84 protein-coding genes, 2 pseudogenes and 2 riboswitches (1 of these 88 running past the window's edge) are annotated in these 94,508 nt (G+C 67.0%); of the genes and pseudogenes, 52 read left to right on the forward strand and 34 right to left on the reverse strand.

The features are described 5' to 3' along the window. On the reverse strand, positions 1-285 hold the start of the coding sequence (locus ACIGHN_RS21275) for an EamA family transporter (protein ID WP_396505892.1). The gene continues 570 nt to the left of window position 1, outside the view; 285 of the gene's 855 nt are visible here — the first part of the coding sequence; it begins with the start codon at positions 283-285; its stop codon lies beyond the left edge, outside the window. Between the two features lie 93 nt (positions 286-378). On the opposite strand from ACIGHN_RS21275, the gene ACIGHN_RS21280 reads away from it, so the two are divergent. Next, positions 379-1,323, forward strand: a complete 945-nt coding sequence (locus tag ACIGHN_RS21280; RefSeq protein ID WP_396505893.1) for a LysR family transcriptional regulator — start codon at positions 379-381, stop codon at positions 1,321-1,323. Here ACIGHN_RS21280 and ACIGHN_RS21285 read toward each other — a convergent pair. Continuing rightward, entirely contained in the window at positions 1,300-2,232 is a 933-nt protein-coding gene (locus ACIGHN_RS21285) for a LysR family transcriptional regulator (RefSeq protein ID WP_396505894.1), read from the reverse strand. The genes ACIGHN_RS21280 and ACIGHN_RS21285 overlap by 24 nt on opposite strands. Before the next feature lie 172 nt (positions 2,233-2,404). Here ACIGHN_RS21285 and ACIGHN_RS21290 point away from each other — a divergent pair, with 172 nt between their 5' ends. The 14 genes and pseudogenes from ACIGHN_RS21290 (at position 2,405) to ACIGHN_RS21355 (ending at position 16,911) form a co-directional block, all read left to right on the forward strand. Then, the gene (locus ACIGHN_RS21290; protein WP_396505896.1) at positions 2,405-3,448 is read left to right on the forward strand and encodes a 4-hydroxythreonine-4-phosphate dehydrogenase PdxA; all 1,044 of its coding nucleotides are present in this window, start codon (positions 2,405-2,407) and stop codon (positions 3,446-3,448) included. Positions 3,449-3,468: 20 nt separating this feature from the next. After that, positions 3,469-4,641 carry an L-rhamnonate dehydratase gene (locus ACIGHN_RS21295; RefSeq protein WP_396505898.1) on the forward strand — a complete coding sequence of 391 codons (1,173 nt, stop codon included), beginning with the start codon at positions 3,469-3,471 and terminating at the stop codon, positions 4,639-4,641. A 5-nt stretch (positions 4,642-4,646) separates the two neighbouring features. Further along, the gene (locus ACIGHN_RS21300; RefSeq protein ID WP_056412754.1) at positions 4,647-5,576 is read left to right on the forward strand and encodes a dihydrodipicolinate synthase family protein; all 930 of its coding nucleotides are present in this window, start codon (positions 4,647-4,649) and stop codon (positions 5,574-5,576) included. A 9-nt stretch (positions 5,577-5,585) separates the two neighbouring features. Then, entirely contained in the window at positions 5,586-7,034 is a 1,449-nt protein-coding gene (locus ACIGHN_RS21305; protein WP_396505899.1) for an aldehyde dehydrogenase family protein, read from the forward strand. Further along, on the forward strand, positions 7,031-7,975 hold the full coding sequence (locus ACIGHN_RS21310) for an SMP-30/gluconolactonase/LRE family protein (RefSeq protein WP_056412622.1): 945 nt from the start codon (positions 7,031-7,033) through the stop codon (positions 7,973-7,975). Before ACIGHN_RS21305 ends, ACIGHN_RS21310 begins: the two co-directional genes overlap by 4 nt. Then, complete coding sequence (locus ACIGHN_RS21315) at positions 7,972-8,910, forward strand: YncE family protein (protein WP_396505901.1); 939 nt, start codon at positions 7,972-7,974, stop codon at positions 8,908-8,910. Before ACIGHN_RS21310 ends, ACIGHN_RS21315 begins: the two co-directional genes overlap by 4 nt. Positions 8,911-8,928: 18 nt before the next feature. Then, positions 8,929-9,696 carry a cytochrome b561 domain-containing protein gene (locus tag ACIGHN_RS21320; protein WP_396505902.1) on the forward strand — a complete coding sequence of 256 codons (768 nt, stop codon included), beginning with the start codon at positions 8,929-8,931 and terminating at the stop codon, positions 9,694-9,696. Positions 9,697-9,712: 16 nt separating this feature from the next. Beyond that, positions 9,713-10,807: an ABC transporter ATP-binding protein gene (locus ACIGHN_RS21325; protein ID WP_056412616.1), complete on the forward strand. Its 1,095-nt coding sequence runs from the start codon at positions 9,713-9,715 to the stop codon at positions 10,805-10,807. 55 nt (positions 10,808-10,862) lie between these two features. Then, positions 10,863-12,194, forward strand: coding sequence for an extracellular solute-binding protein (locus ACIGHN_RS21330; RefSeq protein ID WP_396505904.1), 1,332 nt, complete (start codon positions 10,863-10,865; stop codon positions 12,192-12,194). A 12-nt stretch (positions 12,195-12,206) separates the two neighbouring features. Further along, on the forward strand, positions 12,207-13,082 hold the full coding sequence (locus ACIGHN_RS21335) for a carbohydrate ABC transporter permease (protein ID WP_396505905.1): 876 nt from the start codon (positions 12,207-12,209) through the stop codon (positions 13,080-13,082). A gap of 18 nt (positions 13,083-13,100) precedes the next feature. Then, positions 13,101-13,925, forward strand: a complete 825-nt coding sequence (locus ACIGHN_RS21340; RefSeq protein WP_056412611.1) for a carbohydrate ABC transporter permease — start codon at positions 13,101-13,103, stop codon at positions 13,923-13,925. 564 nt (positions 13,926-14,489) lie between these two features. Further along, positions 14,490-14,981, forward strand: a pseudogene (locus ACIGHN_RS21345) (methyl-accepting chemotaxis protein); the annotation flags it as partial. Positions 14,982-14,999: 18 nt separating this feature from the next. After that, positions 15,000-15,539, forward strand: a pseudogene (locus ACIGHN_RS21350) (cache domain-containing protein); the annotation flags it as partial. A 154-nt stretch (positions 15,540-15,693) separates the two neighbouring features. Continuing rightward, positions 15,694-16,911: an ABC transporter substrate-binding protein gene (locus ACIGHN_RS21355; protein ID WP_396505991.1), complete on the forward strand. Its 1,218-nt coding sequence runs from the start codon at positions 15,694-15,696 to the stop codon at positions 16,909-16,911. Positions 16,912-17,074: 163 nt separating this feature from the next. On the opposite strand, the gene ACIGHN_RS21360 is transcribed toward ACIGHN_RS21355, so the two are convergent. Both ACIGHN_RS21360 and ACIGHN_RS21365 read right to left on the reverse strand, forming a co-directional pair. Beyond that, on the reverse strand, positions 17,075-17,650 hold the full coding sequence (locus ACIGHN_RS21360) for a GNAT family N-acetyltransferase (protein WP_396505907.1): 576 nt from the start codon (positions 17,648-17,650) through the stop codon (positions 17,075-17,077). Then, positions 17,647-18,249, reverse strand: a complete 603-nt coding sequence (locus tag ACIGHN_RS21365) for a helix-turn-helix domain-containing protein (protein ID WP_396505909.1) — start codon at positions 18,247-18,249, stop codon at positions 17,647-17,649. Before ACIGHN_RS21365 ends, ACIGHN_RS21360 begins: the two co-directional genes overlap by 4 nt. A 313-nt stretch (positions 18,250-18,562) precedes the next feature. Here ACIGHN_RS21365 and ACIGHN_RS21370 point away from each other — a divergent pair, with 313 nt between their 5' ends. The 5 genes from ACIGHN_RS21370 (at position 18,563) to ACIGHN_RS21390 (ending at position 23,906) form a co-directional block, all read left to right on the forward strand. Next, entirely contained in the window at positions 18,563-19,663 is a 1,101-nt protein-coding gene (locus ACIGHN_RS21370; protein ID WP_396505910.1) for a DUF6817 domain-containing protein, read from the forward strand. A 187-nt stretch (positions 19,664-19,850) separates the two neighbouring features. Then, positions 19,851-20,648: a MetQ/NlpA family ABC transporter substrate-binding protein gene (locus ACIGHN_RS21375; RefSeq protein ID WP_056412594.1), complete on the forward strand. Its 798-nt coding sequence runs from the start codon at positions 19,851-19,853 to the stop codon at positions 20,646-20,648. A 221-nt stretch (positions 20,649-20,869) separates the two neighbouring features. Further along, positions 20,870-22,105 carry a patatin-like phospholipase family protein gene (locus tag ACIGHN_RS21380; RefSeq protein ID WP_396505912.1) on the forward strand — a complete coding sequence of 412 codons (1,236 nt, stop codon included), beginning with the start codon at positions 20,870-20,872 and terminating at the stop codon, positions 22,103-22,105. Between the two features lie 189 nt (positions 22,106-22,294). Then, on the forward strand, positions 22,295-23,053 hold the full coding sequence (locus ACIGHN_RS21385) for an acetoacetate decarboxylase (protein WP_396505914.1): 759 nt from the start codon (positions 22,295-22,297) through the stop codon (positions 23,051-23,053). A gap of 70 nt (positions 23,054-23,123) precedes the next feature. Continuing rightward, on the forward strand, positions 23,124-23,906 hold the full coding sequence (locus tag ACIGHN_RS21390; protein ID WP_396505916.1) for a 3-hydroxybutyrate dehydrogenase: 783 nt from the start codon (positions 23,124-23,126) through the stop codon (positions 23,904-23,906). Positions 23,907-24,120: 214 nt separating this feature from the next. On the opposite strand, the gene ACIGHN_RS21395 is transcribed toward ACIGHN_RS21390, so the two are convergent. Further along, positions 24,121-24,765, reverse strand: coding sequence for an FMN-dependent NADH-azoreductase (locus ACIGHN_RS21395; protein ID WP_396505918.1), 645 nt, complete (start codon positions 24,763-24,765; stop codon positions 24,121-24,123). 144 nt (positions 24,766-24,909) lie between these two features. On the opposite strand from ACIGHN_RS21395, the gene ACIGHN_RS21400 reads away from it, so the two are divergent. The 3 genes from ACIGHN_RS21400 (at position 24,910) to ACIGHN_RS21410 (ending at position 27,421) form a co-directional block, all read left to right on the forward strand. Beyond that, the gene (locus ACIGHN_RS21400) at positions 24,910-25,857 is read left to right on the forward strand and encodes a LysR family transcriptional regulator (RefSeq protein ID WP_056412580.1); all 948 of its coding nucleotides are present in this window, start codon (positions 24,910-24,912) and stop codon (positions 25,855-25,857) included. After that, entirely contained in the window at positions 25,857-26,420 is a 564-nt protein-coding gene (locus ACIGHN_RS21405; RefSeq protein WP_396505919.1) for a GNAT family N-acetyltransferase, read from the forward strand. The genes ACIGHN_RS21400 and ACIGHN_RS21405 overlap by 1 nt, the downstream gene beginning before the upstream one ends. Positions 26,421-26,551: 131 nt before the next feature. Next, the gene (locus tag ACIGHN_RS21410) at positions 26,552-27,421 is read left to right on the forward strand and encodes an HDOD domain-containing protein (protein ID WP_056412575.1); all 870 of its coding nucleotides are present in this window, start codon (positions 26,552-26,554) and stop codon (positions 27,419-27,421) included. Between the two features lie 7 nt (positions 27,422-27,428). Here the strand turns inward: ACIGHN_RS21410 and ACIGHN_RS21415 are convergent, their stop codons facing one another. The 3 genes from ACIGHN_RS21415 to ACIGHN_RS21425 form a co-directional block, all read right to left on the reverse strand. Beyond that, positions 27,429-28,736: an ankyrin repeat domain-containing protein gene (locus ACIGHN_RS21415; RefSeq protein ID WP_396505920.1), complete on the reverse strand. Its 1,308-nt coding sequence runs from the start codon at positions 28,734-28,736 to the stop codon at positions 27,429-27,431. After that, positions 28,733-29,272, reverse strand: a complete 540-nt coding sequence (locus ACIGHN_RS21420) for a sigma-70 family RNA polymerase sigma factor (protein WP_396505993.1) — start codon at positions 29,270-29,272, stop codon at positions 28,733-28,735. The genes ACIGHN_RS21415 and ACIGHN_RS21420 overlap by 4 nt, the downstream gene beginning before the upstream one ends. A 133-nt stretch (positions 29,273-29,405) precedes the next feature. Continuing rightward, complete coding sequence (locus ACIGHN_RS21425; RefSeq protein ID WP_396505922.1) at positions 29,406-30,335, reverse strand: hypothetical protein; 930 nt, start codon at positions 30,333-30,335, stop codon at positions 29,406-29,408. Positions 30,336-30,530: 195 nt separating this feature from the next. On the opposite strand from ACIGHN_RS21425, the gene ACIGHN_RS21430 reads away from it, so the two are divergent. The 8 genes from ACIGHN_RS21430 (at position 30,531) to ACIGHN_RS21465 (ending at position 37,557) form a co-directional block, all read left to right on the forward strand. Further along, on the forward strand, positions 30,531-31,259 hold the full coding sequence (locus ACIGHN_RS21430) for an AAA family ATPase (RefSeq protein ID WP_396505924.1): 729 nt from the start codon (positions 30,531-30,533) through the stop codon (positions 31,257-31,259). Between the two features lie 120 nt (positions 31,260-31,379). Further along, the gene (locus ACIGHN_RS21435) at positions 31,380-32,021 is read left to right on the forward strand and encodes a peroxiredoxin (protein WP_396505926.1); all 642 of its coding nucleotides are present in this window, start codon (positions 31,380-31,382) and stop codon (positions 32,019-32,021) included. Positions 32,022-32,093: 72 nt separating this feature from the next. Next, positions 32,094-32,687, forward strand: coding sequence for an RBBP9/YdeN family alpha/beta hydrolase (locus tag ACIGHN_RS21440; RefSeq protein ID WP_396505927.1), 594 nt, complete (start codon positions 32,094-32,096; stop codon positions 32,685-32,687). 242 nt (positions 32,688-32,929) lie between these two features. Next, complete coding sequence (locus tag ACIGHN_RS21445; RefSeq protein ID WP_056412555.1) at positions 32,930-33,934, forward strand: sulfate ABC transporter substrate-binding protein; 1,005 nt, start codon at positions 32,930-32,932, stop codon at positions 33,932-33,934. Between the two features lie 31 nt (positions 33,935-33,965). Further along, entirely contained in the window at positions 33,966-34,835 is an 870-nt protein-coding gene (gene cysT / locus ACIGHN_RS21450) for a sulfate ABC transporter permease subunit CysT (RefSeq protein WP_056168448.1), read from the forward strand. Continuing rightward, positions 34,832-35,740 (forward strand): sulfate ABC transporter permease subunit CysW, encoded by a 909-nt coding sequence (gene cysW / locus ACIGHN_RS21455; protein WP_056412549.1) that lies wholly within the window; start codon positions 34,832-34,834, stop codon positions 35,738-35,740. Before cysT ends, cysW begins: the two co-directional genes overlap by 4 nt. A gap of 12 nt (positions 35,741-35,752) precedes the next feature. Further along, a complete protein-coding gene (locus ACIGHN_RS21460) occupies positions 35,753-36,877 on the forward strand; it encodes a sulfate/molybdate ABC transporter ATP-binding protein (protein WP_056412545.1) in 1,125 nt (374 codons plus the stop codon). Between the two features lie 149 nt (positions 36,878-37,026). Continuing rightward, positions 37,027-37,557, forward strand: coding sequence for a disulfide bond formation protein B (locus tag ACIGHN_RS21465; protein ID WP_396505929.1), 531 nt, complete (start codon positions 37,027-37,029; stop codon positions 37,555-37,557). A 77-nt stretch (positions 37,558-37,634) separates the two neighbouring features. On the opposite strand, the gene ACIGHN_RS21470 is transcribed toward ACIGHN_RS21465, so the two are convergent. From ACIGHN_RS21470 to ACIGHN_RS21480, 3 genes are all read right to left on the reverse strand, one after another. Next, positions 37,635-37,832 (reverse strand): hypothetical protein, encoded by a 198-nt coding sequence (locus ACIGHN_RS21470; protein WP_056168460.1) that lies wholly within the window; start codon positions 37,830-37,832, stop codon positions 37,635-37,637. A gap of 207 nt (positions 37,833-38,039) precedes the next feature. Further along, positions 38,040-38,702, reverse strand: a complete 663-nt coding sequence (locus ACIGHN_RS21475) for a glutathione S-transferase (RefSeq protein ID WP_396505931.1) — start codon at positions 38,700-38,702, stop codon at positions 38,040-38,042. Then, positions 38,699-39,724 (reverse strand): rhodanese-related sulfurtransferase, encoded by a 1,026-nt coding sequence (locus tag ACIGHN_RS21480; RefSeq protein WP_396505994.1) that lies wholly within the window; start codon positions 39,722-39,724, stop codon positions 38,699-38,701. The genes ACIGHN_RS21475 and ACIGHN_RS21480 overlap by 4 nt, the downstream gene beginning before the upstream one ends. A gap of 123 nt (positions 39,725-39,847) precedes the next feature. Between ACIGHN_RS21480 and ACIGHN_RS21485 the strand changes: the two genes are divergently transcribed. After that, on the forward strand, positions 39,848-41,479 hold the full coding sequence (locus ACIGHN_RS21485) for an HD family phosphohydrolase (protein ID WP_056412529.1): 1,632 nt from the start codon (positions 39,848-39,850) through the stop codon (positions 41,477-41,479). 231 nt (positions 41,480-41,710) lie between these two features. On the opposite strand, the gene ACIGHN_RS21490 is transcribed toward ACIGHN_RS21485, so the two are convergent. Further along, positions 41,711-42,589 (reverse strand): LysR substrate-binding domain-containing protein, encoded by an 879-nt coding sequence (locus ACIGHN_RS21490; protein ID WP_396505932.1) that lies wholly within the window; start codon positions 42,587-42,589, stop codon positions 41,711-41,713. A gap of 225 nt (positions 42,590-42,814) precedes the next feature. Between ACIGHN_RS21490 and bla the strand changes: the two genes are divergently transcribed. Next, positions 42,815-43,732: a class A beta-lactamase gene (gene bla / locus ACIGHN_RS21495; protein ID WP_396505933.1), complete on the forward strand. Its 918-nt coding sequence runs from the start codon at positions 42,815-42,817 to the stop codon at positions 43,730-43,732. A gap of 445 nt (positions 43,733-44,177) precedes the next feature. On the opposite strand, the gene argA is transcribed toward bla, so the two are convergent. From argA to ACIGHN_RS21515, 4 genes are all read right to left on the reverse strand, one after another. Then, positions 44,178-45,524 (reverse strand): amino-acid N-acetyltransferase, encoded by a 1,347-nt coding sequence (gene argA, locus ACIGHN_RS21500; protein ID WP_056412521.1) that lies wholly within the window; start codon positions 45,522-45,524, stop codon positions 44,178-44,180. A gap of 88 nt (positions 45,525-45,612) precedes the next feature. Next, positions 45,613-47,775 (reverse strand): AAA family ATPase, encoded by a 2,163-nt coding sequence (locus tag ACIGHN_RS21505; RefSeq protein ID WP_396505935.1) that lies wholly within the window; start codon positions 47,773-47,775, stop codon positions 45,613-45,615. After that, positions 47,768-48,016 (reverse strand): hypothetical protein, encoded by a 249-nt coding sequence (locus ACIGHN_RS21510; protein WP_056168481.1) that lies wholly within the window; start codon positions 48,014-48,016, stop codon positions 47,768-47,770. Before ACIGHN_RS21510 ends, ACIGHN_RS21505 begins: the two co-directional genes overlap by 8 nt. Before the next feature lie 364 nt (positions 48,017-48,380). After that, on the reverse strand, positions 48,381-50,258 hold the full coding sequence (locus ACIGHN_RS21515; RefSeq protein ID WP_396505936.1) for a serine hydrolase domain-containing protein: 1,878 nt from the start codon (positions 50,256-50,258) through the stop codon (positions 48,381-48,383). Between the two features lie 218 nt (positions 50,259-50,476). Here ACIGHN_RS21515 and hrpA point away from each other — a divergent pair, with 218 nt between their 5' ends. After that, positions 50,477-54,616, forward strand: a complete 4,140-nt coding sequence (hrpA, locus tag ACIGHN_RS21520) for an ATP-dependent RNA helicase HrpA (protein ID WP_396505938.1) — start codon at positions 50,477-50,479, stop codon at positions 54,614-54,616. A gap of 29 nt (positions 54,617-54,645) precedes the next feature. Next, positions 54,646-55,083 (forward strand): hypothetical protein, encoded by a 438-nt coding sequence (locus ACIGHN_RS21525; RefSeq protein ID WP_396505939.1) that lies wholly within the window; start codon positions 54,646-54,648, stop codon positions 55,081-55,083. Here ACIGHN_RS21525 and ACIGHN_RS21530 read toward each other — a convergent pair. Further along, a complete protein-coding gene (locus ACIGHN_RS21530) occupies positions 55,041-55,397 on the reverse strand; it encodes a hypothetical protein (RefSeq protein ID WP_396505941.1) in 357 nt (118 codons plus the stop codon). The genes ACIGHN_RS21525 and ACIGHN_RS21530 overlap by 43 nt on opposite strands. A 229-nt stretch (positions 55,398-55,626) precedes the next feature. Here ACIGHN_RS21530 and ACIGHN_RS21535 point away from each other — a divergent pair, with 229 nt between their 5' ends. Next, the gene (locus tag ACIGHN_RS21535) at positions 55,627-57,318 is read left to right on the forward strand and encodes a long-chain fatty acid--CoA ligase (protein ID WP_396505943.1); all 1,692 of its coding nucleotides are present in this window, start codon (positions 55,627-55,629) and stop codon (positions 57,316-57,318) included. Positions 57,319-57,423: 105 nt separating this feature from the next. Here ACIGHN_RS21535 and ACIGHN_RS21540 read toward each other — a convergent pair whose 3' ends face one another. After that, positions 57,424-57,798, reverse strand: a complete 375-nt coding sequence (locus ACIGHN_RS21540) for a PilZ domain-containing protein (protein WP_056412506.1) — start codon at positions 57,796-57,798, stop codon at positions 57,424-57,426. Positions 57,799-57,922: 124 nt separating this feature from the next. Between ACIGHN_RS21540 and ACIGHN_RS21545 the strand changes: the two genes are divergently transcribed. From ACIGHN_RS21545 to ACIGHN_RS21560, 4 genes are all read left to right on the forward strand, one after another. Then, positions 57,923-60,883 carry an EAL domain-containing protein gene (locus ACIGHN_RS21545; RefSeq protein WP_396505945.1) on the forward strand — a complete coding sequence of 987 codons (2,961 nt, stop codon included), beginning with the start codon at positions 57,923-57,925 and terminating at the stop codon, positions 60,881-60,883. Positions 60,884-61,135: 252 nt separating this feature from the next. Next, the gene (locus ACIGHN_RS21550; RefSeq protein WP_396505947.1) at positions 61,136-61,660 is read left to right on the forward strand and encodes a hypothetical protein; all 525 of its coding nucleotides are present in this window, start codon (positions 61,136-61,138) and stop codon (positions 61,658-61,660) included. A gap of 137 nt (positions 61,661-61,797) precedes the next feature. Further along, on the forward strand, positions 61,798-62,580 hold the full coding sequence (locus ACIGHN_RS21555; RefSeq protein WP_396505948.1) for a 2OG-Fe dioxygenase family protein: 783 nt from the start codon (positions 61,798-61,800) through the stop codon (positions 62,578-62,580). 181 nt (positions 62,581-62,761) lie between these two features. Further along, positions 62,762-63,199 carry a universal stress protein gene (locus tag ACIGHN_RS21560; RefSeq protein WP_056412499.1) on the forward strand — a complete coding sequence of 146 codons (438 nt, stop codon included), beginning with the start codon at positions 62,762-62,764 and terminating at the stop codon, positions 63,197-63,199. A 194-nt stretch (positions 63,200-63,393) separates the two neighbouring features. Here the strand turns inward: ACIGHN_RS21560 and ACIGHN_RS21565 are convergent, their stop codons facing one another. From ACIGHN_RS21565 to ACIGHN_RS21580, 4 genes are all read right to left on the reverse strand, one after another. Beyond that, positions 63,394-64,389, reverse strand: coding sequence for a tripartite tricarboxylate transporter substrate binding protein (locus ACIGHN_RS21565; protein WP_056412496.1), 996 nt, complete (start codon positions 64,387-64,389; stop codon positions 63,394-63,396). 196 nt (positions 64,390-64,585) lie between these two features. Beyond that, entirely contained in the window at positions 64,586-65,770 is a 1,185-nt protein-coding gene (gene bktB / locus ACIGHN_RS21570) for a beta-ketothiolase BktB (protein WP_396505950.1), read from the reverse strand. Between the two features lie 91 nt (positions 65,771-65,861). After that, positions 65,862-66,626 carry an SDR family NAD(P)-dependent oxidoreductase gene (locus ACIGHN_RS21575; RefSeq protein WP_056412488.1) on the reverse strand — a complete coding sequence of 255 codons (765 nt, stop codon included), beginning with the start codon at positions 66,624-66,626 and terminating at the stop codon, positions 65,862-65,864. 49 nt (positions 66,627-66,675) lie between these two features. Then, positions 66,676-67,191 carry a MarR family winged helix-turn-helix transcriptional regulator gene (locus ACIGHN_RS21580; protein ID WP_396505953.1) on the reverse strand — a complete coding sequence of 172 codons (516 nt, stop codon included), beginning with the start codon at positions 67,189-67,191 and terminating at the stop codon, positions 66,676-66,678. A gap of 76 nt (positions 67,192-67,267) precedes the next feature. Here ACIGHN_RS21580 and ACIGHN_RS21585 point away from each other — a divergent pair, with 76 nt between their 5' ends. Beyond that, a complete protein-coding gene (locus tag ACIGHN_RS21585) occupies positions 67,268-68,152 on the forward strand; it encodes an EamA family transporter (protein ID WP_396505955.1) in 885 nt (294 codons plus the stop codon). Between the two features lie 102 nt (positions 68,153-68,254). Here ACIGHN_RS21585 and ACIGHN_RS21590 read toward each other — a convergent pair whose 3' ends face one another. Together ACIGHN_RS21590 and ACIGHN_RS21595 are read right to left on the reverse strand one after the other, a co-directional pair. Next, complete coding sequence (locus ACIGHN_RS21590) at positions 68,255-68,890, reverse strand: RluA family pseudouridine synthase (RefSeq protein ID WP_396505996.1); 636 nt, start codon at positions 68,888-68,890, stop codon at positions 68,255-68,257. A gap of 88 nt (positions 68,891-68,978) precedes the next feature. Further along, complete coding sequence (locus ACIGHN_RS21595) at positions 68,979-71,192, reverse strand: ATP-binding protein (protein ID WP_396505956.1); 2,214 nt, start codon at positions 71,190-71,192, stop codon at positions 68,979-68,981. A 416-nt stretch (positions 71,193-71,608) separates the two neighbouring features. On the opposite strand from ACIGHN_RS21595, the gene ACIGHN_RS21600 reads away from it, so the two are divergent. Then, the gene (locus tag ACIGHN_RS21600) at positions 71,609-72,280 is read left to right on the forward strand and encodes an NAD(P)H-dependent oxidoreductase (protein WP_396505957.1); all 672 of its coding nucleotides are present in this window, start codon (positions 71,609-71,611) and stop codon (positions 72,278-72,280) included. A gap of 72 nt (positions 72,281-72,352) precedes the next feature. Here the strand turns inward: ACIGHN_RS21600 and ACIGHN_RS21605 are convergent, their stop codons facing one another. From ACIGHN_RS21605 to ACIGHN_RS21650, 10 genes are all read right to left on the reverse strand, one after another. Beyond that, positions 72,353-73,744, reverse strand: a complete 1,392-nt coding sequence (locus ACIGHN_RS21605) for an MFS transporter (RefSeq protein WP_396505958.1) — start codon at positions 73,742-73,744, stop codon at positions 72,353-72,355. Continuing rightward, positions 73,734-75,011, reverse strand: a complete 1,278-nt coding sequence (locus ACIGHN_RS21610) for an acyltransferase family protein (protein ID WP_396505960.1) — start codon at positions 75,009-75,011, stop codon at positions 73,734-73,736. The genes ACIGHN_RS21605 and ACIGHN_RS21610 overlap by 11 nt, the downstream gene beginning before the upstream one ends. A 49-nt stretch (positions 75,012-75,060) precedes the next feature. After that, positions 75,061-76,122, reverse strand: a complete 1,062-nt coding sequence (locus ACIGHN_RS21615; RefSeq protein WP_396505961.1) for a MerR family transcriptional regulator — start codon at positions 76,120-76,122, stop codon at positions 75,061-75,063. An 11-nt stretch (positions 76,123-76,133) separates the two neighbouring features. Next, complete coding sequence (locus ACIGHN_RS21620; RefSeq protein WP_396505963.1) at positions 76,134-76,538, reverse strand: FKBP-type peptidyl-prolyl cis-trans isomerase; 405 nt, start codon at positions 76,536-76,538, stop codon at positions 76,134-76,136. A gap of 701 nt (positions 76,539-77,239) precedes the next feature. Then, entirely contained in the window at positions 77,240-80,149 is a 2,910-nt protein-coding gene (gene gcvP / locus ACIGHN_RS21625) for an aminomethyl-transferring glycine dehydrogenase (RefSeq protein ID WP_396505965.1), read from the reverse strand. A gap of 74 nt (positions 80,150-80,223) precedes the next feature. Next, on the reverse strand, positions 80,224-80,598 hold the full coding sequence (gcvH, locus tag ACIGHN_RS21630) for a glycine cleavage system protein GcvH (protein WP_056168529.1): 375 nt from the start codon (positions 80,596-80,598) through the stop codon (positions 80,224-80,226). A 106-nt stretch (positions 80,599-80,704) separates the two neighbouring features. Continuing rightward, entirely contained in the window at positions 80,705-81,847 is a 1,143-nt protein-coding gene (gene gcvT / locus ACIGHN_RS21635; protein WP_396505967.1) for a glycine cleavage system aminomethyltransferase GcvT, read from the reverse strand. 55 nt (positions 81,848-81,902) lie between these two features. Continuing rightward, a riboswitch (glycine riboswitch) is annotated at positions 81,903-82,033 on the reverse strand. A 13-nt stretch (positions 82,034-82,046) separates the two neighbouring features. Continuing rightward, positions 82,047-82,137: riboswitch (glycine riboswitch) on the reverse strand. A gap of 41 nt (positions 82,138-82,178) precedes the next feature. After that, positions 82,179-83,474, reverse strand: a complete 1,296-nt coding sequence (locus tag ACIGHN_RS21640; protein WP_056168535.1) for a TRAP transporter large permease — start codon at positions 83,472-83,474, stop codon at positions 82,179-82,181. Then, entirely contained in the window at positions 83,471-83,983 is a 513-nt protein-coding gene (locus ACIGHN_RS21645; protein ID WP_396505969.1) for a TRAP transporter small permease, read from the reverse strand. The genes ACIGHN_RS21640 and ACIGHN_RS21645 overlap by 4 nt, the downstream gene beginning before the upstream one ends. A gap of 117 nt (positions 83,984-84,100) precedes the next feature. After that, positions 84,101-85,075 (reverse strand): TRAP transporter substrate-binding protein, encoded by a 975-nt coding sequence (locus tag ACIGHN_RS21650; protein ID WP_056168540.1) that lies wholly within the window; start codon positions 85,073-85,075, stop codon positions 84,101-84,103. A gap of 548 nt (positions 85,076-85,623) precedes the next feature. Here ACIGHN_RS21650 and ACIGHN_RS21655 point away from each other — a divergent pair. From ACIGHN_RS21655 to ACIGHN_RS21700, 10 genes are all read left to right on the forward strand, one after another. Beyond that, the gene (locus ACIGHN_RS21655; RefSeq protein ID WP_056168542.1) at positions 85,624-86,082 is read left to right on the forward strand and encodes an Lrp/AsnC family transcriptional regulator; all 459 of its coding nucleotides are present in this window, start codon (positions 85,624-85,626) and stop codon (positions 86,080-86,082) included. 110 nt (positions 86,083-86,192) lie between these two features. After that, positions 86,193-87,098, forward strand: coding sequence for a LysR family transcriptional regulator (locus ACIGHN_RS21660; protein ID WP_396505971.1), 906 nt, complete (start codon positions 86,193-86,195; stop codon positions 87,096-87,098). A 449-nt stretch (positions 87,099-87,547) separates the two neighbouring features. Further along, complete coding sequence (locus ACIGHN_RS21665; RefSeq protein WP_396505972.1) at positions 87,548-88,387, forward strand: putative hydro-lyase; 840 nt, start codon at positions 87,548-87,550, stop codon at positions 88,385-88,387. Between the two features lie 49 nt (positions 88,388-88,436). Further along, positions 88,437-89,702, forward strand: coding sequence for an ABC transporter substrate-binding protein (locus tag ACIGHN_RS21670; RefSeq protein WP_396505974.1), 1,266 nt, complete (start codon positions 88,437-88,439; stop codon positions 89,700-89,702). A 32-nt stretch (positions 89,703-89,734) separates the two neighbouring features. Next, the gene (locus ACIGHN_RS21675) at positions 89,735-90,601 is read left to right on the forward strand and encodes a branched-chain amino acid ABC transporter permease (protein WP_056168550.1); all 867 of its coding nucleotides are present in this window, start codon (positions 89,735-89,737) and stop codon (positions 90,599-90,601) included. 5 nt (positions 90,602-90,606) lie between these two features. Next, entirely contained in the window at positions 90,607-91,629 is a 1,023-nt protein-coding gene (locus ACIGHN_RS21680; RefSeq protein ID WP_396505976.1) for a branched-chain amino acid ABC transporter permease, read from the forward strand. Continuing rightward, positions 91,629-92,342 carry an ABC transporter ATP-binding protein gene (locus ACIGHN_RS21685; protein WP_056412448.1) on the forward strand — a complete coding sequence of 238 codons (714 nt, stop codon included), beginning with the start codon at positions 91,629-91,631 and terminating at the stop codon, positions 92,340-92,342. Before ACIGHN_RS21680 ends, ACIGHN_RS21685 begins: the two co-directional genes overlap by 1 nt. A 2-nt stretch (positions 92,343-92,344) precedes the next feature. After that, positions 92,345-93,049 (forward strand): ABC transporter ATP-binding protein, encoded by a 705-nt coding sequence (locus ACIGHN_RS21690; RefSeq protein WP_396505977.1) that lies wholly within the window; start codon positions 92,345-92,347, stop codon positions 93,047-93,049. Between the two features lie 68 nt (positions 93,050-93,117). Continuing rightward, positions 93,118-94,101 (forward strand): TRAP transporter substrate-binding protein, encoded by a 984-nt coding sequence (locus tag ACIGHN_RS21695; protein ID WP_396505979.1) that lies wholly within the window; start codon positions 93,118-93,120, stop codon positions 94,099-94,101. A 54-nt stretch (positions 94,102-94,155) separates the two neighbouring features. Beyond that, positions 94,156-94,508: hydantoinase/oxoprolinase N-terminal domain-containing protein (locus ACIGHN_RS21700; RefSeq protein WP_396505981.1), on the forward strand; the 353-nt coding region annotated here is incomplete at its 3' end.

Here is a 94,508-nt window from a genome sequence, read left to right on the forward strand (position 1 = left end):
GCCCCGGGCGATGGGGTACACCTGCCCCATGTCCCCGTGGTTGTAGGCCACGGGCAGGGCGAAGTGGTAGGCCGTGTGCACCGCGATCGACAGGGCCAGCAGCGCCCAACTGGCCGACGCCGGCAGGTCCACCCACGGCAGCGCCAGCAGCGACAACCCGCTGCCCATCAGCGTGGTGATCGCCATGGCGGTGATCCGGTCGCCGCCCACCTTGATGGCGCTGTTCCACCCGGCATTGAGTGCCGCGGACAGCAGCACGACGAAGAAAATGTCGTTGGTGAGCATGGGGGCGCAGCATTTTGTTTGGATGCGTGATGATCTTTTTGAAGCAGACTTCTGTAAAGTTGAGTTCAATGATGATTGAATTCAGGATTTCTGATGCGAAACCTCAACCTCGACCAAGTGCAGACGCTGATAGCGATCGCCGACCTGAAAACGCTGGCCGCGGCGGCCCAGGCCCTGCACCTGGCGCCCCCCACCGTGAGCCTGCACATCAGTGAGCTGGAGTCGCGCCTGGGGGCCACGTTGGTGGTGCGCGGCCGGCGGCAGGCCAGCCTGACTGCCGCGGGCCAGGTGATGGTCGACGCGGGGCGCCGGCTGCTGGCCGCTGCGGACGAGGCGGTGGAGCAGGTGCACCGGCGTGCGCAGGGGCTGCAGGGCGTGGTGCGCCTGGCCACCACGGCCGGCGTGAGCGCGGGCCTGCTGCCGCCGCTGATGCAGTGGCTGGCCCAGCAGAGCCCCGGGGTGGACGTGAAGCTGGATGTGCTCAGTTCTGCCGAGTCCATGGCCCGCCTGGTGGCAGGCACGCTCGACCTGGCCATCGTGGCCCTGCCGCAGGCGTCGGGCAGCGGGGTGCAGGTGGACGCCTGGCGCAGCGACCCCATGGTGGCGCTGGTTCCTGCGGCGTGGCCCGCGCCGCCGCAGGTCACGCCCCAGTGGCTGGCGGATCAGCGCTGGATGTCGTTCGGCCCGGCCACGCAGATGTACCGTCTCACGGCCGGCTGGTTCGCCCAGGCCGGCCTGAACCCGCGGCCCCGCATGGAGTTGAACCACCCGCTGGCGCTGCGCAGCCTGGTGGTGGCTGGTCATGGCGTGGCCGTGCTGCCGCTGGAGCAGCCGGGCGTGGCGGGACAGCATGGCGAGCCGGACGGCGCGGGGCTGCAGGTGCGCCCGCTGCACCCGCCCTTGCTGCGCGAACTGGGGCTCGCCCGCCGGTCCGCCGACGCGCAGGACCCGGCCATCCTGGCGGTGTGGCGCGCGCTGGACACGTTTGCCAACGTGGCGGCACCGCCGCCGCCCTCACACCGTGTTGTGCAGCTCTGACAGAAAGTAGCGCGCCGCCTCCGGCAGCGGTCTGTCCTTGCGGATGATGGAGCCGAAGGCGCCCATCTTGTGCTTGATGTGGCAGGGCAGGATGCACAGCAGATTGTGCCGCGCGTAGATGTCGGCGATCGACAGGGGAATCACCGCAATCATCGTGGTGTCCGCGATCAGGCGCATGGTGGTCAGGATGGATGCGGTCTCCACCAGCCCGCGCGGCAATGGAGCATGGATGGCGCGGAACTCCTGCTCCAGCACGTCCCGCATGGGGCTGCCGGAGGGCTGCAGGATCCAGGAGTATTCGAGCAGGCTGTCGAACGGAACATGCTTCTTGGTGGACAGCGGGTGGTCCACGCCCACCACCACCGACAGCGTTTCGTTTTCCAGGGGCTGAAAGATGAAGTCGGCGCGGTGCTCGGGCGCCACCCGGCCCACGGCGATGTCGATGGAGCCGTCCTTGAGCATCTCCACCAGCCGGTCGCTGGTGTCCAGCGTCACGTGGATCGTGATCAGCGGGTAGGTCTTGTTGAGCGCGATGATGGCCTGGTTAAGCAGCGTAGGCAGCGGGGCCATGATGCAGCCGACCGACACCCGCCCGGAGCTGCCCAGCTGCAGCTCGTCGAGCTCGCGCACCATCGACTCCAGCGAGCCGCGCATGCCCTGGAAGAAGCCCAGCACCTTCTCGCCGGCCTGCGTCATCTTCTGGCCGCGGCCATCGCGCTCGAAGAGCCGCTGCCCCAGCGCCGACTCCAGTTCCTGAATCATCTTGGTGGCCGCCGGCTGGCTCATGCCCAGCTCTGCGGCCGCACGGCGCAGCGTGCCGTGGTCCGCAAAGCTCAGCAGCAATGCCACCTGGCGCATGCGCAGGCGGTTAAGGATCTGGGAGACCAGAAGCTGGGTGGTTTCAGGCATGTCTGACAGCACAAAAGTTTGTATGTACCAAATAGTACATATAAATCATAAATGATAGCCATGGGTTATCTGTCGAGTGCAACTTTTCAATATACGTTAATAGTATTTGTTCTTATATTCGCCCCCCATCCGCTGACTGAAGCTTTTTGTAACCCCTGCGTACATGCCGTACATGATGAAGTCCACCAAGCCCGTCGTTGCCATCACCCTCGGAGACCCTGCAGGCATAGGCCCCGAACTGATCGCCAAACTGCTGGCCACACCCGGCGTCACAGAGCAGGCCAACATCGTCGTGGTGGGGGACCACTGGGTGTGGATCGAGGGGCAGCGCGTCGCGGGGGTGAACGTCGCCACGCAGGCAATCGCTGGCCTGTCCGATGTGCGAAGCCGCGCAGACAGCAGTCGCCCCGCTTTCCTGAGCGTCGCCACGATCAAGCCGGAGCAAGTGCAGCTCGGCCAGGCCAGCGCCGACTGCGGCGCCTCGGTGCTGCAGGTGCTGGACCGGTGCATGGATGGAGCGCAGGCGGGCGAGGTGGATGCCATCTGTTTCGCCCCCCTGAACAAGCACGCCATGAAGCTGGGCGGCCTGGCGCATGAAGACGAGCTGCACCACTTCGCCGAGTACCTCGGCGTGCAGGGCTACTTCTGCGAATTCAACACCCTGGGTGACCTGTGGACGTCGCGCGTGTCCTCGCACATCCCGCTCAAGGATGCGGCCCGCATGCTGAGCCAGGAGCGCATTGTCAGCGCCGCCCGGCTCATCTACCAATCGCTGCAGGCCAGCGGCCACCCCGAGCCCAGGGTGGCGGTGGCTGCGTTCAACCCGCATGGCGGCGACGGCGGCATGTGCGGGCGGGAAGAGATCGACATCATCGCCCCCGCGGTGCGGCAGCTCAGGGACAGCGGCTTTCCGGTGGAGGGCCCGTTCCCGGCGGACACCATCTTCCTCAAGGCCCGCGACGGCCTCTACCAGGCGATCGTGACCATGTACCACGACCAGGGCCAGATCGCCATCAAGCTCATGGGATTCAGCAAGGGCGTGACGGTGCAAGGCGGGCTGCCGGTGCCCATCACCACCCCGGCGCACGGCACCGCTTTCGACATTGCCGGCCAGGGCATGGCCGATGTCAATGCCACGCGCAACGCGTTTCAGATCGCCGCCCGCATGGGGCACAGCGCGTCGCAGGCCCGCGACCAGGCCACCTCCAACCACTGACCACCAGGACACCGCGCACCATGAAAATCAAATCCGTCCGCGCCCGCGTTTTCCAATGGAAGGGCAAGACCGTGCCGCCGCAAGGCAACTTCTGCTCCAACGCGATGGACCTGCTCTACGCGCCGCAGGAGACCATGAGCACCTTCCGTTTCCATGCGTGGACGGTGGTCGAGATCGAAACCGACGACGGCATCGTGGGTCTGGGCAATGTGGCCCTGGCGCCCAGCATCGCCAAAGCCATCATCGACCAGTACCTTGCGCCGCTGGTGGTGGGCCAGGATCCCTGGGACTACGAATACCTTTGGCAGCGCATGTACCGGGCCACGCATGCCTGGGGCCGCAAGGGCGTCACCATGGCCGCGATCTCGGCCGTGGACCTGGCCATCTGGGACATCCTGGGCAAGAGCGTCAACAAGCCCGTGTTCAAGCTGCTGGGCGGGCGCACGAAGGAGAAGATCCCCTGCTACTACTCCAAGCTGTACCGCACCCACCTCGAAGACATGCAGCAGGAAGCGCAGAAGTTCCTGGACCAGGGCTTCACGGCGTTCAAGATGCGTTTCGGCTACGGCCCGGCGCACCTGCAGCAGGGCGTAAGGGAGAACCTCAAGTCCGTCGAGGCCGTGCGCGAGGTGATCGGTTATGACAACGATCTCATGCTCGAGTGCTACATGGGCTGGAACGTCGAGTACGCCAAGCGCATCCTGCCCAAACTCGAAAAGTTCGAGCCCCGCTGGCTGGAGGAGCCCGTCATCGCGGACGACATCGACGGCTATGCCGAGCTCAACCAGCTCACCAGCATCCCGATCTCGGGCGGAGAGCACGAGTTCAGCCTCTACGGGTTCAAGCAACTGCTGGACAAGAAGGCGGTGAGCGTCGTGCAGTACGACACCAACCGTGTAGGCGGCATCACTGCGGCCCACAAGATCAACGCGCTGTGCGAGGCCTACAGCGTGCCTGTCATCCCGCACGCCGGGCAGATGCACAACTACCACCTGACCATGAGCACGCTGGCGTCGCCCATGGCCGAGTACTTCCCCATCTTCGACGTCGAGGTGGGCAACGAGCTGTTCTGGTACATCTTCGACGGAGAGCCCATCGCGGAAAACGGCTTCATCCAGCTCAAGGACGACGTGCCGGGCCTGGGCCTGACGCTCAAGACGGACTACCTGGACCAGTTCGACATCACCGAGTGAGCAGCATGCCCGGACTCTCCAGCCCGCGCTTGCGCGGCATCTTCCCTGTGGCGCCGACCACCTTCCATGAAGACGGCAGCCTGGACCTTGCGAGCCAGAAACGCTGCGTGGACTTCATGATCGACTCCGGCGTGGACGGCCTGTGCATCCTCGCCAACTTCTCAGAGCAGTTCCTGATCTCGGATGAAGAGCGGGAGATCCTCACGCGCACCGTGCTTGAGCATGTGGCAGGCCGCGTGCCGGTCATCGTCACCACCACCCACACCGGCACCGCGATCTGCGCCGCACGCAGCCGCCGCGCGCAGGACATGGGCGCCGCCATGGTGATGGTGATGCCGCCGTACCACGGCGCCACCTTCCGGTTCAGCGAGTCGCAGATCCACGCGTTCTACGCCCAGGTGTCCGACGCCATCGGCATTCCCATCATGGTGCAGGACGCGCCGGCGGCCGGCACGCCGCTGTCGCCCGCGTTTCTCGCGCGCATGGCGCAGGACATCGAGCAGGTCTGCTACTTCAAGATGGAAACCGCCGGTGCCGCCAACAAACTGCGCGAGCTGATCGCCTTGGGCGGCGAGGCCATCGAAGGCCCCTGGGACGGGGAAGAGGCCATCACCCTGCTGGCCGACCTGGAGGCTGGCGCCACCGGTGCCATGACGGGCGCGGGCTTTGCCGACGGTATCCGGCCCATCCTGCAGGCGCACCGCGCCGGAGACAAGGACGCGGCGTTTGCGCACTACCAGCGCTGGCTGCCGCTCATCAACCACGAGAACCGCCAGGCCGGCTTCCTGGCCGCCAAGGCCTTGATGAAAGAGGGCGGCGTGATCGCGTGCGATGCCCCCCGCCACCCCTGGCCACCCCTGCACCCCCAGGTACGCGCACAACTGCTGGACATCGCGCGGCGCCTGGATCCCCTGGTTTTGCGCTGGGCCCGCTGAAAGAACTGCATGCTTCGTTACGACAATTTCATCCACGGCGAGCGCTCGCCCGCGGCTGCCTATGCGGCCAATACGAATCCCAGCGACCTGGCGGACGTGATCGGCGAATACGCCCAGGGGGATACCGGCGACGTGAACGCTGCCGTGTTCGCGGCGAAAACCGCATTCCCGGCATGGAGCACGTCGGGCGTCCAGGCCCGGCACGATGCGCTGGAAAAGATCGCGGCCGAGATCCATGCCCGCAAGGAGGCACTGGGCAACCTGCTTGCGCGTGAAGAGGGCAAGACGCTGCCCGAAGCCATTGGCGAGGTCACGCGCGCGGGCCACATCTTCAAGTTCTTCGCGGGCGAATGCCTGCGCCTGGCGGGAGAAATGCTCCCGTCGGTCCGTCCTGGCGTGGGCGTGGAGGTGTCCCGCGAGCCGGTGGGCGTGGTGGGCCTGATCACGCCCTGGAACTTTCCCATGGCCATTCCGGCGTGGAAGATCGCGCCCGCGCTGGCCTTCGGCAACTGCGTGGTCTTGAAGCCTGCCGAACTGGCGCCCGGCTGCGCCTGGGCGCTCGCGGACATCATCCTGCGCAGCGGCATTCCGGCCGGTGTGTTCAACCTGGTCATGGGCCAGGGCCGCCTGGTCGGCGAGGCCCTGACGCGCCACCCCGACGTCGCTGCCATCAGCTTCACCGGCTCTGTGGGCGTGGGCCGCGGCATCTCCGCCGTGTGCGCGCAACTGGGCAAGAAGATCCAGGTGGAGATGGGCGGAAAGAACCCCCAGGTGGTGCTGGACGACGCAGACCTGGGCCAGGCCGTCGAACTCTGTGCGCAAAGCGCCTTCTACTCGACGGGCCAGCGCTGCACGGCCTCCAGCCGCCTCATCGTGACCGACAGGATCTATCCCGCGTTCATTGCCGCACTGCAGGCGCGGGTGCAGAAGATCAAGGTCGGCGACGCCCGCGCCATCGGCACCGACATGGGCCCGGTGGTCAGCCAGAGCCAGCTGGAGCAAGACCTGGAGTACGTCGATATCGGCCGCTCCGAAGGCGCGGCGCTGGCGGTGGGCGGTCATCCGGTCGCCTGCCACACGGGCAGCGGGAAGAAGGGCTACTTCATGGCGCCCACCTTGTTCGTGGACAGCCTGCCGTCGATGCGCGTCAACCGCGAGGAGATCTTCGGCCCGGTGGCCAGCGTCATCCGCGTGAAGGACTACGAAGAGGCCCTGCAGGTGGCCAACGACACCCCGTTCGGCCTGTCGGCCGGGATCGCCACGGCGAGCCTCAAGCACGTCATGCATTTCAAACGCCACGCGCAGGCGGGCATGGTGATGGTGAACCTGCCCACCGCCGGCGTGGACTACCACGTGCCCTTTGGCGGGCGCAAGGCCAGCAGCTACGGCCCCCGCGAGCAGGGCTCGCACGCCCAGGAATTTTTCACCACCGTGAAGACGACCTACATCCACGCATGACCGCGAACGACACCACTTCTTCCTTGCAAATCCTGGACACGCGCGTGGCGCCGGTGTTTGCGGGCGCGTCGCTGCGCCGGCTGTGCACGGGCGCCATCTGGAGCGAGGGGCCCATCTGGCTGTCGCAGGACCAATCCGTGCTGTGGAGCGACATCCCCAACAACCGTATCCTGCGCTGGAGCGCCGCGTCCGGCATGTCGGTGTGGCGCGAGCAGGTCGAGTTCACGAACGGACATGCGCTGGACCGCGAAGGCAACCTGCTCCATTGCTCGCACGGCCTGCGCGCCATTGTCCGCACCCCGCAGGTACAGGGCGTGATCCGCGCCGACACCATCGACGAGGTGCTGGTGCGCGAGTTCCAGGGCAAGCGCCTGAACTCCCCCAACGATGTCGTGGTGCAGAGCAATGGCTGCATCTGGTTCACCGACCCGCCGTACGGCATTTTGAGTGACCGCGAAGGCCACCAGGCGCGGCGCGAGCAGCCGCACAACCATGTGTTTTGCTATGACCCCGCTGCGGGAACGCTGCACGCGGCATCCGACTTCGTGCAGGAGCCCAATGGCCTGGCGTTCTCGCCGGACGAGCAGTTGCTGTATGTCAGCGACACCTCGGCAGCCCTGAGCGCCGACGGCACGGGCCACCACCACATCGTGGTGTTCGATGTGAAGGGCCACACGCTCCAGAACCCGCGCGTCTTCGCCGAGATATCCCCCGGCCTGCCGGACGGATTTCGCGTCGACCACTGCGGCTGGATCTACACCAGCAGCCTGGACAGCGTGCAGGTGTACCACCCCGACGGAACGCTGCTGGGAAAGATCCTGGTGCCTGAAAAGGTCGGCAACCTCACCTTCGGGGGCGTGCGCGGCGACACGCTGTTCATTGCCGCCAGCACATCGCTCTACAGCATCGTCCTCAATACCCGCGGAGCCATCCGACCATGACCGACAACATCCTTTTGCTGGTGGAAAAATGCAGCCACTGCCTGAGCTACTACGACATCGACACCGGTGAGCGCCTGGCCAGCATCCAGTTGCCAGACTTTCCCCACGAGTTCGTGATCGACTCGCAGGAGCGGTACGCGTACATCGGCCACTACGGTGTCGAGACGTCGGGCCACCTGGGTTTCGGCGGCACGCAGATCTTTCAGGTGGACATCGCCCGCCGCGAGTTGGCCCGGACCATCGACATCGCGCCCTTCAACCGGCTGCACGGCATGCAGATGGACGCACAGGACCGGCTGTACGCACTGAGCGAAGACCGCGCGCAGCTTGTCGTGCTGGACCACCCCGCCACCGACACCGCGCCGCGCCGCGCGGTCAGCACCGGCGGCATCAAGAGCCACCTGTTCGCGCTGACGCGCGACGGCCAGACGGCGTACGCGATGAACCTGCTGTCGCATACCGTGACCAAGATCCGCCCGCACGACGCCACGGTGGCACCCGTCGCCTGCGCACCCGGCGAGAAGCCCGAGGGCTATGCGCTGAGCGAGGACGAGAAGACCCTGTACGTGACATGCCGCTGGAGCAACACGCTGTGCGCCATCGACACGGCCACCATGCAGGTCAAGTACCAGGCGCCGTCGCGCGACGATGCCACGCGCTTGTACCTGTACCGCGACGGCCGCCTGGTGGTCACCAACTACGGGGCCCGCAGCCTGTCCATCGTGGACCCTGCGACCTTGCAGGAGATGGCCCACGTGCAGATGGACGCCCGGGCGATCGCGTTGAGCTTTCACCCCACACGCCCCATCGCCTTCGTCAGCCAGGACAACGATCTGCTCGGGTACTTCCACATGGAGACGCTGCAGTTCGAGCGCTTCGTGCCCACGCAGCGCGAGCCCGACGTGTCGCGTGTTCTCAGCCGTTCGCACGCATAGCAACACGGAAGGCTTGCCATGAACGAACTGCTGCAGTGGCTGCTGACGCCCATCAGTGGCTCCACGCACCACGAGATCGCCCGCTGGGCCTACTGGCATGCGCGGGTCATGGTGCTGGCGTGGGCCATCGTGCTGCCCCTGGGCATTTTGGTGGCGCGCTTCTTCAAGGTCATGCCGGGCCAGAACTGGCCTGCCGTGCGCGACAACAAGGCCTGGTGGCACGCGCACCGGGGGCTGCAGTACGCCGGCTTCGCGTTGATGCTCCTGGGCGTTGCGCTTGCCTGGGGCAACGCCCGCGGGGCGCACCCGGTGGCGACCCTGCACGGTGCCATGGGATGGGGCGTGCTGGGCCTGGTGATCGTGCAGATAGCGTCTGCCTGGGCGCGCGGCACCAAAGGCGGGCCCACCAGCGCGCAGATGCGCGGCGACCACTTCGACATGACGCCCACGCGCGTGACCTTCGAGCATGTCCACAAGGCGGGTGGCTACATCGCACTGCTGGCATCCGTTGCCACGATCTTGCTGGGCCTCTTTGCCGTCGATGCCCCGCGGTGGATGTGGATCGTGCTGGTGGCGTGGTGGCTGGTGCTGGGCGCAGTGTTCGCCGTCCTGCAGCACCGCGGTCGCTGCATGGACACCTACCAGGCCATCTGGGGCCCTGACACGGGCACGCCGGCCAGCCAGCGGCCGCCCGTGGGCTGGGGCGTCAAACGCTACACCGCCGACCAGTGGCAACAGAAGTTCGGGCCGCCCCCGCCGCCGCGCATGCCCCACCAACAACGATAGGCAATCAGGAGAACACATGGCAGGACTGGAACTACGCAATGTCGTCAAGCGCTTCGGCGATGTGACGGTCGTGCAGCAGATGGATTTGTCCATTCAAGAGGGCGAGTTCATCGTGCTGCTCGGTGAATCGGGCTGCGGCAAGAGCACGACGCTGCGGATGATCGCGGGGCTGGAGGAGGTCACGCAGGGGCAGATCCTGATCGGCGGCCGAGACGTGACGCACGCCGCCCCCATGGACCGCGACATCGCGATGGTGTTCCAGAACTACGCGCTGTATCCGCACATGAACGTGGCCGAGAACATGTCGTTCGCACTGCGGCTCTCGGGCCGGTCCAAGGCCGAGATCGCCGACAAGGTCAACGCAGCCGCACGCATCCTCAACATCGAGCATCTGCTCGAACGCAAGCCCAAGGAGCTGTCGGGCGGGCAGCGGCAGCGTGTGGCGATCGGCCGGTCCATCGTGCGGGAGCCCAAGGTGTTCCTGTTCGACGAGCCCCTGTCCAACCTGGACGCCAAGCTGCGGGGCCACATGCGCGCAGAACTGGCCCTGCTGCACGAAAGACTGGCCAAGACCACGGTGTACGTCACCCACGACCAGGTGGAGGCGATGACGCTGGCGTCGCGCATCGTGATCTTCGACAAAGGGCGCATCCAGCAGGTCGGTACACCGTCAGAGGTTTTCACGCGCCCCGCCAGCCTGTTCGTGGCGGGCTTCATCGGCACGCCCACCATGAATTTCTTTCAGGCGCGCTACACCCTGGACCAGGGCCTGGGCATCCTGCGCGGGGAGGGGTTCGCGTGGGCGGCCCCCGAGTGGCTGGTGGCCAAGCAGCCGCGACCCGACCAGGCGCTCACGCTGGGCTTGCGCCCCCAGGCCTTGCGGCCCCGGGGCGACTACAACAGCCTGCTCAGCCTGCAGGTGGATGTCGTGGAGTACCTGGGCACCGAAAGCCAGGTCGTGGGCCACATGAACACGCCCTCCGGGCAGCGCGTGGCGGCGATGGTGCCCGGCAATGCGCAGAGCCAGTTGCACCAGCGCATCGATCTGGGCTTCGACACCGCGGACATGCATGTCTTCGACACCGAATCCGGCCGCTCGCTGCACCTTTGAACCTGCTTTCACCCCATCTCGACGCGCACCACCCCTTATGCCCCAGGAGACAACCATGCAAAGACGCGACTTCGTCAAACGTGCCAGTGCCACCGTGTTCGGCGCCAGCCTGCCTTTCAGCGGCATCCGTGCGCAGAGCCGCTATTCCAAGTATGCGGGTCAGACCGTCACGTTCAGCGTGCCGTCGCACCCGCACTACGACGCCATGATGAAGATCCTGCCGGAGTTCACCAAGGAAACCGGCATCAAGGTCGAGACCGACCGCCTGGCCATGGGCCGCATGAAGGAAAAGCAGCTGCTGGAGATGGCCAAGCCGCAGGGCGACTATGACCTGGGCTGCTATGTGGTGATGTGGAAGGGCGAATACGTCGCCAAGAACCTGATCCGGCCGCTCGACCCCTTCTTGCAGAACCCCGCGCTCGCAGACCCCGCCTACGACATCAAGGACATCATCCCCGTCTACCTGGAAAACCTGGGCCTGGTGGGCGGCCCCAAAGGCTACCTGGCAGGGCCGGGCGCCAAGCTCTACGGCCTGCCGTACGGCGCGGAGACGTCGGTGCTGGCCTACCGCAAGGACATCTTTGCCAAGCACAACCTCAAGGTCCCCGAGACCTATGCCGATCTCGGCCAGCTGCTCAGGGTCATCCGGGAAAAGGAAGGCATCGGCGCGCTGGCCTCGCGCGGGCAGGCCGGCCACCAGGCGGTGCATGCCTGGCTGCTGCACCTCAACCCCCTGGGCGGCAGCGTGTTCGACGACCAGTGGCGCGTGCGCTTCAACGACAAGGTGGGCGTCGAGGCGCTCAAGTTCCTGCAGGAGGTGGTCGCCACCGGGCCGGCGGGCATTCCAGGGTACGGGCAGGGCGAGAGCAACACCGCGTTCCTGCAGGGGCAGGCCGCGATGTACCTCGACTCCACGTCCATCGCGGGCCTGGTGAACGATCCGGCCAAGTCCAAGATCGTGGGCAAGGTGAGCTGGGCGCTGCATCCGATGGGCACCCGCCGGGCATCGCAGTCGGGCGGTCTGGGCCTGGCCATTGCGAAGAATGCCAAGAACGCGGATGCAGGCTTTCTGCTCATGCAGTGGCTCACCTCAAAGGCGCAGGACAAGGCCGTCACCAAGGCGGGCGGTGCGCCCACGCGCAACTCGACGCTGGCCGACGCCGACCTGGTGCGGCAGTACCCCGAGTTCATCACCTTCAAGGAAGCCCTCAAGTACTCCAACCCCGACTGGCGCCCGATCATTCCCGTCTGGGACAAGATCAACGTGCAGGCCCTGGGGGTGGGCATCTCGGAGGCGCTGACCGGCAAGAAGACCGCCGAGGCTGCGCTCAACGACCTGGTGGCCCCGGTCACTCAGATCATGCGCGAAGCCGGCTACAAGGTCTGAGGAGCGTACGGCATGCGCACCCCCTCCTGGGTTCCTCTCCTCTATGTGGGGCCGGCCGCGCTGATCATGGCCGCGGCCTGCCTCTACCCGGTCCTCTCGGCCTTTCAGCTGGGCCTGTACGACTGGAGCATGGGCACGCCGTGGAGCGAAGCCCGCTGGGTCGGCCTCGATGCCTTCGCGGCCGCCTTCAAGAACCCGCGGGTCTGGTCGTCGCTCTGGACCACGCTGATGTTCGCCGGCGTCTGCGTCACGGCAGAGATGCTGCTGGGCATCGCGCTGGCGTTGGCCCTGGAGCGGCCCGTGCGCGGCACGGCCATCTTCCGCACCCTGTTTATCCTGCCGATGATGATCGCGCCCATCGCCGTGGGCTTGGCGTGGCGCTACATGTTCGATGCGCAGTTCGGCCTGATCAATGCCGTGCTGGGCCTGTTCAAGATCGCCCCCCTGACCTGGCTGGCAGACCCCACGCTCGCGTTCGCCGCGATCGTGATTGCCGACATCTGGCAGTGGACGCCGTTCGTTTTCATCATGATGGTCGCGGCGCTGGCCAACGTGGATGGCGCCGTGATCGAAGCGTCGCGCATCGACGGCGCCAACTGGTGGCAGATGACCACCTTGGTGAAGCTGCCCATGATCGCGCACGTCATCGCCATCACCTTGATGATGCGGCTGGTCGATGCCTTCCGCGTGCTGGAAGTCATCTATGTGCTGACCTTCGGCGGGCCCGGCGATTCGACCGAGATCCTGGCGCTTCACATCTACAAGACCGCCTTCGTGGGCCAACAGCTCGGTGTGGCGGCGGCGATCTCCGTGCTGCTGCTGGTGGTGGTGGCCGGGCTGTCGTTTGCGGCGCTGCGCATTTCCAACCCGCTGGACGGCAAGAAGTAAGCGAGGCCGGACATGTCCATGAAACGCTCTCCCGTCCTCGTCACCGCGCACTACGCCATGCTGGTGGGCCTGGCCCTGCTGTGCATCGCGCCCATCGCGGTCATCTTCGCCACCAGCCTGCGCCAGCAGGTCAACATCTTCTCCGAGCCCCTGAATTTTCTCTTCACGCCCACGCTGGAGAACTACCGCGCCGTGCTGCAGGAAGACAAGTTCGACCGCTACCTCTACAACAGCCTGTTCGTCGGCGTGATCTCCACTGCCGTGACGCTGGTCCTGGGCTGCATGGCGGCGTATGGCCTGGCGCGCTTTCGCTTTCCCGGGCGGCATGCGCTGGCCTACACCACGCTGCTGCTCCGAACGGTGCCGCTGGCCGTGATGGCGATTCCGGTGTTCCTCATCTGGAACGAATGGCATCTGGTCAACAGCCTGTGGGGCCTGGTCCTCCTGTACGTGGCGGTCAACCTGCCGTTCACGATCTGGCTGCTGTACGGCTTCGTGCTGCAGGTGCCGGTCGAGCTGGAAGAAGCCGCCGCCATCGACGGCTGCGGCCCCATCCGGGTGTTCACCAAGGTGCTCCTGCCGCTGATGGCGCCGGGGCTGGCCGCGGCGTCGATCTTCACCTTCCGCATCGCCTGGAACGAGTTCATCCTCGCCCTGGTGCTCACCGACCGCCACACCCGCACCTTGCCCGTGGCTGCATCGCTGTTCATCACCGACATGGGGGTGGACTGGGGGCGGGTGATGGCCATGGGCAGCCTCATTGCCATTCCGCCGCTGATCTTCACCTTCGTCGCCGCCCGCCAGATCATCACCGGGCTGACGGCCGGCGCCGTCAAGGGCTGACGCCCCGCCGGATCGCCGTGCTCCGCTTGCCTGACGCCGAACCTTTCCCCCAGTCACCGCACAGACCTTATGAGAATCACGCAGAAGCTGAGCATTGCGCAGAAACTTTTTGCCTTGTCGACCACGCTCGCCGCGCTGGTGCTGCTGGGTGCATGGCAGGTGTCCGACCGGCTCGGTACGGTGGCCGGCAAGGCTGCGGCGTCGGCCGAAGCCGGCGCCATCGCCGACAGCGTCGGGGCCGCGCAGCAGATGCTGGGCATCACGGTCGCGCTGGTGGTGGCCGGTCTGCTGGCCTTGGCTTGGTGGGTGGGCAGCGTGCTGCGCCGGCGCGTGGCGCTGGCGCGCAAGTTCACTGACGACGTGCGGGTGGGCAACCTCACCACGCTGATCCACGACCCGGTGGCCGACGAGTTCTCGCCGCTCATGACGGCGATGCGCGAAATGCAGGAGTCGCTGACCAAGGTGGTCACCAAGGTGCGGGCGGGCGCTCAAGAGGTCTCCATCGCCAGCGACGAAATATCGCAGGCCAACACCGACCTGTCGGAGCGCACCGAGCGCCAGGCGATGTCGCTGCGGCAGACCTCCGACGCCATCGACGCGCTGGCCAGCAGCGCCTCGCTCGTGGGGGCCAAGTCCGACTCCGGCAACACGATTGCGCAGCAGACGGCCCAGGCGGGCGAACACGGCAACCGGGCCTTTGCCTCGGTGCAGCAGACGATGCAGCAGATCGCGTCGGACTCGGCGCGTGCCGCGGACATCATCTCGCTGATCGACGGCATTGCGTTCCAGACCAACATCCTGGCGCTCAACGCGGCGGTCGAGGCGGCCCGCGCGGGGGAGCAGGGCCGGGGCTTTGCCGTGGTGGCCAGCGAGGTGCGGTCGCTGGCCCAGCGCAGCGCTGATGCGGCCAAGGAGATCAAGGAGCTGCTGACCGGCAGCAGCGACCGCATCGCCACCGGTGCGAACCTCGTGCACACCGCGGCCAGGCAACTGAGCGGCATGACGCAGGCCATCCACAGCGCCACCAGCATCATGACGGAGATCGCGCAGTCGAGCCGCACCCAGCGCCAGAACGTCGGCGAGGTGATCCAGTCCATCGAGATGATCGACCAGGCCACGCAGCAGAACGCCGCGCTGGTGGAGCAGACGGCCGCCGCCTCGCAGCAGCTGCGCCTGCAGGCGGCCCGCCTGGTCGAGTCCGTCAACGTCTTCACGCTGAACGGGTCGGCGCGCGAGGCCGAGGAGCAGGTGCGGCGCGCCGTGGCCCTCATCCACCAGGTGGGCCCGGAAAAGGCCTACGCCGAGTTCACCCGCGGCACCAATTTCAAGGACCGGGATTTGTACATCACGGTGTACGACTTCGGCGGACGCAACCTGGCCCACGGCGCCAACCCCGCCAACGTGGGCAAGACGCTGATCGACATGAAGGACTTCAACGGCGTGCCCATCGTCAAGAACTCCCGCGATCTGGCCCGGGACCGCAACAGCGGGTGGTCTGCGCCGTACCACATCCTCAATCCCGTCACGCAGCGCGTCATGGTCAAGAAGGCCTATGTGCAGCGGGTGGGCGACACCTTCGTCTCGTCCGGCGTCTATGTGCTGGACATCGAGTGAGCAGATTCATGGACAAGCAGGTAAATGGGGGGAATGCCGTATGAAGCGAAGAGCCTTGTTGATCCGGTCGGCGTGCGCCGCCGCCGTCCCGGCAGCCTGTGTGCCGTCTTTGCGGGCCGCCGATATCTATGCGCGCTACCGTGGGCAGAAGGTCGTGCTGTGCTTGCCCAAACACCACCATTACGACGCTGCGATCAAGCTGTTTCCGCAGTTCACCCAGGAGACCGGCATCCTGGTGGAGTTCGAGCAGCTGCCGATTGCGGAGATGAAGAAGAAACAGTTGGTGGAGATGGCCAAGGGCCAGGGCGGCTACGACCTGATTTCGTACGTCGTGATGTGGAAGGGCGAGTACGTCAAGAAGAACTTCATCCGCGAGATCGAGCCCTTTCTCAAGAACCCGCAGCTGGCACTCGGTGATTTCGACCTGCCGGACGTCATTCCCAGCTTTCTGGAAAACATCGGGCTGGTGGGTGGCTGGAAGGGATACCTGGCGGGCGGTGCCGCCAAGCTGTACGGACTGCCCTATGGCGCCGAGACCTCCGTGCTGGCGTACCGCAGCGACATCTTCGACAAGCTCAACCTCAAGGCGCCCACGTCGTACTTCGAGCTCGAACAGATGCTGCCGGTGCTCCACGACAAGGCGGGCATGGGAGCGCTCGCGTCGCGGGGCAAAGAGGGGCACCAGTGCGTGCACGCCTGGCTGCTGCACCTGAACCCGCTCAACGGTGGCATCTTCGAGAACAGCTGGCTGCCCCGCTTCAATGATGCGGCGGGCGTGCGCGCGGCGCAGTTGCTCAAGAAGATCATCGACACCGGCCCGGCAGGGGCGCTCAATTTCGGCCAGAGCGAGATGATCAACGCCTTCCTGCAGGGCGAGTCCGCCATGTACCTCGACTCCACCCTGATTTTCGGCGCGGTGCGCGACCCCAAGCTGTCCAAGGTCAACGGCAAGGTGGCGTTTGCCAGGCACCCGCGCGGCAGCAGGTATGCCTCACAGACCGGGGGGCTGGGCCTCGCCATCCCCACCAACGCCAGGAACGCCGACAGTGCGTTCTTGCTGATGCAGTGGCTCACCGCGAAAAACCAGGACAAGGCGGTGTGCCACCTGGGCGGCGTGCCGCACCGCATGTCCACCCTGGCGGACGAGAGCCTGGGCAGGAAGTACCCGGAGTTCCAGATGCTGTCGCGCAGCATCGGGGACGCCAATCCCAACTGGCGGCCCATCATTGCGCAGTGGGACGAGATCAACACCGATGTGCTGGGCAAGAGCATCCACGACGTGATCGCAGGGCGCCAACCCGCCGAAGCTGCATTGAACGATGCCGCCCAGGCCGTGAAGAAGATCATGCAGCGCGAGGGTTACATCACTTGAGGGCCGTACCAGCGGCTGAGCAGCCACGGGTGGCGGAGGCCAAAGGTCAGCCGGCGGGCACTGCCTGCAAGCCCGTGGCCGGTGGGCCGTGGCATGGAGACCGGCGAATTCTTTCGGCCTGCGCTGCGCCAGGTTGGCCGTGTAGACACGGGGGCGGAGGCCCTCAGACCCGCTTGCAAAAGAAGGTAGTGCCGCAGAACGCGCCATCGGGCATGAGGGCGTAGTCGGGCACCACGCCCACCCGCTGCCAGCCGGCGCGCTCGTACAGGCGCTCGGCGTCGCCGCCCGTCACCGTGTCGAGCACCAGCACCGCCTTGCCCGCATCGCGCGCGGCCTCGTCCACGGCGGCCATCAGGCGCTGGGCCACGCCCTGGCGGCGGGCCTGGCGGTGGACCAGCATCTTGGCCACGTCGGCGCGGTGGGGCTGGTTGTCGGGCATGGCGGTGATGAGCTGCACCGTGCCCACGACGCACCCCTGTGCATCCTCGGCCACCAGCAGCACGCGCTTGTTGCGCGCCACGCCATCGGCCACGCCGCGCCAGAAGGCCAGGGCCTTGTCGTGCGGCAGGGGCCACATGAAGCTGACCGACGCACCGCCTTGCACGCAGTCGATCAGCACCTCGGCCAGGGCCTCAGCGCAGGCGGCGGCCTCGTCGCCACCCAGGCGGCGGATGGTGATGCCGGGCGCCTCGGTGGCGGAGGCGGTGTCGGGGGAGGGCGGCAGGGTGGTGTCGGTCATGGCTTTCTCCGGGCCGTGGGGGCAGAAGCGGGGAGGGTGGTCAAGGCGACCACGTAGCGCGCGGCCTGCGCGCCGGGGTTGTGGAAGACGATGGGCTGGCTGAGCTGCATGGCCAGACAGTCGCCCGCGGCCAGCGCCCAGGTGGTCTCGCCCACGGTCAGGTCCATGCGGCCTTCGATCAGCCAGACCTGCTGGTGGATGTCGGCGTCATGCACCGCGGAATCGAGCGACACGCGCTGGCCGGGCGGGAACACCACCTCCACCAGTTGCAGCGGCGAAGGCGCGGGCGGCGAGAGCCGGCGGCGCACGTAGCCCGATGCCGGGTCCTGCCACCGCGGCTGGTCGGCAGCTCGGATCAGGGGCGAGGGGGCTGCGGCGTTGTCGCTGTCGCTGCTGTCTTCAAAGAACGACGCCAGCGCCACGCTCAGGCCGATGGCCAGCTTGTCGAGCACGGCAGCCGTGGGGCTGCTCTGGCCGCGCTCGATCAGCGATATGTTCGAGCGGCTCACGCCACTGCGTTCCGCCAGGGTCTCCAGCGAATAGCCGCGTGCGGTGCGCAGCACGCGCAGGCGCTGGGCGATGCGGGTGTTGATGTCCATGATGGCAGTTTAATGGAAATTTAATCCATTAAAATGGATGATCACTGCGTCACGGCCTGTGTCGCTGCCCTTAATGGTCGTGTGGCATGTCGCTTCCCGCCATCCACACGGCGTCAGGTGTCGGGCATGACTGCTCCTTTTTTCATAGCTACTCGCGCTTGCCAGTAAAGCGGTACAGGCTTTTTTTTGCAAAAATGGGCAGCTCCAGGGGCCTTGCCCGCGTGCATGCACGGGCCGCCGCCGCTCCAAAGCCGCCACGCCTGATACTGTGTGCACGTTGTATTCCCCATAAAAACTTCAGAAGACCCAAGCCATGAACCTGCCTTTCCAACCGCTGGACGCCGACCTGTTCAGCCGCGTGCAACCTCTGCTGGACGACGAGTGGCTGGGGCGCGACCCCGATCTCGCTCCGGTGCTGCCCACCGTGCTCGCGCGCAATGTGGGCCAGGACTGGCACAAGGCGGGCACCTTCCGGCATCACCTGGTCGGCGTGGCGCGGTCGCTCACGGTGTGGCAGCAGCCGCGCGATGTGCGGCTGCTGGGCCTGCTGCACAGCGTGTACGGCAATGCCTTCGTGGACCTGGTGAAGTTCGACCCCGCCAAGGAGCGGGCCCGCGTGCGCGAGATCGCGGGTGAGTCGGCCGAGCACCTGGTGTACCTGTTCTGCACGCAGTCGCGCACGCAGTTCGTGCAGAAGGTGCTGGCGGGTGCGCTGGAGAGCGACGGTAGCCTGGTGCTGGAGCAGGACGCGGGCCAAGGCGGCGGGCACCGCGTGCTCACGCCTTACGAGGTGGCGGTGTTCATCATCGTGAGCATGGCCGACACCATCGAGCAGTGGTTCAGCTGGCAGGACGACATCTTCTCGCGCTTTCCGGCGGTGCAGCACCGCCCGCAACCGGTGCATTGGGCGGCTTCGCTGTGGCCCGGCCCGATGCGGCCCACTGGGCGCATGGTCTCGCAGATCAATGGCCTCGCGCTCGCACTGCAGCACCCGGGTCTGCAGGGCCTGCTGCCGATGCCCCCCGTGTTCGCCCGCTGCACCCAGCCCCTGGCGCCCGCGGACGAGGCGGCGGCCGCGTCGCTGTACTGGTCGGTGATCCAGCAGGACCAGCCGCTGGTGGACCTGGACGTGGCCACCGGCGTGCTGGAAAGCGCCGTGCGCCACAACCCCTGGGTGGGGGAGCCGCAATTGGTGCTGGCGCAGTTGTACCTGTCGGCCGGGCGCCAGGACGACGCGCGAGTGGCCGCCGCGAGCGCGCTGCAGCTCTTCAGCGCCTGGGGCAATTCGTGGGACAAGCGCGTGCAGTGGGACGCCTGGGTAGCCTGGACGCGCATCCTGCTGCAGGGAGCCACGGTAGGCGGCACCTGGCCCGAGCGCCTGGACAAGCTGAACAACGTCGCGCTCAGAGCTTAGGCAGCCGTTGCGCTCGCCTCAGCCCGAGGCGACACCGACATCCTTGGGTCGAACCAGTGCGCGTGCGAGTCGATGCATGCGCGGCTCCTTTATGCCCGCAGGTTCTAAAAAAATAAGAACCTATTCGTTCCGATTTTATTGGGTAAACCCTAATATGCGAAACATCTCTTAACGAAAAGGTATTCCCGTGAACAAGCGCTCGCTGCTGCAAACCACTCTCGCCCTGGCCCTGGCCGCAGGTTTCTCCACCGGCGTGATGGCGCAAGACAAGCCCCTGAAGATCGGCGTCACGGGCGGCCCCCATGCCCAGATCTTCGAGCAGGTCAAGAAGATCGCCGAGAAGGACGGCCTGAAGATCCAGATCGTCGAGTTCAGCGACTACGTGCAGCCCAACGCCGCGCTGGCCGCTGGCGACCTGGACGCCAACAGCTACCAGCACAAGCCCTACCTGGATGCCCAGGTCAAGGACCGCGGCTACAAGCTGGTGCCCGTGGGCTACACGGTCAATTTCCCCATCGGCCTGTACTCCAAGAAGGTCAAGAAGCTCGAAGACCTGAAGGAAGGCGCCAAGTTCGGCATCCCCAACGACCCCACCAACGGCGGCCGCGTGCTGCTGGTGCTGCAGGACAAGGGCCTGATCAAGCTGCGTGACGGTGCGGACCTCAAGGCCACGCCGCTGGACGTGGTGAGCAACCCCAAGAAGCTCAAGTTCGTCGAACTCGACGCGGCCCAGCTTCCCCGCTCGCTCGATGACTTGGACGCTTCGGCCATCAACACCAACTTTGCGCTGTCCGCAGGCCTGAACCCCGGCAAGGACGCCATCGCGCAAGAGAACGCCAAGAGCCCCTACGTTAACCTGATCGCCGTGCGCGAAGCCGACAAGGACAAGCCCTGGGTGGCCAAGCTGGTGAAGGCCTACCAGTCGGAAGAAGTGAGGAAGTTCATCCAGACCGAGTTCAAGGGTTCGGTGCTGCCGGGTTTCTAAGCGGGCAACGGGCGGTCAACACACCGAAGAAGGGCGGCAGTTGCCGCCCTTTTCGTTGGGCGTCGCATTCGGCCCGGGCCAGCCTGCCGGGTGTCTGCAGCCCAGCCATGGTCGGTGCGCAAACAGCGGTTTGCGATGGAATCGCCGTGGAAAAACGAAGCCCGCTGACAAGGCCGCCATCAGAAATGGCCGCACACTGGCAACCTTTCAGACGGATAACCATGGCGACGACTTCACCTCGGTCCCCATCAGCGTTGGCATCCACCCCACGGCTTGCTTCAGGTATCGACATGGCGTCCGCCGATCGGGCGCTGGTACTACAGGGCGGTGGGGCGCTGGGCTCTTACCAGGCGGGCGTCTATGAAGTGCTGTTCGATAAATTCCCACACCTGGACTGGGTGGCCGGCGTGTCGATCGGGGCCATCAACGCCGCCTTGATCGCCGGCAATGCGCCGGAGCACCGCGTGGCGCGGCTGCGCGAGTTCTGGCAGCAGGTGTCTTCGGGCTTTGGCCAGCAGGTGCCCGGCATTGCGGGCGACCGCACGGCGCTCAACCAATGGAGCGCGGCCACGGCGGTGCTGTTCGGCATTCCGGGTTTCTTCAAGCCGCGCCTGGACCCGACCCTGTGGCTCGGAGGCGCGGCGCCGGTGGTCAGCTACTACGACACCGGCCCGCTCAAGCTGACGCTGGAGCGGCTGATCGACTTCGACCGGATCAACAATCACCGCAGCATGCGCCTGAGCGTGGGCGCTGTGAACGTGCGCACCGGCAATTCGGTCTACTTCGACAACACGATGCACAAGATCGGTGCCGAGCACATCATGGCCAGCGGCGCGCTGCCGCCGGGCTTTCCGGCGGTGCACATCGACGGCGAGGACTACTGGGACGGCGGCATCGTGTCGAACACGCCGCTGCAGTATGTGCTGGATGTCCATCCGCGCACCCGGCCGCTGGTGGTGCTGCAGGTCGACCTGTTCAGTGCGCGCGGCGCCATGCCCAAGACACTGTCGGAGGTGTCACAGCGGCAAAAGGACATCACGTATTCCAGCCGCACACGGATGAACACCGATGCGCTGTCGGCCAACGTGAACCTGCAGCAGGCGCTGGCCGACCTGATGGACAAACTGCCGCCGCACCTCCACGACGACCCCAGCGTGACGGCGTTGTGCGCGCAGATGACGCACAAACCCATCGACATCGTGCACCTCATCTACCGCAACAAGCCCTACGAGCTCGACTCGAAAGACTATGAGTTCTCGCGCACATCGGTGGCGGAGCATTGGGAGGCCGGCATGCGCGACATGCGCAACACGCTGTCGCACCCCGAATGGCTGCAAAGCGAGACCCAGTACGGCGTGACCACCTTCGATCTCGGCGAGCCCGGCGTGCAGCGCGTGCGCCGCCCCGCGCTGGACCTGCAGGGCAGTGCGCCACGCAAACCCAGGCGGCCGCTGTGAGGGGGCGGGCTTGCCGGGTCGCTTTAAGCGGGGCCTAAGTCTTGGCGCAAAGACTGGCAGTGCCTCCAGACGACGCAGAACGAACGAGTCCTCGGCAACGCGGATGGCCATGGCGATGGCGATGGCGCACGCGGGACTCGCTCAGTGCCCATTGAATTGACCTTCAACCGACAGCAAGGAATCCGCTCCATGAAGATCGACGACGTCAGGCAACGCGCTTTTGCCATGCCGCTGACCAGCCCGGCATTTCCGCCGGGCCCCTACCGCTTCATGCGACGGGAGTTCATGGTCATCACCTACCGCACCGACCTCGATGCCCTGCGTGCGGTGGTGCCCGAGCCGCTCGAGGTGGTCGAGCCGCTGGTCAAGTACGAGTTCATCCGCATGCCGGACTCCACCGGGTTCGGCGACTACACGGAATCCGGCCAGGTCATCCCCGTGCAACTGCGCTCCGCCGCGGGCGTGGAGCAGGGTGCCTACGTGCATTCGATGTACCTCAACGACCACCCGCCCATCGCTGGCGGGCGCGAGCTGTGGGGCTTTCCGAAAAAGCTGGCGTCGCCCGCATTCGCCTACGAGACCGACGTGGTGGTCGGCACGCTGGACTACGGCAAGGTGCGCGTGGCCAGCGCGACGATGGGGTTCAAGCACAAGGCGCTGGAGCCGGGCCCGGTTCTCGCGGGCATTGCCCAGCCCAACTTCCTGCTCAAGATCATTCCGCACGTGGACGGCACGGCCCGCATCTGCGAACTGGTGCGCTACCACATGGTCGACGTCACGCTGCACGGCGCCTGGACCGCACCAGCCTCGCTGGCGTTGCATCCGCATGCGCTGGCGCCCGTGGCCGACCTGCCGGTGCTGAACATCGAGTCCGCCGTGCATTTCATTGCAGACATGACATTGGCGCTGGGTACCGTCGAATACGACTATCTGGCGGCGAAGCAGTAGCTTCTTCATCCACCCGATTTTCCCTTTTCCCTTTTTTCCCCTCTCCCCAACCTCCACACAAGGAAACCTCATGCAGCTCAAAGACAAAGTCGCTTTCATCACCGGCTCGGCCAGCGGTATCGGCAAGGAGATCGCCATCGTCTTCGCGAAGGAGGGCGCCAAGATCGTCATTGCCGACCTGAACAAGGAAGCTGCGGATGCGACAGCGGCAGAACTCAAGGCCACGGGCGCACAGGCCATCGGCGTCGGCGTGGACGTGACGAGCGAAGACCAGGTGAATGCAGCGGTCGAAGAGGCGGCGACTGCGTTCGGCGGCATCGACATCCTGATCAGCAACGCTGGCATCCAGATCGTGCATCCCGTCGAGGAATTCACCTTCGCTGACTGGAAGAAAATGCTGGCGATCCACCTGGACGGTGCCTTCCTCACCACCAAGGCTTGCCTCCAGCACATGTATGCGCAGGGCCGCGGCGGCAGCGTGATCTACATGGGCTCCGTGCATTCGAAGGAGGCGTCGATGCTCAAGGCGCCCTACGTCACGGCCAAGCATGGCCTGATCGGCCTGTGCAAGACGGTGGCCAAGGAAGGCGCGAAACACGGCGTGCGCGCCAACGTGATCTGCCCCGGCTTCGTTCGCACGCCATTGGTGGAAAAGCAGATCCCCGAGCAGGCCAAGACCCTGGGCATCACCGAAGAGGAAGTCGTGAAGAACGTGATGCTCAAGGAGACCGTGGACGGCGAGTTCACCACCACCGATGACGTCGCGCAGGTCGCGCTGATGTTCGCGGGCTTCCCGACGAACGCGCTGACCGGGCAGTCGCTGGTGGTCAGCCACGGCTGGTTCATGCAGTGACACGCGGATCTGCGTGACGTCACAACCGACTGTTTGATCGAGGGCGTCCGACAGAACGCTCTGGCCAACGGCCTTGAGCGTCTGTGGTCAATGCGTTTGGGGCTGTCTGTCTGTGTCGCAAGCAAGCCGGTAAGCCGCAGCTGTGGCCAGTGCCTGCTTGCGTCTAGTAACCATCGGCGCGACCGGGCAACGCTCGCCCGGCGCGCGGTGTGCGTCAGGCGGCTTGTGTGGCGTGGGCCTGATTCGCCGCTGCGGCCGTGTGCGCCTGCACATCGCGGTCGGCGTTGACCAGGGCTGCAGCCTTGGCGTCAGGCCCCATGGCCACGCCTTCGGCACGCACAAAGCGCACGTCGGTGATGCCGAAGAAGCCGAACACCACCTTCAGATAGCTCTCCTGGTGTTCCATGGCCTGGCCACCTTCGCTGGTGGAGTACACGCCGCCGCGGCTCGATGCCACGATCACGGTCTTGCCGCCGGCCAGGCCCACAGGGCCCTTGTCGGTGTACTTGAAGGTGCGGCCGGCCTGGGCGAGGCGGTCGATCCAGGCCTTGAGCTGGCTGGGGATCGAAAAGTTGTACAGCGGCGCACCGATCACGACCACGTCAGCCGCCAGGAACTGGCTCACCAGCGCTTCGGACAGCGCGTTCTCCTGGCGCTCCACGTCGGTGGCAGCGGCCTGGCCGGTGCGAAAACCCATCGAATGGGCCGACAGGTGCGAAGGCGCCTGGGCTGCCAGGTCCAGATATTGCACGGTGGTGCCGGGGTGGGCAGCTTTCCAGGCGGCCACGGTGCGGGCGGTCAGCTCGCGGGAGACGGATTGTTCGCCGGTGATGGCCGAGTCGATGTGAAGCAGTTGCATGAGAGAACTCCTGGGAGTGTGTTGGATCGCCGTTGGGTGGGTGCCACGCTGTGTGGCCATGGAATGAATTGTGGGGATTCATCAAAATGTTGATAAGGTACTGAACTTGCGATAGATTGTTCTATCAGTGGAACGATGAACTTTATGCAAGACCTCAACGACATGCTGTATTTCGCTGAAGTGGTGGAGCGCGGGGGCTTTGCAGCCGCTGGCCGGGCCCTCGGCATTCCCAAGTCCCGGCTGTCGCGGCGCGTGTCGGACCTGGAAACCCACCTGGGCGTGCGCCTGCTGCAGCGCACCACCCGCAAGCTGTCGCTGACCGAAGTCGGCGAGGCCTACCTGCGCCATTGCCAGGCCATGCGCGAGTCGGCGCAGGCGGCGGCGGACACCGTGGCCCAGGTGCAGACAGCGCCGCGCGGCACCATCCGCGTGAGCTGTCCGGTGACCCTGGCGCAGACCGTGCTGGCCGAGCTGATGCCCAAGTTCCTGGCCACCTACCCGGAGGTGCGCGTGGAGATCATGGTGAGCAACCGCGCGGTGAATCTGGTGGAGGAGGGCGTCGACGTGGCGCTGCGGGTGCGTCCGTCGGTGGAGGACAGCGGCAGCATGGTGGTCAAGCGGCTGGACCACGCCACGCAGATCCTGGTGGCCAGCCCCGAGCAGCTCATCCGCCAGGGCACCCCTGAAACGCTGGAAGACCTGTCGCGCCTGGACAGCATCGCCATGTCGGCGCCCGACGGGCGCTCCACCTGGAACCTGATCGGCCCCGGCGGCGTGCACCAGGTGGTGCACCACGCGCCGCGCTATGTGGCCGATGACCTGCTCACCCTCAAGATCGCGGCCATGGCCGGCACCGGCATCTGCTGGATGCCGGACTACATGTGCTACGACGAGATCCGTGCCCGCCGCCTGGTGCGCGTGCTGCCCGACTGGGCACCGCTGCCCGCCATCGTGCATGCCGTCTTTCCGTCGCGCCGCGGCCTGTCGCCCGCGGTGCGCCGGTTTCTGGACTACCTGGGCGAGGCCATGCCGGGCCGCAGCAGTCAGGTCACACGGCAAGCAATGGACGGCGTGGACGGCTCCAACATCTGATGGGTGCGCACGTGGACCTGGAAAAGGCAAGGCTCGGCGCCGTGGACTGGGCGGGCATCTCGGTCCGCCAGGCGTGCGGTAGCGACGCCGCATCGCTCATCGCCATCATGGACGACGCCACGCTCTACAAGGTCGAGCGTGGAGACCTGGCCTGGGGGTCGCACGGCGACTCCGCCCGCCGCGTGGCACGCGCCATCGAGCGTGGTGAGATGCATGTGGTGAGCCACGCGGGGCAGGACATCGGCACGGCGTGCATCCAGTGGGACGATGCAACTTACTGGGGCCCCCAGCCGCCCGTGGCGGGATACCTGCACGGCCTGGCCATCCAGAGCGCCTGGCGCGGCGTTGGCATCGGCCACGGGATCATCGACTGGGCGCTGCGCCATGTGTCGGCGCAAGGCAGGGGCTGGCTGCGGCTCGATTGCTCCGCAGGCAACCCTGGCCTGTGCCGCTACTACGAGCGGTGTGGTTTCGTGCGGGTGGGCGAGCAGGTTTTTGCCAGCGGCCATGTGGCGGCGCTGTACCAGCGTGCGGCGGACCTTTCTGCAGCCGCGCCACGATAGGGCCACGCCCCCGGTCCAGCGCCTGCCTGACACCGAGGTTCGTGCCAGCGCCCAGTTTTGGCGCCACAATGCAACCAATTGAAACTGAGTGGGACGCCGCGCACAACCGTGCGCGCTGCCCGGTACGCGCCTTGACTTCAGCCCACCCCATCGACCAGCACATCCGGCAGGTGCGCATGCACCCGTCCGTGCGGGCCATCGTGATTCCTCCGTGCCCGGAGTCGCTCCTGCGGCTGCAGGCCATCATGGCCGAGCCGGAGATCGACGCCGATGCGCTCGATCAGCTGGCCTCTTCCGACGTGGCCATGGCAGCGGCGTTGATCCGCCTGGCCAACAGCCCGCTGCACGCGCTGGCGCAGCCGGTGCAAACCGTGGGCATGGCGCTCACGGTGCTGGGCTTGCACCCGTCGGTGGAGCTGCTGTCGGCCTTCATCACCCGCAACGCGCTGCTGGTGCGCTCGCCGCTGCTCGACCATTTCTGGGAGAGCTCGCAGCGCCGCGCCATCGCCTGCGAGCACATCGGCCGCCAGCTCTACAGCTTCGACCCCGGCCTGGGCTACAGCTTCGGGCTGTTCTGCCATGTGGGCATGCCGGTGCTGGTGAAGGCGGTGCGCGGCTACGGCTCCACCGTGACCGAAGCACTGGCCCGCAGGGACCGCACCTTCACCCAGACCGAAAACGCCAACCACCGCACCGACCACGCGGTGATGGGCGCGATCGTGGCCCGCACCTGGCATCTGCCCGGCGACGTGGCGCAGGCCATCTGGCTGCACCACGACTTTGCGTGCCTGGGCGACGAGCGCTTCAACCCCACGGTGCGCCATCTGGTGGCGCTGGGGATGCTGGCCGAGTACCTGGTCAACCACCACGACAACCTGCCGCCCACGCGGGAATGGCAGGATCACGGCCAGGCCTGCATGGACCACTTGGCGGTCCCGCCGGAAGAGCTGGACCACTGGATCGACGAGCTGCACCCAGCGTTTGAGGCCGTGCGGTTCTAGGAGCCAGTCAGGGCCCCGCGTCGATCAGGTCTGCGATGCGCACGTGGCCCAGGCGCCGTGCTTGCTGCGCGGCAGTCAGTCCTTCCTGGTCTGCCAGTGCGCGATTGGCACCCAGGGCCATGATCCGCTGAACGGTGTCCGCCTGACCGTTGGCAGCGGCCAGCATCAGCGCCGTTTTGCCCGTGTCGTCGCGGGCGTCGATGGGCGCGCCTTGCTGCACCAGTTGCTCCACGCGCTGGGTGCGGCCCTCACGCGCTGCCTGGCGCAACGCCTGCGCCAACGCGTCGCGGTGCTCGCCGGCGGCGCTGGGCTTGGCTGCTGCGGCACCGGCCGCAACGCCCGCGGTAGCCGCATTGTTGCTTTGCTGGCTACGGGCAGGAGGCGCTGCGGGGGCTGCCTGGGCGGCAGGCGCCGGTGCGGGCACGGACGCGTTTGCCGGCGCAGGTGCCTCGGCAGATCGCGCCACATCCCGGGCGGCAGGCATGCGTTGCGCGGTGGCCCGCTCGCGCAATGCTTCAGGCGCGGCGGACGGGTGGGGCGGACCTGCAGATGGCGACGGTGACGGTTGCGGCGACTGCGCAGGCGCTGGCGCAGGCGCGGTCTGCGGTGCCACAGCGCCATCGGTCACCAGCGGCGCGGGCGCGGGCAGCCGGGGTGCTGCTGCGTTGCTGCCTGGCTCTCGCCGGGCGGACTCGGCCTCGGTGGCCGCAGGGGCAGGGGCCGACTTGGCCTGCGGCCTCGGGGGTGTCTCTGCCGGGTCCACTCGTTCTTGGGCTGCGCGTTGGGCAGCACGTCTTTGCTGGTCCACAGCGCGGTCCTGCGTTGCCTGAGAGGGCGCTGCCGTGGGCGGTGGAGGCGCCGGGACAACGTTGGCATCCGCCGCCGCAGAAGGCGCGGTGGGTGGCGCGGTGGGTGGCGCGGTGGGTGGCGAGGTGGTTGGTGCTGCAGGTTCACGCGCCGGCAACTCCGCGGGGGGCGATGCCGCCACTTGGCGTTCCCCGAATGCCACTTCGCGTTCTTCGGGCGTTCCGCGCTGAAACTGCAGCAGCAGCAAACCGGTCAGGCCCATCACCGCCACCGTGGCCAGGGCCGACAGCTTCCAGTACGACTGGTTCGCGGCGGCGCGCCCCGGTGCGGCTGTGGTCGGCGACGGCGCTGCAGCGGCAGACGCCGAGCCTGAGGCCGCAGCAGCAGCCGCCAGCATCTGGGCATGCGCACGCACGGCATCGCGGACCTGCGCGCCGGGGCGGGCATCGTCCTGGGCGCTGGCTTGGCGGTACCGCTCGGTCAGCTCGTCGTGGTCCGGCGCGCTCATGCAAACTCCTGCAGATGCTGGCGAAGGCTGGCCCGCGCATAGCGCAGGCGGCTCTTGGCCGTTTCAAAATGGACACCGGTGGCTTGTGCAATCTCCTGCACGCTCAGGTCGCCTTCGGCCTGCAGCAAAAAGGCCTCGCGCTGCTCGAAGGGCAACTGCTCCACCGCAGCGATCAGGGCGGCGGCCTGCTCGCGGGACTGCAGCTGGCGCACGGGTCCGAAGCCGGAGTCGGCGGCCAGCGTGTCCGCCAGGCCGGGTCCGGCATCGTCGCTCGCATCCAGGCTGACATGCTGCCTGGCGGTGCGAATATGGTCCACCAGCCGGTTGTGCGCCAGGGTGAACAGCCAAGTGCGGAACCTGGCGGTGGCCTGGTAGCCGCCCGCACTGCGCGCCACGGCAAACCAGACATCCTGCAGCAGGTCGTCGGCCACCGCCTGGACCTTGACGCTGCGATAGACGAACCGCCACACCGCCAGCTCGTGCCGGCCGTACAGCGTGTCGAAGGCACCCATGTCTCCTGCGGCAAAACGCTGCATCAGCGTTTCGTCGGTATCGTCGGTGTTGTTGGAAGAGGGGGCGGTCGGCACCCGCGCATTATGCGAGGCGCCCATTCACCGCCGGCGCGTCGCGTGGCAGGCCGGCATGCGAAGGCTGCAGCCCGCGGGCCGTTCAATGCGGGTCGGGCACATACGACACGTTGTCCGACTGCGGGAATGCGCGGGGCGACGGCACGCGCGCTGGCTGCTCGCGGATCACGCCGCTGGCCACCAGGTTGGCGCGGCTGTCGTAGCGGATGCTGATCACCTCGTTGGGCTGGTCCTGCAGGCGCGTGAAGGTGGTGTGCGACACGACCGAGGTCTCGCGCTGGCCATGGGCGGTGCCGAGCCGGAGCGAGGGTGCCGGCATCGACTTGGCCACGCTGCTGTTGGCGGACCGCTGCTCCGACAGTGCGGATGTCCCCGCAGCGGAGGAGTCGGCCTCAGCGGTCGGGGCAGGCGCCGCCGCTGCAGGCGGCGGGGGCAGGGCACCGGCAGAGGGCATGCTGCGCTGCAGCTCGGCGCTGTCGCGTGCCTCGCGCCGCTGGCGGTAGGGCTCGGGCGTGATGGACGGCACGGCCACCGGCTGCTGCTCGCGGAACAGTGCCACCCCGATCACGCCCACGTTGGCTGGACGGCCGGTGCGGCCGGCATAGGAATTGGCGATGCTCGAAAATTCGAACGCTGCCACCTCGCTGCTGCTCTTGCGCCAGCCGGTGATCTGGTAGCGCTCGTACGGCGAGAACACGTACCCGCGCTGGTCCCAGGCCGCGGTCTCGCCGCTGAGCACGTTGACACCGTCCACCGACGGCACGGCCAGCAAGCGCTCCCCGCTGCGGTTGTGCACCGTGACGGCATAGCGCGCCCCCGGGCGGCCCGCCACCCAGTACTCGCCCTTGGCGTAATGCACCGGCAGCGTGGCCCCGGTGTCGCGGTCCACGATGGTGATGTCGGCCAGGCGGCCGACGGCATGTGCCGGCGCGCTGGCCAGCGTCAGCACGGCAGTCAGGGCCGCAAGTGCGGCGTGGGTGATTACGGGGAGGGGGAATGCACCGGTTGTCATGGCAGCTCCATCAAAGGGGTTGTTGGTGCTGGGTGAAACGAACGGGGCGGGCGAATGGGGTTAAGCGGCGCTGAAAAATTTGAAAATTTTTTCCAAAGTTCAGGATGCAGGGCCTGCTTGTGCCTGTGCGTGTGCCTGGGCGGCGAGGCCATGGCGCCGCCGCAGCCGGTCATTGCGCCCGTTAGCATGGGGTGCATGCTGTCTGCCAAACCCTACCTTCAGAGCGCCTGCATCCGCCCGGATGCCGCCATCGACTACGACACCTACCCCTACAACATCCCCGCCATCCGCGAGTTGGGCCGGCTGGAGTTTCACCCGGACGTGACGTTCTTCGTGGGTGAAAACGGCTCGGGAAAGTCGACGCTGCTGGAGGGCATTGCCCTGGCCCTCGGTTACAGCCCCGAAGGCGGCACCCGCAACTTTCAGCTGGCCACCGCGGGGTCCGAGTCGTCCCTGCATGAGGTGCTGCGGCTGGCGCGCAGCTACCGCGCACCGAAGGATGGCTACTTTCTGCGGGCCGAGAGCTTCTTTAATGTCGCCACCTACATGGACGAGGTGGGTTACCTGGACTCCTATGGCGGCAAGTCGCTGCATGCCCGCTCGCACGGCGAAGCCTTCATGGCGCTGCTCACCCACAAATTCCAGGGCAAGGGCCTGTACCTGCTGGACGAACCCGAGTCCGCGCTGTCGCCCAATCGGCAGCTGGCCGCGCTGGCGGCCATCCACCAGTTGGTCGAGGACAAGTCGCAGTTCATCATCGCCACGCACTCGCCCATCCTGCTGTCTTACCCGAACGCCAAGATCATCCAGTTCGACGGCGGCGGCTTGTCCGAAGTCGCATTCGAGGACACCGAGCACTACGTGGTGACGCACGACTTCCTGAACAACTATCCGGACCGCCTCCAACGCCTGCTCGCAGGGTGACAGGCTTTTGGCGGGCCCGCTTTATAGACCTTTTGGCGATTAAGTAAGAGCTATATATTCGTTTGGGTTTTAAAGATCGACTCGCAGAATGCTCCATCAGACATTGAAGGAGCACATCCCATGGCCACCCTGCGACTCGGCGATACCGCCCCCGACTTCACCCAGGAATCCACTGCCGGCACCATCCGCTTTCACGAATGGGCGGGTGATTCGTGGGTCGTGCTGTTTTCGCACCCCGCCGACTTCACGCCCGTCTGCACCACCGAGCTGGGCAAGACGGCCGCGCTGGGCAGCGAGTTCGCCAAGCGCCGCGTTTTGCCCATCGCCGTGAGCGTGGACCCCGTCGATTCGCACAACCGCTGGGTGGGCGACATCAACGAGACGCAGAACACCACCGTCAACTTCCCCATCCTGGCCGATGCGGACAAGAAGGTGGCAGACCTCTACGACATGATCCACCCCAACGCATCGACCACGGTCACGGTGCGCAGCGTGTTCATCATCGACCCCAAGAAGGTCATCCGCACGACCTTCACCTACCCCGCCAGCACGGGCCGCAATTTCGACGAGATCCTGCGCGTCATCGACTCGCTGCAGCTGACCGACAGCCACAAGGTGGCCACGCCCGCCAACTGGAAGGACGGCGACGACGTGATCATCGTGCCCAGCCTGCAGGACCCGGCCGAGCTCGCGCAGCGCTTCCCTAAGGGCTTCAAGGCCGTGCGCCCCTACCTCCGCATCACGCCGCAGCCCAACAAGTAAGCGGCAGAAGACAAAAACCACAACCACAGGGCAGGGCCGCGGCGCAACGCTGCGGCAGGCCCTCTGATCTTCGTGACCACCACCTCCATCATCATCGTTCCCGGCTGGCGCGACTCGGGCCCCGGCCACTGGCAGAGCCTGTGGGCCGAGCGCCTGCCGCATGCCAGTCGCGTGGTGCAGGACGACTGGATCGCGCCTACCCGCGCGGCCTGGGTGGGCCAACTGGAAAAAACCGTGCTCGCCGCGCCCCACCCGGTGGTGATCGTGGCGCACAGCCTGGGCTGCATTGCCACCAGCCACATCAGCCCGGAGGTGGCAGCCCGCGTGTGCGGCGCACTGCTCGTGGCCCCGGCGGACCCGGAGCGCCGCGCGGTGCTCAGCGACTTTGCGCCGGTGCCGTATGCGGCACTGCCGTACCGCAGCATCGTGGTGGCGAGCAGCAACGACCCGTACTGCCCCATCCGCCTGGCGGGCGCCTATGCGCGGGCCTGGGGCAGCGAATTCGTGCGCATGCAGAACGCGGGGCACATCAACATCGAATCCGGCCATGGCGAATGGCCTTTGGGCTGGGCGCTGCTCCAGTCGCTGGAGGGCGAACCCGCGCTCCGGGCCCAGGCCGCCCAGCCGGCCCCGCAGCACGCGCAGGCGTCTTCGGCCGCGCCGTAGACTGATAGCTATCAATTTTGTAGCTGCTGGCGCTTGTCCCGCAAGCGCTAGAGGGGCTTTGGGCTGCGAGCGCAGTCCTGGCGCCCGCCATGCACCAGCAGCGGCTTTCGTCCGCCCACCGGCCATAGAAAATCTATATGCCAATAGCTGATTATTTAACAAGAATATATTCTTTTGAGTTTTAAGTGCTTGCTCCGCACAATGGAGCATCTCCAGTACCAGCACCTTCGGGCGAAGCGACCATGACCTCTTTAAAACTCAAGACTCTCCTGGCCTCCCTGGCCCTGGCCGCCAGCGGCATGGCCGCCGCGCAGAACTCGCTGCTCAATGTCTCGTACGACGTGGCGCGCGAGTTCTACAAGGACTACAACGCCGCCTTCACCGCCCACTACAAGAAGACGACCGGCCAGGACATCAAGATCGACCAGTCGCACGCCGGCTCCAGCGCCCAGGCGCGCGCCGTGAACGACGGCCTGGCGGCTGACGTGGTCACCATGAACACGACCACCGACGTGCAGTTCCTGGCCGACAACGGCGTGGTGGCCAAGGACTGGACCAAGAAATTCCCGCACGACGCATCGCCCACCACCTCGACCATGCTGTTCCTGGTGCGCAACGGCAACCCCAAGGGCATCAAGGATTGGGAAGACCTCATCAAGCCCGGCGTGCAGGTGATCGTGGTGAACCCCAAGACCGGCGGCAACGGCCGCTACGCCTACCTGGCTGCCTGGGGCGCCATCCGCGAAAAGGGCGGCACCGAAGCGCAGGCGGCCGAGTTCGTCGGTAAGCTCTACAAGAACGTGCCCGTGCTGGCCAAGGGCGGGCGCGATGCGACCGCCACCTTCCTGCAGCGCAACCAGGGCGACGTGCTGATCACGTTCGAGTCCGAAGTGGTCTCCATCGACCGCGAGTTCGGTGCCGGCAAGGTCGATGCGATCTACCCGTCGGTCAGTGTGGTGGCCGAGAACCCCGTGGCCGTGGTGGAGCGCACCGTGGCCAAGAAGGGTACAGCCCAGCTGGCCAAGGCGTACCTGGACTACCTGTACTCTGACGAAGCCCAGGAAATCGCCGCCAAGCACGCCATCCGCCCGCGTTCGGAAGCGGTGCTCAAGAAGTACGCCGACACCTTCAAGCCGCTCAAGCAGTTCACAGTGGCCAAGTACTTCGGCTCGCTGACCGAAGCGCAGAAGGTGCACTTCAACGACGGCGGCCAGTTCGACAAGATCTACACGCCCGGCGCCAAGTAAGCCCGCGCGTTTCGTCTCTACCTCCGCACTTATGACCACCGCAACTGCAGTGGCCGCAGCCCCGGCCGGACGGCGCGCGCCCAAACGCGTGCTGCCCGGCTTTGGGCTGACCCTGGGCTACACGCTTTTCTATCTGAGCATCATCGTGCTGATCCCGCTGTCGGCACTGATCTTCAAGACCTTCACCCTGACCTGGGAGCAATTCTGGGCTGCCATCAGCGCGCCGCGCGTGATGGCGTCATACCGCCTCACCTTCGGCGCCTCGTTCCTGGCGGCGCTGGTCAACCTGGTGTTCGGCCTGCTGATCGCCTGGGTGCTGGTGCGCTACAAGTTTCCCGGCAAGAAGATCGTCGATGCGCTGGTGGACCTGCCGTTCGCGTTGCCCACCGCCGTGGCCGGCATCTCGCTGACCGCCTTGCTGGCCGGCAATGGCTGGGTCGGCAGCATCCTGGAGCCCATGGGCATCCAGCTGGCGTTCAAGCCTGCGGGCATCGTGATCGCGCTGATCTTCATCGGCCTGCCGTTCGTGGTGCGCACCGTGCAGCCGGTGCTGGAAGACGCTGAAAAAGAGCTGGAAGAAGCCGCCACCTGCCTCGGGGCCACGCGCCTTCAAACCTTCACCAAGGTCATCCTGCCCTCCATCACCCCCGCGCTGCTCACCGGCTTTGCCATGGCGTTCGCTCGGGCGGTGGGGGAGTACGGCTCGGTGATCTTCATCGCCGGCAACATGCCCATGGTGTCTGAAATCACGCCGCTCATCATCATCGGCAAGCTCGAGCAGTACGACTACGCCGGCGCCACCGCCGTGGCCGTGGTCATGCTGGTGATTTCGTTCATCCTGCTGTTGGTCATCAACGCACTACAGGCATGGCAGCGACGCCACGCAGGGGCTCCAGCATGAGCGGCAACAACTCCCGGACCATCCGCCGCGCACAGGCCGGTACGACCGAAGCGCCCTGGGTCCGCTACACGCTGATCACCATCGCGCTGGCCTTCATGCTGCTGTTCCTGGTGCTGCCGCTGGCCGCCGTGTTCGCAGAGGCTTTGCGCAAGGGCTTCGGGGCCTACCTCGAAGGCCTGCGCGAGCCCGACGCCTGGGCGGCCATCAAGCTCACGCTGATCACCGCCGCCATCGCGGTGCCGCTGAACCTGGTGTTCGGCGTCGCGGCCGCCTGGTGCATCGCCAAGTACGAGTTCAGGGGCAAGGCGTTCCTGACCACGCTGGTGGACCTGCCGTTTTCCGTCTCTCCCGTAGTGGCGGGCCTGATCTACGTGCTGATGTTCGGTGCGCAGGGCTGGTTCGGCCCCTGGCTGCAGGCGCATGACATCAAGATCATCTTCGCCGTGCCGGGCATCGTGCTGGCCACGGTGTTCGTGACCTTCCCGTTCATCGCGCGCGAACTGATCCCGCTGATGCAGGCCCAGGGCAACGACGAGGAGCAGGCCGCCATCGTGCTGGGCGCCACCGGCTGGCAGACCTTCTGGTACGTGACGCTGCCCAACATCAAGTGGGGCCTGCTGTATGGCGTGATCTTGTGCAATGCGCGGGCCATGGGCGAGTTCGGCGCGGTGTCCGTCGTGTCGGGCCACATCCGTGGGCAGACCAACACCATTCCGCTGCACGTCGAAATTCTCTACAACGAGTACCAGTCCGTGGCCGCGTTCGCTGCTGCATCGCTGCTGGCCTTGCTGGCCCTGGTCACGCTGGTCATCAAGACCATTGCCGAACACCGCAACGAGCAGGCGCAGAAGGCGGCTGCCGAATTGCCCCCCGAGCGGCCCACACCTGCACCCGCCGCCCGCTGAAGGAACAAGACCATGAGCATTGAAATCCGTAACGTCAGCAAGCAGTTCGGCGACTTCCACGCGCTGCGCGACGTGAGCCTGGACATCGCCTCCGGCGAACTCATCGCGCTGCTCGGCCCCTCGGGCTGCGGCAAGACCACGCTGTTGCGCATCATCGCGGGCCTGGAGACGGCCGATGTCGGCACCATCCACTTCAGCGGCGAAGACACCACCGACGTGCACGTGCGCGAGCGCAACGTGGGCTTTGTGTTCCAGCACTACGCGCTGTTCCGCCACATGACCGTGTTCGAGAACGTGGCCTTCGGCCTGCGCGTGAAGCCCCGCGGCGAGCGCCCGAGCGAGGCGCAGATCAAGCAGAAGGTGACCGACCTGCTCAAGCTCGTGCAGCTCGACTGGCTGGCCGACCGCTACCCCTCGCAGCTGTCCGGCGGCCAGCGCCAGCGCATCGCGCTGGCCCGCGCGCTGGCGGTGGAGCCCAAGGTGCTGCTGCTCGACGAGCCCTTCGGCGCCTTGGACGCCAAGGTGCGCAAGGAACTGCGCCGCTGGCTGCGCCGCTTGCACGACGAGCTGCACGTGACCAGCATCTTCGTCACGCACGACCAGGAAGAGGCCCTGGAGGTGGCCGACCGCGTGGTCGTGATCAACCAGGGCCGCATCGAGCAAAGCGGCTCGCCCCAGCAGGTGTGGGACCAGCCCGCGAGCCCCTTCGTCTACGGCTTCCTGGGCGACGTGAACCTGTTCCATGGCCGCGCCCACGAAGGGCTGGTGCACCTGGACGGCATGCAGATCGACTCGCCCGAACACCAGACCGCGCAGAACGCCAAGGCCTTTGCCTATGTGCGCCCGCACGACTTGGATGTGCAGCGCTACTCGCCCGGCGCAGGGCTCGACGCTGAAGGCCGCCCGCGCGGCATCGTGGCGCAACTGAGCCGCGCCATCGTGGTGGGCCCCATCGCGCGGCTGGAACTTATTCCATCCGACGATCACAAACCAGCGGACAATGCGTCCCCGGACCACTTGATCGAAGCGCAGATCCCTGCGCAGCAGTTCAAGGAGATGGGTTTCAAAGAGGGTGAAACGCTGGTGGTGACACCGCGCCGCGCCCGGGTTTTTCTGGACCACGCCGCGGGGATCTGATTCCCCCCTGAGTCGCCTTCGGCGCCATCCCCCTGTGGGGGACGCACCCGGTGGACTGGCGGAGCCAGATCCACGGGTGCACTGGCGCGGACCGTGCCCGTTTCACCGGCGGCACCGTTTGCAACGGCTTATTGGATGAGGGATAAAAAATGAATTGGTTGACCGCGAACCCGCGCCGTGTGCTGGCACTGATCAGCGCTGCCTGCGTGGCCATGCTGGCTTTTGGCATGTACCTGCAGCATGTGGTGGGCCTGGAGCCTTGTCCCATGTGCATCGTTCAGCGCTACGCACTGATCGGCGTGGCCATCTTCACCGGCCTGGCCGCCGCGCGCGACTCGCGCGGCTGGTGGATGTCGATGGCGGGCATCGCCGTCATCGCCTCCGGCTTCGGTGCCTTTGTGGCAGCCCGCCAGAGCTGGCTGCAGTGGTACCCGCCCGAAGTCGCCACCTGCGGCCGCGACTTCTACGGCATGATCGAAAACTACCCCATCAGCCGCGCCATCCCCATGATCTTCCGCGGCTCGGGCGACTGCGCCGCGATCGACTGGACCTTCCTGGGCGGCTCGATTGCCAACTGGTCGTTCGTCTGCTTCGTGGGTTTTGCCGTGGTGCTGCTGGCGTTGCTGGCGCGCGGCCTTCAGGGCGGTCGCCGCGGCGGGTCCGCCTACTCGACGGTGTGATGCCGTTGCGGTTGCACTAGGTTTCGTAAAAAAGGGCGCTCCTCGGAGCGCCTTTTGCATGGGCCTGGCCTTTGCGCCTAGTTCAAGGGCTTTTCTTCGGTGGGCACAGGGGCCGCCTCATCCGGCACTTTGGGAGTGTCGGACGCGTGATGTTCCATGGGCGTCTTCTTGCCGGGCTGCGGCGTCTTGTCGGCGCCGGGAGCGATCTCCTCGTTGTTGTGCTTCTTGGCTTGCTGGACTTTCTTGTCGTGGGCAATGTTGCGAGGGTCGGTCATCAAGGTGCTTTCTGTGGTGAAGCACCATCCTTGTGCCGCAACACAACGCCAGGGGTAGGACAACCGGACGTTGGCGTGCAGTGCCGCGATAGCGCGGTTGAGAGGCGGTTCGGGCAACAGTACTGCGATTGACCGGAGGGCCTGGAGATACTGGAGCACCCTGCGTTGTGATCGACTTGCGCGCGCTCGCTGTGCCGTCGTCCGGCGCTAGGGCACAGGCTCTGCCGGAAACACCACCCCCAGCGTCCCGTCCACCCACGCCGGCAGCTTGTCCATCACGCGGGCCAGCAGCGGCGCCGCCTGCCAGTGCGCCAGCCAGGCCCGCAGATGGGGCCAGGGCTGGGCGTCCCACCACGGCGCATCGATGGCCGCGAACTGGCGCACGAACGGGCCGATGGCCATGTCGGCCAGCGCCGCATGGGTGCCGAACAGGTGGGGCCGGGTGGACAGGCGCGCGTCCAGCAGGCCCAGCCAAGCGGTGGCTTTGGCACGCTCGGTGTCGATGTCGGTGTCCGGGTAGCGGCTGGGGTACTTGCACCGGTCCAGCGCGTGTTTGAACGGGCCGTCGCATTCGGCAATCAGCGCCAGCATGTCTTGCAGATTGCCATCGCTGGGCGCTAGCCAGGCGCTGGGGTCGCGCCGCTGCAGGGCCCACAGCATGATGTCCAGGCTCTGGTCCAGCACCTGCCCGTCCGCCAGCACCAGCACGGGCACGGTCGCTTTGGGCGAGGCCTGCAGCAGGCCCTGGGGCTTGCTGCGCAATACCACCTCGCGCAATTCGCAGACCTGGCCGCTGACGGCCAGCGCCAGCCGCGCGCGCATGGCATACGGGCAGCGGCGAAAGGAGTAGAGAACGGGAAGGGCGCTCACGGGGGGCTGTCCTCGCCCGCCACCACCCCACCTGTCACTTCGCGAGTCGGCTCGTCCGCGACGAGGCGCCGCGCCGGGTTGCCCGGCTGGCGTGCGCCCAGGTGGGCTTCGCCGCGTTGGTCCGCCAGGTCCATCTGGCGCTGGCGCTCGGCCAGCGCGCGTTCCTGCTCTGGCGTGCGGGTGCCGTGGCAATAGGGGCAACTCACGCCGCGCACATAGTGCGGGGACTGCAATTCGGCCTCGCCCAGCGGCATGCGGCAGGACCGGCACAACTGATGGTGGCCGCGCACCAGGCCGTGGCCCACCGACACGCGCTCGTCGAACACGAAGCAGTCGCCCTGCCAGCGGCTGGCGTCCTCGGGCACGGTTTCCAGGTATTTGAGGATGCCGCCTTCGAGGTGGAAGACCTCCTCGAACCCCTGCGACTTGAGCAGCGCGGTGGACTTCTCGCAGCGGATGCCGCCGGTGCAGAACATGGCCACGCGGGGCTTGCCGGCCAGCACGCCGCCCGGTTGCGACTGCGCGGCCACCCAGGCCGGAAACTCCGCAAAGCTGCTGGTGTGCGGGTTGACGGCGCCCTGGAAGGTGCCGATGCCCACTTCGTAGTCGTTGCGCGTGTCGACCACCACCACGCCGGGGTCGTCGATGAGCGCGTTCCAGTCCTCGGGCTTCACATAGGTGCCCGCGTTGCGCGCCGGGTTCAGCCCCGGCACGCCCAGGGTGACGATCTCGCGCTTGAGCCGCACGCGCATGCGGTAGAACGGCAGGCGCTCCGCATGCGCCTCCTTGTGCTGCAGGGCGGCGAACCGCGGGTCGCTGCGCAGCCAGGCCAGCACGGCGTACACGCCCTGCGGTTCGCCCGCGATGGTGCCGTTGATGCCCTCGGGCGCTAGCAGCAGCATGCCGCGCACGCCGTGTGTGTCGCACAGGGACTGCAAGGGCTCGCGCAGGTCTGCAAAGTCCGGCAGGTCGACGAACTGGTAGAGGGCGGCGGTGAGAAAGCGGGGTGTGACCGAGTCCACAAAAATAGCGGGAGGGATGAGAAAAGGGAGGGGCAGGGGGCTGATGATAGCGGTCACTTTTCGTTACGATGTGCGTTGGGGCGCGCACGGCACGCTCTCACCACCGCGGGGCGCAGGGCTTTTATGGGCAAGGAATCCACAGTCAACCTCTTTCGCCGGCTGGAGCAGCTCAACGGCATCGGCGCCGCGCTGTCGCGTGAGCGGGACATCGACCGGCTGCTGGAGAACATCCTGGAGGCCGCCAAGGCCATCACCGGCGCCGATGGCGGCACGCTATACAGCGTGACGGACGACGGCACGGCGCTCAAGTTCGAGATCCTGCGCACGGATTCGCTGGGCATCCGCCTGGGCGGCACCACGGGCAAGCCCATCGACTTTCCGCACCTGCCGCTGCGCCACGCCGACGGCTCGCCCAACGACTCGCTCGTGGCCGCGCACGCCGCCATCCACGACCGCACGGTGAACATTGCCGATGCGTATGCCGCGGCGGGGTTCGACTTCTCGGGCACGCGGGCGTTCGATGCGCGCACCGGCTACCGCTCGCGCTCGTTCCTGACCGTGCCGATGAAGAACCACGACCATGAGCTCATCGGCGTGCTGCAGCTCATCAACCCGCACGACCCGGACACCGGCGACGTCACCACGTTCTCGGAGGCAGACCAGAGCCTGGCGGAGTCGCTGGCATCGCAGGCCGCCATTGCGCTCACCAACCGGCTGCTCATCACGCAGCTGGAGCGGCTGTTCGAATCGTTCGTGAACCTCATCAACCTGGCCATCGACGAAAAATCCCCCTACACCGGCGGCCACTGCCAGCGCGTGCCGGCGCTCACCATGATGCTGGCCGAAGCCGTGAACGCCACGCAGAGCGGCCCGCTGGCCGGCTTCAGCATGAGCGACCGCGACCGGTACGAGCTCAAGATGGCTGGCCTGCTGCACGACTGCGGCAAGATCACCACCCCCGTGCACGTGGTGGACAAGGCCACCAAGCTGCAGACCCTGTACGACCGCATCGGCGTGGTGGACACACGCTTCGAGGTGCTCAAGCGCGATGCCGAGCTGGCCGCGCTGCGCCGCCAGTTGGCGCTGCGCCCGGTGGTGGACGCGCGGGCCGAGGGCCAGGAGCTGCTGGGCCTGCAGCACGAGATCCAGGCGCTGGAAGAAGACCGCGACTTCCTGCGCCGCTGCAACACCGGCAGCGAAGCCATGCGGGCCGAAGACCAGCAGCGCGTGCGCGACATCGCCGCCCTGCGGCACTGGCGCAACCCGCAGGGCGTGCAGACCAGCTTTCTGACCGCCGAAGAGGTGGAGAACCTCACCATCCGCTCCGGAACCTTGAACCAGGCCGAGCGCGACACCATCAACTACCACATCGTCGCCACCATCAAGATGCTGGAGACGCTGCCCTGGCCCCGGCACCTCAAGAACGTGCCCGAGTACGCGGGCGGCCACCACGAGCGCATGGACGGCAAGGGCTACCCCCGCGGCCTCACGCGCGATCAGATGTCGCTGCAGGCCCGCATGATGGGCATCGCCGATATCTTCGAGGCACTGACCGCGGCCGACAGGCCGTACAAAAGCGGCATGACGCTGTCGCAGGCGCTGGCGATCATGTGCCGCATGCGGGACAACGGGCACATCGACCCGGACCTGTTCGAGGTGTTCGTGCGCGAAGGGGTGTACCTGCGCTACGGCCAGGAATTTCTCGACGCCGGGCAGGTGGATGGGGTGGACATCGCGGCGCTGGGGTTTGCGTAGCGCCGGCTTGGCCGCCTGACCCCGTCCGTGGACCGTGGAACGAACGCCTGCGCCACCCTGCCAATGCCAATGCCAATGCCAATGCCAATGCCAATGCCAATGCCAATTCCAATGCCGCTGCACGTCTGAACGCCCCCGCGCGTCGGGCTTGTCTCCACCTCTGGCAAGGGAATCATTTGCTATATTTTTAATAGCTATTGGCGCCCGTCCAGAGAGCGGTAGCTGCCTTTTTTATTCCAATTCATCGGTTTCGCTGCGCGCCTGGGCCATCAACCAGTCGCAGAAGGCCGCCATGGCGCCGGTGGCCGGGCGTGACTGCAGCCGCGTGATCCAGTAAGAGCCGCGCTGCAGCTCCTGCGGGAGCGGCCGCACCAGCCGCCCCTGGCGCAGCTCGCGCGTGAACATGCGCACGGGCAGCAGTGCCATGCCAGCGCCCTGCGCAGCGGCCTCGGCCAGCGTGAGCGACGAGTCGAACACGGCACCGCGCACCACCGGGCAGGGCGCGCCCGCCGCGTCGAACCATGCCGCCCATTCGTCGGCGCGATAGCTGCGCAGCAGTGGCTGGCGCGCCAGGTCGGCAGCGGTGCGCAGGCCGTGGGCCAGGGCGGGGGTGCACATCACCGACATCGGCGCGTCCATGATGCGTTCGGCGTGCGTGCCATGCCAAGCGCCGTCGCCAAACCGGATCGCTAGGTCCAGCCCTTCGCCGGCCATGTCCACCCGGTTGTTGTGGGTGAGCAGGCGCAGGTCCACGAACGGGCACGCCGCCTGAAAGTCGCGCAGCCGGGGCAGCAGCCAGCCGACGGCGAACGTGCCCACGGCGCCCACGGTCAGCACCTCGCGCGGGCGGGTGTCGCCCAGCTTCTCCAGCGCCCGCGCCAGGTTGGCGAACGACTCCACCACCACGGGCAGCAGCGCCTGGCCCTCGTCCGTCAGCGCCAGGCCGCGCGGCAGGCGGCGAAACAGCGGCTTGCCCAGGCGGTCTTCGAGCTTGCGGATGTGCTGGCTCACCGCGGTCTGGGTGACGTGCAGTTCCTCGGCCGCTCGCGTGAGGTTCAGGTGGCGCGCCGAGGCTTCGAAGGCGCGCAGGGCGTTCAGTGGCAGGTGCATTGCGAAGTCTGAGAGCGGATCACACAACTCGGCGCAACGGGTCGGGCCAGGCGCTGCGATGCGGGCAGTGCGGTAGTACCGGGACCCGGGCGCCGCAGTGACGCCGAAAGCGTTGTGTGTGCCGCTCCAAGTTTTTGTTGGGGCTGGCGGCAATTATTGTCGATGGTGCTGCGGGCCCGGAGTCCTTATCGTTCAGGCCTTGTCTCCACTTCACTCCCCATTTTTATGCAAAGACGACAGTTTTCCTTGGGCTTGATGGCCGCTGCAGCGGTACCTCTGTGGGGTTGTGCCGGCGCCGGCAATGCCGCCGGCGGGCCGGGTCGCGCTGCCGGCGGCCACAGTGCGCGGGCCTGGAACGACACCCTGGCCGGCATCGAACGCACCGCCCAGGGCCGCCTCGGTGTGGCCATGCTCGACACCGGCACGGGCCTGGCGCTGGGCTGGCGCCAGGACGAGCGTTTTGCCATGGCCAGCACCTTCAAGGCGGTGCTGGCGGGCTGGATGCTGGCGCTGGTGGACCAGGGCAAGGAGCGGCTGGATGCGCGCGTGCATTACGCCGCGGCCGATGTGGTGGCGTATTCACCCGTCAGCGGCCCCCGTGCGGGCGACGGCGGCGGCCTGACGGTGGGCGAGCTGTGCGCCGCCACCGTGAGCCTGAGCGACAACACCGCTGCCAACGTGCTGCTGGCGCGCCACGGCGGGCCGGCCGGGTTGACCGCCTTCGTGCGGTCGCTGGGCGACGGCATCACCCGGCTGGACCGCACCGAGCCCACGCTGAACGAATCCAAGGTGGGCGACCCGCGCGACACCACCACGCCGCTGGCCATGCTGCAGACCCTGCAGAAACTGGTGCTGGGCGACGTGCTCACCCCCGGGTCGCGCGCCTGGCTGCAGCGCTGGCTGGTGGAGACCAGCACCGGCGACAAGCGCCTGCGCGCCGGCGTGCCGGGCTGGAAGGTGGGGGACAAGACGGGCACCACCGACAGCGGCACCTCCAACGACATCGCTGTGATGTGGCCGCCGGGCGGAGGTGCGCCGGTGGTGGTGACCTGCTACGTCACCGCGTCGACAGCGTCGGCTGAACAGCGCGATGCGGCGATCGCGCAGGTGGCGCGTGCGGTGGTGGCGGCCAGGCAGGGGTAGCTGTCAGTCTTGGTCGAGCCTCAGCCACAGCTCCATCGCTCGGGCTGGGTCTAGGCCGCCACCGACCGTTCGCGCTAGGGCTCAGCCGCCACCGACCGTTTGGGCTGAGCCTGATCACCTCCCCACCGTTCGGGCTGAGCCTGTCGAAGCCTTGCGCGGCGCTTCGACGGAGCTCAGCGTGAACGGTTTGTGGTGATGGGGTTGGGCATGCGAACCATGAATAGGTCTCAGGCACGGCAGGCCGTTCGGGCTGGGTCTCAATCACCCCTGACCGCTCGGGCTGGGTCTGACCACCCCACCACCGTTCGGGCTGAGCCTGTCGAAGCCTTGCGCGGAGCTTCGACGGAGCTCAGCGCGAACGGATGTGAAGCTGCCGTGCTCTATGGTCACCCCAACTGAAAACCGCAGACCGCAAACCGCACGTCGCACGCCGCCAACCAAAAACTCAGAGCTTCTTCACCAGCACCTGGCTCCTGCGGTCCCAGTTGTACTTGCGCTTGCGGGCATCCGGCAGCCAGTCCGGGTCCACCGGCTGAAACCCGCGCTTGATGAACCAGTGCATGGTGCGGGTGGTCAGCACGAAGATGCTGTCCAGCCCCAGGATGCGGGCACGCTGCTCGATGCGCTTGAGCAGCTTCTCGCCGTCGCCCGTGCCCTGGCTCTGGGGCGACACGGTCACCGCAGCCATCTCGGCCGTCCGGGATTCGGGGTAGGGGTAGAGCGCTGCGCAGCCAAAGATCACGCCGTCGTGTTCGATGATGGTGTAGGTGGCGATGTCGCGCTCGATCTCGGTGCGGTCGCGCTTGACCAGCGTGCCGTCTTTTTCGAACGGCTCGATCAGTTGCAGGATGCCGCCCACGTCGTCGATGGTGGCTTCGCGCAGCTCTTCGAGCTTTTCGTCGATGACCATGGTGCCGATACCATCGTGCACGTACACCTCCAGCAGCAGCGACCCGTCCACCGCAAACGGCAGGATGTGGCTGCGCTCCACGCCGGCCTTGCAGGCCTTCACGCAGTGCTGGAGGTAAAAGCCCGTGTCGGTGGGCGTTTGCGCCTCGGGCAGCGTGGCCAGCAGGGCCTGCGCGGCGGCCAGCGGCAGCTCGGTGTCGATGGGGTTGTCTTCGCTCTCGGGCTCGTTCGGCTGCATGCGGATGCCGGGCACCTCGGTCAAGAAGATCAGCTTGTCCGCGCGCAGCTCGATGGCCACGCTGGTGGCCACTTCTTCCATGCTCAGGTTGAAGGCCTCGCCCGTGGGCGAGAAGCCGAAAGGCGACAGCAGCACCAGCGCCCCCATGTCCAGCGTGCGCTGGATGCCCGCCACGTCCACCTTGCGCACCAGGCCCGAGTGCTGAAAGTCCACCCCGTCCACGATGCCCACCGGCCGCGCCGTGAGGAAGTTGCCCGATATCACCCGCACCGTCGCGCCCGCCATGGGCGTGTTGGGCAGGCCCTGGCTGAACGCGGCCTCGATCTCGTAGCGCAGCTGGCCCGCGGCCTCCTGCGCGCAGTCAAGCGCCACCGAGTCGGTGATGCGGATGCCGTGCGAGTATTTGGCCGCGTGCCCCTTGGCCGCCAGCTGCTCGTTCACCTGCGGGCGAAAGCCGTGCACCAGCACGATCTTCACGCCCATGGCCTGGATCAGCGCCAGGTCCTGCGCCAGGCTGTGCAGCTTGCCCGCCGCAATCGCCTCGCCGGTGAGGCCGATCACGAACGTCTGGTTGCGAAACTTGTGGATGTACGGCGCGACCGAGCGGAACCAGGGCACGAAGGTGAAATTGAAAACGGCGGACATGGCGGGTGGTGTGTGAAAGCCTGCGGTGTAAATCCGCTGTAGGCGCGCATCATAAGCATGCAGGGCATCCTTGTGGTGACCGCGCGCCTCATTGCGTGGCGCCGTGGCGCTGAAACAGCGCCAGCCGCTCGGCAAAGGGCTCCAGAACCAGCGAATCTTCCGCACCGCCGCACGACGCGGGCCGCACGGCGAGCGTCAGGCCCTGGGCCGCCAGCAGCGCCTGCATCTCGTCCTGCGCGATCATGCCGTGGTCCATCAGCGCACCCACCAGAGCATTGAGCGCGGGCTGGTGGCCGTGCAGCAGCGCCTGGGTGCGCTGGTACTGGGACTGCAGCAGGGCCTCGATGGCGGCATTGCTGGGGCCGACGTCGGTGTTGATGTGGTTGTCCATCTCCACCGTGGCGTCGGTGCGGCTGATGCGCGCGCCAAAGCCGTGGTGGCGCACGTAGCGCGCGGCCTCGGCGGTCACCTGCTTGTAGTCCTGCTCGGCGCCCGTGGTGCAGGCCATCTCGCCGAACACCAGCTCTTCGGCCACGCGGCCGGCCAGGCCCACGCACATCATGTCCAGCGCATTCTGGCGCGTGGTCACCTTCAGGCCCGCAAAGCTGTTGTAGCCGCCCTCGAACGAGGCGATGTTGATCTTCACCTCCTGCGGGGCCTGGCCGAAGAGCAGGCAGTAGACCAGCGCATGCCCGGCCTCGTGCACCGCCAGCAGCGCGCGAAAATCCGCGTTGGCGCGCTGCTTGAGGCGGTTGAGCTCCAGCGCCACCGCGAACTGGCGCTCGTGCGTGCCGCCGTGGGCGTCGGTGCCTTGCACGGCCAGGTGGCGGCGGTCTGCCGCGAGGTGGATGGCGAACACCTGCGACAGCGGCAGCGATTGCTCCATGACCCACAGCGTGGCCTTGACCAGATTCGCGCTCAGGATGGCGTGCACCGACGAGAACAGGGGCCGTGTGCCCTGCGCGGGGAAGACCGCGTTGGCGTAGATCTCGCGCTGCACGTCCTCCCCGATGGCAAAGCGCACGCCGCACTGGGCGGCCACGTCCTGCACGTAGCGGTCGCACAGCTGGCGGATCAGCAGCTCGTACGTGGCGCGGCTGAACGACGGGTAGATCACATGCTCGTTGCCCAGCCGCGCGATCTGCTCGGGCTTGAAGCGCTCGGACAGCGCCTTCTTCACGTCGATGATGGACAGCTTGCGCGTGAGGCGGTGAAAGATGTCGGCGTCGGTGTCGCAGTCTTCCACGCGCTGCGCGGTCTCGTGGTACATCTCGTCGAGGTTGCCGCACACGAAGACCAGCAGCCGGCTGTAGTCGGTCTCCCACGACTGGTTGGAGCGCTGGAACTCCATGTACATCGCCAGCACCTTGGCCGAAGGCCATTGCATGATCTCCGCCAGGGGTTCGGAGAGCTTGAGCATGCGCTTGAGCTCCTGCGCGTCCCACGCGTCGAGCTGAAAGCGGTAAGGCTTCTTGCCCGCGCGTTCGTTCTCGTCGTCCTCGGCGCGCTCGGCCTCGTAGTGGCTGTCGGCCAGCTTTCGTTCGATGTTGGACAGGGCCGTCAGCGCGGGCGGCAGGCGCCCGTCCGACAGCAGGGACCACACGTCCTGGTAGCGCTCCACCTTGGCCTCTTCGCCCTTGCGGTCCACCGTGCGAAAGCGCTGGAACTCGTCCAGCACCAGCATGCCCGGCGCGCCTTCGGAGATGCCGGAGTCCGCCAGCATGCCGGAGATGGTGGAGCTGCGGTAGCCCGCGCCGTGGCTGAAGCCGTCCATCTGCACTTCGACAAAGCGGTCGTAGAAGCCCAGCAGCTGGGCCAGGCGCCGCGTGAGCTGCGTCTTGCCCGTGCCGGTCAGGCCCCACAGGCAGACGATGACCGGGCGGCGGATGAGCTGCGGCAGCACGTACCAGGCGCGCACCGCATCGATCACGCGGTCGATGACCTCGTCGATGCCGACGAGCTCGGTCTTGAGCTGCGCCGCGGTGTCGGCCAGGTGCTGCTGGCGCTGGGCCAGTTCGGCGGCGGTGGGCAGCCGGTGTGTTGGCACAGCCGCTGCACTGTGCGCGGGTGGCAGCCCGTGCAGGGCCACGGTGGCGTCCACGTTCAGCGTGCGGGGTTCCGCCGGGTCGGGCGTTGCCCTGGATGCAGGTTGTCCTGGGTGCCCGGGTTGTCCTGGGTACCCAGGTTGGGCGGGGCCCCACGGCGCCCGCGTGTCCGCCAGTGCGGCGGTGGGATGGTTGTTGTCAGTCATGGAAAGAAAAGTCTGTTCGTGTCGCCTTGCGCAGGGCGACCTTGTCCGCGCGGCGCTGGGCGCCGGCGCTTCGGATGTGCTTGCCTGCCGCGCTCGACAGGCTGCGCTGGGCCAGCGCAGTGGCCACAGGGTTTCGGGGCGGGCCCGAGGCCTCGAGCTTCAGAACCAGGGGCTGCTTCATGCGGCGCAGCTTCTTGACTTGACCCTGGGCAAAGGCCCGAGAGATTTTTTGAGCACTCATGTGCACTCCACAAACAAAAAACCCCGGCAAGGTAGCCAGGGCTTGTGGAGCGCTGCACGGGGTGCAATAGCGCGCTTGTCGGCCTTGGCTGGACTTGTGAATGCACAGTCCAGCCGGGGCGGTGGACTGTGGTCAGGTGATTGCGGACAAAGGAACAAACATAGCGGTGACCTCCAGTGGTTTCAGCGGCTGCGTGGCGGTGTGCCCGTGGCTGAAAGAAAGAAGCGCGAATTGTGGCGAGGGCTCTGCGGCTTGGCAAGCGCTCAGGGCTTTGGCAACCTGCATCTGTCGCATGAAACGCACAGTGCGCCGCAGCGGGCGCGTGTGCGCTGGTGGCCGTGGGGCGGGGTAGGTGCGTGCCGGGCTAGGCCTGGCGGCGGTAACTCCAGCCGGCCGCGTGCAGCCATTCCTGCTCGTCGCGCGCCTGCACCACCAGCTCGACGAGATCGCGGCCGTCGTTGAGGGGCACCTGCACGGTCATGCCCGCGCGGTCGGGCGACAGCGGCAGCAAGAACTGGCTGTCGTCCCAGAACAAATAGCCGGGCAGTTCGGGCAGTTCCCGCAGCGTCGCTGCCGGCACGCCGAACGCGAGCGGAATCGATTCGGGCGCCTCGTTCGCCAGCACCCAATGGCTGTCCAGGCGCGCCACCCACTGCGCGGGCAGGGGCGCTGCGGCGCGGGGCATCTGCTGCGCCATGGGCATGGTCACCCAGTAGTGCCCGGCGGTGGCGGGCTCGCGCGACAGCAGGTAGCGGCGGCCGTCGGCCTGCTCCCAGCGGTACTGGGTGCGCGGCTGCGCGTCGGACCACCACCAGCCGTCGCTGCGCAGGCGCAGCCCGGCGCTCAGCATCGTCCAGCCCCTGGCCTCGGCCGACCATACCCACAGGTCGATCTGCTGGCTGTCGGGCGAGGTGGCTTTCAGGGGCTTGGCGGACCGGCCGTAGATGCCCAGCACCGCATCGACCGCGCTGGCCGACGAGGTGGCCAGTGACGGGGCCGCCGTCAAGACCTTGGGCGGCAGCGCTGCCAGTTGCCCGGTCTCCTGCAGCGCCCGCAGCAGGATGCCTTCGGCCACCGGCCCGGGCTTGAAGGCCGATGCGCTGCCGGTGATCAGCAGCGCCATGCCCGCCTGCGGCAGCACGTAGAAGTCGCTCGAATAGAACATGGTGCCGCCGCTCTTTTGCCAGGCCAGCACGCCCGCGGCAGACAGTCCCTGCTGCTGCGCGCTGTCCCACCCCAGGCCCCACTGCCAGTCGGGCGTCAGGTCGGCGCGCAGGCCCGGGTTCTGGCCGCGGCCCATCTCCAGCACGCCAGCCTTGGAGACGACGCGCCGGCCGTCGTATTCGCCGCCTTGCAGCAGCATGGTGGCCAGCTTCATCATGTCGCCGGGCGTGGTGCACAGCCCGCCGGTGGCGTAGCCCATCACGAACTCCTGGGCCTGGCGCTGCTTGCGGATGTAGCCGTGCGCGAAGCTGCCTTCGGGCAGCGGCAGCAGGGTGTAGCCCGAGCGGGCCATGCCCAGCGGGTTGAGCAGGGCCGACTGCACGAACGCCGGGTAGGTCTGTCCGGTCACTGCGAGCACGATGCGCTCGATCAGCGTGAAGCCGTCGTTGCAGTACACCGCCAGCGCGCCGGGCGCGTGCTTGAGGTGGGCGTCGGCCAGCGCTTCTTCCAGCTCGGCGGCGTAGCCTGGGAGCGGCGCGGTGGCGAACAGGTTGTGCGTGTGCGTGCCCGGCAGCCCCGATGCATGGCTGAGCAGGTGGCGCACGGTGATGTCGCGGTAGCCCGGCGACAGCATGGTGAACTGAGGCAGGTAGCGCACCACCGGCGCATCGAGCTGCACCAGCTGCCGGTCCACCAGCACCATCACGGCCAGCGCCGCCACCACCTTGCTTACGGAGCCCACATTGAAGCGCGTGTCCGGCGTCGCCAGCGCGCGGGTGGTGTCGTCCAGCACGCCGAAGGCCTCCTGCCACACCAGCCGGTCGCCCTGCAGCAGGGCGACGGAGGCCGCCCGCGCCTCACCGCGCTGCATGGCTTGGCGGATTTCGCTGCGGCCCCAGGCCATGGTGGCCGCGAGCGTGGGGCCGGGGTTGCCGGTGCCTCCACAGGCCGGCAGCAGGGGCGCCAGGGTGGCGGCGCCGGCCCACGCCAGCCAGTCGCGGCGCGAGGGGTGCGGGGGCTGTGCGGGCGTCGCGCTGTCGTCCGGTGAAAACGGGGTGGCTGATGTCTGCGGGAGCATGCGGTCAAAATCCTGAGGGGCACCCGCCACGCAGACATCGTCGGGGCGCAATGGGGTGTGCGCATTACATCCTGAAATCCACCCCATCAAAAAGTAGCACTCGGCAAAAAGACGGCACCGAGCGGGGCCTGCGCGGGTGCCGTGCGAGGTGCGGCACGGTGGTGCGCATGGCCTGTGTTGCACAGGGCCAACGCCTGCCTCCGATAATGCGTGCCTTCATGACCGAATCCGCGCCTCCTACCTCCCCGCCAGCAGCAGCCCCGCCCACTGCCCCCAAAACCGCGCCGCTGCGCATCACCTTCCCGGAGTCGCTGCCGGTGTCGGGCAGGCGCGAGGAGATCATGGCGGCCATCGAGAAGCACCAGGTCGTGATCGTGTGCGGCGAGACGGGCTCGGGCAAGACCACGCAGCTGCCCAAGATCGCGCTGGCGCTGGGCCGTGGCAAGTGCAATGCCAAGCCCGGGCAGAAGGGCCAGCTCATCGGCCACACCCAGCCGCGCCGCATCGCCGCCAGCAGCGTGGCCAAGCGCATCGCCGAAGAACTGAACACGCCGCTCGGTGACGTGGTGGGCTTCAAGGTGCGCTTTCAGGACCGGCTGTCGCGCGATGCGTCGGTCAAGCTGATGACCGACGGCATCTTGCTGGCCGAGACGCAGACCGACCCGCTGCTCAAGGCCTACGACACCATCATCATCGACGAGGCGCACGAGCGCAGCCTGAACATCGACTTCCTGCTGGGCTATATCCGCCAGATCCTGCCGCGCCGGCCGGACCTCAAGGTCATCGTCACGTCTGCCACCATCGATGCGGACAGGTTTGCCAAGCATTTCGAATCCGCCAAAGGCCCTGCGCCCATCATCTACGTGTCGGGCCGCACCTTTCCCGTGGAGCAGCGCTGGCGCCCGTTCGAGGACACGCGCGACTACGGCCTCAATGAAGCCATCGCCGATGGGGTGGACGAGCTCTGGCAGGGCAATGCCGGTGGCGACATCCTCATCTTCCTGCCCGGCGAGCGCGAGATCCGCGAGGCGGCCGACCACCTGCGCAAGCACCTGGCCCACCAGCCGGTGATGCGCAACGCCGAGGTGCTGCCGCTGTTCGCCCGCCTGTCGCAGGCCGAGCAGGACCGCATCTTCGACGGGCACACCGGCCGCCGCCTGGTGCTGGCGACCAACGTGGCCGAGACCTCGCTCACCGTGCCGGGCATCCGGTACGTCATCGACGCAGGCACGGCGCGCGTGAAGCGCTATTCTTTCCGTAGCAAGGTGGAGCAACTGCTGGTCGAGCCCATCAGCCAGGCGGCAGCCAACCAGCGCGCGGGCCGCTGCGGGCGCGTGGCCAACGGCATCTGCATCCGCCTGTACGACGAGTCGGACTTCAACGCCCGCCCGCGCTTCACCGACCCCGAAATCCTGCGGTCATCGCTGGCCGGCGTCATCCTGCGCATGAAGTCGCTGCACCTGGGCGACGTGGTGCAGTTCCCGTTCATCGAGGCCCCGTCGGGCCGCGCCATTGCCGACGGCTACCAGCTGCTGGCCGAGCTGGGCGCGGTGGACGAGTCCAACGAGCTCACGCCGATGGGCGTGGAGCTGTCGCGCCTGCCGCTCGACCCGCGCGTGGGCCGCATGATTCTGGAGGCGCGCGATCGCAAGGCGCTGGACGAAGTGCTGGTCATCGCCAGCGCCCTGAGCGTGCAGGACGTGCGCGACCGGCCCATGGAAGCCCAGCAGCAGGCCGACCAGGCGCATGCCAAGTTCGACGACGAAAAGAGCGAATTCAGCGGCTACCTCAAGCTCTGGAAGTGGATCAACGAGGCCCGCGGCGGCGCGCCCACGCTGCCCTCGGCCCGCGCGCAAAAGGCCATGGCCCACCAGCGCGCCCCGTCGCAGGCCCACCTGCCCGTGGCCCAGCGGCTGGTGGCCGCTGCGGCGCCCGCGCCCGCTGTCGCCAGCGTCTCGGCCCAGGCGCCCACCCACAAGCTGAGCAACCGCCAGTACGAGCAGTTGCTGCGCCAGAACTTCATCAGCATCCGCCGCCTGCGCGAGTGGCGCGACATCCACACCCAGCTGCTCACCGTGGTCACCGAGCACAAGTGGCCTATCAACACGCAGCCTGCCAGCTACGAGCAGCTGCACCTGTCCATGCTGGCCGGGCTGCTGGGCAACATCGGTGCGCGCAGCGAAGAGGAAGACTGGTACCTGGGCGCGCGGGGCATCAAGTTCTACAAGCACCCGGGCGCGCACCTGTCCAAGAAGCCCGGCCGCTGGATCGTGGCGGCCGAACTGGTGGAGACCACGCGCCTGTTCGGCCGGGGCATCGCCGCCATCGAGCCGCAGTGGATCGAACAGGTAGGCGGCCATCTGCTGAAAAAGCAGTTGCTCGACCCGCACTGGGAGAAGAAGTCGGCCGAGGTGACGGCACTGGAGCGCGCCACGCTCTACGGCATCGTGATCTACAGCGGCCGGCGCATCAACTTCGGCAAGATCGACCCGTACGCTGCGCGCGAGATCTTCATCCGCGAAGCGCTGGTGGGCGGCAACTGGGAGACCAGGCTGCCGTTCTTGGCCGCCAACCAGAAGCTCATCGCCAAGGTCGAAGAGCTGGAACACAAGTCGCGCCGGCAGGACGTGCTGGTGGACGACGAGCTCATCTATGCCTTCTACGACCAGCAGCTGCCAGCGGACATCTGCAACGGCCATGGCTTCGAGGCCTGGTACCGCGAAGAGTCGAAGGCCAAGCCCGACCTGCTCAAGCTCACGCGCGAAGAGCTCATGCGCCACGAGGCCGCGGGCATCACCAGCAACGCGTTTCCCAAGACCGTGCGCCTGGGTGGGGTGGACTGCACAGCCACCTACCTGCACGAGCCTGGCGACCCGCGTGACGGCATCACCGTGACCATCCCGCTGTTCGTGCTCAACCAGGTGAACGATGAGCGCTGCGAGTGGCTGGTGCCCGGCATGCTCAAGGACAAGATCCAGGCCCTGCTCAAGAGCCTGCACCAGCGCCCGCGCAGCCGATTCGTGCCGCTGCCCGAGTCGGCCACGCGCCTGGCCGCGCTGTTCAACACGCCCGAGCGGTTTGGTACCGGCAGCCTCACGGACGCACTGCTCAAGCAGGTGCGCGACGAGACATCGCTCGATGTGAAGCGCGCCGACTTCAAGCTGGACATGCTCAGCCCGCACCTGTTCATGAACTTCCGCGTGGTGGACGAGCACGGCCGCCAATTGGGCCATGGCCGCAACCTGGGCGCCCTGAAGGCCGAATGGGGCGCCAAGGCGCGGGGCGCGTTCCAGGCGCTGGCGGGGCTCAAGCTCGGTGGTGGCAGCGGTGGTGGCGCTGCAGACAGTGCAAATATTGAGCAAAAACAGCCCCCGCCGCTTGCTGGGCGAGCGCAAGCAGCTATCGAATCAGGAGCAAAGGGCGGGGCGGGTGGCAAGGCCGCACCGGCTGCAGCGCCATCGTCTGCGCCGGCTGCGCCCGCGGGCCAGCGCTACACCGCCTGGACCTTTGGCGAGCTGCCGGAGCTGATGGAAATCAAGAAGAGCGGCCAGACGCTGGTGGGCTTTCCGGCGCTGATCGATGGCGGCGATGCGGTGACCATCGAAGTCTTCGACGAGCCCGAAGTGGCCGCCGCCAAGCACCGCGCCGGGCTGCGCCGCCTGTTTGCGCTGCAGATCAAGGACGCGCTCAAGTACCTGGAAAAGAACATCCCCGACCTGCAGAAAATGGCGGTGGCGTACATGCAGGTCGGCCGGTCGCCGGACGGCACCGGCGGCGGCACGCAGGAAGAACTGCGCGCCCAGATCATCGACGTGGCGCTGGACCGCGCGTTCCTGCTCGACCCGCTGCCCACCGACGAGTACGCCTTCAAGCGCCGCGTGGAAGAGGGCCGGGGCCGGCTGACCTTGATCGCCAACGAAGTGGCGCGGCTGGCCTCCGGCATCCTGGTCGAGTACGCCGCTGCCGCCCGCAAGATCAAGGACACCAAGAACGCCCCCGACGCCACGCAGGACGCGCAGCAGCAACTGCAGCGCCTGGTGCCCAAGCAGTTCATCGCGCAGGCGCCCTGGGCCCAGTTGGCGCACTTTCCGCGCTACCTCAAGGCCATCACCCTGCGCCTGGACAAGTACCGCGCCGACCCCGCCCGCGACGCCGCCAAGCTGGCCGAGCTGCGCCCGCAAGAGCAGCGCTACTGGCGCCTGGTGGCCGAGCGCAAGGGCGCGGTGGATGCGCGCATGCAGGAGCTGCGCTGGCTGCTGGAAGAGTTGCGCGTGAGCTTTTTCGCGCAGGAGCTGCGCACGCCGCAGCCGGTGAGCGTCAAGCGCCTGGACAAGCTGTGGGCGCAGATCCAGAGCTGACGCCGCAGCGGTCTGGCTGGCCCCGGGCGATGGCCTGGTGGTTGGCCCTGGTGCTGGCGGCGACTTTGCCGATGTGGTCGTTCTGGCTGGTGAACCGGTGGGGCGGCCACTACACCGAGTGGGTGTACTACGGCAACTACCGCGACGCGTTGTCTGTCTGCTTTCTGGTGTCCGCTGCTCTCGTGGCGGGCCTGTTGCGCATGCCCCGGCGGCATGCGGGGCTGCGCGGTATTGGCGGGCTCATCTTCGTGACGCTCTGGCTGCTTGCCGCAGCCCTGCCGCGCCCGAATTGTCCGGAGGCTGTAGGGCTGGGGAAGTACGGGGTGCCCATCCCCGACGATCAGGCAGAGGTGGCGTCGTGCGGCCACGGGGATGAGGTCCCGCGCGGGCCAGGCCATGCGGTGCGGCGCATACAGCCCGGTCTTCAGTCCCTGGTCCAGATCCTGACCGTCACGTACATCGTGTAGCCCAGGGCCAGCACCATCCACACCACAAAGAACAGGTTCGCCCAGTACGGGCCGGAATGCTCCGCCAGGGTGTAGAGCTGCCCCTTGCAGCCTTTGCCGACGCATGGAATCTGCTGCAGCACCACGGCGCGCAGGGCCTCGAACAGGAGATAGAACGCCAAGCCGGCCACGAACAGAAAGCTGATGGGCCCGACAGGCGGCTTGGTGAGCTCATCGTTCTCGTCACGCCGGCCCTGGTGGAGCAGCTTCTGCCCGTACCGGTAGAAGAAGTATCCGACCAGGAGCATCAGTGCGTAGTAGGCGAGGGTCAGCATGTCGTCGGGTCTTGAATGAAGCAGGGCAAAAAAGAACAGGCGGCGTGGTGACGATGGTAGCCGACGCCCTGCGGGGCCCTGGTGCTGCCGCCGCCTCGGCACTGAGCCGCCGGGGCCCGGTCCGCCGCGACGGCTGAGCGTCACCTGCGCGACGCTGCATCAGTGCCATCCCCAATGCCGTCGGGCACCATGCGAACTAGGCTGCGTTCTTCAAAGGAATCCTTGCTCCATGCGCCCTCACTACAAGTTCTGGCCCCACCGCCTGCCCAAGGCCATCACGCTGCCGTCCACCTCGCTGTGGGACAACCTGGCCATCAGTGCGCGCCGCTACCCGGACAAGGCGGCGCTGGTCTTTTTTGGCCGCACGCTGACCTACCGGCAACTGGTGGAAGGCGCCGAGCGCCTGGCCGCACGGCTCGCAGCCCTGGGCGTGCAGCGCGGCGACCGCGTGGTGCTGTGCATGCAGAACTGCCCGCAGCTCGTCATGGCGCACTTCGCCATCCTGCGCGCGAACGCCGTGGTGGTGCCGGTCAACCCGATGAACCGGGCCGAAGAGCTCAAGCACTACATCACCGACCCCGACACCAAGGTGGCGCTGACCACCGGCGACCTGGCCGCCGAGATGGCCAAGGCCAGCAACGCGCTGCCCGCGGGCGAGCGCCTGGCGCACCTGGTGGTGACGCAGTTCACCGATGCCTTCGATGTGAATGTGACCGGGGCCGATGCGCCGCCTGAAGCCTGGATGGAGTGGCTGGGCACACGCCACCCGCTGCCCGTGCTCGACGGAGGCCAGACCCATGCGTGGACCGACGCGCTCGACATTGCGCAGGCGCCGCCCGAACTGCTGGTGGGCCCGGACGACCTGGCACTGCTGCCCTACACCAGCGGCACCACCGGCCTGCCCAAGGGCTGCATGCACCTGCACCGGAGCATCCTGCACAACGCTGCCGCCAGTGCGCTGTGGGGCACGGGGTCGGTCGACAGCGTCACGCTGGCCGTGGTGCCCATGTTCCACATCACCGGCATGGTGAGCGTGATGCACACGGCCATCTACTCGGCCGCCACGCTGGTCATCATGCCCCGGTGGGACCGCGACCTGGCCGGGCGCCTCATCTCGCGCTACCAGGTCACCAACTGGACCAACATCCCCACCATGGTCATCGACCTGCTGGGCAGCCCCAACTTTGCCAGCTACGACCTCTCCAGCCTGGTCTACATCGGCGGTGGCGGCGCGGCCATGCCGCAGGCCGTGGCGCAGCGCCTGCTGGAGCAGTACGGGCTGCGGTATTCCGAAGGCTACGGCCTGACCGAGACCGCCGCGCCGTCGCACTCCAACCCGCCGGACCACCCCAAGCAGCAGTGCCTGGGCATCCCGTTCATGAGCACCGATGCGCGCGTGGTCGACCCCGACACCCTGCAGGAAATGCCCGTGGGTGAGCAGGGCGAGATCATCATCCACGGCCCCGAGGTGTTCGAGGGCTACTGGAAACGCCCGGACGCCACGGCTTCGGCCTTCATCGAATTCGAGGGCAAGCGATTTTTCCGCTCGGGCGACCTGGGCCGCATGGACGAGGACGGCTATTTCTTCCTGACCGACCGCTTGAAACGCATGATCAACGCCAGCGGCTTCAAGGTCTGGCCGGCCGAGGTCGAGGCGCTGATGTTCCGCCACCCCGCCATCCAGGAGGCCTGCATCATCGCCGCCAAGGACAGCTACCGCGGCGAGACGGTCAAGGCCGTGGTGGTGCTGCGGGCATCGCACAAGGACACCACCACCGAGCAGCAGATCATCGACTGGTGCCGCGAGAACATGGCGGTCTACAAGGTGCCGCGCATCGTGCAGTTTGTGAGCGCATTGCCCAAGAGCGGCAGCGGCAAGGTGATGTGGCGGGCGCTGCAGGAGCAGGAAGCGCAGCAGTAGGACGGCGGCCAGTCGGCGCGCGCAGGCTCCGCTGTCTTCACTCCCTCTCCCCTCGCGGGAGAGGGCCGGGGAGAGGGGGCCGCATGCAAGGCCGCATCAGCACCCTCAGTGCTGCGGCCCCGCCAGCGTCAGCTCGCCCAGGTCCCGCTCCAGCAGGGCCGGGTCGCCCAGCTGCAGTTCGATCAGGCGGCGCAGGTGGGTCACGCTGTCCAGGTCGATGCCGCGGCACAGCAGGCCGGCGTGCTGGCCCTCGACGTGGGCGATTTCGGTGGACATGGCGATGTGGTTGCCCGTCTCGGCCAGCGGGATGGTGAGCTGGCACAGCATGCCGGCTTCGAGCTCCGCCTGGGCGGGGGCCACCAGCAGCGCGCCCTTGAGGGACAAATCCAGCACGTGCACGCTGAAGGCATCCGTGGCGGTGGTCAGCAGGGCCGGTGCGTCGAAACCAACGCGGACGAAGTGGCGCCGTTCATGGGGCATCGCTGTCTCCTGGGCGAAGCGGGGTGGTGGGTACATGCTACTCCAAGCGCGCCGGTCGTTTATTACGTTTGGATGTTTTTGCAACCTTTCGGTAACATGTGGCTTTCTCTTAGGGGATCAGCTGTTGAATTCACGCGCATCCCTGTTCAGAGCCCGGTACGCTGTGTGGCTGCGCTGGATGGTGCTGGCGCCATTGCTGTATGCATGCATCGGCCCCAGTGCGCATGCTGCGCCCCGCGAGTTGCGCGTGGGGGTGTACTCCAACGAGCCCAAGCTGTTTGTCGACGCGCAGGGCCGGGCGTCGGGCATTTTTGTCGACCTGCTGCAGCTGGTGGCCGAGCGCGAGCACTGGACGCTGCGCTATGTGCCGTGCGAATGGCAGGACTGCCTGGATGCCCTGGCCGCGGGTCAGCTCGACCTGATGCCCGATGTCGCCCGCACCCGCGAGCGCGAGCGGCTGTACGACTTCCATTCCCTGCCGGTGCTGCACAGCTGGTCGCAGGTCTACCGCGCACGCGGCAGCACCATCCAGTCGATGTTCGACCTGGCGGGCAAGCGTGTGGCGGTGCTCAAGGGCTCGGTGCAGCGCGCCACCTTTCTGAGCATGATGGACAGCTTCGGCATCGCCGTGCTGTTGATCGACGCGTCGACGCTGGTCGAAGCCTTCGAGTTCGTGCAGCGCGGCGACGCGGACGCGGTGATCTCCAACCACCTGTTCGGCAACCTGCAGGCGGGGCATTTCGGGCTGGTCGATGCGGGCATCGTGTTCCAGCCCTCGTCGCTGTATTTCGCCACCGGCCCGGGCCGCAATGCCGATGTGCTGGCGGCCATCGACCAGTCGGTGCAGCGCTGGCGCTCCGGCGCGGAGCCGCGCTACACGCAGGTGATGGGCCGTTGGGCCGGGCCTGAAGCAGGGGCGCAGATGTCGGCGGCCATGGGCTGGGCCATGGTGGCGCTGGCGGTGTTCGCGCTGCTGGCGGCGGTGTCGGCGGTGGCGCTGCGGCGCAAGGTGGACGAGCGCACGCGCAAGCTGCAGGCCAGCGAGCAGAAGCTGGCCACCATCCTGGACAGCGTGGGCGCCTTCATCTACATCAAGGGACAGGACTTCCGCTACGAATACGCCAACCACCACATCCTCGGCCTGTTCGGCCGGCAGGCGCAGGACGTGGTGGGGCTCGATGATTCCGCCTTCTTCGACCAGGCCACCACCGCGCAGCTGCAGGCCAACGACCGGCGCGTGCTGCAGCAGGGCGAGCTGCTGGAGGTGGAGGAGGTCAACACGCACCTGGCCACGGGCGAGACACGGGCGTACCTGTCCGTCAAGATCCCGCTGCGCCTGCCCGATGGCAGCATCCATGCGCTGTGCGGCATCTCCACCGACATCACCGAGCGGCGCAAGGCCGAAGAGTCGCTGCGCATCGCCGCCACGGTGTTCGAGTCGTTCGAAGGCATGGTGGTGACCGGGCCGGACCAGCGCATCCTGACGGCCAACCAGTCGTATGCGCGGCTGACGGGCTACTCGGTGCAGGAGCTCGTGGGCGAGACGCCGCGGCTGCTGCAGTCGGGCCGCCACGACACGCATTTCTATACCGCGCTCAAGGACGCACTCAGCGCCACCGGCGGCTGGCAGGGCGAGGTCTGGAACCGCCGCAAGAACGGCGAGGTATACCCCGCGTGGATCACCGTCACCGCGGTGCGCTCGCCGCAGGGCGAGATCACGCACTACGTGGGCACGCAGACCGACATCTCGGCCCGCAAGGCGGCGGAGGAAGAGATCCGCCTGCTGGCGTACTACGACCCGCTGACGGGTCTGCCCAACCGGCGCCTGATGGCCGACCGCCTGCAGCATGGACTCGCGAGTGCGGCGCGCATGGGCACCGGCGGTGCGCTGCTGTTCGTGGACCTGGACAACTTCAAGGACCTGAACGACACGCAGGGCCATGAGATCGGCGACCAGCTGCTATGCCAGGTGGCGGCCAGGCTGGGCGGCGTGCGCCAGGGCGTGACCGTGGCGCGCCTGGGCGGTGATGAGTTCGTCCTGCTGATCGAGGGGCTGAGCCCCCAGCCCGCGGAAGCCGCGGCGCAGGCCGAGGCGGTGGCGCGCACCGTGTTGCTGGCGCTGGGGCAGGGCTACCCGCTGGGCGGGCGCATGTACCACGGCTCCTGCAGTATCGGCGTGGCCTTGTATGCCGATGCGCAGGGCTCGGTGGACGAGCTGCTCAAGCGCGGGGACCTGGCCATGTACCAGGCCAAGGCGGCAGGGCGCAACACGCTGCAGTTCTTCGACCCCCGCACGCAGGCAGCCGTGTCGGCCCGCACCGCACTGGAGGCCGACCTGCGCGAGGCCCTGCGGGACGGCCAGTTCCTGCTGCATTACCAGGCGCAGATCAGCCAGTTTGACGGCATGGTGGGGGCCGAGGCGCTGGTGCGCTGGCAGCACCCCGAGCGGGGCCTGGTGTCGCCGGGGGAGTTCGTCCCGGTGGCGGAGGCGTCGGGCATGATCGTGCCGCTGGGCGCGTGGATCTTGCGCACCGCGTGCGTGCAGCTGGTGCAGTGGGCGCAAAGCCCGCTGACTGCCCACTGGAGCCTGGCCGTGAACGTGAGCGCGCGCCAGTTCCGCCACCCCGACTTCGTCGACGATGTGCTGACCATGCTCGAAGAGACCGGCGCCGACCCGCAGCGCCTGAAGCTGGAGCTGACCGAGACCCTGCTGCTGGACGACGTGGAAGACACCATCCTGCGCATGACCACGCTGCGGGCATTGGGCATCCGCTTCTCGCTCGATGACTTCGGCACGGGCTATTCCAGCCTGGCGTACCTCAAGCGGCTGCCGCTGGACCAGCTCAAGATCGACCAGGGTTTCGTGCGCGATCTGCTCACCGACGCCAACGACGCCAGCATTGCGCGCGCCATCGTCACCCTGGCGCAGACCATGGAACTGGGCGTGATCGCCGAGGGCGTGGAGACCGCCGAGCAGCGCGACATGCTGGCCAGCCTGGGCTGCCACGTGTGGCAGGGCTACCTGTTCGGACGGCCGGGCCCGGCCAGCGCGCTGCTCGCCGTGCCCGAGATCGTGTTGGCCTGAGAACATCGTCTTCGCCATCTTCGCCCGTTTCCCCTGTCTCCGGGGTGGAGGCCTCGGGCACGGCCGGCATGGCGCGGGATGCGGGGTCTGCAGGCCTGGGCATCTTGCGGCTGGTCGGCCCGTCTGTCGCCATTGGATGACATCGCTGCGCGGCGCGATGCAGTAGGGTCAAGGGCGCTTGACGGTCCAGCCCATGGGTGGCCCTGGTGCACGGTTGGCGTGCGTGGCGCGTTGAACAACAAGGAGCACCCCATGACAAACACCACAACCCTCACGATGACCTCAGGTCTTCGCCTTTTCTTTTCTGGCGCCGCCGCTGCGCTGCTGATGGCTGTGGCGGGCGGTGCGCAGGCACAGGGCTACGTCAACGCCACCGTCGGCGGCGAACTGGCACCGGGTGTGTATGGCCGCATCAACATCGGCAACGCGGCGCCGCCACCCGTGCTGTACGCCGAGCCCGTGATCATCCACCGCCCTGCGGTCGTGGTGCCCCGCGCGCCCATCTACATGTACGTGCCGCCCGGCCATGCCAAGAACTGGGGTAAGCACTGCGGCCGCTACAACGCCTGCAACCAGCCGGTCTACTTTGTGCAGGAGCCCCCACCGCGCCGGGGTCCTCCCCACCACCGCGGCCCGCACGGGCGCGATGACCGCCGCTGGGACGACGACCACCGCCATGGCGGCAAGCACGACCGGGACCGTGGACGTGATCGCCACGGCGACGACGACCGGGGACGCGGCCACGGCAAGGGCCACGGGCACGGCCACCGCGATTGAGGGCTGAGCTGGCGGCCTGAAGCGCCCAGCGCCCTTTCCAGCCTCCCGCGCCTTCCTGAGCCTATAGGCCTGGAAGGCGCTGTCATTTGCGCCAGCGCAGACGCTGCGAAGGTGGCAGCGGTTAAGCTCGGACCTCTATGGCCCAAGTCACTTTCTCACCCCCGTTCACCACCCCTTCGGACGTTGCCAATCATCTGAGCCAGCGCGGCTATGCCGTGCTGTCCCCGGCCGATGTGGCCCGCTTCATCGGCGGCGACTTGCCGGCGTTGATGGCGCTCAATCGCGACTGGGACAGCCTGCCGCCCGATGAATTTCTGAAAGACGGCGGACGCTACCGCCGCCGTCGCCACGCGTGCTTCGTGGTGCAGGGCGGGCAGGTGCAGCAGGTGCCGCACCGCGCCCACTGGCAGCCGGTGGAATACAACGCGCTGCACGGCGGCATGGAGCGCTGGTTCGCGCCCATGGAGCCCGCCACCGTGGCCCAGCCCGCATGGCATCAGTTGCTGGCGGCTCTGGCCAATGTCTCCGACGCCGTGTTTGCAACCAACGCCGATGCGCCGCAGCCCTGGTTCGTGGAGGCGCACCAGTTCCGCATCGACACCACCGACGGCATCGGCCGCCCCACGCCCGAAGGCGCGCACCGCGACGGCGTGGACCTGGTGGCCGTGTTCCTGGTGGGGCGCGCGGGCATCAAGGGTGGAGAGACGCGGGTGTTCGAAGCCCATGGCCCGAGCGGCCAGCGCTTCACCCTGACCGAGCCATGGTCGCTGCTGCTGCTGGACGACGCGCGCATGATCCATGAGTCCACCCCCATCCAGCCGGTGGACGCTGCGGGCCACCGCGACACGCTCGTCGTCACCTGCCGGCGCGGCAACTTCCAGGGTGCGGACGTGGTGGGTACGGTGCCGGCGGGCGGCTGACCCGGCCAGGCCTGCGGGATGCTGGCCGGCGCAGCGTCAAACCCTGCGGGCTCGCGGGAATGACTGCGCCGCATTTGATGCGAATCAAGATGCAAGGTATGGTGGACGTTCACACTGGCGTCAGACGGGCCCGCCACAAGCCGGCCCATCCCCCTTTCCATCCACTCCAAGGAGAAGCACCATGTTCAAGCACATTCTGGTTCCTGTAGACGGCTCGGAGACCTCCGCACTGGCGGTGTCCAAGGCCGCCGCCCTGGCCAAGACCTTTGGCAGCGCAGTGACGGCGGTGTATGTGGTCGACCCCTATCCCTTCACCGGCGTGGGCGCTGATTTCGCCTACGGCCAGGCGCAGTACATCAACGCCGCCACCGCAGAGGCCAACACGGCGCTCGAAGCCGCCCGCAAGGCCATGGCCGAAGCGGGCGTGCAGGTGACCACCGTGGTCGGCGAAGGCCATGCCGTGCACGACGGCATCCTGCGTGCGCTGGAGAGCACCGGCGCCGACCTCATCGTGATGGGCTCCCACGGCCGCCGCGGCCTGGAAAAGCTGGTCCTGGGCAGCGTCACCCAGCGCGTGCTGGGCGTGGTGCACATCCCCGTGCTGGTCGTGCGCACCTGACCATCGCAAACAGCACCGCCCCATGACAAACGGCTCCCCAGGGAGCCGTTTTCATTGCAGTTCTTGACGCCACTGCCCATTGCCAGCAGCCCGCAGAACAAGCACGCCCCCCCGCCAGTGCACCCGTGGATCTGGCTCCGCCAGGCCACCGGGTGCGTCCCCCTTTGGGGGAAGGCGCGAAGCGACTCAGGGGGTTACTCTATTTTCGCGCCAGAAGCTTCCACGATCCCCTTCCACTGCACATACTCGGTCTTGAGCAGCGTGCCCAGTTGCGCTGGCGACATGGCTTCGGGCTCCGCGCCTTGCGCGTGGATGGCGGCCTTCATGTCGGCGGTGGCCAGCAGCTTGTTGACCTCGGCATTCACCGCGGCCACCACGTTGGCAGGCGTGCCTGCGGGTGCGAACACGCCGTACCAGGTGCTCACGTCAAAGCCCTTGAAGCCCGACTCGGCCACGGTGGGCACATCAGGCAGCGACGAGCTGCGCTTGGCCGACGTGACCGCCAGCGGGCGCAGCTTGCCGGACTTGATCTGGCCCATGGCCGACGGCAGCGACGACACCAGCAGGTCCACGTTGCCCGCCAGCGCATCCATCAGCGCGGGGTTGGAGCCCTTGTACGGGATGTGGCTGAGCTTCACGCCCGCGGCCTTCTCGAACAGATCGCCCGCCAGGTGGATGGACGTGCCGTTGCCGGGCGAGCCGTAGGTCACGGTGCCGGGCGCGGCCTTGGCGGCGGCCACCACGTCGGCCAGGCTCTTGTACTTGGAGTTCACGCTGGTGGCGATGACCACGGGCGTGTAGGCCACGTGGGCCACGGGCGTCAGGTCCTTGGTGGGGTCCCAGGGCAGGTTCTTGTACAGCCAGGGGCCGATGACCAGGTTGTCCTTCTGGCCCATCACCAGGTCGTAGCCGGTCGGGGCGGCCTTGACGGCCTCGCCGATGCCGATGGTGCCGCCGGCGCCGGCCTTGTTGTCGGCCACCACGGTCCACTTGGCGCTCTCGGTGAGCTTGGTGGCCACCAGGCGCGACAGGATGTCGGTGCCGCCGCCGGGCGGGAAGGGCACGATCAGGCGGATGGGCTTGTTGGGGTAAGCGCCGGACGCGGCCGGGGTGGCGGCCGTCTGGGCCTGGGCGGTGGCGCCCATCGCCAGGGCGAGCGCGGTGAAGGAAGAAAGCAGGGTGCGAATCATGGTCAGATATGTCTCCGTCGGTTCAATGAAATGGGCGGGCGGCGTTGCCCATGTGCATGGGCCGCGCGCCGCTCTGCCGGTCTTGGTGCCAGCACCCGGGGATGATCGCTGATCCGCCGGGGGCCCTGCCTTGCCAATCCAGGGTGGCAGCATCGCCGCTGGCGATGGCTGCAGCACCGGGCGGCGAAGGCATGGACTACATGCGCTCGAAGATCGCGGCGATGCCCTGGCCGCCGCCGATGCACATGGTCACCAGCGCGTAGCGGCCCTGCACGCGCTGCAGTTCGTGCAGCGCCTTCACGGTGATCAGCGCGCCGGTGGCGCCGATGGGGTGGCCGAGCGAAATGCCCGAGCCGTTCGGGTTGACCTTGGCCGGGTCCAGGCCCAGGTCTTGGGTGACGGCACAGGCCTGCGCGGCAAACGCTTCGTTGGCCTCGATCACATCGAGGTCCGCCACGGTGAGGCCGGCCTTCTTCAGCGCCGCCTGCGTGGCCGGCACCGGGCCGATGCCCATGTACTTGGGGTCCACACCCGCGTGGGCATAGGCCACCAGGCGGGCCAGGGGCTTGGCGCCGCGCGCCTTGGCGGCACCGGCTTCCATCAGCACCAGCGCGGCGGCGGCGTCGTTGATGCCCGAGGCGTTTCCGGCCGTCACCGTGCCGTTTTCCTTGGCGAACACGGGCTTGAGCTTGGCCATGTCGGCCAGCGTGGCGCCGGGGCGAAAGTGCTCATCGGTCGCGTACGACACGTCACCCTTCTTGCTCTTCAAGGTCACGGGCACGATCTGGTCCTTGAAGTAGCCGGCGGCCGTGGCGCGCTCGGCGCGGTTGTGGCTCTCCACCGCCAGCTGGTCCTGCTGCTCGCGGCTGATGCCCCACTTGGCGGCGATGTTCTCGGCCGTCACGCCCATATGGATGTTGTGGAAGGGGTCGTGCAGCGCGCCGATCATCATGTCCACCATCTTGGTGTCGCCCATGCGGGCGCCCCAGCGCATGTTCAGGCTCGCGAACGGTGCGCGGCTCATGACCTCGGCACCGGCGCCGATGGCGACGTCCGTGTCGCCCAGCAGGATGGACTGGCTGGCGTTCACGATGGCCTGCAGGCCCGAGCCGCACAGGCGGTTGACGTTGTAGGCAGGGGTGCCCTCGCCGCAGCCGCCGTTAATGGCCGCCACGCGCGACAGGTACATGTCCCGGGGCTCGGTGTTGACCACATGGCCGAACACCACATGGCCCACGTCCTTGCCGTCCACGTTGGCGCGCGCCAGCGATTCCTTGACGACCAGGGCGCCCAGCTCGGTGGGCGGAATGTCCTTGAGGCTGCCGCCAAAGGTGCCGATGGCGGTGCGCACTGCGCTGACGACGACGACTTCACGGGTCATGGGGAGGTCCTTTCAGAGAGGTTTTGAATCAAATGGGCCGCTACCGCTTGTCCATCAAGCGCCAGCAGCTATCAAAATAGGAGCTTTCGGTTTACGCGTCCCGTACGTCAGCCACCGGGTTGGTGCCGAAATCGGCGCGGTCGAGCCAGGCCAGAACGCGCGCTGCGGCGTCGGCAGGCGACGTGAGCTGCCCACCCGTCTTGAGGTTGGCAAAGTTCTGCTGGTCCGGGAAGGCATCGGGCGCAGCGCCGCGCAGCTGCACCTGCATGTCGGTGTCGATCACGCCCGGCGCCAGCGAGCACACCTTGGCGCCGTGGGGCTTGATGGCTTCGTCCAGCGCCACGCAGCGCGTGAAATGGTCCATGCCCGCCTTGGCCGCGCAGTACGCGGCTTGCGAGGCCATGGCGCGGCGGCCCAGGCCCGAGGAGATGTTGAGCACCTTGCGCGGCACGCTCGTCCACGCATCGGTGGCGCCCAGGAAGGCGGCGGTCAGTTGCATGGGCGCCTCCAGCCCCACGCGCAGGGCGGTGGCCAGGTCGGCGGCGTCGCTGCCGGACAGCGGGGCGATGCGCGGGATCATGCCGGCGTTGTTGATCAGCGTGGCGCTGGCAAACGCCTGCGGGCCCTGGGCTGCCAGCCAGGCCTGCAGCCTGTGCGCGGCCTGCTCGCCCTGAGACAGGTCGAGCTGCCATTGTTCGATGGTGACGCCTGAAGCCTTGGCTTCGGTGGCCAGGTCGGTGTTGGCGCTGCGGGCGATGCAGATCAGCGTGTTGCCGCTGCGCAAAAGCTGCTGGGCCATGGCCAGGCCCATGCCGCGCGACGCGCCGGTCAGGATGTAGAGGTGGTTTTGAGGCATCCCGCCATGTTACTGCGCAGTACGCACCGCAGCGCGTGCCGGTGGCTAACTACTGCCCCGTGGGGGACTCCAGCGCCGCCAGCAGCAGCGACAGCCGGGCGTCCAGCGCGGCCAGGTCGGCGGCCTTGAGCGGCGCCAGGATGCGGTGTTCGTTGGCCACATGGGCCTCCACGGCCCGGTCGATCAGCGCGAGCCCGGCGGGGGTCAACTGCACCAGCGAGCTGCGCGCGTCGTCGGGGTTGGGCAGCCGGGTGATCCAGCCGCTGGCTTCGAGCTTGCCCATGCGGTGCGTCATGGTGCCCGAGGTCACCATGAGTGTGGAGAACAGCGTGGTGGGCGCCAGGCAATACGGCGCGCCAGAGCGGCGCAGCGTGGCCAGCATGTCGAACTCCCACACGCTCAGGCCGAACTCGGCAAAGGTCTCGTCCAGCCGGCGCTCCAGCAGGGCGGTGCAGCGCTTGATGCGGCCGATCGGCCCCATGGGGCTGACGTCAAGGTCGGGGCGCTCGCGATGCCACTGAGCCAGGATGGCGTCCACGGCGTCGGGTTGGCGTTGTGTGGCCATCGTGTCGGGCTTCAAAGTATCTTGATTTCAAGATTGTATGGTAGAGTTATTTATCTTGAATTGAAGATAATTAACCATGCAAGACACCCGCTCCGCTCCCTGGCTCGATGCGCTGACCACCGCGGTGGGCCCTGTGATCTGGGGCTCCACCTACATCGTCACCACCGAGCTGCTGCCGCCAGACCGGCCCTTCACCGCCGCGCTGCTGCGCACGTTGCCCGCCGGCCTGCTGCTGGTGCTGTGGTGCCGCCGCTGGCCGGCATGGGGCGACTGGACCGGCTGGCGGCGCCTGGTGGTGCTGGCGGCGCTGAACATCGGCGTGTTCCAGGCGCTGCTGTTCGTGGCGGCGTACCGGCTGCCGGGTGGCGTGGCCGCCGTGGTGGGCGCCATCGGCCCGCTGGTGGTGATGGGACTGACCTGGGCGATGGACCACCGGCGCCCACCCGCCGTGGCCCTGGCGGCCGGTGCCCTGGGCGTGCTGGGCATGGCGGCGCTGCTGCTGTCGCCCGGCGCACGCTGGGACATGGTGGGCGTGGCCGCTGCGCTGGTGGGCACGCTGTGCATGGCGGCGGGTACCTTCTGGTCGCGCCGCTGGCGGTCCGACCTGCCGGTGCTGGCCTTCACCGGCTGGCAACTGCTGGCGGGCGGCCTCATGCTGGCGCCCGTGGCCTGGCTGGTGGACCCGCCGCTGCCCGTGCTGACCGCCGTCAACGTGGCCGGCTATGTGTACCTGAGCGTGGCGGGCGCCTTGCTGGCCTATGCGCTGTGGTTCCGCGGCATTGCGCGGCTGCCTTCGGTGGCGGTGTCGTCGCTGGGGCTATTGAGCCCGGTGACGGCGGTGCTGCTGGGCTGGGCGCTGCTGGGGCAGTCGATGCGGGGCATCTCGCTGGTGGGCATGCTGGTGGTGCTGGGCAGCATCCTGGCGGTGCAGTGGGCGATGTCGCGGCCTGCGGCGGTGTAGCCTGGGGCGCGTTTGACTGCACTGCTGCACGGAGCGGTCACCGGCAGTTGCTATTGAAATGATAGCAGCTAGCGCTTTTCTAGAGCGCGGTAGGCCCTGTTTTCATTCAAATTCTGCCGGCCATTCCAGCGCCACCTCGGCCCCTGTGGCCGGGTGCAAGAAGCGCAGATGGCTCGCATGCAGCTGCAGCCGCGGGGCCTGCGCCTGCGTGGCGGCATCGGCATACAGCGCGTCGCCCAGAATGGGGTGGCCTACCGCGGCCAGGTGCACGCGCAGCTGGTGGGTGCGGCCGGTCACCGGCTCCAGCTCGACATGGGTAGTGCCCTGGGCCGCGTCGTGGCGGCGCACGCGCCAGCGGGTGAGGCTGGGCTTGCCCAGCACGGCGTCGATCACGCGCAGGGGGCGGCGCTCCCAGTCGGCCGCGATCGGCAGGTTGATGTCCTGCCAGGCATCGGTCGCCTGACCGTCGGGCTGCATGCGGCCCTGCACCACGGCCTGGTAGCGCTTGTGCACCTGGCGCTCGGCAAAGGCGTGGCTCAGGCGCCGCTGGGCGTCGATGTGGCGCGCCATGATCACGAGGCCCGACGTCGCCTGGTCCAGCCGGTGCACGATGAGCGCGCCGGGCCAGCGCTCTTGCGCGCGGGCGCTCAGGCAGTCCTGCTTGTCCGGTCCGCGTCCGGGCACGCAGAGCAGGCCGGAGGGCTTTTGCAGCACCAGCAGATCGGCGTCCTCGTACATCGCCTGCACGGCGAGCGCGGCTTGCGCAGCGGGCGGGGCGTGAAGAGCGTCCACCGCGTGCCCGGCGCCCACCGCGGGCTCGGCCGGCTCAGGCGGCTTCATCGCCTGCTGCGCTGCCGGCAATGAGCCGCTGCACCGTGGCGCAGAGTTCTTCCACATCGTTGGGCTTGTGGATCAGGGCACGCGCGCCTTCGGCCAGGGCTTCCTGTTCGATCTCGGCCGTCACGTAGCCCGACGCCAGCGCCACCGGCAGGTCGGGTCGGATGAGCCGGGCCTCGCGCACCAGGTCCACGCCGCAGAAGCCGGGCATGTTGTAGTCGGTCACCAGCAGGTCGTAGCACTGGGGCGCGGCGCGCAGCGCGGCCGTGGCCTCGTGCGGGTCGGTGAAGCCGCTGACTTCGTAGCCCCGGCGGCGCAGCAGCCGCTGCACCAGGAACACCAGGGCCTGGTCGTCGTCCACGTACATCACATGCGGCTTGCGCGGTGGCGGTGCGCAGTCGGCCACCTCGGGCTCAGGGGGCGGTGCGGCTGGCGGGGTGTGCGGCACGGGGGGCGGGGTGGGCAGGGTGCTGGCCGGCGCCACCGGAAAGTACAGCGTGAACCGGCTGCCCTGGCCGGGCGCGCTTTGCACGTCCACGCCGCCTTCGTGCGTGCGCATCACGCCATGCACCACCGCCAGCCCCAGGCCCGTGCCCTGGCCCACAGGCTTGGTGGTGAAGAAGGGCTCGAAGATGCGCTCCAGCGTGGCCGCGTCCATGCCCGGGCCGGTGTCGCGCACGGCCAGCGCCACGTAGTCCATCGGGGCCAGGCCCAGCCGCTCGCTGAGCCGGTGGTCGGGCTGCACCGCGGCCGCTTCGACATGGATGCTGCCGCGCTCGGTGCCAATGGCGTGGACGGCGTTGGTGCACAGGTTCAGCAGCGCCTGCTCCACCTGCGTGGCGTCGCCCAGAACGGGCGGCAGGCCCTGCTGCAGGTGCATGTGCAGCTCCACCGCGGGGGGCAGCGTCACGCGCAGCAGGCGCTCGGTGTCGTGCACCACTTCGGCCAGCGATACGGCGGTGCGCCGCGGCGGCTCGTTGCGGCTGAAGGTGAGGATCTGGCGCACCAGGTCGCGCGCGCGGCGGCCGGCCTTGTCGATCTCCAGCAGGCTCTCCAGCACCGGCGAGTGGGGCGCGCAGTCGGCCTTGGCCAGTTCCACATTGCCCAGGATGGCGCCCAGGATGTTGTTGAAGTCGTGCGCGATGCCGCCGGCCATGGTGCCCACGGCCTGCATTTTTTGCGACTCGCGCAGCTGCGCCTCCAGCTCGTTGCGGTGCGCCTCGGCCTTCTTGCGGCCGGTGAGGTCGCGCGCGAACACGGTGGTGGTCTCGCCTTCCGCGTGGCGCTCGAACGAGACGCTGACTTCCACCGCCAGCTCCTTGCCGCTGGCCGTCAGCGCCGTCATCTCGCCCAGCATGGCCTGCGTGGTGAGCTGCGCAAACGCCAGGGCCTGCGCCGCGTCGGGCAGAAAGCGGTCGAGCGTGCTGCCCAGCGCGTCGCCCGCGCTGCACTGGAACAGCGCCGCGGCCGTGGGGTTGAACACGGTGATGCGCTGGTGCTGGTCCACGCACAGGATGGCGTCGAGCGCCGAATTGATGATGGCCTCCAGCCGCTTTTCGCTGGCGTAGAGCTGCTGGTTGCGCTGCTGCAGCGTGAGCGCGCTGTGCTGCAGCGCCTGGCGCTCGGCCAGCAGCGGGCCCTGGTCGATCACCGCGCACAGGAACTGCGGCAGCGGCGGCCCGCTGGCCTGCGGTGCCTCGATGTGGGCGATGTGCAGGTCGCCGTTGATGCGGGTGTCGTCATTGATCGCGAACACCACCTCCTTGACGTCGCTGTGGCCCAGGTCCTTGGCCAGCGCGAAGGCCTCGCGCACCCGCCGAGCGTCCTGCTCGCGCACGAAGGGCAGCAGCGCCGTCAGCGGCCGGTCGCGCTCGGTGGGCTGGAACGATCGGTGCGCCATGGAGTTGGCCTGCACCACCAGGTCGTGCTCGTCCACCACCATCAGGGCCAGGGGCAGGCTGGCGAACAGCGTCTCGAACCGCTCGTAGGCGCTCTCGGCCACGGTCTGGCTGTAGCGCAGCACCTTGTTCTGGCTCTCGAGCTCGGCCTGGTAGGCGCGCAGCTCGGCCACCAGTCCCTCGGCAGGTGCGCCGGGCGGCAGCGCCGGCGGGCCGGTGCGCACGACCGGCGTGCCCGGCGCGCCAGCCACTTGCGCGGGCATGCGGCGGGAGGGGTCCAGAAAAGACAGGTCGGGTTCGCTCATGGGAAAAAGGCCGCGCGGACTCCACGCAGGTGCTGTGCAGCGCAAGGGCCGTGCGCTGCCGCCGTGCAGGGCTTGCGGGGGCGCCGCAAGGCATGCGCCGAAGTGTACGCCCGCAGATTGCGCCGCGGCAGCCGCAGCGCGCAAGACCACAGCCCGCCAGGTGGGTTGGCGTGGGTCGCTGTGGGTGGGAGGCGGATGTTGGCGGGTAGGTGGTAGGCGGGTAGGCGGGGGTCGCCGGGTGTTCGCTGGCCCCGCACCGGCCTGCTGCAAAAGCGGCGATTGTTGGCCAAACGTGAACAATCCTTTTCCCTTTGACGGCTTACCGGCGCGCGCAGGCTTGCATACATTTGATATGCCGCCGCCGTACCGCACGGCGCGCGCAACCATCACGGCCCAGATCACAGGACTATTCCAACATGACCACTGCCAACACCACCACCGCCGCTGCCGCTGCCCAGCCGCTGCTCGACCAACTGCAATGGCGCTATGCCGCCAAGAAGCTGAACCCCGAAAAGAAGGTTCCGCAGGACAAGGTCGAGCGCATCCTGGAGGCCGCGCGCCTGGCCCCCACCTCCAGCGGCCTGCAGCCGTTCGAGATCATCGTCGTGACCGACCCCGCGGTGCGCGCCAAGATCCAGCCCATCGCCTGGAACCAGGCCCAGATCACCGACGGCTCGCACCTGCTGGTGTTCGCCGCGTGGGACAACTACACGGCCGATCGCATCAACATGATGTTCGACCTGACCAACGACCAGCGCGGCTTCAAGAACGAAGGCTGGGAGAACTACCGCCAGATGCTGCTGAACAGCTACCCCCAGCGCGATGCCGAAGTGAACTTCCAGCACGCGGCCCGCCAGGCCTACATCGGCCTGAGCGCCGCCCTGATCGCTGCCGCTTTCGAGCAAGTGGACTCCACCCCCATGGAAGGGTTCGACCCCAACGCCCTGGACGAGATCCTGGGCCTGCGGGCACGCGGCCTGCGCAGCGTGTCGATCCTGCCGCTGGGCTACCGTGCCGACGAAGGCGACTGGCTGGTGAACCTGAAGAAGGTGCGCCGCCCCCGCGAACAGTTCGTGACCGAAGTCTGAACCCGAGGCTTCAGGCGACCCACAAAAAAATGCCGGGCACACGCCCGGCATTTTTTTTCTATGAAGCGGCGCTCAGCGGGCCACGGGTGCCGCATCCGTCACGCGGCGCATGGGCGTCAGCACCAGGGCCAGCGCAGCCAGTACCACCAGCGTGCCGCCGCTGGCGACGAACAGCTGGGTCAGCGTGACGCTCTTCATCAACCAGCCGGTGACGGCGGCCGAGATGGGCGCCAGGCCCATGAAGATGAACATGAACAGACTCATCGCGCGGCCCAGCAGCATGGGCGGTACGCGCTGCTGGATCCAGGTGAACACGCTCACCTGCATGAAGCCGCCCAACAGGCCGATGGCCAGCATCAGCGCCGCCCCTTGCCACACAGCGGTGATCAGGCCCATGGGCATGAACAGCGCGCCGATGGCCGCGTCGAACGCCAGGATGGTCATGCCCAGGCTGCCGATGCGCAGCCGCGGCACCATGCCCGAGACCACCATGCCGAGCAGCGTGCCTGCGCCATGGGCGCCCACGATGATGCCGAACGCGGCGGCGCCCAGTTCGGGCGCGCTACTGGCCAGCACCGGGATGGCGATGTGGATGGGGCCCATGATGAACAGGGCGATGGCGCTCCAGTAAAGAAAGCAGGTGCGCAGCTCGGTGTCGCGCCAGAAGTGCGCCAGGCCCTGGGCCACCGATGCCAGCACGGCTTGTGGTGGTGCTGCAGGTGCTGCGGCAGACGGTGCACCTCCGCCCAGAGTGCGCACCTGAGCCAGCGTCCAGGCCGACACCGCAAAGCTCAGCGCATCGAGCGCAAACGCCAGGCCGATGCCGGTGGCGTTAGCGCGCGCTTCACTGCCGCCGCTGGGGTGCGCTGCGGTGGCATCCCCGAACAGCGCGATCAGCACGCCCGCCAGCAGCGGCCCGAGAAACATCGTGAGCTGGCGCAGGCCCAGGTTCACGCCGTTGGCGGCCTGCAGCTGGTGGCGGGCCACCACGTGCGGCATCATCGCAACGCCCGCCGGAATGCTGAACGCCGTGGCCAGGCCAATGGCCAGCGACAACGCATACACCATCCACAGCGTGAGGCTGCCGGCCAGCACCAGGGCGGCCAGCACGGCCAGCAGCACCAGGTTGATGTACTTGGTGATCATCAGCACCTGCTTGGGCGAATGGCGGTCCACCAGTGCACCGCCGATCAGGATGAACAGCGCACGCGGCACGCTGATGAGCGCCAGCACCGTGCCCAGCACCAGCGTGTCGCCGGTCATCTGCAGCACCAGCCAGGGCAGGGCGATGAGCGTGAACTGGTCGCCCAGCATCGACAGGAAAGCGCCGCCGGTCAGCCAGCGGAAGTTGCGGTCCTTGAGCAGCGCGGCGCGCTGGTCGGGGCCTGCAGGGCTTGCGGGTGCGGGCTGGGCGTTCTCGGCACGCGGCGGCGGGTTGTCGCGGGTGGGGGTATCAGTGGGCATGGGCAGGTTCTCCGGGGTAGGGGCGGGAATGGCGGTGGCCGTTGAGCAACTGGCCCACCGCGGTAAAACGAACGAACAGGTGGTAGCTGGCCAGGCACAGAGCCGTGGTCGCCAACACGTTGAGAAAAATCTTGGCAATCGCAGGGATGGGCACGCCATACAGCAGCGCGCCAAAGCCCACCGTCAGCGGCAGGTGCACCAGGTACACCCAGTACGCGCTGTCTGCCAGGTAGGCCAGCCAGGCCCGGGGCCGCGCCACATGCCGCAGAAACAGGCCGATGAGCGCAAAGCTCCACAGCCACGACGCCGCGTTGTAGGCCAGCGCCATCCAGAACTGCAGATGCCGGATGGCCGACACCGGCGCGGCCAGCACGTCGGTGAAGCCACCGGTCAGCAGCACCAGCGCAAAGGCCGATGCTTCGGGCTGGGCCAATATCTCTGACAGGAACCCGGTCACCACAAAGCACGCCAGCCCTGCAGCGGCGAACACCGGCCAATGCCTTTCGTAGCGCGCCATCAGCAGGCGCCGCTGGCTGTACAGGCACAGGCCGAACGCGTAGAACAAGCCGTTGTGCACCCATTCCGCCAGCGGCGGCAAAAACGACCCGCTCGGCGTGACGATGCCGTGGTCGTACTGCGCGCCGATCCACCCCAGCGGCAGCGTAAGCAGCACGCCACCCAGCGGCGTGGCGCACAGCCATGCCGACGCAGCCTGCAACTTGCGCTGCACCGACGATGGCAGCGCCCGGGCTGCTGCCCACACCGGCGGGGTGAGCATGCTCAGCCACAGCAGCATCCACAGAAACCACAGATGCATGGTGGGCGGGCCGTGCGGCACGTTGGGGCCGCGCGGCAGCAGGCTGCGGTCCATGCCCCAGGTGCCGTGCGCCATGCGGTGCAGGAACATCAGCCCGAGCAGCGCCGTCGCCATGAACAGCGGCGGCCAGAACACCACGAACGGCAGGCCCAGGCGGCGCACGCGGTGGCGGGCCATGCCGGCCAGGCCCCGCTGCTGCACCAGCAGCGCCACGAAGAAGCCCGCCAGGATGAAGAACAGCGGCATGCGAAACGCATGGATCACCGCCACCAGCAGGTCGGCCACCGGCGTGGACAGGTCGTCGTGCCACGGCAGGGGCGACGGTGCTGCCATGTACGCAATGGAGGCGTGCAGCACGATGCCCAGCCACATCATGGTGGCGCGCAGGTGGTCCAGCGCGTGCAGGCGCCCGGAGGCCGCGGCGGGAGAGGGGGAGGGGTCAGCAGTCATGTGTCGGTCCATCAAGAGACCGACTGTCAAGCCTCACGTTGCGTGAGGGTCAAGCGATTTTTGCTGCTTTTTTGCGTTGGGGTGGCGAGGTTGCCACTGCGTGCGAAGCCCGTGCGTGCGCCAGGGCGGCGTGCAGGTAGGCGCGCACGGGCGCGCTCAGCGGCGAGCCCGCCTGGAGCAACGGCTCCTGCATCGACGCGGTGAGCAGCTTCTGGCGCAGTGCCGCGTCGTTGCGTGTGAGTTGGCCGAACAGCGCATCCCAGCGCTGCGCAGCGGCCGCGGCGTCAGCGTGCTGCGGGGCCACGCCGCGCGCCAGCAGTTGCTGCACCCAGTCTTCCAGCGCCGCCCACTGCGTGTGGGATACATGACCCAGCGCGCGCAGGTCGTCGCGGGTCAGGTACTTGTCCAGCAGGTTCATGCGCAGCTTGATGGCCACTTCGACGTACTCGATCATCTCGCCCGGCGGCGCATGGTTGCGGCCATGGGTCGTGGGCTCGGTGCGGAACATGTGGCCCCAGCGCTCCAGCAGGTCCATGTCGCCGCCCATCCAGTGCAGCATCAGCGCCATCCAGCGGTATGCCAGCGCCTGCACCTCGGGGTCTTCGGGTGGCAACTGGCGGTCCATGGCACTCTGCACCAGCTCCTTCACCACCAGCCAATCGGACTCGATCAGGCTCCATTTAGTGAAGATCTGCTTGAGCTCGGCCGAGCTGAAGTACTTGCCGTAGGTGGTCATCAGCGCCAGCGCTTCGAGCCAGTTGCCCATGTCGGGCTCGGCCCCCGCCATGAGCCCGTCGCGCAGCATGGTCAAGCGCCCCCGCAGTTCGGTGGCCTGCGATATCTGCTGGTCCAGCGCGCGGATCTGCTGGCCGATGATGCGTTCGGGCGCCATCGTGTCGCCCACCAGCAGGTCGCCGATGTCGCTGAGCGCCAAGCCCATCTGCCGCATCGTCTGGATGCCGTGCAGCCGCTGCACGTCGGCCTGGCTGTACAGCCGATAGCCCGCGTCCGACCGGCCCGAGGGCTTGAGCAGCCCGATCTCGTCGTAATGGTGCAGCGTGCGCACCGTGAGGCCGGTGCGCCGCGCGAGGTCACCGACCTTCAGCAGCATGGGTTTTCTTATTACTTGCGCACCGAGATCAGTTCAATCTCGAAGTTGAGCGTGCTGTTGGGCGGAATCACGCCACCTGCGCCCGCAGCGCCGTACGCGATGGCAGGGGGGCAGGTCAGCTTGGCCTTGCCGCCGGGCTTCATGCGCTGCACGCCTTCGGTCCAGCAGGGGATCACGCGGTTGAGCGGAAACTCGGTGGGCTCGCCACGTTTGTAGGAGCTGTCGAACTCCTTGCCGTCGAGGAACATGCCCTTGTAGTGCACCTTCACGGTGTCGGTGGACTTGGGGGAATCGCCTGTGCCTTCCTTCAAGGATTCAAACACCAGGCCGCTGGCGGTGGTGACGGGCTGGGCGGTTTGTGCCATGGCGATAGGGGTAAGGACCAGCGAAGCCAGCAGGGCGAGAAGAACGCGCATGAAGAACACTCCAGGAAAAAACAAAGGCCCGATGTTAGGGCCTTTCGCTTCAACGCATTGCATATTGCCGCAGTGTGTTTGACCCGTTGGTGAGTCTCACGGCGTCATGGCGACCCAAGACATGCGGTTGCTTGAGGTAGCAGAAGACCCAGCGATGTTGTTGGTATTTTTTCCTTCTGAATCGCTGATGGGGTTGGCGGAATTCCAGTCAGATTGAGCTCAGCGGACTCAATTCGCCACTCCGACTTGCGCAATGTGAAGTAGAGGATCTTTCTTGCGTAGAACTCAGTGGATTCATCTCCTGGATTTGCGGGAGCCGTGCGACAGTTGAACCGTACCTCCATTTGAGTGCGATGGCGTTTTTTCGGACCCGACGAAACCTGCCGTGTCTCGCAAGTGGCGCGGACCCGACGTTGACCTTCGGCGATCGGAATATTCAATTCGAAATCTGAGTCGTGAAGGACGCTCTTGCAGGGCGCTACCAACGCGTGATAGCTGTCAGCCGCGTCTGCAATTGAAGTGCTCGGGAGGGCAAGAAGCACAGTCAATGCGGTGAACGCGCAACGGAGCTTTTGGCCGTCCCGACAGACCGTTCGGATAGGCAAAACAGACGGTTGTGACTTACTCATTGTGTGAAGATAGTCTGCAGAATGAGAGTCCTGGTGATAGCCCAGGCTTGGGTGCGGTGCATGATATTTGGCTTACGCCAGGTCACCTACCGGCACACAACTGCAGAACAGATTCCGATCCCCATACACATTGTCCACGCGTCCCACAGGCGACCAGTACTTACCTTGGCGCAGCACCGCCACCGGGTAGGCGGCGGCTTCGCGCGTGTATGGGCGGGCCCACTCGCCACTCAAAAGATTCTCGGCCGTGTGCGGCGCGTTTTTCAGCGGGTTGTTGTCCTGCGGTAACTTGCCCGCCTCGATCTGGCGGATCTCTTCGCGGATGGCAATCATCGCGTCGATGAAGCGGTCGATCTCGAACAGCGTCTCGCTCTCGGTGGGCTCCACCATCAGCGTGTTGGGCACGGGAAAGCTCAGTGTGGGCGCATGAAAGCCGTAGTCGATCAGGCGCTTGGCGACGTCCTCGGCCATCACGCCGCTGGTTTCCTTCAGGCTGCGCAGGTCCAGAATGCACTCGTGCGCCACGTGGCCGTTGGCCGATGCGTACAGCGTGGGGTAGTGGTCCTTCAGGCGCGCGCTGATGTAGTTGGCCGACAGGATGGCCGTCTCGGTCGCGGCCTGCAGGCCTTCGGCGCCCATCATGCGGATGTACATCCAGCTGATGGGCAGCACGGCGGCGTTGCCCAGGGGTGCGGCGCTGACCGGGCCTACCTTGCCGTCGGCGGGGGCCAGCGGCTGGTCGCCCTGGCCCGGCAGGCCGGGCAGGTAGGGCACCAAGTCTTCGACCACGCACACCGGGCCGACGCCCGGGCCGCCACCGCCGTGGGGGATGCAGAAAGTCTTGTGCAGGTTCAGGTGGCTCACGTCGCCGCCGAACTCGCCGGGGGCGGCCACGCCCACCAGGGCGTTCATGTTGGCGCCGTCCACGTACACGCGGCCGCCGTGGCTGTGCACCAGGGCGCACAGCTCCTTGACCTGGGTCTCGAACACGCCGTGCGTGCTGGGGTAGGTGATCATCACGCAGGCAATGCTGCCGCTGTGCTGCTCGCACTTGGCCTTGAGGTCGGCCAGGTCCACGTTGCCGGCGGCGTCGCACGCCGTCACCACCACCTGCATGCCCACCATCTGCGCGCTGGCGGGGTTGGTGCCATGTGCGCTGCTGGGGATGAGGCAGATGTTGCGGTGGCCTTCGCCCTGCGCCCGGTGGTAGGCCTGGATGGCCAGCAGGCCCGCGTATTCGCCCTGGCTGCCGGCGTTGGGCTGCAGGCTGATGCCGGCGTAGCCGGTGGCCTGGCACAGCCAGGCGCGCAGCTGCTCGTCCAGCTCGCGGTAGCCGGCCTGCTGGTCGGCGGGCGCGTAGGGGTGCATGTGCGCGAACTCGGGCCAGGTGATGGGGATCATCTCGCTGGTGGCGTTGAGCTTCATGGTGCAGCTGCCCAGCGGGATCATGCTGCGGTCCAGCGCCAGGTCCTTGTCGGACAGCTGGCGGATGTAGCGCAGCATGCCGGTTTCGGAATGGTGGGTGTTGAACACCGGGTGCGTGAGGTAGCGGCTGGTGCGGCGCAGCGCGGCGGGGATCAGCGGCTCCACGCCGTTCTCGAAAGCATCGAAGGTAGGCAGGGCCTGGCCGTCCTGGGCGAAGACCTTCCACAGCAGCTCGATGTCGGCGCGCGTGGTGGTCTCGTCCAGCGAGATGCACAGGTACTCTTCGAAGTAGATTCGCAGGTTGGCGCCCATCTGGATTGCGCGAGCAGCTATCGATTTGGTAGCGTCACCGGTATGCAGGCTGAGCGTGTCGAAGGTGGCTTGGGGGCGTACCGGCGCGCCCAGCTGCACCAGGCCCTGGGCCAGGATGGCGGTGTAGCTGGCCACGCGCTGGGCGATGCGTTGCAGGCCTTCGGGGCCGTGGTAGACGGCGTACATGCTGGCGATGACGGCGGGCAGCACCTGCGCCGTGCAGATGTTGGACGTGGCCTTTTCGCGGCGGATGTGCTGCTCGCGGGTCTGCAGCGCCAGGCGGTAGGCGGGCTTGCCGTGCACGTCCACGCTCACACCCACCAGGCGGCCGGGCAGGCTGCGCTTGAACTCGTCGCGGCAGGCCATGTAGGCAGCGTGCGGGCCGCCCGCGCCCATGGGCATGCCAAAGCGCTGCGTGGTGCCCACCACGATGTCGGCGCCGTATTCGCCGGGCGGCGTGATGAGTGTCAGCGCCAGCAGGTCGGCGGCCACGATGAAGGCGGCCTGCTTGGCGTGGGCTTTTTCCACATCGGCGCGCAGGTCTTCGATGCGGCCGCTGGTGGCGGGGTACTGGGCCAGCACGGCGAAGTAGTCGCCGGCCAGCAGGTCGTTCCACTCCTCGGCCGAGTTGGCCAGGCGCACTTCCAGGCCCAGGGGCTTGGCGCGGGTCTGGATGACTTCGATGGTCTGCGGGTGCGCGTCGCCCGCCACCACGAAGACGTTGCTCTTGGATTTGACCGAGCGCCTGGCCAGGGTCATGGCCTCGGCGGCGGCGGTGGCTTCGTCCAGCATGGATGCGTTGGCAATCGGCATGCCCGTCAGGTCGCACACCATGGTCTGGAAGTTGACCAGGGCCTCCATGCGGCCTTGCGAGATCTCGGCCTGGTAGGGCGTGTAGGCGGTGTACCAGGCGGGGTTTTCCAGAATGTTGCGCAGGATGACGCCCGGCGTGTGCGTGCCGTAGTAGCCCTGGCCGATGAAGCTGCGCAGGACCTTGTTCTTGCCCGCAATCGCCTTGAGCTCGGCCAGCGCTGCCGCTTCGGTGACGGGCAGGGGCAGGTCCATGGGCGTGGTGCGCGCGATGGAGCGCGGCACGATGCTTTCGATGAGGGCGCTGCGCGAGGCCTCGCCGATCACCGACAGCATGTGGGTTTCATCCGCAGCGTCGATGCCGATGTGGCGGGGCAGGAATTCGGTGGCGTTCTCGAGCGCGGCGAGGGAGGGCAGGGGGGCTTGGGAGGTCATCGGCGGCGGCGGCAAGGGCGGGGACACATGGCCCGGCAGGTGGCTGCCGGGCCGCGAAGGGAGGGGCGGTCCGATCAGGCGTTCTTGGCGAACTCGGCGTAGGCCGGCTCGTCCATGAGCGCGTCGAACTGCGTCATGTCGGTCACGTGGACCTTGAAGAACCAGCCGGCGCCCATCGGGTCGCTGTTGGCCAGGGACGGGTCGGCGCGCAGCGCCTCGTTCACTTCGACGATCTCGCCGGTGACGGGCATGTACACGTCGGCTGCGGCCTTGACGGACTCGACCACGCCGGCCACTTCACCCTGGGTGAAGGTGGTGCCGACGGCGGGCAGGTCCACGAACACCACGTCGCCCAGCGCGTCCTGCGCATGCAGCGTGATGCCGACGGTGGCGGCTTCGTGGTCGGAGATGTCGATCCACTCGTGGTCCTTGGAATACTTGACAGTCATGGGGGCTCCAGAAAAAAGGGTTGTCTAAAAAAGTGCCGATGCCAGCTGCCACTGTAGCCGGGCTGGGGCGCAGGCGATGCAATGCGCGGCAAACGAATGCGGTGGTTCAGCCGCGGTAGTAGCGCGCGGGGGTGAACGGCATGGCACGCACCTCCATCGGCACGGCCTTGCCGCGCACCATGGCGTTCACGCGCGTGCCGATGGCCGCGAATTCAGGGACGACGTAACCCATGGCCACGGGCTCGTTCACCGTGGGGCCGAGCAGGCCGCTCGTGACTTCGCCGATCTTCTGGCCATCGGGGCCTTGCAGCTCGGTGTGCTCGCGCACGGGCACGCGCTCCAGCGCCACGAGGCCGACGCGCTTGCGTCGCAGGGTGGCGGGGTTGTCGATCTGCGCGAGGACCTTGTCCGCGCCTGGAAAGCCGCCCGCCCGTGCACCGCCGGTGCGGCGCACCTTCTGGATGGCCCAGTTCAAGGCCGCTTCGGGCGGTGTGGTGGTGGTGTCGATGTCGTTGCCGTACAGGCACAGGCCCGCTTCCAGGCGCAGCGAGTTGCGCGCGCCCAGGCCGATGGGTTTGACTTCGGGCTGGGCCAGCAGCGCCCGCGCCAGGGTGTCGGCCTGGGCTGCGGGCACCGAGATTTCAAAGCCGTCTTCGCCGGTGTAGCCGCTGCGGGTCACGAAGCAGTCGGAGCCCGCAATGTCGAACGCGCCGCCGGTCATGAACACCAGCTGGTCCACACCCGGCGCCAGGCGGGCAAGGGCGGTGACCGCCTGCGGGCCTTGCAGCGCCAGCAGCGCATGGTCGGGCATGGGCACCACCTGGCAGCGCTGGCCGATGCGAGCCTCTATGTGGGCGATGTCGCCCACCTTGCACGCGCCGTTCACGATGACGAACAGGGTGGGCTCGCCTTCGACCGTGCCCTGGTTGAAGAACATCAGGTCGTCGATGACCGTGCCCTCATCGGTCAGCAGCAGGCCGTAGCGCTGCTTGCCCACGGGCAGGTCGATCACATCGACCGGCATCAGGGTTTCGAAGGCGGCCGCAGCGTCCGGGCCGACGAGCTTGAGCTGGCCCATGTGGGAGACATCGAACAGCCCCGCTGCGGTGCGGGTGTGCAGGTGCTCGGCCATGAGGCCAGCGGGGTACTGCACGGGCATGGAATAGCCGGCGAACGGCACCATGCGGGCGCCCAGCTCGATGTGCAGTGCGTTCAGGGGCGTGGTGAGCAGGGGAGCGGTGGCGGACATGGCGGGCTTCTCAGGACAAGGCAAATGAAAGCCGCAGCCTGTACCAGGCCACGGTATTTGCCCTGCTGTCCGCTTTACCTGAGAGATTCACCGCAGCGCCCTGGCTGGCCGTGCGGCTTGCTCCTTCGGTGGATGGGTGCCGCGCGCGGTGTGACCGGCGGTCCATCTCTCTCCAGCAAGGAAACGCCCGCATCACTGCGGGCGGTTGCCAGTCCTTTTGCCTGAGCGTTCGGGTTGTCCCTGCGCCTTCGGCGGCCCCCGCGAAGGGGGCTCTCTCCTGACGGGCGCCAGTATATCCGCTGGCGCCTGGCACCCCCGCTGGAAAGCCCCGCTACTTGATGAACCCCCACACCTTCGGCAGCCAGGTGGACAGTTGCGGGATGAAGGTCAGCATCACCAGCACCACGCCATGCGCCCACAGGAAGGGCACCAGCTCGCGCACCAGTTGCGACATCGGCACGCGCGAGACGTTGCAGGTGACGAAGAGTAGCCCTCCCACCGGAGGCGTGATCATCCCGAGCGTGAGGTTGTAGATCACGATCATCGCAAAGTGCACCGGGTCCACGCCCAGCTTCACAGCCACGGGTGCGAGGATGGGCGCGAGCACCATCACCCCCGGCAGCGGCTCGATGAAGATGCCGAACAGCAGCAGAAAGATGTTCACGATGATGAGGAACATCCAGGGCGACAGGTTCATGCTGATGAGCCACTCGGCCATCTGCTGCGGAATGCCCTCGATGGTCAAAATCCACGCGAATGCGGCCGACAGCCCGATGATGATAAGCACCGACGCCGACAGCAGGGCCGAGCGCGCGAGGATGTCAGGCAGCGCCTTCCATTGCAGCGTGCGGTAGACAAACTTGCCGCACACCAGTGCGTAGAACACGGCCACCACCGAGGCCTCGGTGGGCGTGAACCAGCCCGCGCGCATGCCGCCCAGGATCACCACGGGCAACAAGATGGCGGGCAGCGCCTTCCAGGTGGTGGTCAGGATCTCGGCCATGGGCGGCATCTTGCCGTCGCCCTTGTAGTTGCGCTTCTTCGACACATGGAAGTTCACGATGCACATGGCCACCGCGATCAGCAGGCCCGGCAGCAGGCCGGCCACGAACAGCGCACCCACCGAAACCGTTTCATCCTGCAGCGCATAGATGATCATGATGATGGACGGCGGAATGATGGGCCCCACGATGGCGGTGGACGCGGTGAGCGCCGCTGCATACGAACGGTCGTAGCCCGCCCTGTCCATCATGCGGATCAGCATCGAGCCCGGGCCGGCCGCATCGGCCAGTGCCGAGCCCGAGATGCCCGAGAAGAACGTCAGCGACACCACGTTGGTGTAGCCCAGCCCGCCGCGCTTGTGGCCCACAAACTGGCCGGCGAAGCGCAGCAGCACCTCGGTCAGCGAGCCGCCGCTCATGAGCTCGGCCGCCAGAATGAAGAACGGCACGGCCATCAGCGGAAAGCTGTCGATGCCGGTGAAGGTCTCCTTGAGCAGCACCATCAGCGGGTAGCTCTCGGCCAGGATCAGCGTGGCCGCCGTGGCCAGGCCCAGGGCAAACGCCACCGGCACGCCGATGGCCAGGAACAGGCAGGCCGAAACGATGAGGATGATGGACGCGCTCATAGTGAGGCACTCGCATTCGTATCGAAGTGCTCATCGGCTGCGAAGGTGCGGTCGAGCACATAGCCACGCACGACGAACGCAAAGTGCACGATGAGCAACACCCCGCCGATCAGCATGGCGCTGTAGATGTAGGCGAAGGGCACCTGCGTCACGGCCGTCATCTGGAACATGGTGCGCTGCATGTACAGCCAGCCGTACCAGACCATGAAGCCGAAGAAGGCGAAGAGCAGCGCGGCCACCACCGCCCGGATGGCAATGCCGCCGGCGCGGGGCAGGGCGTCCTGCAGGTTCTCCACCGCAATGTGGCCGCCGTAGCGCAGCACCGGGCCCGCGCCCAGGAAGGTCAGCCAGATCATCATGTGGCGAGAGACCTCTTCGGCCCACTCCAGCGAGTTGTGGGTCACGTAGCGCATGACCACGTTGGTGAAGATGATGATCGACATGGCCGCCAGCAGCAGGATCAGCGCCCAGCGGTTGGCGGTCAGAAAATAGCGTTCGAAGGCTTTCACGGTGTTGTTCTCGGTTCTGGCTGAAAGCGAAAAAAAACCGTTCGGGCTGAGCTTGTCGAAGCCTTGCGCGGCGCTTCGACAGGCTCAGCGTGAACGGTTGGAGTTTGTCTGCGCAGGTTAACGAACGTCCTGGATCTTCTTGATGTTGTCCGCGCCGAACTCTTTGGCGTAGCCCACGTAGGCCGGCTTGAGCGCTTCGCGGAAGGCCGCACCGTCCACCGTCTTGGTGACCTTCATTCCCTGCGATTCAAGCAGCGCGATGCCATTGTTCTCATCGTCGTTGACCTTCTTGCGCTGCGCCACCGACGCGCTCTTGGCGGCGTCGGTGAAGACCTTCTTGTCGGCATCGTTGAGCTTGTTCCACACCTTGGGCGAGAGCAGCAGAAGCGCGGGCGAGTACACGTGGCCGGTCAGCGACAGGTGCTTTTGCACCTGCGAGAACTTGGCCGACAGGATCACCGGGATAGGGTTCTCCTGGCCGTCCACCGTGCCCTGCTGCATGGCACCGAACAGCTCGGGGAAGGCCATGGGCGTGGGCAGGATGCCGAAGGTGCGGTAGCCGTCCATGTGCACCTTGTTCTCCATGGTGCGCATCTTCAGGCCCTTGGCGTCCTCGGGCTTGACGATGTCGCGCTTGCTGTTGGTCATGTGGCGAAAGCCGTTTTCGGTCCAGGCCAGCGCGATGATGCCCTTGCTCGGGAACTTGGTCAGGATGTCCTGGCCGATGGGGCCGTCCATCACCTTGCGTGCATGGTCGTAATCGCGGAACAGGAACGGAATGTCCACGATCTTCACTTCGGGCACGAAGTTGCCCACAGGGCCGGTGGAGGTGTTCACCAGGTCCTGCGTGCCGAGCTGGATGGCCTCGATCTGCTCGCGCTCGCCGCCCAGCGCCGAGTTGGGAAAGTACTGGCACTTGTAGCGCCCCTGCGTGCCTTTTTCGACTTCATCGCAGAACACCTTGGAGCCCACGCCATAGTGCGAATCGGGCGCCGTGGCGTAGCCGATCTTGAGCGTCGTGGTCTGCGCGCCGGCCGTGGCGATCAAGCCGAACGCAAGGCCCAGGCCCGCGGCGAGAGAAGTCAGTTGCATGGTGTCTCCTGTATATGTGGTTCTTGCCGTGGTCGCCTGCGTACCTGTCGCTGGAGGCTTCGCGCAGCCAGTGCCACGGACTCAAAAATTATGGCGCTGCAACATGCCGCAGGGCATCGGGGTTTGTGCTGGTAAGCGTGCTTACTAAACAAGGCAGTCGCCACGGGCTTCGCGGCACCAGTGCACGCGTCGCGCGGGCGACAGGACAGGTGAAGGCGGGCGGCGCCATGGAAGTCGGGCTGGCGTGCGGCGAGGTGCCGCTCTGATGGAGCGGCACCGGCCCGTGATGTGAGACTCCGCGGCGGGTGCCCGTGGCGCGGTGAGTCGGTGAAGCGCAAGGGCGTGTGCCGCCACTGCCGTCTTGCCAAGTGCCCCGGTCCGGCGGTAACCGGTCCGGGGCCCTGTCAGTTCGTGCGCTCCGGTAAGAACGCCTTGATGGATGAAGTATGCGCGGCAAGGCTCAGTAGTTCTTGCTGTTCTTTGCTTCAAAAGTCGGCTGTTGCAGAAAATCCTTCTGCATTTGCGCAGTTCAAGGAATAATCCGCAGCATGGACCGTTTAGACAGAAAAATTCTCGCTGTGCTGCAGGGCGACGCGCGCGCCAGTCTGCAGGAGATCGGGCAGGCCGTCGGCCTGAGCCCTTCGCCGTGTTGGGGCCGCATCAAGAAGATGGAAGAGGCCGGTGTCATCCAGGGCTACACCGTGCGGCTCAACCCGCAGGCGCTGGGGCTGTCCGACACGGTGCTGGTGCAGGTTACGCTCGACAGCCATTCGGACAACACGCTCGAGAAGTTCGGCGAGACGCTGGCCAGCATTCCGGAGGTGATCGAAGCCCACCTGGTCTCGGGCGACTACGACTATCTGCTGCGCGTGGTCGTCAAGGACACGCGCGACTACGAGCGCCTGCTGCGCGAGAAGCTCTACAAGATCAAGGGCATACGCCACAGCCGCTCGAGCTTCGTGCTGCGCACCCTGAAAAAAGCCGACATGCCGCTCTACGTGGACTAAGGCCTAAGGCGCTGACACGTTCGCTGCTCTGCGGGTTGGCGCAGGCGCAGAATCCAGCCGCCGCACACATCGCCCACACCGCCCACACCGCCAGCACCGCGCCACACACCATGAACCTGCGTTTCGTCGAAGCCTTCTACTGGGTCGCCTCCCTGCGCAGCGTGACGCGCGCCGCCGAAAAACTGTTCCTCACCCAGTCGGCCATGTCCAGCCGCGTGGCGGCGCTGGAGGAAGAGCTGGGCGTGCTGCTGCTGGACCGCAGCGACAAGCGCTTCAAACTCACGGTGGCGGGCACGCGGTTTCTGACCTATGCGAAGCGCATGCTGGAATTGCAGCGCCAGCTGAAGGCCGAGATGGGGTCGGGCGGGCCGATGGAGGTGTCCATCCGCTTGGGCGCGATCGAATCGGTGCTGCACTCCTGGCTGATCCCGTGGATCGAGCAGTTGCGCAAGGACAACCCGGCGCTGGAGCTTGAACTCACGATGGAAACCACGCCCGTGCTGCTGGACCAGATCCGCCGCGGCGCGCTGGACACGGTGTTCGCGGCGCTGCCGGCGTCCGCCGAGGGCATCCGCACCCAGGCCCTGGCGCCGATGGAGATGGTCTTCGTCGGCAACAGCAAGCTGCACCGCAAGCGGCGCTACGCGCTGGCGGACTTTGCGGAGACGGACCTGCTGACCTTTCAGCGTGGGTCGCACCCGCACGTAACCCTGCTCGATGCGCTGCGCCAGGCCCAGGTGGAGCCGCGCCGCGTGCACACCATCTCGTCCATCTCGGCCATGGTGCAACTGGTGCAGGGTGGCTTCGGCGTGGCCACGCTGCCGCGCCATGCGGTGCAGCGGCTGCTGGCGTTCCCGGACCTGCGCGCGCTGGCCTGCGACACCGAGCTGCGGCCGCTGCCCATCCACCTGAGCTACCGCGAAGACCCGTCCACCCCGGTCGAAAGCGTGGTGCGCTCTGCGATGGCCTTCCTCGAACTGCAGTCCGAGCGCGCCAAGGTGCGCGCCAAAAGCTGAAGCCAGGCTGACGAACGGCACCGGCCAGCGCATGCGGCGGCCGTTTTTTTTGCGCTTTACTTCGCCCTTCTGACGGAACGACAGTGCGATGTGCGGCCCGTCCCCAGGCCCGCGAGCACCTGCAGGTGCCTGCGGGTGCCTGTTGTTGGTGCATGCCGCCCATGTCTGCAAGCACTGCGCGGTCCGTCGCCGGCGGGTCGCAGCACACCAACGGCCAACGAAAAAACCGGGCACATCCGCGCTGGTGGCCGGTGTCGCAGCGCCGGGCCGGGCGCCATTCCACAAGGGTTTTGTCGAACTAGGGTTTTCACTGAGCACCAAGTTGGGTGAACTGTGCTCCAGGGTAGTGCATCGAAAAAATCGATGAAGTGAGAGAAAATTTTTGAATTTGCCAGTGCTTGCGCACCGCCAACACAATCCGTCCATCGTCATGCATTTGACATTTCGCGATGCAAGGAAACACGGTGGAATCGGAACAAAAAAATACGCTGGCAGCCTTCGGCCCTGAAGGTCATGGCAATGCCGCCCATGTGCGCAGCGTCATCCGCCAGGGGCTATGGACCCAGCACACCAGCGGTCTGGCCCACGGCCATGTGCAGGGCAACCTGGTCATCCTGCCCGAGGCGCTGGCCGGCGACTTTCTGCGGTTTTGCCAGCGCAATCCCAAGCCCTGCCCGGTGCTGGCCGTGGGCGAACCCGGACAACCTGCATTACCCAGCCTGGGCGACGGCATCGACATCCGCAGCGATGTGCCCATGTACCGCGTCTGGCGCCACGGCGAGCTCAAGGACGAAGTCGCCGACATCACGGACCTGTGGCGCCCCGACCTGGTGACCTTCGTGCTGGGCTGCTCATTCTCGTTCGAGCATGCGCTGCAGGAGGCCGGCATCCGCCTGCGCCACATCGACGAGAGCCGCAACGTGGCGATGTACCGCACCAACATCGCGACCGAGCCTGCCGGTCCCTTCAGCGGCGCCATGGTCGTGTCCATGCGGCCCATGCCCGCAGCCGACGTCATCCGGGCGGTGCAGGTCACCTCGCGCTTTCCCAACGTGCACGGCGCGCCGGTGCACATCGGCGACCCGTCGCTCATCGGCATCAAGGACCTGGCCCGGCCCGACTACGGCGACGCGGTGGAGCTGGCCCCCGGCGACATCCCTGTCTTCTGGGCCTGTGGCGTCACCCCCCAGTCGGCCATCCTGACCGCGCAGCCTGCGTTCTGCATCACGCACGCACCCGGGGCCATGTTGGTGACCTCGTTGCTCAACCACCACCTCGCGTCTTTCTGAGTTCTTCACCCCGCGACGAATCCTTCAACCTTTCAAAGGAGTATCTGAGATGAAAAAGACCCTCTGGGCCCGTGTGGCCGCGGCTATCGGCGGTGCCTGCATGACCTTGGCCGCCCATGCGCAGCAGGAAGTCAAGATCGGCGTGATCTACCCGCTGACCGGCACCGGCGCGGCCGTGGGCGCCGAGCTGCGCAGTGCGCTGGAGCTGGCCGCCGACATCGTCAACAACGGTGCTCCCTCAGTCCCCAACCTGCCGTTCGCGGCCGGCAAGGGCCTGCCCAACCTCAAGGGCGCCAAGATCAAGCTCGTGTTCGCCGACCACCAGTCCAACCCGCAGATCGGCGCGACGGAAGCCGAGCGCCTGATCACCCAGGAAAAGGTGGTCGCCCTGATCGGTTCGTACAACAGCAACGTGACGGCCACGGCCAGCCAGGTGGCCGAACGGGCCGGCATTCCGTTCCTGAACCCCGAGTCGTCCTCGGCCTCGCTCACGCAGCGCAACTTCAAGTGGTTCTTCCGCACCACGCCGCATGACGATCTGTTCGTGCACAACGCGTTCGAGTTTTTGAAGGAGTTCGAGGCCAAGCGCGGCATCAAGCCCAAGGTGATCGCATCGCTCAACGAGAACGGCTTGTGGGGCGCCGAGACGACCAAGCTGCAGACCAAGCTGGCGGCCGAGTTCGGCCAGAACATCGTCAAGCAGGTGTCCTACCCGGCCAAGACCACGCAGCTCACGTCCGAGGTGCAGACCCTGAAGGCGGCCAACCCCAACCTGGTGCTGCAGTCGTCCTATACGGCAGACGCCATCATGTCCATCAAGACGTACAAGGAACTGGGCTTCTCGCCGGACATGATCCTGGCCAACAACGCCGGCTTCACCGACACCGACTTCATCCGCACGCTGGGCAAGGACGCCGACTTCATCATCACCCGCGAGACCTGGGCGCTGGACCTGGCCACGCGCAACCCGATGATCAAGGAGGTCAACGACCTCTTTCAAAAGCGCTACAAGATCAACTTCACCGGCAACAGCTCGCGCACCTTCACCGGCCTGATGGTGATGGCCGACGCGATCAACCGTGCGGGCTCCACCGAGCCCGAGGCCGTGCGCACCGCGCTCACGCAGACCAACATCCGCGCCGACGACATCATCATGCCGTGGAAGGGCGTGAAGTTCGACACCTCGGGCCAGAACACGCTGGGCCGCGGCATCCTGGTGCAGATCATCGACGGCAAATACCACACGGTCTGGCCCTTCAACATGGCGACCCGCGAAGTGGTGTGGCCCATGCCCAAGTGGGACCAGCGCAAGTGAAGGCCCCACGGGCTGAATCCTGAAAGAAAACCATGACTGCGGAAATTCTGTTTCAGACGCTGGCCTCGGGCGTGATGATCGGGTTGATATATGCGCTGGTTGCGATCGGATTGACCATGATTTTCGGGGTCATGGACATCGTGAACTTCGCGCACGGCGAGTTCCTGATGCTGGGCATGTACTCGGCGTTCTGGATGTTCTCGCTGTATGCGCTCGACCCCCTCTACACCCTGCCGCTCACGGTGCTCATGCTGTTCGCGTTCGGGGTGCTGCTGTACCAGTTCGTGATCGTGCGCATCATCAATGCGCCCATGCTCTCGCAGATCTTCACGACCTTCGGAATCATGATCCTGCTGCGGGGGGTGGCCCAGTTCTTCTGGAAGCCCGACTTCCGCTCCATCGAGAACTCGCTGGTCAGCGGCACCGTCAAGGGCTTCGGCGTGCAGGTCGGGCAGCCCCAGCTGGTGGCGGGCATCGGGGCCATTGTCATCACCGGCCTCATCTACTTCTTCCTCAACAAGACACGCCTGGGGGCCGCGCTGGAAGCCACCGCGTCCGACAAGGAAGCCGCGCGCCTCATGGGCATCGATTCGCACAAGATGTTTGCGCTGGCCTGGGGTGTTGCTGCTGCCTGCGCTGGCGCTGCCGGGGTGCTGCTGTCCACCTTCTTTCCCATCTTTCCAGACGTCGGCGCGAACTTCATCCTGCTGGCCTTCGTGGTGGTGAACCTGGGCGGCTTCGGCAGCATCACCGGTGCGTTCTGGGCCGGGATCCTGGTCGGCGTGATCGAGGTGATGGGGGGCCTGCTGCTCGGGCCCCAGTACAAGACCGCGGTGGTGCTGGTGCTCTTCCTCGGAGTGCTGATGTTCCGCCCGCAAGGCCTCATGGGCAAGGCGTGATCACCATGAAAAACTCAATCCTTATCGCAGCGCTGCTGCTGGCCACCCTGGCGCTGCCGTCCTTCGTGGATGCGTCGCACCTGAACATGGCCATCCTCGTGCTCATGGCCGCCCAGCTGGGCGTGGCGTGGAACATGCTCGGCGGGTACGCCGGGCAGGTGTCCCTGGGCCATGCCGCGTTCTTCGGGCTGGGGGCCTACACCTCCACGCTGCTGCTGCTCAAGTTCGGCGTCAACCCGTGGATCGGCGCGCTGATCGGCGGGGCCCTGTCGGCCTTGCTCAGCCTGGCGTTCGGCTGGTCGTGCTTTCGCTTGAAAGGCCACTACTTCGCCATGGCCACCATTGCCGTGGCCGAGCTGGTGCAGATCTTCTTCAACGAGTGGGAGTACGGCGGCGCCGCCGTGGGCCTGTACGTGCCCATGGACAAGCAGGGCTGGCTGTGGATGAACTTCGCCACCAAGCTGCCGTACTACTGGCTGGCTCTGGGCCTGCTGGTGCTGACCCTGGCCGCCAACTGGTGGGTGGAGCGCAGCTACCTGGGCTACTACTTCCGGGCCATCAAGGACGAGCCCGATGCTGCGCGCAGCGTGGGCATCAACATCGCCCGCTACAAGCAGGTGGCCCTGTCGCTGAGCGCCTTCTTTGCGGCGCTGGGGGGCAGCCTGTATGCCCAGAAGGAGCTGTTCATCGACCCGGGCTCGGTGCTGTCCACGGCGCTGTCGATCAAGATGGCCCTGGTGGCCATCCTGGGCGGGGTGGGCACGCTGTTCGGTCCGGTGGTGGGTTCCATCGTGCTCACCAGCATCGAAGAATTCACACGCATCGTCTTCGGTGGCACGGGCCGGGGCACGGACGTGATCATCTACGCCACCATGATCATCCTGATCGCCGTGTACTACCCCATGGGGATTCTCGGATGGGTCAAGAGCTTCAAGGAGCGGCGGACGGCCCGGGCCGACGCATCGCGCCAGGTGGCCGAGCATGCAGCCGGCGCTGCGCCCCTGCAGTCGGCAAAGGGAGAGGTCTGATGAAACTGCTCGAAGTCAAACAAGTCAGCAAGCGCTTTGGCGGGCTGACCGCCAACCAGGACGTCTCTTTCGATGTGGACAAGGGCACCGTCGTGGGGCTCATCGGTCCCAACGGCGCGGGCAAGACCACCATGTTCAACTGCGTGGCGGGCTACTTCGCGCCCACAGAAGGCAGCATCCTGCTGGGCGGGCGCAACATCGCCGGGCTGCCGCCCGAGGCCTGTGCCCGTGCCGGCGTGGGCCGCACCTTCCAGGTGGCGCGCAGCTTCACCAGCATGACGGCCTGCGAGAACGTCATGACCGGCGCCATGCTGCTGCAGCACAACGTGGCCAAGGCCCGGGCTTCGGCGATGCAGTGGCTGGCGTTCGTCAACCTGCACCGCTTTGCCGACAAGCCTGCGGGCAGCATGACCATCAGCGAGCAGCGCCGCCTGGCCGTGGCCCGCGCGCTGGCCATCGAGCCGCAGATATTGCTGATGGACGAAGTGATGGCGGGATTGAACCCGTCCGAAGTGCGCGAGGCCGTGGACGTGGTGCTCAAGATCCGCGAGCGGGGCATCGCCTGCCTGATCGTGGAACATGTGCTCGAGGGCATCATGCCCATCGCCGACAAGATCGTGGTGCTGGACCGGGGCGTGAAGATCGCGGAGGGCACGCCGCAGCAGGTCTCCAGCGACCCGCACGTCATCTCCGCCTACCTGGGAGACGAATGAAAATGCTCGACATCCAAAACCTCAAGGTCTGCTACGACGACGTGCTGGCCATCTCGGACGTGAGCCTTACCGTGGGGGCCGGCGAGATCGTGGCCCTGGTGGGCGGCAACGGCAACGGCAAGTCCACCACCTTGCGCGCGGTGGCAGGGCTCAACGCGGCTGCGGCTGGCAAGGTGTCCTTCAACGGCCAGTCCATCGGCGGGCTGCCAGCCCACAAGCGGGTGTCGCTGGGGCTGTCGCTGGTGCCCGAAGGGCGCCGGCTGTTCCCGCGCCTCACGGTGCTGCGCAACCTGGAGCTTGGCGCCTTCACCCGAGGAGACAAGCACGAGGTGGCCAGCAGCATCGACGAGATGCTGGGGCTGTTCCCCATCCTCAAGGAGCGCGCGACGCAACTGGCCGGCACCATGAGCGGTGGCGAGCAGCAGATGCTGGCCATCGCCCGCGGGCTGATGGCGCGACCCAAGCTGCTGATGCTGGACGAACCCTCCTGGGGCATCGCGCCCAAGTTCGTGACCAAGGTGCTGGACGTGATCCAGCAGATCAACGCCAAGGGCGTCTCAATCCTGCTGGTGGAGCAGAACCTGCACAAGGCGCTGGCCATCGCACACCGCGGCTACGTCATACAGACCGGGCGCATTGCGATGGAAGGCCCGGCCCAGACGCTGCTGCACGACGAAAGCGTCAAGAAGGCGTACCTGGGCCTTTAATCCCGCGCGCCTGCGTGCCCGACCTGCCACGCCCAGCCAGCCGGTCATTTCACCTCCCAGGAGTTCCTGTGAAAGCTTTTTGGATGACCGCACTGTGTGCGGCGGGGATGGGCTGCGCCTTCGGTGTGCTGGCCCAGACGCCGGTGCAATGGAAGCTGGCCACGGGCTACCGTGCCGAATCGTTCCACACGCGCAACCTGGTGCAGTTCGCGCAGGATGTCGAGGCCGCATCGTCGGGTGCGCTGCGCATCGAGGTGCACGCCAACAACACGCTGGCCAAGCTGGCCGACATTCCTGCGGCAGTGCAGGGCGGCAAGGTCCAGGCAGGTGAGACCATCATGACCAGCCTCGTGGCCGAGATGCCCATCGCCGGTGCCGATGCCGTGCCCTTCGTGGTGCACAGCTATGCCGACGCGCGGCGCATGTGGGGACTGCAGCGGCCGCTGATCGAGGGGCATTTCGCGCGCAAGGGGCTCAAGGCCCTGTACGCGGTGCCGTGGCCGCCGCAGGGGTTGTTCTCCGTGGCGCCCGTGAAGTCGTCCGCCGACTTCAAGGGCACCCGCATGCGCACCTACAACCCCGCCACCGTTCGCATTGCCGAGCTGCTGGGCGCCACGCCGGTGGACGTGCCCATGGTCGAGGTCAACAAGGCGCTGGCCGGCGGGCAGCTCGACTCCATGATCACCTCAGCCCTCACCGGCGTGGAGAACCAAGTCTGGGGCCAGATCCGCCAGTACTACGGCATCGACGCGTGGTTCCCCAAGAACATCGTGTTCGTCAACCAGCAGGCGTTCGACGCGCTGCCGCCACCCGTGCGCCAGGCCGTCACCAAGGCGGCAGCCGAGGCGGAAACCCGCGGCTGGGCGATGAGCGAGGCCATCGCGCAGGAGTCGGTCGGCGAACTGCAGCGCAAGGGCATCAAGGTGGAGCGCCCCACCGCCGAGCTCAACGCCGAACTCAAGCGGCTGGGCGAACGCTTCTCGCGCGAGTGGGTGCGATCGGTGGGCAGCGAGGCCAACCAGCTTTTCATTCCGTACTACACGCAGCGCTGAAAGGCGCTGCGGCATTCCGTTTTTCCCTTTCTCAACTGTCGGAACCATCACACCATGAATAACCTGACACCCCCCACACACACGCCCCGCTGGCAGTTCTGGATCGACCGGGGCGGCACTTTCACCGACATCGTGGCCAAGCGGCCCGATGGCTCGCTCACCACCCACAAGCTGCTGTCCGAAAACCCCGAGCAGTACAAGGACGCCGCGGTGGCAGGCATACGCCACCTGCTGGGGCTCAAGCCCGGCGAGCCGGTGACGCCCGCCCAGGTCGAGTGCGTGAAGATGGGCACCACCGTGGCCACCAATGCACTGCTGGAGCGCAAGGGCGAGCCCACGCTGCTGGTCACCACGCGCGGCTTTCGCGATGCGCTGCGCATCGCGTACCAGAACCGTCCGCGCCTGTT

Source organism: Acidovorax sp. NPDC077693, assembly GCF_044542805.1.
Taxonomy (GTDB): Bacteria; Pseudomonadota; Gammaproteobacteria; order Burkholderiales; family Burkholderiaceae_C; genus Acidovorax.

Bases quoted from the DNA above. Each gene is read 5' to 3' on its own strand.
- ACIGHN_RS21280 (WP_396505893.1), top strand. From the start codon at position 379: ATGCGAAACCTCAACCTCGACCAAGTGCAGACGCTGATAGCGATCGCC.
- ACIGHN_RS21285 (WP_396505894.1), bottom strand. From the start codon at position 2,232: ATGCCTGAAACCACCCAGCTTCTGGTCTCCCAGATCCTTAACCGCCTG.
- ACIGHN_RS21290 (WP_396505896.1), top strand. From the start codon at position 2,405: ATGATGAAGTCCACCAAGCCCGTCGTTGCCATCACCCTCGGAGACCCT.
- ACIGHN_RS21295 (WP_396505898.1), top strand. From the start codon at position 3,469: ATGAAAATCAAATCCGTCCGCGCCCGCGTTTTCCAATGGAAGGGCAAG.
- ACIGHN_RS21300 (WP_056412754.1), top strand. From the start codon at position 4,647: ATGCCCGGACTCTCCAGCCCGCGCTTGCGCGGCATCTTCCCTGTGGCG.
- ACIGHN_RS21305 (WP_396505899.1), top strand. From the start codon at position 5,586: ATGCTTCGTTACGACAATTTCATCCACGGCGAGCGCTCGCCCGCGGCT.
- ACIGHN_RS21310 (WP_056412622.1), top strand. From the start codon at position 7,031: ATGACCGCGAACGACACCACTTCTTCCTTGCAAATCCTGGACACGCGC.
- ACIGHN_RS21315 (WP_396505901.1), top strand. From the start codon at position 7,972: ATGACCGACAACATCCTTTTGCTGGTGGAAAAATGCAGCCACTGCCTG.
- ACIGHN_RS21320 (WP_396505902.1), top strand. From the start codon at position 8,929: ATGAACGAACTGCTGCAGTGGCTGCTGACGCCCATCAGTGGCTCCACG.
- ACIGHN_RS21325 (WP_056412616.1), top strand. From the start codon at position 9,713: ATGGCAGGACTGGAACTACGCAATGTCGTCAAGCGCTTCGGCGATGTG.
- ACIGHN_RS21330 (WP_396505904.1), top strand. From the start codon at position 10,863: ATGCAAAGACGCGACTTCGTCAAACGTGCCAGTGCCACCGTGTTCGGC.
- ACIGHN_RS21335 (WP_396505905.1), top strand. From the start codon at position 12,207: ATGCGCACCCCCTCCTGGGTTCCTCTCCTCTATGTGGGGCCGGCCGCG.
- ACIGHN_RS21340 (WP_056412611.1), top strand. From the start codon at position 13,101: ATGAAACGCTCTCCCGTCCTCGTCACCGCGCACTACGCCATGCTGGTG.
- ACIGHN_RS21360 (WP_396505907.1), bottom strand. From the start codon at position 17,650: ATGACCGACACCACCCTGCCGCCCTCCCCCGACACCGCCTCCGCCACC.
- ACIGHN_RS21365 (WP_396505909.1), bottom strand. From the start codon at position 18,249: ATGGACATCAACACCCGCATCGCCCAGCGCCTGCGCGTGCTGCGCACC.
- ACIGHN_RS21370 (WP_396505910.1), top strand. From the start codon at position 18,563: ATGAACCTGCCTTTCCAACCGCTGGACGCCGACCTGTTCAGCCGCGTG.
- ACIGHN_RS21380 (WP_396505912.1), top strand. From the start codon at position 20,870: ATGGCGACGACTTCACCTCGGTCCCCATCAGCGTTGGCATCCACCCCA.
- ACIGHN_RS21385 (WP_396505914.1), top strand. From the start codon at position 22,295: ATGAAGATCGACGACGTCAGGCAACGCGCTTTTGCCATGCCGCTGACC.
- ACIGHN_RS21390 (WP_396505916.1), top strand. From the start codon at position 23,124: ATGCAGCTCAAAGACAAAGTCGCTTTCATCACCGGCTCGGCCAGCGGT.
- ACIGHN_RS21395 (WP_396505918.1), bottom strand. From the start codon at position 24,765: ATGCAACTGCTTCACATCGACTCGGCCATCACCGGCGAACAATCCGTC.
- ACIGHN_RS21400 (WP_056412580.1), top strand. From the start codon at position 24,910: ATGCAAGACCTCAACGACATGCTGTATTTCGCTGAAGTGGTGGAGCGC.
- ACIGHN_RS21405 (WP_396505919.1), top strand. From the start codon at position 25,857: ATGGGTGCGCACGTGGACCTGGAAAAGGCAAGGCTCGGCGCCGTGGAC.
- ACIGHN_RS21415 (WP_396505920.1), bottom strand. From the start codon at position 28,736: ATGAGCGCGCCGGACCACGACGAGCTGACCGAGCGGTACCGCCAAGCC.
- ACIGHN_RS21420 (WP_396505993.1), bottom strand. From the start codon at position 29,272: ATGCAGCGTTTTGCCGCAGGAGACATGGGTGCCTTCGACACGCTGTAC.
- ACIGHN_RS21425 (WP_396505922.1), bottom strand. From the start codon at position 30,335: ATGACAACCGGTGCATTCCCCCTCCCCGTAATCACCCACGCCGCACTT.
- ACIGHN_RS21430 (WP_396505924.1), top strand. From the start codon at position 30,531: ATGCTGTCTGCCAAACCCTACCTTCAGAGCGCCTGCATCCGCCCGGAT.
- ACIGHN_RS21435 (WP_396505926.1), top strand. From the start codon at position 31,380: ATGGCCACCCTGCGACTCGGCGATACCGCCCCCGACTTCACCCAGGAA.
- ACIGHN_RS21445 (WP_056412555.1), top strand. From the start codon at position 32,930: ATGACCTCTTTAAAACTCAAGACTCTCCTGGCCTCCCTGGCCCTGGCC.
- cysT (WP_056168448.1), top strand. From the start codon at position 33,966: ATGACCACCGCAACTGCAGTGGCCGCAGCCCCGGCCGGACGGCGCGCG.
- cysW (WP_056412549.1), top strand. From the start codon at position 34,832: ATGAGCGGCAACAACTCCCGGACCATCCGCCGCGCACAGGCCGGTACG.
- ACIGHN_RS21460 (WP_056412545.1), top strand. From the start codon at position 35,753: ATGAGCATTGAAATCCGTAACGTCAGCAAGCAGTTCGGCGACTTCCAC.
- ACIGHN_RS21465 (WP_396505929.1), top strand. From the start codon at position 37,027: ATGAATTGGTTGACCGCGAACCCGCGCCGTGTGCTGGCACTGATCAGC.
- ACIGHN_RS21470 (WP_056168460.1), bottom strand. From the start codon at position 37,832: ATGACCGACCCTCGCAACATTGCCCACGACAAGAAAGTCCAGCAAGCC.
- ACIGHN_RS21485 (WP_056412529.1), top strand. From the start codon at position 39,848: ATGGGCAAGGAATCCACAGTCAACCTCTTTCGCCGGCTGGAGCAGCTC.
- ACIGHN_RS21490 (WP_396505932.1), bottom strand. From the start codon at position 42,589: ATGCACCTGCCACTGAACGCCCTGCGCGCCTTCGAAGCCTCGGCGCGC.
- bla (WP_396505933.1), top strand. From the start codon at position 42,815: ATGCAAAGACGACAGTTTTCCTTGGGCTTGATGGCCGCTGCAGCGGTA.
- argA (WP_056412521.1), bottom strand. From the start codon at position 45,524: ATGTCCGCCGTTTTCAATTTCACCTTCGTGCCCTGGTTCCGCTCGGTC.
- ACIGHN_RS21505 (WP_396505935.1), bottom strand. From the start codon at position 47,775: ATGACTGACAACAACCATCCCACCGCCGCACTGGCGGACACGCGGGCG.
- ACIGHN_RS21510 (WP_056168481.1), bottom strand. From the start codon at position 48,016: ATGAGTGCTCAAAAAATCTCTCGGGCCTTTGCCCAGGGTCAAGTCAAG.
- ACIGHN_RS21515 (WP_396505936.1), bottom strand. From the start codon at position 50,258: ATGCTCCCGCAGACATCAGCCACCCCGTTTTCACCGGACGACAGCGCG.
- hrpA (WP_396505938.1), top strand. From the start codon at position 50,477: ATGACCGAATCCGCGCCTCCTACCTCCCCGCCAGCAGCAGCCCCGCCC.
- ACIGHN_RS21525 (WP_396505939.1), top strand. From the start codon at position 54,646: ATGGCCTGGTGGTTGGCCCTGGTGCTGGCGGCGACTTTGCCGATGTGG.
- ACIGHN_RS21530 (WP_396505941.1), bottom strand. From the start codon at position 55,397: ATGCTGACCCTCGCCTACTACGCACTGATGCTCCTGGTCGGATACTTC.
- ACIGHN_RS21535 (WP_396505943.1), top strand. From the start codon at position 55,627: ATGCGCCCTCACTACAAGTTCTGGCCCCACCGCCTGCCCAAGGCCATC.
- ACIGHN_RS21540 (WP_056412506.1), bottom strand. From the start codon at position 57,798: ATGCCCCATGAACGGCGCCACTTCGTCCGCGTTGGTTTCGACGCACCG.
- ACIGHN_RS21550 (WP_396505947.1), top strand. From the start codon at position 61,136: ATGACAAACACCACAACCCTCACGATGACCTCAGGTCTTCGCCTTTTC.
- ACIGHN_RS21555 (WP_396505948.1), top strand. From the start codon at position 61,798: ATGGCCCAAGTCACTTTCTCACCCCCGTTCACCACCCCTTCGGACGTT.
- ACIGHN_RS21560 (WP_056412499.1), top strand. From the start codon at position 62,762: ATGTTCAAGCACATTCTGGTTCCTGTAGACGGCTCGGAGACCTCCGCA.
- ACIGHN_RS21565 (WP_056412496.1), bottom strand. From the start codon at position 64,389: ATGATTCGCACCCTGCTTTCTTCCTTCACCGCGCTCGCCCTGGCGATG.
- bktB (WP_396505950.1), bottom strand. From the start codon at position 65,770: ATGACCCGTGAAGTCGTCGTCGTCAGCGCAGTGCGCACCGCCATCGGC.
- ACIGHN_RS21575 (WP_056412488.1), bottom strand. From the start codon at position 66,626: ATGCCTCAAAACCACCTCTACATCCTGACCGGCGCGTCGCGCGGCATG.
- ACIGHN_RS21580 (WP_396505953.1), bottom strand. From the start codon at position 67,191: ATGGCCACACAACGCCAACCCGACGCCGTGGACGCCATCCTGGCTCAG.
- ACIGHN_RS21585 (WP_396505955.1), top strand. From the start codon at position 67,268: ATGCAAGACACCCGCTCCGCTCCCTGGCTCGATGCGCTGACCACCGCG.
- ACIGHN_RS21590 (WP_396505996.1), bottom strand. From the start codon at position 68,890: ATGTACGAGGACGCCGATCTGCTGGTGCTGCAAAAGCCCTCCGGCCTG.
- ACIGHN_RS21595 (WP_396505956.1), bottom strand. From the start codon at position 71,192: ATGAGCGAACCCGACCTGTCTTTTCTGGACCCCTCCCGCCGCATGCCC.
- ACIGHN_RS21600 (WP_396505957.1), top strand. From the start codon at position 71,609: ATGACCACTGCCAACACCACCACCGCCGCTGCCGCTGCCCAGCCGCTG.
- ACIGHN_RS21605 (WP_396505958.1), bottom strand. From the start codon at position 73,744: ATGCCCACTGATACCCCCACCCGCGACAACCCGCCGCCGCGTGCCGAG.
- ACIGHN_RS21610 (WP_396505960.1), bottom strand. From the start codon at position 75,011: ATGACTGCTGACCCCTCCCCCTCTCCCGCCGCGGCCTCCGGGCGCCTG.
- ACIGHN_RS21615 (WP_396505961.1), bottom strand. From the start codon at position 76,122: ATGCTGCTGAAGGTCGGTGACCTCGCGCGGCGCACCGGCCTCACGGTG.
- ACIGHN_RS21620 (WP_396505963.1), bottom strand. From the start codon at position 76,538: ATGCGCGTTCTTCTCGCCCTGCTGGCTTCGCTGGTCCTTACCCCTATC.
- gcvP (WP_396505965.1), bottom strand. From the start codon at position 80,149: ATGACCTCCCAAGCCCCCCTGCCCTCCCTCGCCGCGCTCGAGAACGCC.
- gcvH (WP_056168529.1), bottom strand. From the start codon at position 80,598: ATGACTGTCAAGTATTCCAAGGACCACGAGTGGATCGACATCTCCGAC.
- gcvT (WP_396505967.1), bottom strand. From the start codon at position 81,847: ATGTCCGCCACCGCTCCCCTGCTCACCACGCCCCTGAACGCACTGCAC.
- ACIGHN_RS21640 (WP_056168535.1), bottom strand. From the start codon at position 83,474: ATGAGCGCGTCCATCATCCTCATCGTTTCGGCCTGCCTGTTCCTGGCC.
- ACIGHN_RS21650 (WP_056168540.1), bottom strand. From the start codon at position 85,075: ATGCAACTGACTTCTCTCGCCGCGGGCCTGGGCCTTGCGTTCGGCTTG.
- ACIGHN_RS21655 (WP_056168542.1), top strand. From the start codon at position 85,624: ATGGACCGTTTAGACAGAAAAATTCTCGCTGTGCTGCAGGGCGACGCG.
- ACIGHN_RS21660 (WP_396505971.1), top strand. From the start codon at position 86,193: ATGAACCTGCGTTTCGTCGAAGCCTTCTACTGGGTCGCCTCCCTGCGC.
- ACIGHN_RS21665 (WP_396505972.1), top strand. From the start codon at position 87,548: ATGCAAGGAAACACGGTGGAATCGGAACAAAAAAATACGCTGGCAGCC.
- ACIGHN_RS21670 (WP_396505974.1), top strand. From the start codon at position 88,437: ATGAAAAAGACCCTCTGGGCCCGTGTGGCCGCGGCTATCGGCGGTGCC.
- ACIGHN_RS21675 (WP_056168550.1), top strand. From the start codon at position 89,735: ATGACTGCGGAAATTCTGTTTCAGACGCTGGCCTCGGGCGTGATGATC.
- ACIGHN_RS21680 (WP_396505976.1), top strand. From the start codon at position 90,607: ATGAAAAACTCAATCCTTATCGCAGCGCTGCTGCTGGCCACCCTGGCG.
- ACIGHN_RS21685 (WP_056412448.1), top strand. From the start codon at position 91,629: ATGAAACTGCTCGAAGTCAAACAAGTCAGCAAGCGCTTTGGCGGGCTG.
- ACIGHN_RS21690 (WP_396505977.1), top strand. From the start codon at position 92,345: ATGCTCGACATCCAAAACCTCAAGGTCTGCTACGACGACGTGCTGGCC.